The following is a 115343-nucleotide window of genomic DNA, read 5'->3' on the forward strand; positions in this document are numbered from 1 at the left end:
CGGATGCCCTGCGGCGCGGCGCCGTGCGGCAGCCCGCTCTGTCGATCAGCCGCGACGGCGGGCGGGCCGGTCGGCCTCGATGTCGGTGGAGAACGCGCGCGCCAGCACGGCGGCGATGGCGACGCCGACGATGGCGATGCCGACCTGGATGCCGAGCGTCAGCCAGTCGAAGCTGCGACCGGCCACCTCGAAGAGCGCGTCGCTGTGCAGGTCCCAGTGGTCGGCCGCCCACGCGCCGGCCACGGCGGCACCGATCCCGATCAGCACGGTCAGGACCAGGCCGATGCGCTGCCGACCCGGCAGCAGGATGCGGGCGGCCGTGCCGATCACAGCGCCGAGAACGATGGCTACGAGATAGTCCTGCGCACGCACGGCGGTGCCTCCCAGGTGAACGAGCCCACGCCACTGGTGTTCCCAACCCGGGACCGCCGCCAAACGTGAGGCGCTAGTGGTCGAGCACCTCGTGCAGTCGCGCCGCGAACTCGGCCGGCTTGCCCGCATATCCCGAGTCGCCACCGACGAACCCGCCGTGGTGGCTCGGGAACACGACGGCCTCCTGGCCGAGCAGCGCCGCCATCCCGGAGGCGGTTCGCGCCGTGTACGTGCCCGCGGACTCCTCTCCGACCGCGATCACGATGCGGGTCGGCGCGGCCGTCAGCAGCGCCGCGTCGGGGCGGTAGTCGGTGACCGCCCACGAGTGCCGCGACAGCAGCGGGTCGTCGCGCGTGCCGTCGTCGCCGGTCGGCAGCCCGAACATCGCCGGGTCGGGCGCCGGGCGCGCGAAGTAGTCGTCGGTGAACTCGCCCTGCCACGAGGTCATCGCGATGAACGCGGCCATTCCCGCCCCGGCGCCCTTCGCCTGGTAGGCCTCGAAGAACCCGGCCCGGGCGCGCTCGGCGCCGGCCGCGTCGGGCAGCACGGCGTTGATCGGCGGCTCGTGCGCCACCAGCGTGGCCACATCGCCCGGGTGGGCCGCGACGAGTTCGAGACCGGTGACCGCACCGCCGCTGCTGCCGAACACGTCGACCGGACCCGCGCCGAGCGCCTCGATCAGCCGGTGCAGGTCCGCGGCCTGCTGCTGCGGCGTGTTGTCCTTACGGCCATCGGTCCGGACACTGCGACCCAGACCTCGGGGGTCGTAGGTGACGACCGTACGCTCCGCAAAGTGCGCGGCGAGAGCGGCGAAGCCGTCCGCGGTCATCGGCTGGCCGATCATCAGCAGCACCGGCCGTCCGTCGGCCGGCGGCAGCGGGCCGCGCACGTCGTAGACGAGGTCGGCGCCCGGCAGGGCAAGGGTGTGGGTCTGCGTCTGCGTCACGCAGCCGAGCCTACGACGCGGGTCAGCCCCAGCACGACAGCCACGACCGCCGGATGGTCGGCCAGCGGCGGGGTGACCAGGTCACCGCCGGCGCGGTGCAGCGACCGGTGGAACCGGCCGTCGGCCAGCAGGTAGGTCGCGATCACCACGCGGCCGGCGCCGGCGGTGCGCAGGGTCGCGACGGCTTCGGGGACCGTGGGTGACGCGGACGCCGCGTATCCGACGACCGCCGGCACCGGCAGGGCCGCGGCCACGGCTTCGACCTCGGCCCGGGACCGCGGGTCGGTCGACCCGGCGGCGGCCAGGACGACGGCGTCGGCCGGACCCGCCGCGGCGAGCCGGTCGACCAGCGCACCCACGAGTCGGCCGCCCGCGCCCAGCGCGGGGGTGACCGCGGCTCCGGCGGAGGCGGCGGCTCCGGCGATGTCGACCCGCGCGTGGTAGCCGTTGGTCAGCAGGAGCGGGACCACGACCGCCGGGCCGGCCAGATCCGCCAGCGCGTCGCGGACGTGCGGGGCCTGGACGTCGGCATAGGCCAGCCGGACCTCCCCGGCCCGCCGCGCCACCCGGCGGGCCAGGTCGCGGATCTGGGCCTGACCCGCCGGCACCCGCGTGCCGTGCGCGACCAACAGCAGCGTCATGCCGTCACGCGCAGACGGTAGCCGCGCTTGATGACCGTCTCGACGAGGTCGACGACTCCGAGGGACGATCGCAGCCTCGCGACGGCCATGTCGACGGCGTGGCCCTCGGCGCCCCGGGGCAGCGCCGCCGCGAGCAGGGCGCGCGACACGACGGCACCGGGCTGGGCCGCGAGCACCCGCAGCAGCGCCATCGAGGCCGGTGCGAGGGCCCGGAACTCGCCGTCGACGACCGCGCCGTGCCCCCGCACCTGCACGGTGACGCCGGCGACGACGAGGTGGCCGGCCCGGGACGGCAACGTGTCGGTGACCGCCCGGACCAGCGCGCCGAGTCGCGCCCGCTCGGGAACGAGGACCGGCACGCCCCGGTCGCGCAACGGAGCGGCGGTGACCGGGCCGACGCAGGCGGCCAGGACCCGGTCGCGGAACGCGTCGAGCACCCCGGCCGCGCGGTCGCCGCTGGCGTCGAGCAGCGCGCGGACCGCCGGCGCGCTGGTGAAGCAGACGGCGTCGGCCTGGCCGGTGACGACCTGGTCGACCAGCCGGTGCAGCGGCTCGGTGTCCTCCCGCCGGGTCCAGCGGTATACGGGCACCTCGACGACCTCGGCACCGGCCGCCCGCAGCGCGCCGGTGAAGTCGTCCTGCGGTCCGCCGTGCAGTTGCACGGCGATCCGCCGGCCCGAGACGCCCTCGGCGAGTAGCTTGTCGAGGATCTCGGCGCACGACTCGGTCGGGGCGGACCAGTGCTCGGTCAGCCCGGCGGCCCGGATGGCACCGCAGGGCTTGGCGCCCCGCGCGATGAGCCGGGCCCCGCGCAGCCCGCCGCGCAACGCGTCGCCGAAGCCCCATCCCTCGGCCGCCTCCAGCCAGCCGCGGAAGCCGATGCCGGTGGTCGCGACCACGATGTCCGGCGCGAGCGCCACGCAGGCGGCCGTCGCTTCGTGCAGTGCGGCGTCGTCGAGGAGCGGGACGATCGTGATCGCCGGCGCGGAGAGCACCCGGGCGCCGCGGCGCTCCAGCAGCGCGCCCAGTTCGTCGCGACGTCGTTCCGCGGTGATCGCGACGGTGAAGCCGAGCAGCGGACCGGTCACGGTGAGCCCACTTCGACCACGCCGTCGCGGACTCGGACCGGGAAGACCGGCACCCGGGCGTCGACGTCGAGGCACGCGCCGGTGTCGAGGTCGTACGCCTGCTTGTGCATCGGTGACGCGACCACCGGTCGGTCCGCGCGGGTGCCGACGACACCGCGGGACAGCACGTACGCCCCGCTGACCGGGTCGCGGTTTCCGATCGCCCGGAGGCGATCGTCGTGGAGCCGGAACACCGCCACCTGCTGGGCACCGACGAGGGCGGCCACGCCGCGCTCGGGAAGCAGGTCGTCGAGCCGGCACACGGGGGTCCAGAGGACCGTCGCCACCACCGCGGTCATCGCCGCACCTCCGGGAGTCCGAGTGACACTGGGCGCCGCGCGGGTACGGGCTGGTCCCGCTCGCGGACGAAGGAGATCGACGGGTCCGGCGTGGCCGGCGCGTTGACGAACGAGACGAACCGGCGAAGCTTCACCGGGTCCTCGAGCACGGCCCGCCACTCGTCGGTGTAGGACCCGATGTGCCGGGCCATCGCCGCGTCCAGGTCGGCGCAGAGGCCGAGGCTGTCGTCGACGATGACGGCGCGCAGGTGGTCGAGCCCGCCGTCGAGGCCCTCGATCCAGGACGCCGTGCGCTGCAGGCGGTCGGCCGTGCGGATGTAGTAGACGAGGAACCGGTCGACCGTCCGGACGAGCGTCTCGGTGTCCACATCGGAGAGCAGCAGGTCGGCGTGCCGCGGCCGGAAGCCGCCGTTGCCGCCGACGTAGAGGTTCCATCCGTTGTCGGTGGCGATGATCCCGAAGTCCTTGCTCCTGGCCTCGGCGCACTCGCGGGCGCAGCCCGACACGGCCGACTTGATCTTGTGTGGCGCCCGCAGCCCGCGGTAGCGCAGTTCGAGCGCGACGGCGAGCCCGACCGAGTCCTGCACCCCGTAGCGGCACCAGGTGGAACCGACGCAGGATTTCACGGTGCGCAACGCCTTCCCGTACGCATGGCCCGACTCGAAGCCGGCGGCGACCAGCCGGCGCCAGATGGCGGGCAACTGCTCGACCCGCGCGCCGAACAGGTCGATCCGCTGACCACCGGTGATCTTCGTGTAGAGGGAGAAGTCCCGGGCGACCTCGCCGATCACGATCAGCTTGTCGGGCGTGATCTCGCCGCCGGGTATCCGGGGCACCACGGAGTAGGTGCCGTCGCGCTGGATGTTGGCCAGGAAATGGTCGTTGGTGTCCTGCAACGCGGCCTGCTCGCCGTCGAGGATGTGCCCGTGGCCGAGGGATGCCAGGATCGAGGCGACCACGGGCTTGCAGATGTCGCAGCCGCGCCCGGTGCCGTGCTCGGCGACCAGGGCGGAGAACGTGCCGATCCCGCGCACCCGGATCAGGTCGAACAGCTCCTGCCGCGAGAACGCGAAGTGCTCGCAGATGGCCCTCGTCTGTGCGACCCCGGCTCCGGCGAGCAGGGACGCGATCAGCGGCACGCACGAACCGCAGGTCGTGCCGGCCCGCGTGCAGGCCTTGACCGCGGGCACGTCGTGGCAGCCGTCGGCGACGGCGGCGAGCACCGCGTCCTTCGTCACGTTGTTGCAGCTGCACACCTGCGCGTTGCCGGGCAGCGCCACGTCCGGGGCGCCCGCGGACAGGAAGTCGGCCAGCTTGCCGGGCACCGGGCCGCCGACCGCGGCCCGCAGCGGTCCGTAGGCGCCGGCGTCACCGACCAGGATCCCGCCGAGCAGCGTCCGCGCGTCGTCGCTCAACGCCAGCTTGGCGTAGAGACCGTTGGCCGGGTCGGCGTAGACGACGTCGAGCGGTCCGGTCGCCTGACCGAACGTGGCCACGTCGACGCCGAGCAGCTTGAGCTTGGTCGACGCGTCGGGGCCGCTGAAGGTCGCACCGCCGCCGAGCAGCCGGTCGACGACGACGTCGGCCATCGCGTAGCCGGGTGCGACCAGGCCGTAGCAGCGGCCGTCGACGGCGGCGCACTCGCCGATCGCGAAGACGGCCGGGTCGCTGGTCCGCAGTGTGGCGTCGACGAGGACCCCGCCGCGCTCGGCGGTCGCGAGGCCGGCCGCCCGGGCCAGGTCGTCGCGCGGGCGCACACCGGCAGCGAAGACCAGGACGTCGGTGTCGAGGGTGGGCCCGCCGGACGTGTCGACGTGCAGCCCGTCGTCCCCGGCAGCGATCGCGGTCACCGCGGTGCCGGTGTGCACCGCGATGCCGAGCGCCTCGATTCGGCTCCGCAGCATCGCGCCCCCGGGCGGGTCGAGCTGCATCGGCATCAGGTGCGCGGCGAACTCCACGACGGAGGTCCGCAGGCCCAGCAGCCGCAGCGCGTTGGCCGCCTCGAGGCCCAGCAGGCCGCCCCCGACGACGGTTCCGCTGGCCCGGCCCCTCGCGTAGGCGCGCAGCGCGGCCAGGTCGTCGAGTGTCCGGTAGGCGAAGCAGCCGGGCGCGTCCCGGCCCGGCACGGGCGGCACGAACGGGCGCGATCCGGTCGCCAACACCAGGACGTCGTACGGGTACTCCCCCGCCTCCGTTCGCACCACCCGCGCCGCACGGTCGACGGCCAACGCCGGCTCGCCGAGGCGGATGTCCACGCCGGCCGGTACGCCGGAGGGGGCCAGCGTGAGGTCGTCAGCTGTCGCGCCCTCGAAGTAGGCCGACAGGCGGACCCGGTCGTAGGCCCGCCGTCGCTCCTCGGCCAGTACGGTCACCGACCATCGCCCGCCGGTGTCGCGGGCGGCGAGGGCCTCGATGAACCGCTGTCCGACCATGCCGTTGCCGATGACGACGAGCCTCATGCCGCGACCTCCGCGCTCGGATCCACCATGGACAGCCAATCCACCAGCCCGCACACCGCTTCCCGGCAACTGCCGCAGCCGGTCGTGGCCCGGGTCGCGGCGACGACCTCGCCGACGGTCTTCCCGCCGGCCCGCCAGACCGCGGTGATGGCGGCCTTGCGCACCGTGTTGCACTGGCAGACGACCGCGGCGTCCGGCATCAGCGCGGGCGAGTCGGCCGCGGCCGGTGCGGCGCCGTGCGCGCGCCCGAGCAGCAGCGACCGCCGGTCGGCCGGCACCTCGGCGTTGCGGTCGAAGAGTTGCACCACCGTGCCGACCGTCGGGTTGTCGCCGAGCAGCACCGCACCGGCGACCCGGTTGTCGCGGATGACCAGGCGGACGTACGTGCCGCGGGCCGGATCGGCGAAGCTGACGACCTCGGCGTCGGAGCCGGCGTCTGGGACGCCCATCGCCGCGAGGTCGACTCCGCTGGCCTTCAGCCGGGTCACCACCCGCGAGCCCCGGTAGCTGGTGGTCCGGCCGGTGATCCGGTCGGCCACCGTCGCGGCCTGGTCCCAGGCCGGCGCGACCAGTCCGTAGACGGTGCCGCGGTGCTCCGCGCAGTCGCCGATCGCGTAGATCCTCGGGTCGCCGGTGCGCAGCGCGTCGTCGACGACCACGCCGCGGGCAACGGGCAGCCCGGCCCGCGCGGCGAGCCCGGTGTCCGGCCGCACCCCGCAGGCGAGCACGAGCAGGTCGGCCGGCACGTCGGTGCCGTCGGCCAGGCGCAGGGCGGTCCCGGTCCATTCGCGGGCGCCCGCACCGACGCGCGCGCGGATGCCGAGGCCGGCCAGCGTGCGGGCGAGGACGCGCCCACCGCCGGCGTCGAGCTGGCGCTCCATGAGATGGGGTCCACGGTGGACGATGTCGACCGCGAGGCCACGGCCCGCGAGACCGCGCGCCGCCTCCACGCCCAGGAGCCCACCCCCGAGGACGACCGCCCGGCGCGCGCCGCGCGCGTGTGCGACGATCCGCCGGCAGTCGTCGAGCGTCCGGAACGCGTACACGTTGGCGGACCCGAAGCCGGCGACGGGCGGCACCACCGGCAGCGACCCGGTCGCCAGCACCAACGCGTCGTACCCGTGCTCCTCGCGCGTCGTGCGCACCACGCGGCGCCCACGGTCGAGGGCGACGACCGGCTCGCCCAGCAGCACGTCGGCGCCGGCGGGAGCGGCCGCGATCGCCAGGTCGCCCTCGCCGACCTTTCCGGCGAGCAGCGACGACAGCAGGATCCGGTTGTAGGGCCGGTGCGGCTCGGCACCCAACGCGGTCACCTTGACGTCGATGTCGCGGGACCGCAGCTCGGCGACGACGCGCGAACCGGCCATCCCGTAACCCACCACGACGACCCTCACGCCGGCGCGACCTTCGCCGCGCAGATCTTGAATTCCGGCATCCGCGAGATCGGGTCGAGAGCGGGGTTCGTCAGCGTGTTCGCCCGGGCGCCGCCGGCGTAGTGGAACGGCATGAACACCGTGTCGGCCCGAATCGCGTCGCTGAGCCGGGCGGCGGCCGTCGCGCTACCGCGCCGCGTCGTCACCGTGACCGGGGCGCCCGCGAGGATCAGGAGCCGGGCGGCGAGGTCGGGATGGATCTCCACGAAGGGCTCGCCGGGCAGCGCCGCGATGCGCCGGGTCTGCGCGCCGGACTGGTACTGCGTCAGCACGCGACCGGTCGTCAGGTAGAGCGGGAAGTCCGGATCGGGCTCCTCGGCCGCCGGCCGATGCTCGACCGGCACGAACCTGGCCCGGCCGTCCGGGGTGGCGAACCGGTCGAGGAACATCCGCGGGGTGCCGGGATGCGCCTCGTCGGGGCACGGCCAGAACACCCCGCCCTCGACGTCGATCCGGTCGTAGGTGATCCCGGCGTAGTCGGCCGGACCGCCCGCGCTGGCCCGGCGCAACTCGTCGAAGACCACCCGGGGGTCGGCCGAGGTCGGCACGCCCAACCGGCCGGAGAGCTCGGCCAGCACCGCCAGGTCGGTCCGGGCGCCCGGCGGTGGTTCGCCCAGCCGCCGGCGACGGATCACCCGGCCCTCGAGGTTGGTCAGCGTGCCGTCCTCCTCGGCCCACTGCGCCGTCGGCAGCACGACGTCGGCGAGCGCGGCCGTTTCCGACAGCACGAAGTCGGCGACCACCAGCAGGTCGCGGTCCCGCAGCCAACGCTCGACGCGGGCCGCCCGCGGAGCGGAGACGGCCGGGTTGGAGCCGAACACCAGCAGGGCCCGGACCGCGTCCGAGCTGAGCAGCTCGTAGGCCGACGGTCCCGGGCCCGGGATGTCGCCGGGCGCGACACCCCACACGGCGGCGACGTGGGCGCGCGCGGCCGGGTCGTCGATGCGCCGGTAGCCCGGCAGCTGGTCGGCCTTCTGCCCGTGCTCGCGCCCGCCCTGCCCGTTGCCCTGCCCGGTCAGGCAGCCGTATCCGGCGCCGGGCCGCCCGGGCAGGCCGAGCGCGAGGGCGAGGTTGACGAACGCGGTGACCGTGTCGGTGCCCTTGGCGTGCTGCTCGGCGCCGCGGGCGGTCAGCACCATGGCCCGCCGCGCGCAGGCGAGGCGCTCGACGACCGCGTACAGGTCCGCCGCCGGCACGCCCGTCAACCGTTCGACCCGGGCCGGCCACCACTGGGCGACCGCGGCGCGCACCGCGTCGAACCCGGTGGTGCGCGCGTCCACGTACGCCCGGTCGACGTGCCCCTCGGCGATCGCGATGTGCAGCAGCCCGTTGCCGAGCGCGAGGTCGGTGCCGGGCGTGGGCTGCAGGTGCAGCGCCGCCCGGCGCGCGGTGGCCGTGCGCCGCGGGTCGATCACGATCAGGCCGTCGTGGCCGAGGTGCCGCATGAACGGCGGCATGGTCTCCGCCGGGTTCGCGCCGACGAGCAGCACCGCGCCGGCCGCCGCGATGTCGGCGACCGGGAACGGCAGGCCGCGGTCGAGGCCGAACGCGCGGCTCCCGGCCGCGGCCGCCGACGACATGCAGAACCGGCCGTTGTAGTCGATCGTCCGGGTGCGTAGCGCGACGCGGGCGAACCGGCCCAGCGCGTACGCCTTCTCGTTGGTCAGCCCCCCACCGCCGAAGACCGCGACGGCGTCGCGCCCGTGCCGGTCCTGGATCCGGCGGATCCCGGTCACCACCCGGTCGAGCGCCTCCGACCACGATGCCGGCCGGAGAACGGCGCCGTCGCGGACCAGGGGCGTCGTGAGCCGGTCCGGATGCCGGAGCAGGTCGGCCGACGTCCAGCCCTTCTGGCAGAGGCCGCCCCGGTTCGTCGGGAAGTCGCGGCCCTCGACACCGACCCCGGCCGGGCCGGCACGCAGCGTCATCGCGCACTGCAGGGCGCAGTACGGACAGTGGGTGTCGGCGGCCGTCATGTCCAATACGGTCGTCAGTTGCCGTTTCGGGGCCGGCTCCCGGCTGTTACCGGGTTGAAAATCGCGCATCACTTCGTCCTCCGGGCCGTGGTGAGGTCAGACCGCAGTGGCCCGGCGGAGATAGACCCGCCAGGTCACCGCCGCGCAGAGGGCGTAGCCGAGCAGGAACACGATCAGCGCGGTGTCGATCGAGCCGGTCCGCGCGATCGACATGCCGAAGCCGCGTGGGATCAGGAAGCCGCCGAGCGCGCCGACGGCGGCCGCGACGCCGATCACGGTCGCGGCCTGACTCTCACCGTGCGGGCGCCCCCGGAAGATCGCCGGAATCATCCGGTAGGTGGCGCCGTTGCCGACCCCGCTGGCCACGAAGAGCAGCAGGAACGCGCCGAGAAAAAGGGCCAGGCGGCCGGAACCGTGGCAGGCCAGCACCGCGCCCGCCCCGGCGGCCATCACGACGAAGGCCGCGAGAGTCACCTTGGCGCCGCCGAGCCGGTCCGACAGCCAGCCGCCGATCGGCCGCGCGGCCGAGCCGACCAGTGGACCGAGCGCGGCGAACATGCCGCCGGACACGGCCGGGAACTCGGTCTTGACCAGCAGCGGCAACGCGGCCGAGTAACCGATGAAGCTGCCGAATGTGCCGATGTAGAGGAACGACATCACCCAGGTGTGCCGGTCCCGGAGCACGACGGCCTGTCTGCGCAGCGGCGCCCGGGACACGGCCAGGTTGTCCATGAACAGCCATGCGGCACCGACGGCCACGACGACGGGCAACAGCCACAGCAAGGGTGCGTACGCGAGGTGGAGTCCGCCGCCGGCCACGATCACCAGCGGCACGGCGAACTGGACCACCGCCACGCCGACGTTCCCACCGGCGGCGTTGACACCGAGTGCGAGACCCTTGTGGCGCTCGGGATAGAAGTACGAGATGTTCGCCATCGACGAGGCGAAGTTGCCGCCACCCAGACCCGCGGTGGCTGCCGCCACGGCGAACGCCCAGTAGGGCGTCGCGGGGTTGGTCACGCAGGCCACCATCAGTCCGATCGGCGCCACGAGCAGTGCCGCGGACGCCACCGTCCAGTTCCGGCCGCCGAAGCGGGCCACGGCCGCGGTGTAGGGAATCCGCATCACGGCGCCGACCAGGTTCGGCAGGGCGACGAGCCAGAACAGCTGGTCGACCGAGAACGCGAACCCGGCGGCGGGCAGGCTCACGGCGACCGCGCTCCACAACAGCCAGATCGAGAAGCCCAGGTGTTCGACGACGATCGACCAGACGAGGTTGCGGCGCGCCACCCGCCGGCCGGTCGCGGCCCAGAAACGTGCGTCGTCGGGGTGCCAGTCAGTGATCCAACCCCGCGGTGATGGCGCCGGCACGGCGCGGACGGGCGTGACAGTGGAGGTCATGGCGACGACTGTCGATGGCGCCCGTTGCGGGACGATGACCGCGAACGTGCGGGGTGGGTGAAATCGCCGTCACCGCCCCAGCATGATGAAGGTGAGATCGCCGGGCGCCAGACGCGCACGTGAGCGAAAGATCGCAGGGAGTGAGCGTATGAGGAGCGTCCCGGAGCCCGACGAGCGGACCATCTACACGTCCGCGCGGCCGGGTGGTGCCGACTCGCTGGCCTGGCCGGTGTTCAGCGAGCACGCCCTGGAGATGCTGCGGTCGGCCGGCGAGGTGCTGCGGCCCGAGCCCGGCGAACAGTTGTGGGACGCGGGCGACCCGTACGACCTGAATCTCGTCCTCGCGGGCGGGGTCCTGCTCATCGACCGCCGGGACGACCGCGTCGTCTTCGTCGTCGAGGAAGGCGATTTCGTCGGCGAGCTTGGCATGCTGATGGGTCAGCGGGCGTTCCTGCCCGGTGTCGCGATGGCGGGCACCGAGTTGCTGCGCGTACGGGTCGACGACCTCCGCAGGCTCGTGGAGATCTCCGGTGAGCTCAGCGACGTGCTGCTCGCCGCGCTGGACGCCCGGCGGGGCCTGCTGACGAGGCTGGGCGAGGGCGGTCTCGTGCTCGCCGGCGACGACGACCGCGATTTGCACCGGCTCCAGGACTTCGCGGAGCGCAACCAGCTTCCCTATCGGACGGTGCTGCGCTCCGACCTGGACGCGTGGGCGGCACTGGCGAAGACCACCGCGCTGCCGCCGGCCGGCACCGCGGTGGTGACGGGACAGCGCCGGGTGCTCGACGCGCCGAGCACGCGCGACCTGGCGACCGCGCTCGGCATCGACCTGTGGGGCATCTCCGACCGCTCCCGCTGTGACCTGTTGGTCGTCGGCGCCGGGCCGGCGGGGCTGGCCGCCGCCGTCTACGGGTCGTCGGAGGGACTCGACGTGGTCGTGGTGGAAGACGTCGCCATCGGCGGTCAGGCCGGCAGCTCGTCGCGGATCGAAAACTACCTCGGCTTCTACCGCGGCCTGTCCGGAGTGGAGCTGGCCCGCGCGGGGATGCTGCAGGCCGTCAAGTTCGGCACGCGGCTCGTGTCACCGCGTTCCGTCACGGGTCTGTCGCGAGTGGACGGCGGGTTCCGGGTCCGCCTCGACGACGAACTCGATGTCATCGCCTCGGCGGTGATCGTCGCCAGCGGTGTCCGGTACCGCCGCCTCGACCTGCCGGGCCTGGCCGACCTCGAGGGCAGCGGCGTCTACTACGCCGCGAGCCAGCTCGAGGCCGCGGTCGTGTCTGGCCGCAACGCCGTCGTGGTCGGGGGTGCCAACTCCGCCGGGCAGGCGGCCCTGTTCCTGGCCCGGCACGCCGGCCACGTGCACGTCCTGATCCGCCGTGCCGACCTGCGCGAGACGATGTCGAACTACCTGGCCCAGCGGCTCACCCACCACGAGCGGGTCACCGTCCACCCGCGCTCCGAGTTGTCGGCCGTCCACGGCACGGGCCGGCTCGAAGCGGTGACCTGGCGCGACCACCTCCTCGACCGGGACACCCGGCTCGACGCGGCCGGGCTGTTCCTGATGATCGGGGCCGACCCGGGCACGGCGTGGCTGCGCGACGCGGGTGTCGAACTCGACGCCAAGGGTTTCGTGACCACCCACGACGGCTTCGCGACCACCGTGCCCGGCGTGTTCGCGGTCGGCGACGTGCGTGCCGGCTCGGTCAAGCGGGTGGCGTCAGCGGTCGGCGAGGGCTCCGTGGTCATCTCGGCGGTGCACTCCTATCTCGCGACCTGATGCTGGCCCCGGGTCACGCAGAACTCGTTGCCCTCGGGATCCAGCAAGGTGACGAGGTCTGGCTGCGCCATGTGCACGGTCGCGCCCAGGCCGCACAACCGCTCGACCTCCGCGGTGAGGTCCATCTCCCGGAGCCGCTCCAACTCGGCCTCGTCATACGGTGCGATCTCGTAGTCGTCGAGGGCCCGCGCCCAGAATCGCGCGATCGCCGCCGGGTGGGCGCTGTCGACGACGATGTCCTTGATCGTGGCCACGCCGCCGAGCGTACGACCTAGCGCTGACGATGAATACGGGAGTCATACGTCGGCTTCGATGGCGAAAGTATTGCCGTCCGGGTCCTGGAACCAGGCTATTCGTCCGCCGCCGGCCCGCGCGGTGATCCCTTTCGGGTCGTGTTCGTACTGGTCGTAGCGGACGAACTCGACCCCGGCCGAGGTCAGCTCATCGACGATCCGGTCGATGTCGTCGACGTACCAGGTCGCCAATGTCGCCTGGGTTTTTCCGGCGGTGACCGACTGGTAGACATTCAACGCCGGGCCGCCGCCGGCGGCATAGACGCGGCTGCCGCCAGCGATCTTGGCGCTCGGGCCGGCCCGCAACGGGCGCAGCCCCAATCTGCCTTCATAGAAGGCGACCGCCTGGTGAATGTCGGAAACGGCTATCGACGCTCTCACCTGATAAGCGCTCAACGGCATCGGCCCAGTCTCGCACGGCACCGGGTCGCCGAGGCGTTGCTCGACTTCCTCCCATGATTTCGGCAGAAAACCGGCGATAGCCGGCAAGCCGGCGGAGAATTGTCCTGGCTGGAGCAAGCCAACGAGTCGGGAGGACGGTATGCCGTGTTGTCCAGCTTCCCCGCCTCGATGTTCGCGCCGGTGGCCCTCGGGTTCTTCGGCCTGGGCACCGGTTATCTGATCTACGGCCCGCAGGAACTACTCGGCTTTCCGCGCCGGGACCAGCTGGTCGACCGCGCGACCGGGGTCTGGGGCATCTGGCTTCCGGGGTTCTGCCAGTTCCTGGTCGGCATCCTGCTGTTCATCGGATTGAGCTGGTTCCCGGTCTTCACCAGCAGCGCACCCAACTACATGGCGGCGCTCGCCTTCAGCGCGTACGGCATCCACTGGTTCGCCCTGGGCTGGAACCGGGCGCGCGGCAACGATGCCCGGCCCAACGGGTTCATGTCGATCCCGTTCATCATCATCTCGACCCTCGGGGCGACGGTGTTCTTCCGGGCGGACGCGTGGCCGCTCGGCGTGCTGTTCGTCGGGCTCGCGGTGGTCTACGTCGCGGAGTTCTTCGCGAGCTTCAGGATCGGCGTCCGGGTCGGCGCCGACGGGCGCCAGTCGGTCAACCTCGGCGAGAAGGCGCTGGGCGCGGCCCACATCCTGGTCGGGCTGTGGCTGATGTACCTGACCTTCGCCACCACGCTCAACATCGCCTCCGGCTTCGACCTTCCGGCCGCCTGACGCCTGGCGCTCGAAGCGGCGTTGGACGGCCGGGAACAGAAACGGGGAAATCGACATGGCGCGTACGGTGGCTCAGGCGATGGTCGCGACGCTCAAGGCGTCTGGCGTCCGGCGGGTCTACGGCATCCCCGGCGACTCGCTCAACGGATTCACCGACGCGTTACGCCGCAGCGGCGGGCTCGCGTGGGAACACGTGCGCCATGAGGAGGCCGCCGCGTTCGCGGCCGCGGGTGAGGCGGCGCTGACCGGTCAGCTCGCCGTGTGCGCGGGCAGTTGCGGGCCCGGGAACCTGCATCTGATCAACGGCCTGTACGACGCCAACCGCAGCGGCGTGCCGGTCCTGGCGATCGCGGCGCACATCCCGACCCCGGAGATCGGAAGCGGCTATTTCCAGGAGACCCATCCGCAGCAGCTGTTCACCGAATGCAGCGTCTACTGCGAGCTGGCCAGCATCCCGGAACAGGTGCCGCGGCTGCTGGAGATGGGGATGCGGGCGGCGCTTCAGCTCCGTGGTGTCGCGGTCCTGGTCATCCCGGGTGAGATCTTCTTCGCCGACGCCGGGCGCGGGCCGTGGCCGGCGGCGGTGCGCGAGGCCCGAGCCGTGACCCGGCCCGACGAGGCGTCGCTGGCGGCCGCCGCGGAGGTCCTCAACCGGGCCCAGCGGGTGACCATCCTGGCCGGTGCCGGCTGCGCCGGCGCGCACCGGGAGGTGATCGACATCGCTGGCGCGCTCAAGGCGCCGATCGTGCACGCGATGCGGGGCAAGGAGCACCTCGAGCACGACAACCCCTACGACGTCGGCATGACCGGCCTCATCGGATACAGCTCCGGCTACCGGGCGATGGAACACTGCGACGCCCTGCTGATGCTCGGCACCGACTTTCCCTACCGCCCGTTCTACCCCGACGACGACGTGCCGGTGGTGCAGGTCGACGTGCGGGGCGAACGCATCGGCCGCCGGGTGCCGGTGCGGGTCCCGCTCGTCGGCACGGTCAGGGACACCGTCGACGCGCTGCTGCCGCTGATCAACGCCAAGGCCGACACGGGCCACCTGGACCGGATGACCGCGCACTACCGCCGGGCCCGGGCCCGGCTGGACCGCCTGGCCGAGCCCGGACGCGGCAGCCGCGCGCTCCACCCCCAGCACGTCGCGGCGACGATCGAACGGCTGGCCGCGGAAGACGCCGTGTTCACCGTCGACGTCGGCACCCCGTCGATCTGGGCCGCCCGATACATCCACATGAACGGCCGCCGCCGGCTGATCGGCTCGTTCACCCACGGCAGCATGGCGAACGCGTTGCCCCAGGCGATCGGCATCCAGGCCGCCGACCGCGAACGCCAGGTCATCGCCCTCTCCGGCGACGGCGGCCTGGCGATGCTGCTCGGCGAACTGCTCACGCTGCGCCAGCAGCAGCTGCCGGTGAAGATCGTGGTGTTCAACAACACCGCGCTGTCGTTCGTCGAGCTCGAGATGAAGGCCGGCGGCATCATCACGTACGGCACCGACCTGGACGACTCGAACTTCGGCGCGATCGCCGAAGCGGCGGGGATTTTCGGTGTCCGCGTCGACACCGCCGACCAACTCGAAAGCGCGCTGCGCGACGCGTTCGCCCACGACGGGCCCGCGGTGGTCGACGTGCGCACCGCACGGCAGGAGCTGTCCTTGCCGCCGAAGGTCACTTACGAGCAGATCAAAGGCTTCACCCTCTATGCCACGCGTACGATCCTGTCCGGCAACGCCGACGAGATCGTCCAACTCGCACACACCAACCTGCGACAGCTCGACCTCGAGTGAGGCGGCCCCGCCTCAGGCCGACTCGGCGCGCACCCGGGCGTACACCACGTTCGTCCGCAGGTGACGGACGTCGTTGTCGCGGAGCCATGCGATCGTCGCCGCGCGTACCCGGGCCGCCGCCGGCTCGTCGAGTTGCTCGACCGTGGCGCGATACCCCGTGCCGAGCACGATGGTCCACCAGTCGTGAGGGTCGGCGAGCGGATGGGTGCCCGCCTCGGCCTCGACCGCGGGTTCCGGCAGGCCGGCGTCGCGCAACAGGCGGGCCAGGGCGGTCGGGGAGGTGACCCGGGTCCACGGGTGGAAGGCCCGCACCAGGTCGGGGCGTTCGGCGCCGACGGCGGCCCAGAACTCGGCGGTCGCCGGTTCGAGCCACTCGGGTCCCCAGACCGTGATGGCCAGCACGCCGCCCGGGCGGACCAGCCGCCACAGCTCCGCGACGGCCGCGGTCATGTCGGGCAGGAAGAAGACGCCGAACACGCACACGACGGCGTCGAAGGACCCCGACGGCAGCCCGGTGTGCTCGACATCCGCCGACCGGAACTCGACATTGGTCAGGCCCTGGGCCGCGGCCTTGGCCCTGGCCAGCGCGAGCGCCGGCTCCGCCAGGTCGAACCCGACCACCCGCCCGTCGGCGCCGACCGCGTGCGCGGCCGGGAGCGCCGAGGCACCGGTGCCGCAACACGCGTCGAAGACATGGTCGCCCGGGCGCAGGCCCAGTCGCGTGACGGTGGCGCGGCCGAACCTGTCCCAGAACGAGAGCGCCGCGGCATCGAAGTGGTCGGCCGCGGCCGCATAGGTCGACGCCGACACCGCCTTCATGCCGGAGTCGTCGGCGGCAGGTTCGCCATCGCGCACGAACCTCATCGTGTCACCAACCGATTACCGGCCGCCAGACCGGTCGTCACGCCAAGCGGCCACGAGAGCGCGATGATTCGCTAGTGTGGGGTGGTCCGCGCCTCTCGGTCGGGGGTTCGCGCATGCCGGTGCCGCGCTCGTTTCGCAAGGTTGGTCTGCGGGTCAATCCCTACATCGCGGTGATCGCGCGACGGGTGCCGCCGCTCGCCGTCGTCCACCATGTCGGCCGGCGCACGGGTCGGGCCTACAGCACTCCGGTGATGGCGTTCCGCACGACAGAGGGCTGGGTCGTCGCTCTCTTCTACGGAGCCGACGTGCAGTGGTTGCGAAACGCGCGGCGGGCCGGCACGGTCGCGCTCACCGCCGGGGGCAAGCGGCACGAGGTGAGCGAGGTTCGACTGCTCGCCGCGGCAGCCGGCGCGCCGCTGCTACCCGCTTGGGCGCGGGCCGTCACGCGCCCGGCGCGGGTCCGCGACTACGTGCTGCTCGTCGGCGCCGGCTGACGCCGCGACTACTGGTGCTCGCGGATGCGGTCCCAGGTGGTCGGCGGATCCATGCTCACACCCGTGCGCAGCGGGGTGCTCACCGGTTTGCCGCCGGTCACGTTCACCTCGAGCCTGCCGTACGCCGCGCCGGCTTCGATCTTCTCCGGTGGCGTGGGCAGTCGCGCGTTGAGCTTGACGGTGAGGCCCGGCCAGCCGACCACGTCGAGCTTCTCCGCCGCGTGCACCGTGGTGCCGGTGCCGAGCGGGCCGTGCACCGTGGCGACCTGCTTGCCGGCCTCGACCAGAGTGTGCACGCCGAGCGCGGCCGAGGCCGAGCGCAGCACGGTGCGGGTGGCCGCGAAGACGCGGTCGAGTTGCACCGGGGTGTTGGCGCCCGGCTGGCCGAGCATGGCGCCGACGACCGTGAGCTTGCGGCCGCCGACGGTGACGACGGCGGCGAAGACCAGGCAGCCCCCGGCTTCGTCGGTCGAGCCGGTCTTGATGCCGACGACCCCGTTGTGGCCGACGAGTTCGTTGTAGTTCTTGACCGTACCCGCGACCGGGATCGTGGCGGTCTTCTGTTTGACGATCTCGGCGAAGGCCGGCAGCGCCATCGCCTTGCCGGCGAGGATCACCTGGTCCTTGGCGGTGCTCACGGTGTCCGGGTCGAGGCCGGACGGGTCGGTGTAGTGGGTGTCGGTCATGCCGAGCCGCTCGGCGGTGTCGTTCATCTTCTCGACGAACGCGTCGACGCTGCCGGCGTCCCAGGCGGCGAGGATGCGGGCCATGTTGTTGGCCGACGGCAGCAGCACGGCCTGCAGCGCCTGGCGTTCGGTGATCACCTCACCCGCGCGCACCTCGACGACCGACTCGCCGCGCGCCCGCTCCCCCGGGTAGGCGGCGGCCTGCGCGGCGCTGACGGTCAACTCGGGCCCCTGCTCGCCGGCGTCGAGCGGGTGCTCGGTGAGGATCAGGTAGGCGGTCATCACCTTGGTGACGCTGGCGATCGGCAGGGGCTTTCTGCCGCCGTACGAGCCGAGCGTCCCGATACCGGGAATGCTGATCACGCCCTGGCCGGAGCGGGGCCAGGACAGTTTCGGCGCCGGGCCGGGAATCTTCATCGACGCCGGCAGCGCGAGCTCGACGGTCGAGGCGGGCAGCGGGTTCCGCAGCGGAGCCACAGCGAAGCCCGCGACGCCGAGCAGCAGCACGAGGGTCACCAGCGTGGCGACCAACCAGGCGCGGCGACGGCGGCGAGGGGCGGGTGGGGCCGGCGGGTTTGCTGGGATGCGGCTGAACACCACGGTCGGTATCTCCGTGTGGTCGCGCATTCCATCCCGCCTTCCCGTGTCAGGTCGCCGCACGGTAGCAGGCAGGTGAAAGTCCCTCAGCTGTCGATGGCCACCTCGGCCTCGATCTCGACCGGGATGCCGAACGGCAGCTCGGCCAGCCCCACCGCGGACCGGGCGTGGCTGCCGGCGGCCGGGCCCCACACGTCCAGGACGAGGTCGGAGAAGCCGTTGACGACGCCCGGGGTGTTGGTGAAGCCCGGCGCCGTGTTGACCATCCCGAAGACCCGCAACCAGGCCGTCACACGGTCGAGGCTGCCGAGCTCGCGCTTCAGGCTCGCCAGCACGGCCAGCCCGGTCAGCCGGGCGGCCTCGTAGGCCTGCTCGGCGGTCACCTGGTCGCCGACCTTGCCGAACGGCCCGGCCACGGTCCCGTCGGGCAGCAGCGGGCCGTGCCCGGAGACGAACGCCCGGCCGCCGTGCACCCGCACCCACGGAAACGGCAACGTGACCCCGGCCGGCATCCGCATCGGCTCCGGAAGCCGCAACCCGAGTTCGGCCAGCCGACCCTCGATCCGCTCGCTCACGGCGCTCAGCCTATGAGGCCAGCTCGTCGCCGGGTACCAGGCCGAACCCGTCGGGGACGGCCGCCCGGTCGCCGCCGGTCGTGACGATGGCGTTGCGCTCGTCGACGAACACCACCCGCGGTTCGAGCGCCTTGGCCTCGGCGTCCGGCACCCACCCGTAGGCGACGATGATCACCAGGTCGCCGGGGCTGACCAGGCGGGCGGCGGCGCCGTTGATGCCGATCACGCCGGAATCGCGAGGACCTTCGATCACGTACGTCGTCAGCCGGTTCCCGTTGTCGACATCGAGCACGTCGACCCGCTCGCCCGGCAGGAGATCGGCCGCTTCCATCAGGTCCGCGCTGATCGTGATCGAACCCACATAGTGCAGGTCGGCCTGGGTCACCGTAGCCCGGTGGATCTTGGACTTCATCATCGACCTGAACACGTGCGTGGACCTCTCCGCGAGTTGGCTCCCATAGAAGGAACAGTTCATCCTTCGACACCATTTCCCGGGCGTACGCGGGCCCGGGTTCGCAGTGAGGTCCACCACACGCACGGCTCAGCGGCGCACGAACCGCACCGCGTCGGCGATCACGAAGCCGTTGGCGTTGTCGTTCAGCGACACGGACCCGTCGATCCCCGCCCCGAACCCGAACACACCGAGCGACACCCATTCGCCGCCGCGCGGCTCCGGCGCACCGCGCACCGTCTGGTCGACCGGCACGACGTCGGTTCCACCGGCATGCACCACGGTGTACGGCGCGTTCGTCGCCCTGTTGGACGCCGCCGCGTAGGACACGAGCACCTCGTAGGGCCCGTCACCCGGCAGCGCCGGGCGCCACCGCACCACGTTGGCCCCGGTGCCGGCCGCCCGCGACAGATAGTTGGACCCGTAGTAGCCGGCCACCCCCGTGCCCGCCGACCACGTCCCGGCGACGGTCTCGAAGCCCTTCTCGCCGTTGTCGATCGTCACGTCCTCGCGCACGTCGGCGGCCGGCCCCTCGACCAGGCTCAGCTCGTCGAGGCTGACCCGGGTGCCACCGCCGCGTCCCGGGGAGACCAGCGTGAACCGCACCGTGGCCCGGCCCGGCCGCAGCCGGACCGTACCGAGGTTGAGCACGTCGTATCCCTCGGAACTCTCCGCCGTGCCGTCGAACGTGGACCGTCGCGGCTCCGCACCGTCGATCGTGACGGTCACGACCCCGCCGTCGAGCGGGCGGTAGTAGCGCAGCAGGGCCTCCCGCGTGCCGCCCGGCCCGACCGTGATGGGGAACTCGATGAAGTCGCCAACGGCCGCCGGCGTCCACACCGACCGGGCACCGCCGCGGGCGGTCGGCTCGCGCACCACGGCGACGGTTCCGGCCGAGCGGCGGGCACCGTCGACCGGGGCGCCGAGGTCATGGGTCTGCTCACGCAGCTTCGGGCCGGCGGCCAGGCTGTCCCGCCCCTGCGTCAGCCACTCCAGGTTGAACCGGGCCACGGCCACCCGGCGCGGTGCGCTGGGAATGTCGCCGTCACAGCCGTACAGCAGGATGATCGTGCCGTCGGAGAGCCGCGCGAGGTCGGAATAGTAGGAGCGGTTCGCGTTGACCACCCGGCTGTAGCGGAACGAGTAGCCCTCGTCGTAGCTCACCGACACGGTCATGTTCCAGCGCATCGGCGAATCGGGCCGGCTGAACAGGATCCGGTCGACCTCCCGGCTGTGCGGTCCGCCGGTGTAGCGGACCAGGCCCGCGTCGACCGCGTTGAACACGCCCGTGGCACCGTCCAGTTTGGCCGGTGACCAGGTGAGCCCGCGGTCCTGGCTGATCGACACGATCCGCTGCCGGTTGCCGCCCGACGCGGCCCGGCCGTTGACCAGCACGGCGCCGTCGCGGCGCTGCACCATGCGGGCCTCGTTGATCGGGTAGTCGACCGAGACCGGCACCTCGCCGGTCGCCCGCCAGGTGCGGCCGTGGTCGTCGCTGTAGACGCCGGCGACGCCGTAGTAGCGCTCGGCCACCGTGTTGCCGACGATCACCCGGCGGTGCAGCACGTTGAGCAGCAGCCGGCCGTTGTCGAGTTGGATGCCGTGCCCGGGGCCGGGGCCGTGCAGCGCCCACTCGTACGGGAAGTGGTCGAAGACCTCGGACAGGCTGTGCGGCGCGCTCCAGGTGGCGCCGTGGTCGCGGCTCGACACCACGTAGAGGTCGCCGCTGTCGCCCGAGCACGAGGTGTTCTCCGGTAACCGCTCGGAGAGCATGTAGAACAGGAACACCTCGCCGGTCTGCCGGTCGACGACGAACGCGGGGTTGCCCCAGGACTGCCCGTCGACGGAGGGCACCACGGTCTGGGTCGGGAGCCAGGTGCGGCCGCCGTCGGTGCTGCGGCGCAACAGGATGTCGCGCGGACCGGCGTCGCAGACCTCGTAGCGGCCCTCGGTGGCGGCCAGGATCGTGTCGTTGGGCAGCACGGCCAGGCCGTGCACGTGGTAGTTCTCCAGCGGGTCCACATCGGAGTCCCAGAGCGTCGTCTCGTCGAAGAAGGCGCCGCCGGGTTCGGCTTGGGCCGGCACGCCGGCCAGGAGGGGAACCCCACCCGCCACCGCTGCCAGGCCGAGAGTGAACTGCCTGCGTCCGATCATGCTGCTCCTTACCGTTGGGATGGGTCAGTAGCCGCGTACCTGTGGCCAGGCCAGCTCGAAGCCGTCGGCCACGAGTTCCGCCTGGAAGCGTTCGAGCAGGGTCGGGTCGTCGTGCACCTGCGCGGGCTCGAGCCCGTTCGCGAGGCAGTGTGCGGCGAGCGCGCCGGCGGCCTCGCCGGCGTTCCACTCGACGGGGTGGAGGCGATAGCAGCCGTTGGTGATGTGCGTCGTGCCGATGTTCTTGCCGGCCGCGAGCAGGTTGCCGACCCGCACCGGCAGGAGCGCGCCCAGCGGGAGCTGGAACGGGCAGCTCGCGACGTCGATGTAGGTGTCGCCGCCGGTCGAGGGGTGCAGGTCGATGCGGTACATGCCGACCCCGACCGAGTCCGGGTAGGTGACCGCGCCGCGCTCGCCGCGGACCGCGTAGGACAGGTCCTGCTCGACCACCGTGCGGCGGGCCCGGATGCGCCGCGACTCGCGGATGTAGGGCGCCTTCGCCAGCCCGTCGGTGCTGCCCATCACGTCGGGCCGCAGCCGCAGACCGGGCCAGCCGGTGCCGCCGTCCGGTCGCGGCGCCGCGGTCTGCAGCCAGTAGAGCATGCTGAGCGAGAGCTGCCGGGCGCCGTCCAGATGCTTGTCGCGCTCGTCGTCGGAGACGCCGATGAGGGGGCCCGGCAGGTAGTCGATCATCGGCCAGTTGACGATGGTGACGTCGCTGTCGGCGAAGCCAGGCTCGAACAGGTCGCGGGCGACGATCCGGCGGAACGCCCACAGGTCCTTGTCGCCCGGGTCGCGGCTCTGGTCGGCGACCACCGGACCGGTCGAGGCGTGCGGCACGAAGGTGCGCGGCACCGCCTCCAGCGTGCGGGGGTCCGGTGCGACCAGGCTGAGCAGCCGGTCGGGCCAGAACGGCGGCTGGTAGTCGCGCCAGAACCCGTACTGGTCGGGCCGGTCGATCGTGTGGTCCTCGCCGGCGCGGTGCTCGACCGCGAAGACCCAGGAGAACGCCTGCATGTTGCCGGGCTGGGCGTGCTCCGCCGCGCTCGGCTCCCCCGTCTCCGACCGGGCCTCGGCGCCGGTGACGTGCTCGACGCCGGCCAGCGGCAGCAGGTCGCCCAACTCGGTCGCGTCGAGCACATAGGGCGCGGTGGCCTCGACCCGGTCGCCGCCGGGCCCCTCGAACAGCACCGACCGGATCCGGTCGCCGTCGACCTGGGCCGCGACCGGCCGGTGTCCATACCAGACGGTCAGCCGGCCGGCGGCCTGGTAGGGGCCGACCATCGCGGCGATGACGGCCGCGGCCACCCGCGGCTCGTGACAGAGCCGGCTCACCCGGCCCTGGCCGGGGTTGAGGTCGGTGGTCAGCCTGGCCGCCCGGGTGAGCGGGTACCAGGTGCGGTAGTGGTCGCGGATCGCCTCGCGCAGCGCCCGGTAGGACCGGGTCGACCCGAACTGCTCGATCCAGGGGTGCTCGTCGGGCGGCACTCCCTGGCTGGTCAGCTGGCCGCCGAGCCAGTCGGTCTCCTCCGTCAGCAGGACGCTGCGCCCACGCCGCAACGCGGCCAGCGCCGCCGCGACCCCGCCCAGCCCGCCGCCGACCACCAGCACGTCGACCGCCGGCGCCGCCGACCGGACGTTCTCGCCACTTGTCACGCCTTACCACTCTTCCGATTCATCGAATTTCCAGTGCGACGTCGTGCGCCGCGATCCGAACCAGACCATCGGGCCCGACCGGGTACGCGGCCGTCCGCTCGCCGACCCGCACGGTCACGTCGCGCCGGCCGTCGGGAACCGCGACAGCGATACCGCCGCCCTCCCCCGAGACCCGCAGCCGCACCCCGGACGCGTCGCGCTCGTAGCCGGTGACCACCGTGCCGGGAGGGACGTCGAGCAGCGGGCGCCCATCCAGCGCGACCACCAACCGCTCGCCGGCCCGCACGGAAAGCCGCCCCTCGGCCAGCGCGAGCCCCTCGACCGACGCGTCCCGTCCGGGATGCGCGAACCGCCAGCCGTCCGGCCGCGGGTCGGCCAACTCCTGGATGGCCAGGTAACCGAGCAGCCCGCCCCAGCCCATCAGCCCGTCGGAGCGGGCCGCGAGCGGCCGGACGTCCTCGCCCGGCACCACCGGGTAGTTCTCCCGCACGTGGCTGTGCGCGGTCCACTCCCCCAGGAACAACCGCAGCAGAGCGTCGACGATCGGCCGGCTGTGCGCGTCGAGACCGTAGCGGCGGATGCCCTCGACCGCGAGGAACGCCATCGGCGCCCAGACCCGGCCCCGCCAGTAGCGGGTGCTGAACCCGGGGTCGTCGCGGGCCGTGCTCGGCAGCGGCGGGTCGCCTCCGAGGGCGTCGGAGGCGAGCAGCGCGTCGGCGACCGCCTGAGCCCGCCGCGGGGAAGGGACCCCGGCGAGCAACGGGTAGAGCAGCGTCGGCGAGCTGTGTTCGGAGAACGCGCCGTCGGCCCAGCGGTTGCGGTAGCGGCCGCCGGCCGGATCCCACAGCAGCGCGTCGATCCGGGCCGCGGCCGAAGCGGCGTGCGCGGCGTAGGCCCGCGCGGCGGCCTCGTGGCCCAGCTCGGCCGCGATCGTCGCCAGCGCCTCGGCGTCGGCGACGTGCAGGGCGTTGAGGCCGACGTCGGCGAGGTTCATCGTGTGCGTGGCCGGGTCGAGCGCGACGTCGTCGTACATCGGCGAGTCGTCGAGGCCCGACTCGCGCCGCGCCCGGTCGACGGTCGCGGACTCCGTGTCGCCCGGCACCGGATCGGAGCCCCAGGCCAGCAGGTGGTGCGGGCCGACCCGGGAGGCCAGCCACCACGAATGCCAGTCGCGCAGCGCCGGGTAGGCGCCGCGCAGCAGCGCGGTGCGCCGCGTCCGCGGTGACAGGCCGCTGCCGAGATAGGCCTTCAGCACCGTGTACGCGCCGACCGGCGGTTGCGAGCGGTCGTCGGTGCGGCCCTTGTCGTCGCTGACCCGGTTGGGCAGCATCCCGCTCGGGTCGGCCTGGTCGAGGATCTGGGCGAAGATCCCTTCCGCGTACGCCGGGTCGACCCAGGCGGCGACCAGCCCGGTGAAGAACGTGTCCCAGGTGTGCAACGCCCAGCTGCCGTAGAAGCCCTCGCGCTGCTGGCAGACGAAGTCACGCGAGGTCGGCGTCAGGACCCGCCCCAGGTCGGGCGCGTAGACGGTGTTCCAGGTCAGCGCCCGGGTCATCGCGTCGGCGCTGTCGCCGAGCCAGCCGGCGGTGTGGATCCGCGGTGCGGCCGCGGCGGCGTCGGCGATCCGAGCCGCGACGTCGTAGGCCGCCGCGGCGGCGGGGCGCAGGCTCACCAGGGTGTCCGGGGCCAGGACGAGAGCCGAGCCGTCCCGCGCGACCGGGGCCGGCGAACACTCCAGCACCCAGCGCTCAGCGCCGTGCGTGACGACGCCGTCCGGGGAGACGGCGACGGGCTCACCACCGAAGCCGGTCGCCTCGTCGATCAGCAGCACCGCCGCCGCCGCACCGGTCGCGGTGGCCCGGACAGCGAGCTCGTCGGTGCCACCGCTCGCTTCCAGCCGCAGCCGCGTGTCGAACGCGGTCACCTCGACCTCGGCGTAGGCACCCTCCACCGTGTGGTGACCGAGCCGGACCAGGCCGTGCCGCCAGGTGAAGCCGTCGAACAGGGTGCCGCCGGTGTCGCGCAGCGCAAACCGCAGCCGCAGTCCGCCGGGCAGGTGGGACCATCCGGTGTGGAATCGCACGTCCCAGGTGTTCCAGCCGCGCGGCTCGGGAATACTCATCGGTCCACCTCCGCGGGGTCGGCGACCTCGATGTCGAGCGCCGCGTCGAGCAGTTCCTGGGTGTAGGCGTGTTTCGGCGCCTCGAAGACCTCGTCGACCCCGGCGGTCTCGACGATCTCGCCACGGCGCATCACCGCGACCCGGTCGGCGATCTGCCGCACGACACCGAGGTCGTGGGTGATGAACAGGATCGACAGGTCGTGCCGGTCGCGCAGGTCGGCCAGCAGCCGCAGCACCTGGGCCTGCACCGAGACGTCCAGCGCCGACACCGCCTCGTCGCAGACCAGTAGCCGGGGCCGCAGGGCCAGCGCCCGGGCCAGGCTGACCCGCTGGCACTGGCCCCCGGACAGTTCGGCCGGCCGCCGGTCGAGCACGGTGGCGTCGAGGCCGACCTGGTCGAGCAGTGCGAGCACGGCCTTGGTGCGGTGGCCGTCGGGCGCCACCTCGGGGTGCACGCCCCAGCCCTCCGCGATGATCCGGCGCACCGGCATCCGCGGGTTGAGCGACGATCGCGGGTCCTGGAAGACCATCTGGATCGACCGCCGCAGCGCCGGCGGCCGGCGCGTCGCGAGCGGGGTGCCGTCGAACCTGATGCCGCCCGCGGTGGGCCGGGCGAGGCCGACCACGCAGCGGGCGACGGTGGTCTTGCCCGATCCGGACTCACCGACCAGGGCGAGCGTCTCGCGCCGGCCGACCGTGAGGTCGACCCCGGCGACCGCTTCGACCCGGCCGGCGCGCGGGCGCCACGGCCGGCGCGGCCGCCCGAACGTGACCCGCAGGTCGTTGACCTGTAGCAGGGATGTCACGGTGCCAACTCCTCCGCGAAGTGACAGGCGCTGAACCGCTCGGGCGCGATCTCCCGCAGCGCCGGCACCTCGGTGGCACAGCGGGGGCGGGCCAGCGCGCAGCGCGGGTGGAACGGGCAGCCGGAGGGCCGGGCCAGCGGGCTGGCGGGCGCACCGGGCAACGGAGCCACCAGGTCCGACCTGGTCCGCACGGCCGGCACGCTGGCCGCGAGCGCCTTGGTATAGGGGTGCCGCGGCGACCGCAGCACCTGGCGGCTCGGGCCCCGTTCGCAGACCCGGCCGGCGTAGAGCACCACCAGGTCGTGCGCGACGTGCGACATCACCCGCAGGTCGTGGCTGACCATCAGCATCGACATCTGCCGCTCCTGCTGTAGCGCGCGCAGCAGCCGCAGGATGCGGGCCTGCACGGTGACGTCGAGCGCGGTGGTCGGCTCGTCGGCCAGCACGAGCGCCGGGTCGCCGGCCACGGCCAGCGCGATCATCGCCCGCTGCCGCATGCCGCCGGAGAATTGGTGCGGATAGTCGTGCGCGCGCACCGCCGGGTCCGGGATGCCGGCCTGCGCCATCAGGTCGACCGCCGCCCTGGCCGCGGCGCCCCGGCCGCTGCCGTTGCGGCGCAGGATCTCGCCGACCTGCCGGCCGATCCGCTGGCTCGGGTTGAGCGCGGAGAGCGGGTCCTGGAAGATCATCGAGATCTCCCGGCCACGGACCTGCCGGCGTCGCTTTTCGTCGGCGCCGAGCAGGTCCTCCTCGCGGAGCAGGATCCGGCCGGTCGTGCTGCTCCCCTCGGGCAGCAGCCCGATGATCGCCATGGCCAGCATGCTCTTGCCGCTGCCGGACTCACCGATGACTCCGGTGGTGCGGCCGGAGCGCACGGCGAGGCTCACGTCGTCGAGCACGGGCGTGGTGCCCGCCGGCCCGGCGAGCCGCACGCTCAGGTGCTCCACCAGCAGCAGCGGCGAGTCCGTCAGCGGCGGCGTCATGAGAGGGTCACCGTCGAAAAGTCCGGCAGGTAGCTCGGGTTGGGCTCGAGCCCGTGCACCTCCGACCGCCAGGCGTAGGCGATCTTCAGCGACATCGGGTACATGCCGACCGCGTCGTTCCAGATCAGCTGGCTCGCCTGCCCGTACAACTCCTTGCGCTTGGCGATGTCGCTGGTCGAGCCGGCCTGGTTGAGGAGCGTGTCGAGCTGCGGGTTGCAATAGCCGTTGCGCTTGGCCGCGCAGGTGTAGAGCCGGCCCAGGTTGGTCGCGGCGTCGAAGGTCGGCGTCGACAGCGACTGGAAGTTGATGTCCCAGCGCATGGCCAGCAGGTCTTCGAGGAAGACCGCGGACTCCTTCTCGGCCACCTGCGCCTTGACGCCGACCTTGTTGAGGTCGGCGACGACCGCCTGGATGAACTGGCGGTACTCGGCGCCGCTGAACTGCAGGCGCAGCGGGGTCGAGAAGTCGAAGCCGGCGGCCTGGAGCGCAGCCTTGGCCGCGGTGGCGTCGTACGCGGGCGGGTCGAGCGGTGTGTAGCCGAGCACGGCCGGCGCGACCACCGACTTCGAGGGCTCACCGGTGCTCGGGTAGAGCGAGGAGATGATGGTCTTGAAGTCGACCGCCTGCCACAGTGCCCGCCGCACCTCGGGCTTGGCCAGCGCGGGCTCGCCGGAGTTGAACCACATGGTGTAGACCGAGGTCGCCGGCACGCTCCGCACGGTCAGCGCGTCGTTGCTCTCCAGCTGGGTGACCTGGTCGTCGGGGATGCCCCAGGTGGCCTGGATCTCCCCGGTCTTCAGCGCCGTCATCCGGGCCGAGACCTCCGGGATCACCCGCATCACGAGCTTGTCGAGCTTGGGCGCGCCGCCGTAGTAGTCGGGGTTGGCGGTCAGCGACAGGCTCTGCCCGGGTGTGAACGCGTCGACCTTGAACGGGCCGGAGCCGACCGGCTTGGTGAACGACGCGTCGGTGACCTCGCTCGGCGTGACGAACAGCAGCGTCAGCTTGCCCGGCAGGGCCGGGTCGGGCTTCGGCTCGGTGAACACCACGGTGCCCGGGCCGTCGGCCTTGACGTCGATGCCGGTGAAGTTGGCCGCGTTAGGCCCCTTCAGGTCGACGACCCGCTTGACCGAGGCGACCACGTCAGCCGAGTCCGCGGGCGAGCCGTCGGAGAACGTCACGCCGTCGCGCAGGGTGAACGTCCAGCTCGTCGCCTCCGCGTTGGCCTCCCACTTGGTGGCCAGGTCAGGAGCGAGCTGGCCGTCGGGCTTGGCCTTGACCAGCCGGCTGAAGATGGCCTGCGCGGCGATCTGGGTGCCGGTGGACGCGCCGGAGGCGCCGTGCGGGTCGAGGCTCTGTGTCGGGTAGGGGCTGGCGACGGTCAACGTGCCGCCGGCCTTGGTGCCCTCGCCGGAGCCGCCACTCGTGGTCGAACAGGCGGCGGTGGCGGTGACGATGCCGAGTGCGGCGGCCGCAGCGGTCAGTCTGGTCAGGCGTGCGGATGGGTTGGCGGGCATCAAAGGCTCCCTTCGACGTCGCGGCCGGTGCTGCCGCGACGAGGCGTGCGGTGGAACGCGGAGTTGAACTGGTCGCCCAGCAGGCCGACGTGCACCACGAGCAGGGCGAGGACGAGTCCGGGGAAGGCGGAGATCCACCAGGCGGTGTCCAGGTATTCCTTGCCGGTCGCGATCGTCTGTCCCCATGAGACGGACGTGGGCGGCAGGCCGATACCGAGGAAGCTCAGCCCCGCCTCGGCCAGCACGACGAGGCCGAAGTCGGTGGCGGCCAGCGCCACGACCGGGCCGAGGACGAACGGCAGCACGTGCCGGGTGACGATCGTGCGCCGGGGCACACCCATCACCCGGGCGGCGGCCACCCATTCGCGGTTGCGTACGGTCAGGGCCATCGCCCGGGTCATCCGGGCGAACGGGATCCAGCCGGTGAGGGCCAGGGCGATCACCACGACCCAGATGCTGCGGTCGAACAGGCCGGCGACGATGATCGCCAGCACGATGCCGGGGAAGGCCAGCAGCACGTCGATCGAGCGGCTCAGCGTCGCGTCGACCGCGCGGCCGAAGTAGCCGGCCACGACGCCGACCGTGACCCCGAACAGGGCCGACAGCGCCACGGTGAGCGCGCCGATCGTGACCGAGGTGCGGGCGCCGTAGATGACCTGGGCGAAGACGTCGCGGCCGAGCGGGTCGGTGCCGAGCAGTGCGGTGCCGGCGTTGGTGCTCGCACCGGGCGGCAGCAACCGGTCGGTGAGCGCGGTGGCGACCGGGTCGTAGTCGACCAGCAGCGGGCCGACGATCGCGACCAGGATGTAAACGCCGACGACGGAGGCGGGCCACCAGCGCAGGAAGCCCCAGCGGCGGCGTGGCGGTGCTCCGGTGAGCGGCTCGGCCAGGTCGGTGATCGCGCCGGTCATCGGTTGGCTCCCGTCCGGACACGCGGGTCCAGCAGCGAGTAGGACAGGTCGGCGACCAGGTTGAGCACGACGATGATCGCGGCGATCAGCAGGGCGGCGGCCTGCACGACGGCGTAGTCGCGGTTGCTCACCGACTCGACGATGAGCGAGCCGAGACCGGGCCAGGCGAACACGTTCTCCACCACGACCGCGCCGCCGAGCAGCGCACCCATCTGCAGACCCACGATCGTGACCACGGGCACGAGCGAGTTGCGCAACGCGTGGCCGACGAGGATCTGCGACTCGGTCAGGCCCTTGGAGCGCGCGGTCTGCACGTAGGGCTCGCGCATCGACTGGACGACGCTGGTGCGGGTGATCCGGGCGACGATGGCGGTGAACGGCAGCGACAGGGTGACCGCGGGCAGCACGATGTGCGCCGGTGTGCCCGTGCCGGAGCTGGGCAGCAGGCCGAGCGTGGCGGTGAACAGCAGCACCAGCATGATGCCGACCCAGAACGTCGGCATGCCCTGCAGCAGGATCGTCATCCCCGACACCACCCGGTCCACCGGCCCGTCGGGGCGGCGGCCGGCCAGCATCCCGAGCGCCAGCCCGACCACGACCGCGATCAGGGTCGCGGTCAGCGTCAGCTCGACGGTGGCCTGCAGCCGGCCGAGCACCACGTCCATCGCGGGCTGGCCGAACCGGAACGAGTCGCCGAAGTCGAAGCGGGCGGCGTCCTCGAGGAACGTCAAGTACTGCACCGCGATCGGGCGGTCCAGGCCCAGCCGGCCGCTCAGCGCGGCCACGTCGGCCGGGCTGGCGTCGGGCCCGAGCAACAGGGTGGCCGGGTCGCCCGGGGCCAACCGGAGCAGGACGAACATCATCGTGCCGGCGCCCCACAGCACGAAGACGCCGATCGCCAGCCGGCGCAGGACGACGCCGATCACCGCGACCGCCCAGGCGCGCCGGCGGTGGTGCCGGGGATGATCGTGCAGGCGACGCTCTCGCGGACGGCGGCGCGCTCCTCGGCGTCGAGCGAGCGGACCAGCAGGCGGGTCGCGGCCCGGCCCATCTCCTGGCGCGGCACCTCGAGGCCCGTCCACTCGACGTCGTCGTGCTCGGCGCCGGTCGGGTCGCCGAGCACCACGACACTGAGGTCGTCGGGTATCGACAGGCCACGCCGGCCCGCGGCGGCCCGCACCTGCTCGGCCAGCAGTTGCTGCTCGGCGACCAGGCCGGTGATGCCCGCGGCGACGATCTCGTCGACCAGCCCGGCGACGTCCTGCGCGGACTCCAGTGTCCACACCGGACCGATCAGCTTGCCGCCGGCCCGGAACGCCTGCCGGAAGCCCTTCTCGCGATCGCGACTCGGTTGCGCCTCGCCTTCACCGATCCGGGCGTACGCGACACGCTCGTGCCCCTGCTCGAACAGTCGCTGGGTGAGCTGCTGGGTCGCGGTCGTGTAGTCGGCCGCCACGTAGGAGATCGGGGCGCCGGTGACCTCGCGGTGTCCGACATAGACGAACGGGTAGCCGGAGTCGCGCAGTTGCTCGATCTCCTCCACGTTGGGGTTGCGGCCGAGCAGCAGGGCCCCGTCGGCCAGCGCCAGCCGGGTCGAGCCGTCCCGGAAGATCTGCCGGTCGCCACCCGCGCTGGTGAACAGCAGCAGATCGTGGCCGAGTTCGGCGGCCTCCTGCTCCATGCCGAGCAGGAACGGGAAGTAGAAGTCGACCCCGGTGGTCGGGAAGACGGGCTCGAAGGTGTAGACACCGATGATGCGGTTGCGGCCGCCGGCGAGCGAGCGGGCCGAGGGGTTGGCGACGTAGCCCCACTCGCGCATCGCGGCGAGCACCCGGTCGCGGGTCTCGGTGCTGATCCGCGCGCCCGAGTCGCGCTCGTTGAGCACCAGCGACACCGTCGCCTGGCTGACACCGGCGAGGCGCGCGATGTCGGCCTGCGTCGGCCGCTTGGGTATGCCGCGCCCCATGCCCACCTCCTGCTAATACGCCTAACGGGGTTGGTCGTAGAGTTTCGTTCGCGTTTCAGCGGCATGTCAAGGGCGAATTTTGTGGCTTGCTGCCGCAGGGCGGTGAGATCAGCTAATGGCCATTAGCAACTAGCGCGCCGGCCCCGTGCCGGGTAGCGTCCCGGTTCCCGATCCCCTCCGGAGGAGGTGCGACGCCCGTGCGGCAGCCGATCGCCGACGTCACCATCCCGCTCGTCACCGTGCTCGACGCACACGGTCGACCCGATGCCGAGGCGGCGCGGCCGCTACTCGCGCACCTGGCTTCCGGTGGTGTCACGGCGCTGATGCTCGCCGGCACCAACGGCGAGGGGCCGGTGCTGTCGGGTGTGGCGGTCCGGTCGTACGCGGCCGAGATCGGGGCGATGTGGCGGGAGCTCGTGGGCCCGGGGGCAACCGTGCTGGTGACGGCGGCCGGCGCCGGCACCCGCGACACGCTGGAGCGGATCGACCTGCTCGCCGACGTCGGGTTGGACGCCATCGTCGTGCTGGCGCCGTTCTACTTCCGGCACACCGAGCACGAGCTGCAGGCCCATTTCCGGGCCGCCGCCGGGCGTGGCCGGCCAGTCGTCGTCTACAACAGCCCGGGCTACACCGGGAATCCGCTGACCCTGCCGCTCGTCTCGCGGTTGCGGGAGATCCCGGGCATCGTCGGGCTCAAGGACAGCTCCGGCGACGCGGCGCTGTTCGAGTCGTTCTGTGCGCTCGGTGGGCCGGAGTTCGGGGTGGCGCAGGGGGCGGAGCGACAGCTCACCCGCGGTCTGCGGGCGGGTGCGGTGGGCACCGTTCCCGGGGTCGGGATGATCGCGCCCCGGCTTTGCGTCGACCTGGTCGCCCAGGTGGCGCGGGGCGACGACGCCGGCGCCGATTCTTCGCAGGAACAGGTCGACGAGCTGACCCGGATCTTCTCGGTGCGGCCCGGCGCGAGCGGGATCGTGGTCATGAAGAGCGCGCTGCACCTGCTCGGGCTCTGCCCGCCGCACGCCGCGGCTCCGTTCGCGCCGTTGACGGCCGACGAGTTCGCGGCGCTGCGCGCGCTGTTGCCCTAGAGCACACGTCGCGCGATTGGGAGCAGGCCCGCTTGGCGCACGGGTTCGAGCGGCTCGATCGGGTGCCCGGTGCGGTAGTCGCGCGGTGCGACGCCGTACGCGGTGCGGAAGCGGCGCGAGAAGTGGAACGGGTTGACGAAGCCGCAGGCGTCGGATATCGCGGCGACGCTCAGGTTGCTGCGTTCCAGGAGGACCGCGGCGCGGGCCAGCCGGACGAGTTCCACCGCACCGACCGGGCCGCGCCCGTAGCGCTCCCGGAACAGGCGCGCCAGGTGGCCCGGCGAGACGTGCGCGGCGGCGGCGAGTTCGGCCAGGTCGAGCGGGCGGAACGGGCCGTCGTGCCAGGCCGCGCGCAGGTGGTCGACCAGGCGGGTGACGTGCTCGGGCAGTTCGTCGTCGGCCTCGTCGGGCAGCGGGCCGGCGACGAAGAGGTCGAGCAACCAGGCCAGCACCTGGGTGGTGCGCGGCTCGCCGACCCGCAGCAGGTAGCCGCAGAGCGCGGGCAACGGGTCGGCGGCGAGGGTCCGGTGCAACGGCCAGGTCTCGGGGTCGCCGAGCGGACCGTGTTCGTCGACGTAGAACGTCACGTAGGCGTGGGTGCAGGGCCGATCCGGGTCCCAGGTGAAGTGCTCGGCGAAGCCGGGCCGGGTGAGCAGCAGTTGGCCGGGGCGCAGCTCCAGTCTTTGTCGGTCGCCGTCGGTGCGCTGCCAGGAGGCGCGGCCGGTGAGCATCCAGACGAACTCGAAGCAGGGCAGCACCCGCGGGCCAAGCGTCGCGCCGGGCGGGTAATGGGCCACGGCCGGGCCGTTGCGGACGCGTACCGATATCACGAACAGATAGGTTAGTCGCGCGCTCTGGGCATGGGACCGCCCGCCCGACCGCCTGATACTCATCGCATGCCTACCGATTCCGATGCACTGATCGAGCAGGTCCGCGTCGACGGCTACGCGGTGCTGGGCGACGCGCTGACGCCCGCCGAGGTGGCCGAGATCAACGCCGAGGCGGTCCGCCTCTGCCGCGGCGAGTTGGGCGAGATCGCCCGCGGCGGCGCGGCGGCCCCCGGCGAGTCCGACGCCGACGTGCTGCGCCGCTATCTGTGCATCCACCACCCGCACAAGCTGTCGCCGCTGATCGCCGGCGCGCTGGCCCACCCGCGGGTGGTCGGCGCGCTGACCCGGGTGATCGGCCCCAACGTCAAGGCGATGCAGTCGATGCTGTTCGTCAAGTCCGAGGGCAAGCCCGGCCAGCCGTGGCACCAGGACGAATACTTCATACCCACCCGCGACCGCTCGCTGACCGCGGTCTGGATCGCCCTGGACGACGCGACGGTCGAGAACGGCTGCCTGTGGGTGCTGCCGGGTTCACATCGCCGCGGCGTCCTCTACCCGGACCGCGACCAGGACGACCCCCGCTTCGACTGCTCGATCGAGGCCTACGACTTCCCCTACCGCGACGAGGATGCGGTGCCGGTCGAGATCCCGGCGGGATCGGCGGTCATCTTCAACGGCTATCTGCTGCACCGCTCGCTACCCAACACGGGCCGCCACGGCTACCGCCGCGCACTGGCCAACCACTACATGAGCGCGGAATCCCCGCTGCCATGGCGCATCCCGCCCGACGAGACCGCGGCCCGCTGGGACTTCCGCGACGTGGTCCTGGTGGCCGGCGATGACCCGTACGCCTACAAGGGCACGACCGACGTCACCCGGGCCTACGTCCGCCCGGACAAGGACGGCGGCTGCGACCGCTGACGAGCGGTGGACTGGCCGGCCGGCGCAGTCCACCGCTCAACGGGTTGTCAGAGCTGGCCGCGCAGGGCCAGCGGGAAGCTGCCCGGGCCGACGTCGGTCAGGGTCCGGGTGAACTGGCGTAGGTAGGTGTCCAGGAACGGGGAACGGTCGCCCTGGGTGGGGTGGTCGAAGCGGGGGTTCTGGAGTTCCAGGGTCAGGCGCGCGCGGGTGACGTCGATCGTGTTGCCGCTCGGGGTGTCGCGCCAGCCGTTGCTCACGATCGTGCCTAGCTGCACGCCCAACTGGTGGCCGGCCTCGATGGTCCAGTCGGTCGACTTCAGGTCGAAGCCCACCCGGCCGGCACGCTCGATCAGGGCCACGTTCTCGTCGAACATCACCGCGGTGCCGTCCGGAGCGACGTCCCACAGCCGCACCATGACGTTGCCGGCGGCGCTGGCCTCCAGGTTCACCCGCGGCGTGGCGGTGATCCGGAGCCGGTCGGTGGTCGGCGTCGACCAGGTGAAGTAGCTGTGCGAGTCGGCGGCCAGCGACGGCGCCGGGCCGCGCGCCGCCAGCGGAGCGGGATCCGTGTAGTGCTCCATGTCGAACCGCTGCTCGGACTGGGCGGCCAGCGGCGACGCGATGCCATCGTCGACGTATTGTCCATCGTGGAGAGCGGCGACACTGAACGACGACGGCGTCGGCCAGGTCGGCTGGGCGCGCCACGCGCCGGTGCTGTCCTCGATGGCGAAGTCGGGGTCCTGCACCTGCGGCCGCTGGCCCTTCAGGTAACGGTCGTAGAAGCGCATGACCTCGTCGAAGAAGCCCGCCCGGCCCTGCAGCAACTGGCCGGCGCCGTTGGTCTCGTTGCCGCGTACGTGCTCCCACTGCCCCATCCAGCCACGCTCGACGCCGTGGTGGTTGTCGAGGTACTCCTCGGTGTCTTCCGGCTTCGTGTTGTTCTCGATGAAGCCCTGCGTGATGAACAGCGGCGTGTTGGTGCCCTTGGCGTCCGCCGCCAGGTTGCGGTCACGCCAGTAGCGCGAGTCGAGGTCCGGGTTGTTGTTGTTCGTCAGGTTGTCGGCCAGGCACTCGGGGTGGCTCTGTTCGTAGGCCGCGTTGGCCTTGTAGCGGTCACTGTCGTCGGCGAGCGGCGGGATCGTGGCGATGCTGTTGTAGGCATTGGGTGTGCCGGTCACGTTGGGCCGCGGCACCCCGTTGCTGAACAGGTAGTTGTACATGTTCCACACCGGTTCCTGCGCCACGACGGCCTTCAACGCACCGAGGCGCAGGTTGTTGCCGACCAGGCCGGTCACCGCGTCGTAGGACTTGCCGTACATCCCCACCTTGCCGGTCGACCACGGCTGGCTCGCCGACCACTGGATGGCGGCCTTCACGTCGGCCTGCTCGCCGGGCCCGACCCAGTCGAGGCAACCGGTGCTGCCACCGAAGCCGCGCAGGTCGACCATCACGTAGGTGTAGCCACGGGCGAAGAGGTTGGTGCCGGTGGTGAAGTCTTCGAACCGACTGGACGGGCCGGTCCGGGTCCACCCCTCAGGGCCGGTCTGGCCCGCGTGGCCGAAGTAGGGGCCGATGGCCAGGATCACCGGCGTCTTGGCGCGCGGCGACAGGTCGGCCGGCCGGAGGACGTCGGCGTGTAGTTCGACGCCGCTGTGGTCGGCGGACCGGAAGTAGGCCTCGGTCCACACCGCGCCGGCCGGCACACGGGGGTTCTCCTCGTGGGTGACGCCCGGCGGGGCGGAAGACGGAGGGGCCGCGGTCGCCATGTTGCTGACGGCGAGAGCCGCGAGGGTGATCAGGGCGCCGGCGGCGAGGGCTGTTGTCCGCCTGCGTACGTTCATCTGGCCTCCCCAAGCCATAGAGCAGTGTCTCTGCACCGTGACGTTATCGCGCCGCCGTCCGGTTTGGGCGCCCGTGGGAGGTTGTTTTTTTGATGGACGTAAGCGTTTCCCGAATTAGCCTAGGCTTACCTCGGGAATTGACTCGCCATCCTTTCCGGGCCGCTTTCACTCATGTGTTGCTAGGCTTAATCGCGCCCGCATTTATTTGGCGCGAACAATGACGAATAAGCGGAGGACGCCATGAGAACTCTCCTTCAGATGCCGGCCGTCCGTGAATGCGCCGCCACCGCGTGCAGCTTCAACGACAAGGGCTGCCACGCACCGGCCGTGACCGTCGCGTCCGCCGGTGACGCCGCCTCGTGCGCGACCTTCGTCGAGTCATCGGTCCGCGGCGGCATCGCCGACGTGACCGGCACGGTCGGGGCCTGCGCGCGCACACAGTGTGTGCACAACACCAACCTGGCGTGCACGGCCGAGTCCGTGACGATCGGTCCCGGCGCCACGGTCAGCGACTGCCTGACCTACCAACCCGCCTGACCAGGGCCGGCCTCTTTCGGTCGGGAGTTAGGTAAGGCTATCCTTGACGCCTCCTCATTCCCGACCAAGGAGGCCGCATGGCGTCGGACGCCAGCCGGACGTCAGACGGGCTGCCCGTCGGTGACGACGTCGCGACGCGATCGGTCCTCGCGGTCTCCGACTCACTGCTGATCCGCACCGGAGACACGGCCTCCGAGCTGCTGGCCGCACACACCGTGCTCCCCGACGGCACCCTCGCCATCGCGGTCGACGCCATGTCGCCGGTCGGCGGCCTGCTCGTCGCGGCCCGCGGCCGCGCCGGCGCCGTCACGCTCGAGGTGACCTCGGTGGTTCCGGTGCCGGTGCGCTGCCGGGTCCGCGCCCGGCTGACCATCACGGGCACCGTGCGCGCGCTCGACCCCGCGACTCTCGACGGCTGCGACGCCGGCACCATCGCATCCCTCCTCGACCTCCCCCCGGTCGCGCTCTGGGCCGTCGAGCCGGCGACCGTGCACCTCGCCAGGCACGAAACGGCCGCGGATGTGGCCATCGCCGCCTACCGCGCCGCCTCCCCCGACCCGCTAGCCGCCCTCGAGGCCGGCTACCTGCACCACCTGGTCGGCGCCGACGGCCCGGGCGTCGACCACCTGACCCTGCCGGCCGGCTGGCTGCGGCACCGAACCGGCCGGCTCATCCCGGTCGCGATCGACGCGGACGGCCTGACCGTCCGCGCCGAGAACCGGCAGGAGCATCACGACGTACGCCTGCCGTTCGCGTCCCGGGTGACCGCCGAAGCCGAGTTGTCCCGCGAGCTCGCCCTGCTCACGTCGTCGACCCCAGCGACGACGACCACTGACCGTTATCGACCCGACGCGATCTGACCACAGCGGCCGCAGGTCGATCGGCGCCGATGCCGGCGCACGATTCCGCAGGTCACGTGATCCGAATCATGGCGTAGCGCCCCCGACGGCCGTCTAGTTTGGCGGTGTCCTGCCCCGTTGCGCTGTGCGCAACGTGCACCTGCTCGAGTGGCCTACCCGCTCGTCGTCACTGGGAGGTACCACTCGTGTTCGGTGCGCTGGGACGGGTCGTGGTGCGGCATCCGGTCTGGGTGATCGTCGCGTGGCTGATCGCCGCGGTCGCGGTCATCGGGTTCGCGCCGAAGCTGACCACCACCACCGACGAGGCCTCGTTCCTGCCCACGCACTACGAGTCGATCCAGGCACAGGACATCCAGCAGGCGGCGTTCCCGCACGCGGCGACGCCGTCGGCGATCGTGGTGCTGGAACGCGGCGACGGTGGGCCGCTCACCGACGCCGACTCGGCGAAGGTCGCGACGATCGCACGGACGCTGACCGACCAGCACATCCCGAACGTCACCAGCATCGCGGCGGGACCGGCCTCGGCCAACAAGCTGATCCAGATCATCGCGGTGCAGATGCCGCAACAGACCGACCCCAGCGACAAGGCGCCCGGTGTTGCGGTGCAGACCCTGCGCGACGACCTGCAACAGCAACTGCACGGCACAGACCTCAAGGGCGGCATCACCGGCGGCGCGGCACAGGCGCTCGACCAACAGGACTCGGGCAACCGGGCCAACCTCATCATCGGCGTGGCCACGGTCGGCCTGATCCTGGTGCTGCTGCTGCTCATCTTCCGCAGCCCGATCATCGCGCTGTTGCCGATCATCACGATCGGCGTGGTGTCACAGGTGGCGACCGGCCTGATCGGCTGGGCCAACAGCGCGTTCGGCCTCAAGACCGACAGTTCGATCAGCGCGTTCCTGATCGTCGTGCTGTTCGGTGTCGGCACCGACTACATCCTGTTCCTGATGTTCCGTTATCGGGAACGGTTGCGCCTGGGCGAGGATCCGAAGACCGCGATGGTCAGTTCGGTGGCCCGGGTCGGCGAGGCGATCGCCTCGGCCGCCGGCGCGGTCATCATCGCGTTCCTCGCGCTCACGTTGTCGACGCTCGGCCTGTTCAAGTCCCTCGGCCCGGCCCTGGCGATCGCGGTCGCCACCACTCTGCTGGCCGGCCTGACGCTGATCCCGGCGATCGTGTCGCTGCTCGGCACCAAGGTGTTCTGGCCGTCGAAGGCATGGAAGAGGGAGCCGACCGGCGCCCGGTTCGCCGCGCTCGGCCGTTCGGTGGGGCGCCGCCCCGTCGCGTACGCCGGAGCCTCCGGTCTTGCCCTCGTGGTGCTGGCGATCTTCGCGCTCGGCTTCTCGCCCAACTTCGACCTCGGCGGTGGATCGACCTCGAAGGCGTCGGAGTCGACGGTCTGGCAGGCCGAACTGCTCAAGGGCCTGCCTGCCGGCGCGACCGAGCCGTCGCAGGTCTTCCTCCGGTCGGACGGCGGCACGCCGCTGGCCGCCGACCAGTTGACCGCCTACCAGGCCAAGCTGAGCGCGGTGCCGGGCGTCGGCCAGGTGCTGCCGGCGACGCTGTCGGCCGACAAGACCGTCGCCGACTTCCAGGTGACCCTCGCGTCCAACCCGCAGTCACACGCGGCGCTGGAGACCGTCAAGGGTCCGCTGCGCGACGCGGCACACGCGGCGGCGCCACCGGGCATGACGGCGTACGTCGGTGGCATCACCGCGGTCTTCGTCGACATCCAGGCCGCGGTCAACCACGACTATCTCGTGGTCTTCCCCGTCGCGGCGATCCTCATCATGATCATTCTCGGTCTGCTGCTGCGCAGCCTGGTAGCACCCTGGTATCTGATGCTGTCGGTCGGCCTCGGCTTCGCCGCGACGCTCGGCGCGACCGTGCTGGTCTTCCAGAAGATCCAGGGCGAGCCCGGCCTGATCTTCATCCTGCCGGTGATCATGTATCTGTTCGTGGTCGCCCTGGGCACCGACTACAACATCCTGATGATCGCCCGATTGCGCGAGGAGGCGCGCGAGGGCCGAAGTCCGCGCGAGGCGGCGTCGATGTCCGTGCGCCACGCCGGCCCCACCGTCGCGGCCGCGGGCCTGATCCTGGCCGGCACGTTCGCGTCGCTGATGCTCGCCGGCAACAGCCTGTTGACCCAGATGGGCTTCGCCATCTCCGGCGGGATCGCGATCGTCGCCTTCGTGATGGCGCTGTTCCTGACCCCGGCCCTCACGGCCCTGATGGGCCACGCCGCCTGGTGGCCGGGCCACCAGGACCGCACCGGCCGGCACGCGCGGGAAGCCGTGCCACAGGAGGCGACCAGGGTCGGCTGATACGGTCGTCGATCATGGCGAACAATCAGTTGGTGCTGGGCGGCGACCTGAGCGTCAACCGGGTCGGCTACGGCACGATGAAGCTCACCGGCTGGCCGCGGGGCGAGGGGCCCGACCGCGACACCGCGCTGGCCATCCTGCGCCGGGCCGTGGAGTTGGGCGTCAACCACCTCGACACGTCGCACTACTACGCCCGGGGCGGCGTGGCCGCGAACGAGCTGATCCGCGCGGCGCTGCACCCGTACCCGGCCGATCTGGTGATCGTGACCAAGGTCGGCGCGCTGGTCGAGGGCGACGACATCGCGCTGCCGCACACCGAGCAACGCGGCCTCTCCCCCGAGGGCCTGCGCCGCGGCGTCGAGGCCAACCTGCTCTCGCTGGGCGTCGACCGGCTCGACGTGGTCAACCTCCGGATGGGCGACCGGGGCCACGGTGACGGCCCGCTGGAGGCCGCGCTGGAGACCCTGATGGCCCTGCGCGCGGAGGGCCTCGTCCGGCACCTGGGCATCTCCAACGTCACCAAGGACCAGTTCGACCGGGCGCGCACCATCGCCGACATCGTCTGTGTGCAGAACCTCTACAACATCACGGCCCGCGACGACGACCCGCTGCTCGACGCCTGCGCCACGGCCGGCATCGCCTACGTGCCGTTCTTCCCGGTCGGCGGCTACCAGCCGCTCGCCGCCGAACGCCTGACCGCGGTGGCCGACCGGGTCGGCGCCACCGTGCCCCAGGTCGCGCTGGCCTGGCTGCTGGCCCGCTCACCCAACGTCGCGCTCATCCCCGGCACCAGCTCCCTGGCCCACCTGGAGGAGAACATCGCCGCCGGCGAGCTGCGATTGACCGACGACGATCTCAAACAGCTGGGCTAGTCGACCAGGGTCTGCGTGCCGAGCACCAGAGCGAGCGCGAGCCGGTCGGCGTCGTCGGTGCCGGGTTCGGCCGTGTAGACCGTGATCCGCAGGTCGTCGAGGGCGACGACCAGGGTGTCGCAGTCGAGGGTGATCCGGCCGACCGCCGGATGTTCGATGGTCTTGCGCTTGGACGGGTCCGGCGGTGGCGGCGGGATGTCGGAGTCCCAGAGCTCGGCGAAGCGGGTGCTCTGTGCCGCGAGGTCGCTGACGAGGCGCCGCAGCGACCGGTCGGCCGGATACCGGGAGGCGGTCAGGCGCAGGTCGGCGACCAGCCGCGCCTCGTGGTCGGCCTGTTCCCGCGCGGTGTGCACGACCCTGCTGGCCGGCCCGAGCAGGTTGCGCCAGATGGCGTTGCGCTCGATGCCGCGCCAGGCCGAGGTCGCACCCATCAGGGCGTCGTACGGCGCGTTGGCCAGCACCAGCGTCCAGGTCGCGTCGTAGACGACCACCGGAGTGTGCGCCAGGCGATCGAGCAGGCGCTGCACGCTCGGGGTCAGGCGGGACGGGACGATCCCCGGCCCGGGCGCCGCGTGCCCGGCCAACTGGTAGAGCAGGTCGCGTTCGGCGTGGGAGAGTCGTAGCGCCCGGGCGAGGGCCTCCACGACCTGGGCCGAGGGCGCCGTCGCCCGGCCCTGTTCGAGGCGGGTCACATATTCGGCGGAGATCCCGGCGATCGCGGCCAACTCCTCGCGGCGCAGGCCCGCGGCCCGGCGCCGCCGCCCCACGGGCAGGCCCACCGTCTCAGGCGCCGCCCGGTCGCGCCAGCGGCGGACCGTCCGGCCGAACTCCCACGCCTCCACGTCCCCCAGTATTGCCAGGTCGGCGCCGGGTGTCCTGGCCCTGCCAGTCCTACGAAAACCGGACGCCTGCCTGCCGGCGCGGATCCGATGTTGGCTGCGTCCATGACTTCTGTAGTGATCACCGGACCCACCCGGGGCCTGGGCCGGGCAGCGGTCCTGGCGATGGCGGCCCATCCGGCCCGCCCCGCGCTGTTGCTGGTTGGCCGCGACGGTCCGGCGTTGACCGCGGTCGCCGACGAGGCCCGGGCCCGGGGCGCGGTCGTACACGAGATCGGCTGCGACCTGTCCCGGCTCGCCGACGTCCGCGCGGCCGCCGCGACCGTCCGCGACCTGGTCGGGACCGATGCGGTCGGCCCGGTGCGGGCGCTGGTGGCCAACGCCGGGACGATGTCGGCGGACACCCGGCGGGCGTCCGCCGACGGGATCGAGATGACGTTCGCCGTAAACTATCTCGCCCACGCCCAACTCGTCGGCGACCTGCTGGAGGTGTTGACCGCACCCGCCCGCATCGTGCTCCTCGGCTCCAACACCTACCACGCCAACCTCTGGCGGCGGCTGCTCGGTGTGCCGCCGGCCCACTGGCGGGATCCGGTCGAGATCGCCCGGCCGGCCACCGGTGAATCGCGTCCGGGGATGAAGGCCGCCGGGGTGGCCTATTCCAACGCCAAGCTGGCCAACCTCTACTACGCCCACGAGTTGCAACGACGCGTCGGCGCCGGGGTCAACGTCGTGGTGTTCGAGCCCGGCTGGATGCCGGGCACCGCCCTGGGCCGCGGTGCGCCCCCGGCGGTCCAGGCGATCGGGCGGGCGATCGCGCGGCTGCCCGGCATCGCCACTCCCGAGCGGTCCGGGCCGATGCTGGCGTCGATCGCGCTCGACGACCGGTGGGCGCACCTGCGCGACGGCGCGTTCGTCGTGCGCGACAAGGTGACGGAGGTGCGCCCGATCGCCCACGACCGGGAGCGGGAACAGCGCCTGTGGGCGGCGACGGCCGAGCTTCTTACTGAAGGCCGGTGCGGACCGAGGTGACGCGCCGGGTGTTGAAGCCCAGCCAGTTCATCCGGCCGAGGTAGCGGGCGTGTTCGACCTTGATGCAGCGGTCCATCACGACCTCGACGCCGCCGTCCTCGGCGATCCGGGCGCCCTCCTCGTTGACGACGCCGAACTGGCACCAGAGCAGACCGGCCTTGATCTGCACGGCTTCCCGCGCGATGGCCGGCAGCGCGTCGGGTGCGCGGAAGACGTCGACGATGTCGATCGGGACCGGCACGTCGAGCAGGCTCGGGTAGCAGGTCTCGCCGAGGATCTCTGTCTCGCGCGGGTTGACCGGAATCACCTTGTAGCCGTGCCGCTTGAGGTAGTAGCCGACGAAGTAGCTCGGCCGCAGCTCGTTTGTGGACAGTCCGACGACGGCGATGGTCTTCGCGGTGTGCAGCACCCGCTGGATCGTCGACGTGTCCTGGTAGCGCGCGAGGTCCATCAGAGACCACCCTTCGACGACACGTTGGCGAGGCCCTGCTCCAGGTCCCAGATCAGGTCGTCGGCCGACTCGGTGCCGACCGAAAGTCGCACGGTGCCCGGCGACACGCCGGCGGCGCGCAACTCGTCGTCGCTGAGCTGGCGGTGCGTCGTGCTTCCGGGATGGATGATCAGGCTCTTGGCATCGCCCACGTTGGCCAGGTGTGACCAGAGCGTCACGCCCCGGATCAGGTCCTGGCCACCTTCGCGGCCGCCGGCGCAGTCGAAGGAGAACACCGCACCCGCGCCCTTGGGCAGGTATTTCGAGACCAACGGCGCGTAGGCGCTCCCGGGCAGGCCCGCATACGTGACGTTGCTCGCCAACTCGTGTGACTCGAGGAAGCTGGCGACCGCGAGCGCGTTCTCGACGTGCCGTTCCATCCGCAGCGACAGCGTCTCGAGCCCCTGCAGGAAAAGGAAGGCGTTGAACGGCGAGAGTGCCGCACCGAGGTCGCGCAGCGTCTCGGCCCGCAGCTTCATCAGATAGCCGTACTCGCCGAACGTCTCGTGGAACTTGAGCCCGTGATAGGCCGGCGACGGATCAGCGACCACCGGGAAGCGCCCGTTGGACCAGTCGAACGTGCCGGCCTCGACGACGACGCCGCCGATGCTGGTGCCGTGCCCGCCGATGAACTTCGTCGCCGAGTGGATGACGATGTCGGCGCCCCACTCGATCGGCCGGCACAGATAGGGCGTCGCGAACGTGTTGTCGACGATGAGCGGCAGCTCGTGCTCGTGCGCGATCGCGGCCACGGCCTCGATGTCGAGCACGTTGCCGCCCGGGTTGCCGATCGTCTCGCCGAAGAACGCCTTGGTGTTGGGCCGCACCGCCTTGCGCCACGCCTCGGGATCGTCGGGGTCGACCCAACTCAGCTCGACGTTCATCTTGCGCAGCAGGTGCTTGAGCTGGTTGACCGTGCCGCCGTAGAGAGCCGCCGACGAGACCACGTGGTCGCCGGGCTCGAGCAGCGTGAAGAGCGCGCCGGCCTGGGCCGCGATGCCGCTGGCGAACGCGACCGCGCCACTGCCGCCCTCGAGGTTGGCGACCCGCTCCTCGAACACCGCCACGGTCGGGTTCATGATCCGGGAGTACGTGTTGCCGTATTCCTGGAGGTTGAAGTAGGCGGCCGCCGACTCCGGATCCTCGAAGACGTAACTGGTCGTCTGGAAGATCGGCACCGCTCGGGCGCCGGTGTTGGGGTCGGGCCGCTGGCCGGCGTGAAGTTGTCGCGTCTCGAACCCGAACTCGCGGTCCTCTTCGGTGCGGGGGTGCTGGTCAGTCACAAATGCCTCTTCCTCGAAACGTCACGCCGCGCCGCCGCCGGCGAGGAAGCCGCGGATGATGGGGATCTGCCGGGCCTCCTCGAGGAGGAAGCAGTCATGCCCGTACGGAGCGTCGATCAGGTGGTATTCGACGGTCTTGCCGAGGCCGCGCAGCGCGTCCTCGATCTGCGTCGACGCGACCGGCGGATAGAGCCAGTCGGAACTGAACGCGATCAGCAGCGTCCGCGCCGTCACGTCCTGGAACGCCGCCGCGAGTGAGCCACCGTGCTGGCGGGCCAGGTCGAAGTAGGTCAGCGCCCGCGACAGGTAGAGATAGGTGTTGGCGTCGAACCGCCGCACGAAGCTGCCCGCCTGGTGGCGCAGGTAGCTCTCGATCTCAAACTCCGGTTCCGTGATCGTGTAGCGGATGTCGTCGGCGAACTGCAGCCGCCGGGCGAACTTGTCCTCCAGGGCCACCGCGGACAGGTAGGTGATGTGGCCGACCATCCGGGCCACACCCATGCCGGCCTCGGGCGCGCTCCCGGTGCCGTAGTAACTCCCGCCCTGCCAGGCCGGGTCCCGCATGATCGCGTCGCGGGCGATCGCGTTCCAGGCCACGCCTTGCGGATGCAATGCGTGGGTGCTGGCGATGGCCACGACGGCGTCGACCCGATCGGGGAACAACACCGCCCATTCGAGTGCCTGCATGCCGCCCAGCGACCCGCCCGCGACCGCGGCGAGCCGCTCGATGCCTAGTTCGGCGAGGAAGGCGCGCTGCGTGCGGACCATGTCGGCGACGGTCACGACCGGGAAGCCGGCGCCGTAGGGCGCGCCGGTCGCCGGGTCGATCGACGACGGGCCGGTGGTGCCCTTGCAGCCGCCGAGCACGTTGGTCGAGACCACGAAGAACTCGTCGGTGTCGAACGCCTTGCCCGGGCCGATCATGCCGTCCCACCAGCCCAGCGCCCGGCCGGCGGCACCGTCGCGGGCCTCGGCGGCGAACCCGTCCCGGGTGCTCGCCTCCCCCGGTGCCTGGGAAACCCCGGCGGCGTGCGCGTCACCACTGAGCGCGTGGCAGACCAGGATGACGTTGTCGCGCGCCGCAGAGAGGGTGCCGTAGGTCTCATAGGCCACCCGGACGCCGGCCAGCTCACGCCCGCAGTCGAGCCGCACGGGCTCCGGCAGGTCGAGGAAGCGCGTCTCGACGGTGCCGACCGACCCCGCGGTGATCGAGGTGGGCTGCGATGTCATCTCTGGTCCTCGCCGGTGGGTGCGGTGTACGGTCGCGTTGTCTGGCAATCCGATAGGAATTGTAGATCGATCATCGAGGGGGCATCACGGTCATGACGGTCGTGGACAACGGGGTCAACGTGCAGGCGCTGCTCGACGCCCGCGAGGTGCTCAAGGGCGCGCCGGAAGCCGCCCAGTTCACCTGGCGCGCCACCTCCAAGTGGGAGGACGGCGTCCACAGCACCACGAAGATACAGAACTTCTACGGGCTCGGGCAGGACCAGCAGCACAAGGCCGAGGCGGTCTTCGACGCCGACCACCCGGAGGTGTTCGCGGCCCGGGACCAGGGCATCACGCCGATCGAATACCTGCTCGTCGGCCTGGCCAGCTGTCTGACGGCGGGCGTGGCGTCGGTCGCGCAGAACCGCGGCATTCAGCTGCGCTCCGTCGAAGCCGTGGTCGAGGGCAACCACGACATCCGCGGGATCCTGGGCGTCGACAGCGACGTCCGCAACGGCTACAACGACATCAAGGTCACATTCTCGATCGACGCGGACGCGTCGCGGCAGGACATCGAGGCGCTGGTCGCCCAGTCGCAGAAGCGGTCCGCCGTGTTCGACGCGCTGACCAACCCGACCGACGTCACCGTCGAAGTCGCCTGACAGGCCGGGTCGCGGGGAAAGGACCAGAGCCATCGAGCACGTCACCACGGTCGTCGTCGGCGGGGGGCACGCGGGGCTGACGGCGAGTGCTTTCCTCGGCGAGCGGTCGATCGACCATGTCGTGCTCGAGCGCGGCGAGGTGGCCGACTCGTGGCGGCGTGAACGGTGGGACTCACTGCGAACGCTGACCCCCAACTGGATGAACCGCCTGCCGGGCCAAGGCTACGACGGCCCTGACCCGGACGGCTATATGGCGATGGGCGAAGTGGTCGACCTCATCGAGCGCTTCGCCCGCGCCTCGAAGGCGCCGGTCCGCACCGGCACCGAGGTCATCTCGGTGCGCCGCGCCGGCGACGGCTACGCGGTGACGACCGACGACGGCGAGATCTCGTGCCGTGCGGTGGTCATCGCCAGCGGCGCGTGCAACCGGCCCAGCGTTCCCGCGCTCGCCGCCGCCGTGCCGGCCTCCGTCGCCCAGTTCACCCCGTTCGACTACCGCGGCCCCGCCGACCTCCCCGACGGCGGTGTCCTCGTCGTGGGCGGCTCGGCGACCGGGGTCCAACTGGCGGCGGAGATCCGCCGATCCGGCCGGACCGTGGTGCTCTCGGTCGGCGAACACGTCCGGCTGCCGCGCCTCTACCGCGGCCGCGACGTGCTGTGGTGGATGGACGGTTCCGGCGTGTGGGACCAGCGCTACGACGAGGTCGACGACCTCACCCGGGCCAGGCGGCTGCCGTCACCCCAACTCGTCGGCACGCCGGAGCGGGCGACGCTCGACCTCGGCGCTCTGGCGACGATGGGCGTCGAACTGGTCGGCCGCCTCTCGGCCGTCCGTGGCACCGAGGCGCTGTTCTCCGGCGGCCTGCGCAACGTGTTCGCGCTCGCGGACCTCAAGATGACGCGGCTGCTCGACACGTTCGACGGGTGGGCACGCGCGGCCGGCCTCGACGTCCCGCCGCCGGAGCGGCCCGCGCCGACCCCCGCGCCGAAGACGCCCCGGCTGCGGCTCGACCTGGCGGGCGGCGAGATCGGCGCGATCGTGTGGGCGACCGGCTTCCGGCCCGAGTACGGCTGGCTCGACGTGCCCGTGGTCGACGAGAAGGGCAATCTGCGCCACGAGGGCGGCGTCGTCGACAGCCCGGGCCTCTACGCGCTGGGCCTGCCGCTGCTGCGCCGCCGCCGGTCGACCTTCATCCACGGCATCGAGGACGACGCCCGCGCGGTCATCGCGCACCTCGCCGACGCGCTCTGACGCCCAACGAAACGAATTCGTAACGAGGGATTGACGAGCCCGAGCGGCGCGTGAAGACTTCCGTAAACGTTTACAGCTACGAGGCGGAGGCGCGGCGGATGGGACGTAAACGTTTACAGTCCGACGGCGACGGCCGGCCGACCGTGCACACGGTAGCCGCGCGCGCCGGCGTCTCGATCGCCTCGGCGTCGCGCGTCCTGAGCGGCATCGGCGGCAGCGCGGAGACGATCCGCCGGGTCCGCGAGGCGGCGGCCGCGGTCGGCTACGTGCCCAACGCGATCGCCCGCTCACTCCAGTCGAGCCGCACCGACCTGATCGCGCTCGCGGTCGAAGACATCGGCAACCCGGTGTACGTGGCGATGATGCGCGCGATCGAAGCGGTCGTCGCCGACTCGGGGCGGCAACTGGTCGTGCACGCCACCGGTGGCCGGGTCGCGAGCGAGACCGCGCTGCTCCGCCGCCTGGCGCACCGCTACGCCGACGGCATGATCATCTCGCCGATCCGGGTCACCGACGCGCACCTGGAGGCGATCGTCGACAGCCCCGCACCGGTCGTGGTGATCGGCCAGTTGCCCGCGGACGCGCCGGTCGACAACGTGCGCACCGACTCCCGGCAGGGCATCGCGCTCGCGGTCGAGCACCTGGTGGCGCAGGGCCGCGAGCGGATCGGCTTCCTCAACGGCCCGCTCGACACCGTGCCGGGCAGCGCGCGCGACGCCGGCTTCCGGGCCGCCCTGGCCGCGCACGGCATCGAGCACGACGAGCGGCTCGTCGAGGTCGGCGACTTCCAGTACGGCGCCGGTCGCGCCGCCGCCGAACGCCTGCTGGCCCGGGCCGAGCCCGACGCGCTGGTCTGCGCCAACGACCTGATCGCGGTCGGCGCGCTGCACGCCCTGCTGGTCGCCGACCGCAAGGTGCCGCACGACGTGGCCCTGGTCGGCATGGACGACACGGTCGCCGTGCAGATGGCGTACCCCCAGATCTCCTCGGTTTCGCTCGGTTCCGAGACCCGCGGCGCGCTGGCCGCCCGGCTGCTGCTGGAGCGGATCGCCGACCCCGACCTGCCGCCCCGCCGCGAGACCGTGGCGCCGCGCCTGGTGGTGCGGGCCTCCAGCCGACCGGAGGTGAACCCATGACCGTGATGGTCGAGGACGCGCCACCCGAGCTGTCACCCAACGCGCGCCGCCGGGCCAAGGCCCGCAGCGACCGCACGACCGTCTACCTGTTGCTGTTCCCCGCGCTGGTGCCGGTCGTCGTGCTGTCGGTCTACCCGCTGCTGCGCGGCATCTACCTCGGCTTCACCGACGCCCGCGCCGGCCGCAACGTCGACACGTCCTTCACCGGCATCGACAACTACCGCGAGCTGGTCGGCGACGACCTGTTCTGGCGGGCCTTCCAGATCGGCCTGATCTGGGCGCTCACCGTCACCATCCTCCAGTTCCTGCTCGCGCTCGGCCTCGCGCTGCTGCTCGACCAGCCCCTGCGGTTCCGGGGCTTCGGGCGGGTGATGGCACTGGTGCCGTGGGCGATGCCGCCGGTCATCGTCGGCATCATGTGGCGGCTCGTCTACCACCCCGACGCCGGGTTGCTCAACGAGGTGCTGCACCGGCTCGGCGCCGACGGGCTGCGGCACAACTGGCTCGGCGACTTCGGCACGGCGCTGCCCGCGGTGATCATCGTGGGCATCTGGGCGGGCATGCCGCAGACGACCATCGTGCTGCTCGCCGGCCTGCAAGGAGTGCAACGCGAGTTGCACGAGGCGGCGGCGGTCGACGGCGCCTCGGCCTGGCAACGGTTCCGCGGCGTCACGCTGCCGGCGCTGATGCCGGTGATCGTCGCCATCACCACGCTCGACTTCATCTGGAACTTCAACTCGTTCGGCCTGGTCTACGTGCTGACCGCGGGCGGCCCGGGCGGGCGCACGATGCTGCCGATGCTCTTCGCGTACGAGGAGGCGTTCCGCTATGGCAACTACGGCTACGCCGCGGCCCTGGGCAATGTGATGGTGCTGATCATCGTCGCCTTCCTCGCGGTCTACCTGCGCCGCCGGCTCCGGGAGGCGAACGCGTGACCAGGACCCGCCCGGCCGTTCGGGCCCTGCAGTACCTGGCGCTGGCCGGTTATGTCATCTTCCTGGGCTTCCCGCTGGTGTGGATGCTCTCGACGTCGTTCAAGCCGCCGCGGGAGATGGTGGAGATCCACCCGACGCTGGTGCCGCACCACCCGACGCTCGACAACTACGTGCAGGCGTTCACCCAGCAGCAACTCGGCCGGGCGGCGCTCAACAGCCTCCAGGTCTCGCTGGCCACGGCGGTGCTCACCGTGCTGGTCGCACTGCCGGCGGCGTACGCGTTGGCCCGGTTCCGCACCCGCGTCGGCACCGTGGCCCTCGGCTGGGTGCTGCTCTCGCAGCTGTTCCCGTTCGTACTCCTGGTCATCCCGCTGTTCCTGATCCTCCGGCAGGCCGACCTCGTCGACACCCACGCGGGGCTGATCCTCGTGTACGTCGTCTGGGCCCTGCCGTTCGCGCTCTGGATGCTCCAGGGCTTCGTCCGCAACGTGCCGCGCGACCTGGAGGAGGCGGCCGCCGTCGACGGCGCCACCCGCCTGCAGACCCTGCGCAAGGTGGTGGCGCCGCTGCTCGCTCCGGGCATCGTCGCGACCGCGCTGTTCGCCTTCATCTCGTCGTGGAACGAGTTCTTCTTCGCCCTCGTGCTCCTCAAGAGCCCCGACCTCGCCACGCTTCCGGTGACCCTGGCCCGCTTCGTCGGTGTCGAGGGGATCGCCCGGCTCGGCCCGCTGGCCGCCGGCTCGCTGATGGCGACCGTGCCGAGCCTGCTCTTCTTCGCTTTCATGCAGCGCCGGCTGACCTCCGGGTCGCTGGCCGGCGCCGTCAAGGGTTAGCACCTGTCCCCCAAGGAGGAATCCCCTTGTTTCTCAAGAGAATGACCGCTGTCGCGGCGGCCGCGGCCCTCGTCCTGGGCCTGGCCGCCTGCGGTGGTGGCGGCGACGACGACACTGACCAGGCCACCGGCCCGGTCAAGCTCCGCTTCCTCTCGTTGGCCTGGCAGGAAGACTCGGTCAAGGCCAACAAGGAGATCGTCGACAAATGGAACAGCGAACACCCGGACATCCAGATCGAGTACGTGCAGGGCGACTGGGACTCGGTGCACGACCTGCTGCTCACCTCGTTCGAGGGCAACGACGCGCCTGACATCTTCCAGTACGAGGGCGCCTCGATCGGCGAGTTCACCAAGCAGGGCTACCTGGCCGACCTCAAGGACCTGGTGCCGGCCGGCCTCAAGGGTGAGATCTCGCAGGGCGTCTGGGACAGCGTGACGTTCGACGGCAAGGTGGCCGGCGTGCCGTTCCTGCTCGAGTCGCAGGTCGTGCTGGCCAACAAGAAGCTCCTCGACGCGGCCGGCGTGACCGTTCCCACCCCCGACGCGCCGTGGACGTGGGACGAGTTCCAGGCCAACGCCCAGAAGCTCACCAAGCCCGGCACCTACGGCGTCGCGTGGGCCCTCAAGTCGCCGACCAACCGCGTGATGAACCTGGGGCTCAACTTCGACGGCAAATACTTCTACGACGGCGAGGTCAAGGTCGGTGACGCGGAGAAGGAGGTGCCGCGCCGCATCCACGACATGATCTACACGCAGAAGAGCGCCGCGCCCGACGCGGTCGGCATGGGCGGCACCGACCCGCTACCCGGCTTCTTCGCCGGCAAGTACGCGATGCTGCCCGGCGGCGTCTACCTGCGCCAGCAGATGGTCGAGCAGGCGCCGGCCGGCTTCGACTGGGTGACCATCCCGCCGGTCAAGGGACTGTCGACCAACCAGGCGGCCAACCCGCAGACGCTGTCGATCTCCGAGGCGTCGAAGGCCAAGCAGCAGGCGATGCAATTCATCGACTACTTCCTCAACCCGGCCAACATGGCCCGCCTCGCGCAGGGCGACTGGCTCGTGCCGACCGGCAAGTCGGCCAACGAGGAACTCGTCAAGGCGACCGGCGGCAAGCAGGGCTGGGATGTCGCGGCCGCGAGCGCGAACGCCCTCACCGTGGCGCCGTTCCAGCAGGTGTCCGGCTATCCCGAGTGGAAGACGAAGTACGCCACGCCCGCACTGCAGCAGTATTTCGCCGACAAGATCACGCTCGACGAGCTCAGCAAGCAGCTCGTCGACGGAGGCAAGCAGGTGCTGAGGTAACCATGACGGTCCTGCTCGACAAGTCGACCGGCGCTCTCGTGGGTGCCGCCGTGGGCGATGCGCTCGGCGGCGCCACCGAGACCGCGCTTCCCGAGGAGATCCGGGCCCGCTACGGCGGTTGGGTGGACGGCATCGCGCCGCCCTTCCACGCCGACTGGGCCACGGCCCGGCCGCTGGCGCCGTACCACAAGGGCGACGGGCACATCACCGACGACACGTTGGTGACCCACGCGCTGGTGCGGGTGTACGCCGCCAAACGCGACCACCTCGACGCCTTCGACGTCGCGGACCTCCTGGTGGCCGACCTGACCGAGCGGGTCGTCTTCATCCCCGACATGGAGCGCGAGGCGGTGGCCTTCCACCGCCTCGCGGCCGCCGAGCGCTGGCTGGTGACCCGGTTGCGGCACGCGCACGCCGATCCCCGCGAGGCCGGCGTGGGCAACGTCGTCAACTGCGGCGCCGCGATGTACATGGCGCCGGTGGGTGTGGTGAACGCCGGCGACCCGGCTTCCGCGTACGCGGAGGCGATCGAGGTCGCCGGCGCTCACCAGCACAGCTTCGGGCGGGAGGCGGCCGGCGTCTTCGCGGCCGCCGTGGCCGCGGCGATGACCGCCGGCGCGACGGTCGACGACGTGGTGTCGGCGGCGCTGGAGGTGGCGCACGACGGCACCCGGGCGGCCATCGCGGCCGTCAGCAAGGAGGCCCGCGAGCACACCGACTGGCGGGGCGCCCTCGGCCGGCTGCGGGCCGCGATGGCGCCCTTCGACACCGTCGGCGACGACTACCGCAACCCCGGCCTGGGTGCCCGGCGGCCGAGCCGGCTGCACGCGATCGAGGAACTGCCGGTCGCACTCGGGCTGCTCCTGGTCGCCGGCGGCGACTACCGCGAGGCGGTGCTGGGCGCGGTCAACTACGGCCGGGACGCCGACTCGACGGCCACGATGGCCGGCGCGATCGCCGGTGCGCTGGGCGGGGCCGCCGCGGTTCCGGCGCAGTGGTCTTCCGCCGTCGCGGCCGCGTCCCGGGCCGACCTGGCCGAGCCGGCCCGGGTGCTGGCCGAGGTCGCGGCGGAGGTGTTCGCGCTCGACCGGGCGCGGTTCGCCCGCCGCGAGCGGCGGTTCGGGGACCTGGCGTGAACCCGTACGTGCCCCGCCCGATCGACCTGCCGACCTCGGTGCCGCTCGAGCCGGGTGCCGACCTGTCGGTGCTCGACGAGGCCAAGATCTTCGCGGCGCCGCGGTCCGCTTCGGACCTGCCGGCCTGGCGTTCGGTGCTGACCCGTTGGCGCGCGGAGGCCCGGGAGCGCCTCGATTACGACGGGTCCCGCTACGACCTGCTCGGCGCACCCCTGTTCACGATCGCGCTCGCCTGGCTCTGGGACGAGACCCTCTACGACCACGACCGTGGCGTGTTCACCGTGGACGCCTACCTGGACGCGGCTTCGCGCGAGTTCGGTGGGCTCGACGGTGTGGTGCTCTGGCACGCCTACCCGGTCATCGGCATCGACGACCGCGACCAGTTCGCCCTCTACCGCGGCGTGCCGGAGTTGCCCGAAGTGGTCGCGGCCCTGCACCGCCGCGGCGTCAAGGCGTTCGTCACCTGGTATCCGTGGGAGGACATCGCACCCGACCGGGCCGCCGCCGAGTTGGTCGACGCGGTGAAGTGGCTCGACGCCGACGGGGTCTTCCTCGACACGCTCAAGGAGGGCGCCGGCGACCTGCGCGCCGCTCTCGACGCGGCGCGGCCCGGCCTGCTGCTCGAAGGCGAGTCGAAGGTGCCGCTGGCCCGGGTGCACGACCACGAGATGTCGTGGGCGCAGTGGTTCGCCGACTCCGAGCCGCCGGGCGTGCTGCGGGCCCGCTGGTTCGAGCGGCGGCACATCGCGCACCACACCCGGCGCTGGCACCGCGGCCACCTCGACGAGTTGCACTCGGCCTGGCTCAACGGCAGCGGCATGCTGGTGTGGGAGAACGTGTTCGGGGTCTGGGTCGGGTGGAGCGCGCGGGACCGTGCGCTGCTGCGGGCCATGCGGCGGGTGCAGGTGTCGCACGCGGCCTGGTTCAGCGCCGACGACTGGACACCGCTGGCGGACCATCCCGGGTCCTCCGCCGCGGTGCACGCGTCGCGGTGGGTGCACGCCGGCCAGCCACTGTGGACCGTGGTCAACCGCGGGCCCGCCCACGACGGCGCGTGGCTCGTCGCCGATGCCGGGCCGACCTACTACGACCTGGTCACCGGTGCCGCGCTGACGACGTGGCCGCGGGCGGACGGCCGGGTCGACGTGGGTGGGCCGCTGCCGGCCGGCGGGATCGCGGCCGTGACGACCACGGCGCCGTCCGGCACCCATCCGGCGGCCGACGGTGACCCGTCGTTCCCGGCCCGGGCCGCCGTGCGGACCGGCGCCCCGGTGGTCGCGGTCACCACGGTGCCGGTCGGGATGGTCGCGGTCGACCGCACCAGGCGCGAACTCGTGGTGCGCCACCGGGTCCGGGAGTGCGGGCTCTACGGCGAGGCGCCCTACGTCGACGAGTGGAAGCCGCTGCCGCCCCGACTGCACGGCATGGCGACCCTGATCCGCCCGGTCGACCTGCGGCCGTTCGCCATCGCGACCCACGAGGTGACCAACGCCGACTACGCCGCGTTCCGGCTGGCCACGGACTACCGGCCCGTCCGGCCGGAGGGTTTCACCGCGGGCACCGGCGACCCCGGCGCCCCGGTCACCGACGTGACGCTGGACGACGCCCGGGCCTACGCGCGCTGGGCCGGTGCCCGGCTGCCCACCGAGGACGAGTGGCAGGTCGCGGCCGAGTCCGGCCTGTTGCACCGCCGGGAGCCGCTGGTCTGGAACCTGACCGAGAGCGAGCACACCGACGGGCGTACCCGGTTCAGCATCGTCAAGGGCGGGTCCGCGTACGAACCGCACGGCTCCGACTGGTATTTCGACGGCGGCCCGCAGCCGCCCGACATCTCCGCCCGGCTGCTCACCCTCGGCGCGGGCCTGGCCCGCTCGCCCCAGGTCGGGTTCCGGTGCGCCGTTGACCTGGAGGCTTGATGCGTAGGACCTGGCCGATGACCGCCGTCGCGCTGCTGCTCGTCGCCGGAATGGCCGCCGCCGCGCCCGCGCAGGCCGGCAAGGACCGCTCCGGCACCCTCACCACCGCGAGCGCGCCGTCGGCCGCGCTCGGCGAGCCGATCGCCTACACCGTCTACCTGCCCCACGGCTACGCCGAGACGCGCAACCAGGCCGTCCGCTACCCGGTGCTCTACCTGCTGCACGGCCGCGGCGACACCATGGATGCCTGGACCAAGATCAAGGGCGACCTGGACCGGATGATCGCCGACGGGACCGTGCCCCCGGTCATCGCCGTGCTGCCCGACGCGCCCTGGAACGACCGCGGCAACTACTACGTCGACTCGGCCTACAAGGACGGCCGTGCGGTCGAGACGGCGTTCACCCGCGACCTGGTCGCACACGTCGACGGCAGCTACCGCACGGCCGCGCACCGCGGCGCCCGGCTGATCGGCGGCTACTCGATGGGCGGGGCCGGCGCGCTGCGGTTCGCGCTGGCACATCAGGACCTGTTCGCCAACGCGTTGGTGCTGAGCCCCGCGGTCTACCGGCCGCTGCCGCCCGCCGGCTCGTCGGCCCGCGAGTTCGGTGCCTACGGCGACGGCGACGCGCTGTTCTCCGACGCGGTCTACGAACGGCTCAACTATCCGGCGCTGGTGCCGCACCTGGACACCGACCTGCCGGTGCATATGTACATCGCGGTCGGCGACGACGAGTGGGCGAACCCCGACCCGGCCGACGCCGTGCACGACCTCGACTACGAGGCGGCCACCCTCTACAACACGGTGCGGCGCAGTCCGGCCGTGTCGGCGGAGTTCCGGGTCGTCGACGGCGGGCACGACTGGGGTGTCTGGCAACCCTCCTTCGTGGACGGCCTGACCCATCTGTCGGCGACGCTGCGCGCCACTCCCCCGGCGGGGTTGCCGGAGCCCCGCTACGGCACCCCTGGGGCCGACTCGGCGGGCGGGGTCGCGGCGCACCCGGACGGCACCGTCTCGCTGGCCTACGCGGCGGCGGGTCCGGTCGAGGGACAGCCCAATGCCGGCGGGCTCGACGCCGTGGTGACGCGGCTCGATGCCGGCAGACCATTGTGGACCCGAACGTTCGGCACGCCGGCCAACGACCGGCTCTACGGTGCCGTGCCGGTCGGCGCCGGCGACGTGATCGCCGCCGGCTACACCCGCGGGGATCTCGACGGCGCCCACCCCGGCAGCCCGGCCGACGACGGTGTCGTGGCGCGGCTGACGGCCACCGGCTCGCGGGCCTGGGTGACCCAGGTCGGCGCGCCGACCGCGGCCGACCGGTTCTACGCGGTCGCGGCCGCCCCGGACGGCGGTGCCTACGTCGCCGGCTACAGCAGCGGGTCCTACGCCGGGCCGAGCGCGGGAGACAAGGACGCGGTGCTGGCCCGCATCTCCGCGGCCGGCGCGGTGGTATGGGCCCGCCAGTTCGGCGGCACCGGCGAGGACAAGGCCATGGCGGTCGCCGTCGACGGCAGCGACGTCTACGTCGCAGGGGTCACCTCCGCCGGCCTGCCGGGCACGACCTACCGCGGCGGCAGCGACGGATGGCTCGCCCACTACACCGCCGACGGCCAGCAGACCTGGGTCACCAGCGACGGCAGCGCAGGCGACGACCTGTTCGCCGGCCTCGCGGTCGCGGACGGCACCGCGGTCGTCACCGGCGCGCTGGGCGAGGGCACGGCCGGCGCCCGCGACGTGCTCACCGCCGGCTACACCGCGGCCGGCCGGCAACGCTGGCGGCTGGTCACGGGCGGCCGCGGCGACGAGGCCGGTGCCGACGTGGTCGCGCTGCCCGGCGGTGACGTGGAGGTGGTCGGCTTCACCGACAGCGCGCTGGGCGTGCCGGCCGGGGCCTACGACGTGCTGACCGTCCGGGTCGACCGGCGCGGCCGGGCCACCACCGTCGCCCAGTTCGGATCGGCCCGGGCCGACGGGGCCGACGCGTTCGCGGAGGAGAACCTGTTCGCAACGTCGGCCGGCGACCGCGTCCTGGTCACCGGCCTGACCGACGGCGACGTGTTCCTGGCATCCGTCGACCCGGCGACGGGCACGCCGTGACGCCCCTTCCTCTTGATGGCGTCAAGGTCGTGGAGACGGCGACGCTGTTCGCCGGGCCGCTGGCCGCCGCGTTCCTCGGCGACTTCGGTGCCGACGTGGTCAAGGTGGAGCACCCGCGCCGACCCGACCCGGCGCGGGGGCACGGCCCGGGCAAGGACGGCATCGGCCTCTGGTGGAAGGTGCTCGCCCGCAACAAGCGGACCGTCACGCTGGACCTGTCGCACCCCGAGGGCGCCTCGGTGCTGCGCCGCCTGCTCGCCGGCGCCGACGTGCTGGTCGAGAACTTCCGCCCCGGCACGCTGGAGCGCTGGGGTCTCGGGCCGGCCGACCTGCACGCCGTCAACCCGGGGCTGGTCGTCGCGCGGGTCACCGGCTTCGGCCAGAGCGGCCCGTACGCGCGGCGACCCGGCTTCGGCACCTTGGCCGAGGCGATGAGCGGGTTCGCGGCGGCGACCGGCGAACCCGACGGGCCGCCGACCCTGCCGCCGTTCGGCCTCGCCGACTCGGTGGCGGCCCTCGCGGCGGCGTACGCCGTGATGCTGGCCCTTCGCGCCCGTGAGATGACCGGCCGGGGCCAGGTCGTCGACCTCGCGATCATCGAGCCGATCATGGCCATGCTCGGACCCCAGATCACCTGGTACGACCAACTCGGTTACGTGCAGCCCCGGCTCGGCAACCGGTCGTCGAACAACGCGCCGCGCAACGCCTACCGCTGCGCCGACGGTGCCTGGGTCGCGGTCTCGACCAGCGCCCAGAGCATCGCCGAGCGGGTGGTCCGGCTGGTCGGGCGGCCGGAACTGGTCGCTGAGCCGTGGTTCGGGTCCGGCGCGGGCCGGGCCGCCCACGCCGACGAACTCGACGGCGCGGTCGCGGCCTGGGTCGGCGCGCGGACCCGGGCGCAGGTGGTGGCCGCGTTCGAGGGTGCCGCGGCGGCCGTGGCGCCGGTCTACGACGTGCGCGACGTGCTCGACGACCCGCAGTTCCGGGCCCGCGGCACGGCCGTGACCGTGCCGGACGACGACCTGGGCCCGCTGCGCATGCAGAACGTGCCGTTCCAACTCTCGGCGACGCCGGGCCGGATCCGGCACGCCGGGCGGCACCACGGCCAGGACACCGACGCCGTCCTGGGCGCGCTCGGCCTGTCGCCGGCGGAGATCGCGGCGCTGCGGTCGGCCGGGGCGGTCTGATGCGGCTCACGTCACTCTACGTGCCCGGCGACCGGCCCGACCGGTTCGCGAAGGCGGTCGCCTCGGGAGCCGACGCGGTGATCCTCGACCTGGAGGACGCGGTCGCGCCGGCCCGGAAGGCCGCGGCCCGCGAGGCGGTCGGCGTGTTCCTCGCCACTGCGCACGAGGTGCCCTGCGAGGTCCGCGTCGCGACGCCGGCCGACATCCCGGCGCTGGCCGGCCTGCCTGGCCTGGCCGCGCTGCGGTTGCCGAAGGTCTCGTCGCCGGCGGACGTCACGGCGGCGGCCGCGCTGGCCCCCGGTACGCCGCTGCACGTGATCCTGGAGACAGCGGTCGGGGTGGAGTCGGCGTTCGCGATCGCCACCGCCGACCCCGCCGTCGCCAGCATCGGCCTCGGCGAAGCCGACTTGCGCTCGGATCTGGGCGTCACCGACGACGCCGGGTTGGCCTGGGCCCGGGGCCGGGTGGTGGTCGCCGCCCGGGCGGCCGGCCTGCCGCCACCGGCGATGTCGGTCCACACCGACCTGTCCAACCTGGACGAGCTGTTCGCCACCACGGTCGCGGGGCGCCGGCTGGGGTTCCTGGGTCGCGCCGCCATCCACCCTCGGCAGCTGCCGGTCATCGAGGCCGCCTTCCGCCCCGCGCCGGCCGAGGTCGAGCGCGCGCGTACGCTGCTGGCCGCGGTCTCGGAGACCGGCGGCGGGGCGCTGCTGCCGGACGGCCGGTTCGCCGACCGTGCGATGCTGGACGGCGCCCGGCGGGTGATCGCACTCGCCGACCGCCCCACCAGGATGTGACCTCGCAACCGCGGCCATGACCTGCCAAGATCTCCCGGTAGGTAACCGCGGCCCCTGAGGTCGGCCGGCGCGGAACAACCCGGAGAGTGGCGGGCGGCATGATCATCACGTTGGTCACCGACACGTTCGATGTCGGCAACAACGGCATCACGGTGTCGGCGAAGCGGTTTGCCGCGAACCTCATCTCGCGCGGCCACACCGTACGCGTCGTCGCGTGCGGCTCGCCCGGCGCGGCACCCGAGCCGCCGGGTGAAGGCCCCGAGATGTTCTGGGTCCCGGAGCTCGTGGTGCCGCTCGCGACCCGGCTCGCGCACCGCCAGAACACGGTCTTCGGCAAGCCCGACCGGGAGACGCTGATCGCGGCCATCAAGGACGCCGACGTCGTCCACGTCTACCAGCCCTGGCCGTTGGGCTTCGGCGCCGAGCGGATCGCCCGGGAGATCGGCGTCCCGGTCGTCGCGGGGTTCCACATCCAGCCGGAGAACATCACCTACAACCTCGGCCTGGGCTGGTTCCCGCCGGCCGCGCAGCTCGTCTACTTCCTGCTGCGGGTGCTGTTCTACCGCCGGTTCGCCGACATCCACTGCCCGTCGACGTTCATCGCGGCGCAGCTGCGCCGGCACGGCTACCGGGCCCGCCTACACGTGGTCTCCAACGGCGTGAGCCAGACCTTCCGGCCCGGGCCGGTGCGCAAACGCGAGCCCGACGAGCCTTTCCGGATCCTGATGGTGGGCCGGTTCTCACCCGAGAAACGACAGGAGGTGCTGATCCGGGCCGTGCGCAAGTCACGGCACGCCGCGAACATCGAGCTGCATTTCGCCGGGCACGGCCCCCGCGAGAAACGGTTGCGCCGGCTGGCGCGCACGCTCACCCTCCCGGCGCGGTTCGGCTACTACTCGCAGGCCGAGCTGATCACGCTGATCCAGAGCTGTGATCTCTACGTGCACGCGTCGGACGTCGAGATCGAAGGCGTCTCGTGTCTGGAAGCGTTCGCCTGCGGCCTCGTGCCGGTGATCTCCGACAGCCGGCGCAGCGCCACGGGCCAGTTCGCACTCGGGCCCGGCAACCTGTTCCGCTCGGGCGACGCCAGGTCGCTGGCCGCGCGGATCGACGCCTGGATCGACGACCCGGCGGGCCTGGCCGAGGCGTCGGAGACCTATGCCCGCTACGCCGACCTCTACGCGGTCGACCGCAGCGTCAAGGCGATCGAACGCGTCTACGCCCGGGCCGACGACGCACCGCAGCCCCCGGCCGGCTACTCGGGCCGCACGTATCGCTTCTTCTCGAACGCCTTCTATTACGGGATCTTCATCCCGGCGATGTTCCTCTGGACGCGAACCATCCTCGGCGTGCGCACCGAAGGCCGCTTCCCCCGTTCCGGCGGCATGCTCACCGTCTGCAACCATGTGCACCCGCTCGACAGCGTCCTGGTGGCCATCTCCACCTTCCCGCGCCGGCTCATCTTCACCTCGGCGTCGATCAACCTGCAGGCCCGGGGGTACGGCTGGATCGTGCGGCTGCTGGGCGGCATCGCGGTCCCGAACAGCGCCGCCCAACTGCCGCGCTTCTTCGCCGAGCTGGAACTGTTCCTGGCCAAGGGCAAGGGCGTGCACTTCTTCCCGGAGGGCGAGCTGAACCCCTACGACACGAGCCTGCGCGAGTTCAAACGCGGCGCGTTCCACCTGGCCGCCCAGGCCCGCGTACCGGTGGTCCCGTTGTCGATCCGCTTCACCCCACCGACCGGCCTGACCCGCCTGTGGCACCGCAAGCCCACGATGGTCCTCGTCATCGGCGACCCCATCGACCCGACGACGACCGACCCCCGTGCCGACCGAGCCACCCGCATGGAACTGGCCCGCCGCCGCATGCAGGAACAGCTGACCCGCGCGGCCTCCTAGGCCTTGCCTGCAGGCGCAGCGTGAGCACGAACTGCCGGGCCCGTTCTACCGCGGGCCGGGCGCCGCCTACGGTGCCAAACGGGCCGGCCGCCGCCTACGGTGCCGAGGGGGCCGGGCGGCGCGGTCGGCCGAGCACCGCGGTGGCGGCGAACAGCAGAGCCGCACTGGCCACGCACCAGACGGCGAGCTTCGCGGCCGGCCAGCGTCCCGCGTCGACCGTGAAGTAGATGACCGACCTGATCAGCTCGGAGCCGAGGCCGGGGATGTTCCAGAGGTGCACCCCGCGGAAGAAGGGCGGCAGGAACTCGGGCGGATAGATGCCGCCGGATCCCGGGTTCCCCAGCACCACCAGGATCAGAATGATCAGCACGGTGCCGAACCGGGCGAGCCAACTCTGCACGGCCGCGGCGAACAGGCCGGCCGCGTACGCGATGAGCGCTCCGGCTCCGAACAGGCCCGCGAAGTTGTTGTGCCAGATGCCCATGATCGGCTCCGCGATGAGCGCGCCGGCCAGCCCGAGCAGTGCGGCGTGCACGGCCAGGCCGGCGACCCGCAGGCCGCCCCGCGACGCGCGGCTCGGCACCGTGCCCAGCCCGAGGCTGAGCGCGATGCCGCCGAAGTAGCCGCCGATGAGCAGGCCGAGGGCCAGATAGAACGGCACGACGCCGTGCGGGTCGTCCGGCGAGACCGGCACGGCGTCGGTCACGGCCAGCGGGACCTGCGCGCGTTGGGCCGCGACGGTCAGGATCTGGGTGATCGCGGACGTGGCGGCCGGACCGGCCGCGCTGGCGATGGTCAGGGTCAGCCCGGCCGCACCGGTCGCGGTGGCCAGCACCGCATAGATGTCGCGTCGCTGCAGCGCCCGATCCGCCGCGGCGCGGTCCGGGAACGACACGGCCTCGAGTTGCCGACCCTGAGCGCGGACGGCCGCGAGCAGTTGTTGCGCGGGCTGGTCGCCCCGCACGACGCCGACGGGAACGTCGACGGGTTCGGGGTCGTGCAGGGCACCGACGTACGCGGCCATGAACGCGATCCCGACCAGCAGCGCGACGAACAGCGCGCCGGCGCCCTCCATGAGCGCACGACGCAACGGCAGCGCCGGCGGTGGCGGCTCGCGGCGCGGACGGAAGACCCCCATGATCCTCTGCTTGAGACTTCCGGAGCTGGGCTTCCGTCCGCTTTCGCGCATTTCATCATGCTATTGGGCTCCCGACGGGTATAACCGCCAGATCCGGGTGAGCACCTCGTCGACGTGCGGGCCGACCTGTGCCGCGAGGTCATCGCTCCAGGTCTCATCCGCGTACGCGGTGGTCAGGTAGAGGTCACGGGCGAACGCGAGCACCTCTCGATGCTCGGGCGCGAGGCGGTCCAGCGCCCAATCCGCGGCCGTGTCCTTGCCCACGACCGTGCCGGTGGCCAGCGTCGTCCAGATGCGAGCGAAGGTGAGCAGCACGTTGCGGGTGTCGTGGTGCAGGTCCGCCAGCAACCCGGGGATGCCGTCGACGCTTGCCCGGACCAGGAAATCGGCGGGTACGGGGTCGAGCAGGTCCGCCGGTCGCGGTCCCACCAGGGGCCGGTCGCCGGCCAGGGCCACCGCGACCTCCAGCGCGAGGCCGGGCATCGGCGCGGGCGCGGGGAGCACGCCGGCCTGGTAGTCGGCCCGCAGCCACTCGCCGTAGAGGAAGTCGCCGACCGGCGGGTAGCGCCACGGACGGACCTCCGCCTGGACCACGACGGTGAGTTCCACCGGCCGCGCGCCCACCGCGGCGCCGGAGATGGGTAGCAGGCCGGCGACGAGTGCCCGCCGCTGACCGTCGCTCAACGACCGCCGGGCCACCGCGAGGACGTCGACGTCGCTGGCCGGCCGCAGCCCACCGAGCACGGCCGAGCCGTGCAGGCACACACCCAGCAGATCCGCGTCGATCGTCGCGGTCACCAGCCGGACGACCCGTTCGATCTGGTCCACCACGCGATCGTCGACTGCCGCACCGCCGGGCCGCAATCGACTTCTCGCCGTCACATTCCGGCGGCTACGACGTCATGGAGGGTGCCCGGGACTCCATTGTGGTGGTGCCGGCATCTCGTGCGTGGCAGCTCTTCCGGCCGACTCGCGTTCTCGATGCCGGCTAGCTCCCGACCTCGTCGAGCCCGACCAGGTCCGCTTCCGACGCGATCAGGTTCAGGTCGTGCAGGAGGTCGGCCCCGTTGTAGATGTTCAGTGTCGCGGCCTTGAGGCTGACGCCGCCGGTGCCGCCGGCAGCAGCCCGATACAGACCTGCGAGGACCCATCCTCTTGTCCGCGACACGAACATCCCCTTCCACGAGCCGAGCATTTTCACGGCCAGGGCACGCCACAATCTTCCGAGCGGCGGGGAAACGGCTCCTACAGCGCGACCAGCGTGGCGCCGGCCCGGTCGTCGACGAGCGCGACCCGGACCGTCTCCGGCGCGTACGCGTGCAGCGGCACCGCGAACACGGCAGTCGCGGGCCGCCCCTGGTACCGGGCGGTGTAGCAGATCATCCGCCAGCCGTCCTCGTCCCAGTGCTCGCGGACGTCGGAGCTGATCAGGCCCCCGACCCGGCGGAACACGCCGCTCTGCTGGAGTTGCTGCACCGAGCGCAACAGCGGAACGCCGGAACCACCGCGCAGCGGGTGGGTCAGGTTGACCCAGAGTTGCCGCAACGGCAACAACCACCAGTGGTCGAGTTCCGGCGACAGGCCGACGACCAGCATCAGCTCGGCCGCCAGCAGCGCGGCGCCGGCCACCGGGTGCGCACCGAGCGCGGCCCACCAGCCGGTGCCGGCCCACGTGGCGAGCAGGCTGGCCGGCACCAGCACGGCCGCCCGCGCGATGCTCCGCCCGGCGACCGGGGTCAGCGCGGCACTCAGGCAACCGCACGACGCGTCGGGTGCGGCCCGCTTGGCGTAGATCAGATAGCCCAGGAACCCGAGGCTCAGGCCGGTGGCCGCCAGACCTTCGATCCGGGCCTGCGGCGGGATGATCAGCGACGCGCCGATCAGCAGTTCCGCACCGCCGAGCCACCGGTAGGCCGGAAGTGCCCGGTCGTCACCCACCAGCCGGGCGAGCGCCGACCGGCGCGCGCTGGCCGCGGCGTGCCGGCTGAAGAGCTTGAACCGGGCCGCCCAGACCAGCACGATGCCGACGAGCGGCGCCTGGAGTGCGGCGATCACGACGGCCATCGCTCAGGCCGCCGCGTACACGGTCGCGATGGAGATCTCATTGGTGTCGGGGTGCCAGGCCCCGAGCACCTGCACGTGCCGGCCGACCTTGAGCAGCGAGAGGTCCGAGACCGCCGGTGTGCTGTTGTAGACGGCGGCGGACAGGCCGGGCACGACGTGCGCGACGATCCGCTGTCCTTTGTGGTCGAGATGCAGCGTGTTGCGGCCCACGGCGGCGATGTGCGCGTGCACGTTGACGATGTTGACCCAGACGGAGTCCGCCGCCAGCGTGCCGTCGGGCAGCCGGACACCGCGCGCGTAGAGCCCGTCGCCGACCGCGACCTGGTCGAACGTCGTGGGATAGAGCTTCCAGATGCTGGTGCCGTCGGTGACCCGGATCGCGTGCAGGACCCCGTCGGAGCCGGTGGCCAGAAGCGTACCGGCGCTGATCTTGCTGATCCGGCCCTCGGCGAAGTTGGGGTCCGGTGCGCCGGGCTCGATCGCCTGGGCCTCGGCCGCGAAGGCCGCCTCGGGCGCCAGCGAGCCGAGGGCGGTCGCACCGACGAGGCCGGCGCCGCCCAACACGGCGGTGCTGAGCAGCCGCCGGCGGTCCATCCTGGTTGTCATCTCGCCGCCTCTCAAACCGTGTCGACCGAGCAGGGACGCAGACCCGACGACAAGCTGGCGATCAGGCTGTACGCCGCCGGCGTCAGGTCGATGATGCGGTTGGAGCCGCAGGCCGACCCGCAGCAACTGCGTTCGCCGCAGAACAGGTCGGTCTGCGGGCCGCAGTCGGCGATCGTGGTGCCGATCCGCGCGCCGTTGCACAGGTTGGTCGTGTAGTGCCGGAACCCGCACCCGCGCCGGGTCATGCTGACGCCGCAGCTGTCCGGCCGGGTGATGGTGAAGCAGGCCGCCGACGCGTTGGGCCAGGCGTGCTGATAGTTGCCCGAGGTGCAGGTGCCGCAGGCGCCCCGCCCGGTGGAACCACACGGACCCCAGGCGTTGCCGCAACAGAACCACGACATCTCACCGACGAGTGCCGCCATGGTGTCTCCCTCCGATCGTTTGAACGATGCTCGTCAATATCGATCAGCATCGCTGAAGGGAAGTGCCGAAGTCAAAGGTGCGCGTGAAGATTTCTTCCTCGGCCCGCGGCGCTCGCCGACCCGCCAACGCATCCGACGCCCAGCCGCGGCGCCGGTCACTGCGGGTCGCGGTCGTCGATGAGCCAGCGCGGAGAACTCCGGCGGCCTCGCCGCCGATGCGGATGGTCACCGGATTCCCGAACCGCGGTACGACGATCTCCATCGCCGAGTTCCTCGGCCGCCGCCTCCGGGTATCTTGAGGGCACGTCCGCTCCGGCTCTGGAGGACAGCGCATGGCGGCTCTTCCGTTGTTTCCGACCACGCTCGTGGGCAGCTTCCCGCAGCCCGAGTGGCTGATCGACCGGGCCAAGCTCGCCGGCCGGTTCCCGCCGCGGGTGCGCGCGAAAGAGCTGTGGCGGCCCGCGCCGGAGCATCTCGCCCGCGCGCAGGACGACGCGACCGTGCTCGCGATCCGGGCGCAGGAAGACGCCGGCCTCGACATCCTGACCGACGGCGAGATCAGGCGGGAGAGCTACTCCAACCACTTCGCGACCGCGCTGGCCGGGCTCGACCTCGACAAGCCGGGCGAGGCGCTGGACCGCAGCGGGCACCCGAACCCCGTGCCCCGCGTGGTCGGCAAGATCAGCCGGTCGCGGCCGGTCGAGGTGGCCGACGTGCGCTTCCTGCGCGAACGCACCGACCGCACGATCAAGATCACGGTCCCCGGCCCGTTCACGATGTCGCAGCAGGCGCAGGACGACTACTACGGAGACGGCGAACGCCTGGCGTACGACTTCGCCGACGCCGTCAACGCGGAGGTGCGCGACCTCTTCGCCGCCGGTGCCGACATCGTCCAGTTGGACGAGCCCTACCTGCAGGCCCGACCCGAGCCCGCGCGGGCGTACGGAGTGAAGGCCATCAACCGCGCGCTGGCCGGCGTGGTCGGCACCACGGCGGTGCACCTGTGTTTCGGCTACGCCGCGATCATCCACGAGCGCCCGTCGGGCTACTCGTTCCTGCCCGAACTCGCCGACTGCGTATGCGACCAGATCTCGATCGAGACAGCCCAGTCCAATCTGGACACCTCCGTGCTCGAACACCTCAGCGACAAGACCATCATGCTGGGCGTCATCGACCTGTCCGACCACGCGGTCGAGTCGGTCGACACGGTCGTCGAGCGGGTCCGCCGTGCGCTCCCCCACGTCGCACCGGAGCGGGTCGTGATCGCCACGGACTGCGGCATGAAATACATCCCGTGGGAGTCCGCGGTCGGCAAGATGCGGGCCATGGCCGGCGCCGCCGAGGTCCTGCGCCGCGGCTAGGGACAGTCACGACCCGCGTCGCCTGACCCGCTGGGTCGTGGCGCATCACCGCTGGTGGCGGGTACAGGGATTAGCCTGGCCGGGTGCCCATGCCACGCCCGCGGCGGGCCGCCGCCGCCCTGACCTCGCTGATGCTGGCCGTGTTCACGCTCCTGCCGGCCACGCCGGCGCGGGCCGACGATCCGTTCCGGCTCAACCAGCAGCTGACCGACCGCGCCGGCGTGCTCGGGTCGCGGGCCGGCGAGGCGAACGCGTCGCTGCAGCGGCTGCAGGCCAGCACCGGACTCCAGCTGTTCGTGGTCTTCGTGCACACGTTCAGTGGCGACACCGCGCAACAGTGGACCGACGCCACGGCCGCGCGCAGCGGGCTCGGTGACCGCGACGCGCTGCTCTCGGTGGCCACCCATGACCGGGTGTACGCGTACTCCTTCCCCCAGAACTTCCCCCTCACCAACGCGCAGCTCGCCGACGTCGCGGCCGTCGCGATCGAACCCCCGCTGGCCCAGAACGACTGGGCCGGCGCGGTCGTCGGTGCGTCCAACGGCTACGCCGCCGCCCTGGCCGGCCAGCCGATCCCGGCGCCCGCGATCCAGCCCGGCCAGCCCGACACCGACTCCGGCGGTGGCGTCGGCGTGCTCGTCGGCGTGTTGGCGGCAGCGGTGGTCGTGGTCGTCGGCATCGGTGCCTACACGATGTATCGGCGCCGCCGCCGGCCGGCCGCGAACGGGCAGGACCAACCGACCGGCCCGACGACCGTCCAGCTGCAGGAGCGGGCCAATACCCTGCTGATCGAGCTCGACAACGAGCTTCGCTCCAGCGAGCAGGAACTCGCGATCGCGCAGGGCCAGTACGGCGCCGAGGCCACCGCCCAGTTCACCGCCGCGTACGACAACGCCCGCACCGAGGTGGCCGAGGCCTTCCGCCTGCGGATGACCCTCGACGAGCAGGCCGGCGACGAGGCCGCGACCCGGGCCACGCTTGGCGAGATCATCCGCCGCTGCGAAGAGGCCGACAAGCGGCTCGACGCCGAGTCCGACAACTTCGACCGGCTCCGCGCGATCGAGGCCAAGGCGCCCGAGCTGTCGGTCGCCCTGGGCCAGCGCGCGACGGCGCTGCAGGCCCGGCTTCCCGCCGCGGAGTCCGCGGTCGCCGACCTCGGCGGCCGGTACGCCCGTTCGGCGATCGCGACCGTCGCCGCCAACCCGGCCCAGGCGCGGGAACGGATCGGCTTCGCGACCACCGCGCTCGCCCGCGCCGACGCCGCGGTCACCGCCGGTCGACGGCCCGAGGCCGCCCTGGCCGTGCGCGCCGCCGAGGAGGCCCTGCGCCAGGCGGGAACCCTGCTGGACTCGGTCGACAAGGCCGGCAGCGACCTCGCCAACGCGCGCGCCGCCGCGGACGCGCTGCTCGTCGAGATCGACGGGGAGGTCACCGCCGCCCGCGCCGCGCCGCAGGACCCGGACGGTGCCCTGGCGGCGGCGGCCGAGGCCGGCGCCGCGGCGGCGGCCCAGGTGCGGGCGGGCCTGGGCGGGCAGAGCGATCCGCTGGCCGACCTGCGCCGGCTGCAGGACGCCGACGCCGGACTCGACCGCGCGCTGGCGGCGTCGCGGGAACAGTCCGAACGGGTCGCCCGGGCCCGTGCGCAGCTGACCCAGACCCTGCCGGTGGCCCGCGCCGAGGTCGCCGCGGCCGATCAATACCTGACCACCCGCCGTGCCGCGGTCGGCATGCAGCCGCGCGGCATGCTTTCGGAGGCACACCGGCAACTCGCCCGCGCCGAGGCGCTGGCGGCCGACGACCCGCTCGCCGCGCTGTCCGCCGTCCAGGAGGCGAGCAGGCTGGCCAGCGACGCGTGCCAGGCCGCCTACCCCGAGGTCGACTCCTGGCAGCCCGGCTACTGGGGGCAACCGCGCTACGGCCGGAGCGGTGGCGGCGGGGACATGCTCCTGGGCGCGATGCTCGGCGGCATCCTCGCCGGCGGCGGGGGCTCCCGCTACCGGCGCCGCTACAACACCGGCTGGGGTGGCGGGTTCGGCGGCAGCGTCAGCCGGGGCCGCCGCTCCGGCGGTGGCGGCTTCGGCGGCGGCCGGCGCGGCGGAGGCGGCCGGTTCTGAGCGCGGTAGCGTCGGTGCATGTCGCTGGAGGCAATCGGTGCGCTGCGGGAGCCCGTACGCCGTGCGGTCTATGACTTCGTCGTCGCCCAACCGGAGCCGGTGAGCCGCAACGAGGTGGCCGAGGCGGTCGAGATCGGCCGCACCCTGGCGGCGTTCCATCTCGACAAGCTGGCCGAGGCCGGGCTGCTGGTGACCTCGAACGCGCCGCGCAGCGGCGGACCGGGCGCGGGCCGGCCGGCCAAGCTCTACCGTCGCTCGCCCGCCGAGCACGCGGTGACGCTGCCGCCGCGGGACTATCGGCTCGTCGCCGACGTGCTGGCCAGTGCGGTCGAGCGGGCCGGCGTCGAGCCCGCGGCCTACGCGGCCGCGCGCGAGCGGGGAACGAAACTCGTCGACGGCGCACTGATTCCCCGACTGGCCGAACTGGGCTACGAGCCGTTCGAGGCTCCTGATCGGACGATCCGGTTGCGCAACTGCCCGTTCGACGCGCTCGCTCACGCGTATCCGGGCCTGGTCTGCGGGCTGAACCTGGCCCTGATCGAGGGCCTCGCGAGCGATCGGGACGTGCGGCTCGACCCGGGCCCGACCGGCTGCTGCGTCGCCATCGATTCTAAAACCAAAAAGCGTTGACATAGAGCGTACGCTCGACGCATGGCCGATCAGCACCTCGCGCAGCTCAACATCGCCCGGCTGCGGGCCCCGATCGACAGCCCCGAACTCGCCGACTTCGTCGCCCGGCTACCCGAGATCAACGGCCTGGCCGAGCGCTCTCCCGGCTACGTCTGGCGCCTGCAGGACGAGTCCGGCGACGCGACCGCGCTGCGGCCGTTCGAGCCCGACGTCATCGTCAACCTGACCGTGTGGCACTCGGTCGACGCGTTGCGCGGTTTCGTCTACCGCACCGCCCACCTCGAGCCGATGCGCCGGCGGCGCGACTGGTTCCTGCCCGCAGACGAGGCCTACCTGGTGCTGTGGTGGATTCCCGCCGGCACCCTGCCGACCATCGAGGAGGCCGCCGACCGGCTCGACCTGTTGCGCCGCAAGGGCCCGTCGCCGGAGGCGTTCACCCTGCGCGAGCCCTACCCGTCCCCCTAGAAGGCGATCCGCCCCACGTCGGCGCCGAGCACCGGTGCGCCCGCTCGCGGACATTCCACAGTAATCAGAGAGATTGTTGTCCGACGGCCTGGAGAATACATTGTCCGGTATGACGGTCGTGACCTGACGCGGTGGCCGCGCATCCGGATTACGAGGCGCTCGGCGTCGACGTCGGCGGTGTGCTCGTCATGCTGACCCACCGCGACGAGAACAGCCCGGTGTTCCGGTCCACCTACCTCGAACGCCCTGAGATGCCGGGGGCGATCGATGCGCTGGCGGCGCTGTCGCGGGAGCGTTTCGGCGACCGCGTCCACGTCGTTTCGCGCTGCGGTGAAGCGATGGAGGCCCGGACGCTGGAGTGGATGGCGCGGCACCGGTTCTTCGAACGCACCGGCATCACGGTCGACCGGGTCCATTTCTGCCGCACCCGGGAGGGCAAGGCGCCGATCGCCGCGCGGCTCGGGCTGGCGCATTTCGTCGACGACCGCCTCGAGGTGCTCTCGCAGATGACGACCGTGCCGCACCGCTACCTGTTTCGGGCTGACGACGCCGAGGTCGAGCCGTTCCGGGCACACCTGCCTTCGGTCACCCGCGTCGACTCGTGGACCGAGATCGTGCGCGGTCTTCGCGGCGGTGGACGAGGTTAGTTGCATCCTGTACCTAGGTACAGGTTTACCGTCGAAGGGTGATGGATTTCGAGGTTCCCGAGGCCTGCACGTTGCCCACCGTGCAACAGCCGTTGCGGCTGGCCGAGTTCGACGACCTGTTCGCGAGCGCGGTGCGGCGGGTGGAGCAGGTCGGCGCCGAGCACGTGCGGATGACGTTGGCGGGCCCGGCCGGCCTGGTGGAGACGGTGCGCGACCTAACCGCGCGCGAGTCGGAATGCTGCTCCTTCTTCTCCTTCACGGTCACGCCGCAACCGGCGCCGGACGGCGAAGCGCTGACGCTGGACATCACCGTGCCGGCCGCCTACACCGACGTCCTGGCGGCCCTGGCGCGGCGGGCGGCATGACGACCGAGCGCCCCGGGCTGCGCACCGGCGAGGTAGCCGAGCGGGCCGGGGTCAACATCCAGACCTTGCGTTACTACGAACGCCGCGGGCTGCTCGCCCGACCGGCCCGGAGCATCGGCGGCCACCGGATCTACCCGGCGGACACCGTCGCGCTGCTTGGCGTGATCAAGGCCGCCCAACGCCTCGGCTTCACGCTCGACGAGGTCGCCGAGCTCGTCGAAGCCGGGCGGCGCCGGCACCCCTCAAAGAGCCTGCGCCGGCGCGCTTCGGACAAGATCGTCGAGATCGACTCGAAGATCGCGGACCTGACGGCGATGCGCGGCGCGCTCAGCGCGGTCGTCGCCGCGGAGTGCGACAGTCTCACGAACTGCACCTGCGCCGACTGCCCGCTCCCCTTCGCCGACCTCAACCACCCGGCCGGAACTTCACCCTGACGGCGCGACCCGCGAGCCCGCTCGCCGGCGCCTTACCGGGCAACCGCGGCGTACCCGGCCAGGACCGGGACACGCCGCCAGATCATGATGGTGCTCGGGCAGCGGGGGTGAAAGTGGGTTGTGCGTGGGGCAGCGGTCGCGGAGCGTGCTCGCCGGCATGGACCGGCACCAGGTCGCCGTCTACCTGGGCGCGATCCTCGCGGGCGCTGTCGTCGGTTCGGCCGCTCCCGGCGCCGGCCCCGGGCTCGAACATGCGATCAGCCCGGTGCTGGGCGCCCTGCTCTACGTGACCTTCCTCCAGGTGCCGGCGAAAGACCTCGCGCGCTCGCTGCGCGACGGCCGCTTCGTCGCGGCGACCCTGGTCGTCAACTTCGTCGTGGTGCCGCTCGAGGTCGCCGCCATGTTCGCGTTCCTGCCCGCCGACCAGGCGGTCCGGCTCGGCGTGCTGCTGGTCCTGCTGACCCCGTGCGTCGACTACGTGATCGTCTTCAGCGGTCTCGCCGGCGGCAGCAATCGACGGCTGCTCGCCGCCACCCCGGTGCTGCTGATCGCCCAGATCCTCCTGCTGCCGTTCTTCCTGTTCCTGTTCCTCGGGCGTGAAACGGCCGACATCGTCGAGATAGGGCCGTTCGTACGAGCATTTCTCGTACTCATCGTCATCCCGCTCGCCCTCGCGTGGGCGACCCAGGCATGGGCCGGGCGGCACCGGGCCGGAACGGCGGTCACGTCGGCGATCGGCACCGCGATGGTGCCGCTGATGGCCGCCACCCTGTTCGTGGTCGTCGCCTCGCAGATCCCCGCGCTCGGCGACGACCTGGGCGACGTGTTCGACGTGGTGCCGTTCTACGTGGCTTTCCTGGTGGTGATGCCGTTCGCCGGGTGGGGCGTCGCCCGGCTCTTCCGGCTCGACGTCGCACCGGCGCGGGCCGTCGTGTTCACCGGTGCGACCCGCAACTCGCTGGTCGTACTCCCGCTGGCTCTGGCTCTTCCGGACCGGCTCGCGATCGCCGCGGCCGTCGTCGTCACCCAGACGTTGGTCGAGGTGCTCGGCATGGTCGCCTACGTGCGGTTGGTACCACGATTGATTCGACACGGGCGGAACGAGCCGCCGACCAGGCCCACGGGACGGCATGTTTGACGCATGGAGATCCTCAGCAGCCGCATCCTGCTCCGCCCGGCCGATCGCGAGCGCAGCCAACGCTTCTACCGAGACGTTCTCGGGCTCGCCGTCTACCGCGAGTTCGGGCCGCCGCAACACCCAGGGCTGGTCTTCTTCCTCGGCCACGGACTGCTGGAGGTGTCCGGCAACGCGCAGAACGAGCCGGCCGGACCCCTTCAGATCTGGCTGCAGGTACGCGACATCCGGGCCGAACACGACCGTCTGGTGGCGGCCGGGGTGACCGTCACGCGTGAACCCCGGACCGAGCCGTGGGGCCTGATCGAGATGTCGATCGAAGACCCGGACGGCGTGCGTATCGTCATCGTCGAGGTCCCCGCCGACCACCCGCTGCGGCGCGACCCCAGATGATCAGATCTTCTCGGCGAGCACCGACACGTAGCGCAGCAGCCCGGACTCGCCGGCCGCCTTGGCGAGCAGCGCGACCTGGAACTGGTCTTTTGCCGCCTGGACGGCCACGCTGCCGTGGGTGGCGGTGACGGCGGCGAGGCGCAGGAGCTGGCCGAGTTTGACCGGCTCGGCCAGGGCGCGCAGCGCGGCCTGGTAACCACGCTCCCAGTTGGGCATCACCCGCTCCGACAGGTCGTCGAGTTGGCGGATGCGAAAGCCGGCGGCATCGAACGACCGCCGATAGCCTTCGGCGGTTTCCAGATCGGCGATCGCCCAGTAGCGACACAGTGGATCGAGGATCAGTTCGCGCTGCATCTTCGTGGTGCGCTCGGCGCGGCACCAGTCGACGAGCAGCACCCGGCCGCCCGGGCGCATTCGCCCGGCCAACCCGCGCAGGGCCTCCCGCCGGTCGGGCAGGTAGCAGGCGGCATCCAGACAGACCGCCGCGTCGAAGGGTGCCTCGGCAAGGTCGTCAAGACCCATCACGTCATGCTGTACGAAACGCAGGTTCGGTCGTCGCTCGTCGGCGAGCCATCGGCGGGCATGCGCGAGTTGACTCTTCGACTGGTCGAGGCCGACGACGTCCGCGGTCGTGCGGTCGGCCAGCCAGGCCGAAAGCGCGCCGCCGCCACAGGCCAGGTCGAGGATCCGCCGCACCCCAGGGCCCCCGATCGCCTCGAAGTAGCGCTCATGGGTGCGCTCGTAGGCGGCGTCCAGGTCGACCGGGTCGTCGCCCGGCTCGAACACGGCCAGGTGGAAGTATTCGCCCCAGTAGGTGTAGTAAAGCTCGACCAGGGCGTCGAACCCGGCCCGCATGTTCTCGCGGTAATGGTCGCGCCGGTCGCGCGCCGTGGCCACCGCCGGGGGCCCAGCCACCGGCTTTCGTGGAGCCATCGGCTTTCTTCCTTCCCCTGATGCCCCCCGCAACGGCGCGGCGGTGGAGCGGCCAGCGCCTTGGACAGTCTAGGAAATTACCGTCTGAATCGCTCTATTTCGCTGCCTTTGCCGCTGGGCGGACTTATGTCGCGAGAGCTGGCGGAGGCAGTCGGAGGTGGCCAGTGCGCGGCCGTTCCCACGTCGCCGCGGCTCCTGCCGGCCCGCGCCATGCTGACGCCGTTTCCGGACCGCCGCCTTCTGACCTGGCCCGGACCGCAAGATCGTGATAGCTTTCAGCCCCCATTGGGCCATCGATGCGGACCAGCATGAGAGAAGTGTCAGCGACGGTGCCTGGCGTTTTGACGCCACCTGGCGATCCCGATGCCGCTGTCGTGGGCCGCTCGACCCGGCGCCGGCGGCTTGGTGCCGCGGCGCTGGGCGCGGTGGCCGCGCTGCTCCTGGCCCTTTCCGGGGTCCCCTTTCCGGTCCGATCCGGCGACCCGACGACCGGTCCGAGCCTGCCCGGCTCCCTTGCCGGCTACTCGATGTTCACGGGCAGCGTCACGACCTCTCCGCCAGGGCGGGCCATCGCCTTGTACGGCTACGGCAGCGGCGAGACGTTCAACATGTTCCAGCCGCTGGTCGTCGGCGCCGACCGCAACACCTACCGGCGGGTCGACGCGATGCAGCAGCGCGACCGCCCGTCCGCGCTGCTCGCCCCCGACGGCACCAGGGTGTTGCTCGGCGACGACCGCGGAGCGACCGGCGACCTGGTCCTCGTCGATCTCGCCACCGGCGAGCGGCGGTCGATCCCGCTGGGCGCGCCGGTCGGCGTCCGCCTGCTGGCCTGGTCGCCGGACGGCCGCTATGTCGCCTACAGCGCCGCTCCCGTGACCGACTCCGGCGAATTCGGGAGCGTCAACGTCGTCGACGCCGAGATCGCCCGGAGCGGCACACTGCGCATCCTCGACCTGTCCACCGGGCGCAGCACCACGGTGCCCGCCCTGACTGCGGTGTGGACGGCCGCGTTCGCACCGGACAGCCGCCGTCTCGCCGTCCAGGTTGGACAGACCGCGCACCTCGTCGACATCGATGGACGCGCGGCGGCCACCGTCGACATCGCGGCCGGCCGGGAACTCGCCGCCGACGTGGGCTGGTCGCCCGACGGCCAGTTCCTCGCCACGGTGCCATGGGCCTCCGACGGCCCGTTCGACGGTTCGAATGCCGGCGAGACCGGCCATGGCGTGTTCCTGTGGAAGAACGGGGACCTGGCCTTCGTGCCGGTCACCGACGGCGGCGGCGCACCAGCGGTCCCGGTCAAGGACGTCGTTCGCATGCTCGGCTGGCGTACGCCGCAGACGGTGATCGTCGCGACCATGGAGCCCGCCGGCAACGTGGCGATCGTCGAGGTGCGGCGCGACACCGGCACCCGCCGCACACTGTCCTTGTTCGACGCTGGAAACAGCTGCGAACTACACACGCAGCCGTGCCAGGTCTTCGACCTGCACCTCGCCACCGGCCTGCTCCCGGACCTGGCGGCCCGCGACGCCGGCCGCCCCCAGCGCGGCGGTCCCTGGCCCCTGGCGCTCAACATCGTCGCCGGCGTCGCCGTCATCGCTGCCGGCTGGCTCCTGTGGCGCACCATCAACAGACGCACGCGCCGCCAACGCTGAACGCGATCACCGACGCCGGCCACGCCATCTCAGCGCCCGCTGCCACCACTCGGGGTTCGAACGATTGCGGTTTCCACACGGTGAGCGGCCCGAAGCCCGGGCAGTGCGCCAAGCTCTGACGGAAACCGAGCCGGGCCGGGGTGATCCCCCGGCCCGGTCTCGTCATTGCGGCTGGGCTACGTCGACCATCCACGGTGTGCCGAACTTGTCGACGCACATGCCGTAGACGTCGCCCCACATCTGCTTTTCGAACGGCATGCTGACGGTGCCGCCGGCGGACAGCTTCTGCCACGCCTCTTCGAGGCCGTCGCCCGGGTCGCCGCTGAGGCTGCAGGTGATGGTGTTGCCCGGTTCGTGTGACATGCCGGGCGCGAGGTCGGAGGCCATCAGCACGTAACCCTGCTCGGTCGTGAGCATCGCGTGCATCACCTTGTCGGCGATCGCGGCGTCGGTCGAGCCGAACTCGCCGAACGTGTTGATCCGCAGCTCGCCGCCGAAGACGGACTGGTAGAACTCCATCGCCTCGCGGGCGTTGCCGTTGAACGTGAGGTAGGGGTTGAGTCGGGACGTCATCGTCGGGCTCCCTGGACGCAGTGACCGTGTCACGTCGGACGCTAGCCCGACCCACCGACATGATGTCGAGAACGGCCCGACGGCTCCGTCTCATGAGTGACGGCCCGGCACGACTTCGAGGAGATACGGCATGACGATCCGGCGGATGGACAACGTGCTCATCGTTGTCGACGACCTTGACGCGGTGATCGCGTTCTTCGTCGAACTCGGCATGGAACTGGAGGGCAGGCAACCGGTCGAGGGGCCGTGGGTGGAGAGTGTCATCGGGATCTCCGACGTGCGGCAGGACGTCGCGATGCTCCGGACGCCCGACGGCCACGGCCGCATCGAGCTCGCGATGTTCCACGCACCGAAGGCGATCCGCAACGACCCCACGGATGCCCCCGCCAACACGTTGGGCATCCGGCGCGTCATGTTCGCCGTCGACGACATCGACGATGTGGTCGCCCGCCTGCGGGCACACGGCGCCGAACTCGTCGGCGAGGTGACGCGCTACGAGGACATCTTCCGGCTCTGCTACGTCCGCGGCCCGGAGGGCATCGTGGTCGGGCTGGCCGAGGAGCTCTGACCGTGGCGGGAAAGTCGGACATCAAGCGCGACCGCAAGGATCTCTACGCGCCGCGTGCGGGCAGGTTCCACCTGGTCGACGTCCCGGAGTTGCCGTTCCTGATGGTCGACGGCACCGGCGACCCCAACACCAGCGGCGCGTACGCCGACGCCGTGACCACCCTGTTCTCGGTGTCCTACGCGCTGAAGTTCGCCAGCAAGCGAGAGCTCGACCGCGACTACGTGGTCGCGCCGCTGGAGGGGCTGTGGTCGGCCGACGACCCGGCCACGTTCGTCACCCGGGCCAAGGACGACTGGGCATGGACCATGATGATCACCCAGCCCGAGTGGATCACGCCGGCCATGGTGGAAGCGCGGGCTGACCTTCAACGGCCCGCACCACGAGATCTATCTGGGCGATCCGCGGCGGACCGGGCCGGCGAAGCTGCGCACCACCCTCCGCCAGCCCGTCACCCCGCTATGAGAGCTGACCGGTCGCCGCGAGCCGCTGGTACCAGTGGGCGCTCTGCTTCCAGGTGCGCACCTGCGTGTCGTAGTCGACGCGGATGATGCCGAAGCGGCGGTCGTAGCCGTAGCCCCACTCGAAGTTGTCGAGCAGCGACCACAGGAAATAGCCCCGCACGTCGGCACCCTGCGCCCGGGCGGTTGCCACGGCGGCGATGTGCCGGCGAAGGTAGTCGATCCGCCGGTCGTCCTGGATCGTGCCGTCGGGCGAGACCACGTCGTCGAACGCGGCGCCGTTCTCGGTGATCATCAGCGGCTGGCGCGGGTATTCGTCGCGGAGCCGCAGCAGGAGCTCGGTCAGCGCGTCGGGGTCGATGTTCCAGCCCATCGCCGTGTAGGGGCCCGGCTGCGGCAGGAAGTCGACCCCGCCCGCGGCGACCCACGGCGACGCCGCGGACTGGCCGTGTCCGTCGGCGTTGGCCCGAGGCGAGACGCCGTCCCAGGCCCGCACCAGCGTGCTCGAGTAGTAGTTGACCCCGAGCACGTCGAGCGGCACCGCGATCAGCTTCTCGTCGCCGTCGCGGACGAACGACCAGTCGGTGACGGCCGCGGTGTCGGCCAGCAGGTCGGCCGGGTAGGCGCCGTCGAGCATCGGGCCGAGGAACGCCCGGTTGGCCAGCGCGTCGATCCGCCGCACCGCGTCGCGGTCTTCCGCCGAGTCGGAGGCCGGTCGGATGACGTGCAGGTTGAGCGTCACCGAGAGTTCCGCGGCCGGCGCCACCTCGCGCACCACCTGGCCGGCCAGGCCGTGCGCCAGGTTGAGGTGGTGGACGGCGGCCAGCGCCGCCGCGGGCTCGGTGCGGCCCGGCGCGTGCACGCCGGAGGCGTAGCCCAGGTAGGCCGAGCACCACGGCTCGTTGAGCGTGGTCCAGGTGTGCACCCGGTCGCCGAGAGCCTCGACGATGCCGGCCGCGTATTCCTGGAAGCGCAGCGCGGTGTCGCGCGCCGTCCAGCCGCCCGCGTCTTCCAGCTCCTGCGGCAGGTCCCAGTGGTACATGGTCGCCACCGGCCGGATGCCGCGCTCCAGCAGGCCGTCGACGAGCCGCGAATAGAAGTCGATCCCGGCCTGGTTGAACGGCCCGCCGCCGGTCGGCCGCACCCGGGGCCAGGCGATGGAGAACCGGTAGGCGTGCAGGCTCAGGGCCGCGATGTGGTCGAGGTCTTCCCGCCAGCGGTGGTAGTGGTCGGCGGCCACGTCACCGGTGTCGCCGTTCAGGGTGCGCCCGGGAGTGTGGCTGAAGGTGTCCCAAATGGACGGTCCCCGGCCGTCCTCGGTGGCCGCACCCTCGATCTGGTAGGAAGCCGTCGCCGAACCCCAGACGAAGCTCTCCGGAAAATCGCTCACTGTCCCACCTCAACCTGATAACCCGAAGACGATCCTGCGACGAGTTCCGCGGTGGCCGAACCGTCGTCGTAACGTACCTCGAAAACGGCGCCGGGCCCGTCCCCGGGTGACGGCACCCGCACCCGGGTCCGCTGCCCCTGCGCCGGTGCGAAGAGCCGCAGCCGCACGCCGTCGGCCCACTCGTAGTCGGGCCGGTCGTCGCGGTCGCCGAACGGGATCACCGCGCCGGGCCGGGCCAGCACCGGCACGCTGTCGAACTCGTGCTTCTGCGTCACCCAGGCCGGGCCGGTCAGCCGCTCGCCGGTCACCAGGTGGGTCCAGGTGCCGGCCGGCACGTAGAACGTCACCTCGCCGTCGGCGCTCATCACCGGCGCCACCAGCACGTCGGAGCCGAGCATGTATTGCCGGTCGAGGTAGGCCGCGGTCGGATCGTCGGGGAACTCCAGCACCATCGGCCGCATCATCGGCACGCCGTCGCGGTGCGCCTCGTCGGCGGCCGCCGCCAGATAGGGCATCAGGCGCAGCTTGAGCTTGGTGAAATGGCGCAGCACGTCGACCGCCTCGCTGTCGAACGCCCACGGGACGCGGTAGGAGCCGGAGCCGTGTAACCGCGAGTGCGACGAGAGCAGCCCGAAGGCGACCCACCGCTTGAACACGGCCGGGTCGGGGGTGCCCTCGAAGCCGCCGATGTCGTGGCTCCAGTAGCCGAAGCCGGACGCGGCCAGCGACAGCCCGCCGCGCAGCGACTCGGCCATCGAGGCGAACGTCGACTCGCAGTCGCCACCCCAGTGCACCGGGAACTGCTGGCCGCCGGCGGTCGCGGACCGGGCGAAGACGACCGCCTCCCCGACCCCGCGCGAAGCCTCGAGCAGCTCGAAGACGGCACGGTTGTAGAGCTGGGCGTAGTAGTTGTGCATCCGCTGCGGATCGGAGCCGTCGTGCCAGACCACGTCGGTCGGAATCCGCTCGCCGAAGTCGGTCTTGAAGCAGTCGACGCCCATGTCGAGCAGCACCTTGAGCTTGCTCGTATACCAGGCGACGGCGTCCGGGTTGGTGAAGTCGACCAGCGCCATGCCGGCCTGCCACTTGTCCCACTGCCAGACCGAACCGTCCGGCCGGGTCACCAGGTAGCCGTTGCGGCGCCCCTCCTCGAACAGATAGGACCGCTGGGCGATGTACGGGTTGATCCAGACGCACACCTTCAGGCCGCGCTCGTGCAGGCGGCGCAGCATCCCCTCGGGATCGGGGAACGTCGCCGGGTCCCACACGAAGTCGACCCAGTGGAACTGCCGCATCCAGAAGCAGTCGAAGTGGAAGACCGACAGCGGCAGGTCGCGTTCGGCCATCCCGTCGATGAACTCGTTGACGGTCTTCTCGTCGTACGACGTGGTGAAGGAGGTCGACAGCCACAGACCGTAGGACCAGGCGGGCACCCGGGCCGGCCGGCCGGTCAGGGCGGTGTAGCGGCGCAGCACGTCTTTCGGGGTCGGGCCGTCGACGAGGTAGTAGGTCAGCGACTGGCCCTCGACACTGAACTGGGCCTGCGACACCACCTCCGACCCGATCTCGAAGGAGACGTGCTCGGGGTGGTCGACGAAGACGCCGTAGCCGGCGCTGCTCAGGTAGAACGGGACGTTCTTGTAGGCCTGTTCGCTGGCCGTACCCCCGTCGGCGTTCCAGATGTCGACGGTCTGGCCGTTCTTGACGAACGCGCCGAACCGCTCACCCAGCCCGTAGACCGTCTCGCCGACGCCGAGCGCCAGCCGGTCGTGCACGAACGACCGGCCCTCGGCGTCGGTGACCAGGCCGACGCTGCGCTCGGTCGACGAGGTGAGCACCCGGTCGCCGTGCAGGAACTCGACCCGCCAGCCGTCGACGAGCGCGACCCGGGCCGTCAGCTCGCCGGCGGTCAGCGTGGCCGACAGGCCGGTGACGTCGACGGTGACCGGGTGGTCGTCGCCGGCGGCCAGCGCGAACGCGGGCGTGCGAGGCACGCCGCCGAGGTGGTGGGCGATGGTGACGCCGATGACGCCGTCGGCCGGCGAGAAGAACCGGGCGGTGACCACGGGCCGGTTGAGGGTGTCGCCCCGGCTGGTGACCCGGCCGGTGGGTGCGAAGACGGTGAAACCGCGCTCGTCGAGCTCGACCGACTCGACCGCACCCGGGCGCAGGACGCTGACCCCGGGTCGCAGTTGCCAGTACCCGTCGGTGAACTTCACTTCTCGGCTCCTGCTGTGATGCCGCGCGAAAACGTGCGCTGGAAGATGATGAAGAAGAGGATCGCCGGCACCAGGCTGATCAGCGCGCCCGCGTTGGTGGTCGGGGCGTCCATCAGCCGGTCGCCCTGCAACGAGGCCAGCGCGACCGGGATGGTCTGTGTGCTGTTGTCGATGAGCATGACCAGCGGGATCAGGAACTCGTTCCAGGTCCAGATGAAGAAGAAGATCAGCAGCACGATCAGCGTCGGCCGCAGGTTGGGGAAGACCACCCGGCGTAGCACCGTCCACTTGCCCGCGCCGTCGAGCGCGGCCGCCTCCAGCACCGAGCGGGGGAACGTGCCCATGACCGACGCGAGCAGGTAGGTGCCGAACGCGCTCTGGATCACGGTGAAGATGATGATCACCGAGAGCTGGGTGTTGTAGAGCCCGATCTGCTTCGAGATGTAGTAGAGCGGGTAGATCAGCGCTTCCTGCGGAAGCATGTTGGCCAGCAGGAACAGGCCGACGATCCAGAGCCGACCACGAACCCGGCCGATGCCGAGGGCGTACGCGTTGAGCACGGAGACGGCCACGCCGAGCACCGCGACCGAGCCGGCGATGAGGAACGAGTTCCAGAACTTCAGCGGGAAGTTGACCGTGGTCCAGTAGGTCGACAGGCCCTTCGTGTAGAACTCCGAAGGCCAGCTCAGCGGACCGCCGTTCGAGTAGTCGCCGGGTGACTTGAACGCGTTGAGCAGCATGAACACGAACGGCACGAGCATGACGAGCGCGGCCAGCGTGACCAGGGCGAGCACCACCCAGCGGCTCGCGCCGCGGTGGTGCCGGTCGCGGGTCCTGCGGCGCCGGGCCGGCTTGGCCGGGGCCGGCGCGGGCGCCGGTGCGAGCGTTGTGGCCATCTCAGACCTCCCGGTCCTGGCGCTCGCTGCGGTACTGCAGCCAGATGAACACCGCGGCCACCACGACGATGATCAGGGTGAGCACGGTCGAGATGGCTGAGCCGTAGCCGACCTGGAGCTTCTTGAAGAACGTGAAGTAGGCGAAGTAGGACGGGACGTTGGTCGCGTTCTCCGGGCCGCCGCGGGTCAGCGCGAACACCGGGCCGAACACCTTGAGCGCGGCGATGGTGCAGGTCAGCGCGACCACGAAGGTCTCCGGTCGGATCTGGGCCAGGGTGATCGACCGGAACCGGTGCCACCAGTTGGCGCCGTCGACCTCGGCGGCCTCGTAGAGTTCCGGGTCGACCCGTTGCAGGGCGGCCATGAACACGACGATCGGGTAGCCGATCTGCACCCAGATCATCACCGCCATGACGCTGGGCAGGGCGGTGTTGGGGTCGCCGAGCCAGTCGTGCCGCAGCGCGCCGAGACCTATCCCGTCGAGCAGGCTGTTGAACGCGCCGTCCGGGCGCAGGATCCAGCCCCAGACGATGCCGGCCACCACGACCGGCAGCACCTGCGGCAGGTAGAACGCGGCCCGCAGCGCGGCGGCGGTGCGTGGCTTGAACCTGCGGCCGATGACGTCGAAGAGCACGGCGGCCAGGACCAGCCCGAGCAGCGTCGGCACGACCACCATCGCCACGATCATCGCGACGGTGTTCTTGAACGACGTCCAGAACACCTCGTCCTGGAACAGGCGCGTGTAGTTGTCGAAACCGATGAACGTGGGGTCACCGACGCCGGACCACTTGGTCAGCGAGAGGTAGAGCGTGCCGGCCAGCGGCGCGCCGATGACGAGGATGAAGAGCACCGCGCCGGGCACCAGGTAGAGCCAGTATCCGGCGCCGCCACCGCCGCGGCGCTTGCGCCGTGGCCTGGTCGGCTTCGTCTCGGTCAGTGCCATGGGAGATCCTTCCCGGCGGGGTGGGCGCGCCGGGCGCGCCCACCCCTCGCCGTTCTACTTACCGGTGATCTCCTTGACGCCGTCGTCATACGGCTTGGCGATCGCGTCGAGCACCTGGTCGGGCGTCTTCGAGCCGTTGATCAGGCTCTGGAAGCCGGACACCAGCACGTCGTAGTAGCCGGGCACCGGCCAGTCCGGGTAGAACGCCAGACCGTCCTGCTGGCTGATCGTGTTGAAGTTCTCGATCAGCTTCTTGTCCTTGGGGTCACTGATCTGCGAGGCGTCGGCCGCGACCGGGACACCGCCGTTGTTGCCGATCAGGGCCTGGATCTCCGGCCGCATCGTGATGTCGATGAAGTCGTACGCCAAGCTCTTGGCCTTGCTGCTGGTCGGCACCACCCAGAGGTTGCCGGACGAGCCCGCGTTGAGCTTGTTGCCGGGGAACAGGAACGAGTCCCAGTTGAACTTGGCCTCGTCCTTGAACCGGCCGTACCACCAGCTGCCGGAGACGATCATCGGCGCCTTGCCGGAGATGAACGCGGTGCCCATGTCCTCGGCCTTGAGGCTGGCCGAGTCCTTGGCGACGTAGCCCTTGGCCACGTAGTCGGCGAAGGTCTGCGCGCCGGCCTTGAGCGGGTCGGCCTTGAAGTCGACCGGGTTCTTGTAGAGCTGGTAGTTGTCGACGAACGAGCGGTCGGCCTTGGCCAGCGCGAGCTGGTAGAAGAGCTGGCCGGCCGGGTATTCGGCACCGGCCTCGGCCAGCGGCGTGATGCCCTTGGCCACGAACGTGTCCATCGCCTTGGTGAACTCGTCGTAGGTGGTCGGCACGGCGACGCCGTTCTTGTCGAACAGGTCCTTGTTGTAATAGACCATCACGTACTCGCCGTAGTTCGGCACGCCGAACCAGTTGCCCTCGCCCATCACGCCCTTGTCGCTGTAGCGGGCGGTGGTCTGCAGGCTCGGGCTGAGCTTCTTGTCCCAGCCGCGCTTCTGCGTCTCCTCGGTCAGGTCGGTCAGCAGGCCCTGCGACGAGAGCAGCCCGGCGGTGGCGTTGCCCTTGTTGTATTCCATGATGTCCGGACCCTCGGTGGAGTTGAGGATCATGCCGGCGTTCTGCTGGATCTGCTCGAACGCCTTGCGCTCGAACTGGACCTCGACGCCCGGGTGCTCGGTCTTGAAGATGTCGATCGCCTTGTCCCAGGCGATGCCCATCGCGCTGTTCGCGCTCTCGTAGTGCCAGAGCTTGAGAACCTTGGCGTCGCTGCCGTCGCCACCGCCGCCCTCGTCGCCGCTGCCGCACGCGGTCACGGTGGTCGCGGCTATCGCCGCCAGCGCGACAGCGACGCCCAGCTTGCGGAATCGCCCCATTGCTATCCTCCTGATGAGTATCGAGCCGGTACTTACCTGCCCGTCGTCGCGTGCCAGCGCGGCGGCGGGCTTTCTGCATGTCAGCTGCCCGGCGGGCCGGTCGGGCACGTCGAGCCGCGTATTTCCAGGACGCACGGCAGCAGTTGCTGGTGCAGGTCGCCACCGGCGCCGTCCAACTGGCGCAGCAGCGCCTCCACCGCGATGCGGCCGAGCGCGGCGCCGGGCGAGGTCATCGCGGTCAGCGCCGGGTGGGCCAACTCGGCCACCTGCGGCGAGGTCACCATCGAGACGACCGAGACGTCGTCCGGGACGACGCGACCCCGGACGGCCAGCTCGGCCAGGATGCCGAAGATGGCGTTCTCGTTCATGGCGAGCACGGCGGTCAGGTCGGGCGCCACCTCGATGGCGGCGCTCAGCGCGGCCCGGCCGCCGGCCGCGCTGTCTTCGGCCGGGATCATCAACGGCTCCAGGCCGTGCCCGGCCATCGCCGCGACGAACGAGTCGCGGGTGCGCACGGCCGGCCCGTAGCCGGTCGCGAGCGCGGCCGCCGAGTGGTTGACGTAGACGATCCGGCGGTGGCCGAGCCCGACCACGTGGTCGACGGCGGCGCGGACGGTCTGGTCGAAGTCGATGTCGACGAACGGCAGGCCGGTGGTGTCGCCGGTGCGGCCGATCAGCACCACCGGCACGCCGGCCTCCTGGAGGGCGGCGACCCGGCCGTCTTCGACCTGCACCTCCATCAGCACGACCCCGTCGAGCATCCGCTGGGTCGCCAGCCGGCGCAGGTCGTCGAGGTCGGCGGCGCCGACCGGGGACAGCACCAGGTGGTAGCCGGCGGCGCTGGCCGCGGCCGCCGCGCCCGTCACGAACGCGGTCTCGGTGGCGCCCAGCCCGCGCTCGTCCATCGGCATCAGCAGGCCGACGATCCGGCTGCGCCGGGTGGCCAGGCCGCGGGCCATCGCGTTGGGCTGGTAGTCGAGCTCGGCCATGGCCGCGAGGACCTTGGCGCGGGTGGCCGCGGAGATCGGGCGGGTGCCGGTCAGCACGTAGGACACCGTGCTGACCGAGACCCGGGCGAGGCGGGCGACGTCATGCATGGTGGCCACCGCGCACCTCCTTTGGCCAGCAGTGGGATCGCTCCCGATCGGATTGTCGAAGCGTTTCGACTAACCGGTTCGACGAACGGTAGGACACGTGTTACGGCGACGTCAATAGCCGATGTCGAGACGCAACATCCAGCTGTGATTGTTCTTCGTATACAGTTCCGTCAGGCTTCGTCGCGAAGGGTGGCTGGGTGGATACGGACCCGGGCAAGATCGGCGCTCAGCACCTGCCGCTCCGCGACCAGGTGCTGGATGCTCTCCGGAAGGGGATCATCAGCGGCGACTATCCCCCCGGCGAGCGACTGACCGAGGACCGGTTGGCGGAAGACTTCGGCGTTTCCCGCAACCCGGTCCGCGAGGCGTTGCGCGTCGCCGAGGCGGAGGGATTCGTGGTGATCCTGCCCCGGCGGGGCGCCGTGGTCGCGTCGCCGAGCAGTGCCACGATCGACGACATCTTCGCCGTACGCGAGCGCCTCGAACCGCTGGCCGCCCGGCTCGCGGCCGAGCGGGCGGCGCCGGGCGACGTGACGACCCTGCGGGCGCTGGTCGAGCGGGCCCGGCTGGCGACCGAGCAGCAGGACCTGCGCCGGGTCGCCGAGTTGAACAGCGCCCTGCACCTGCAGATCCTGGAGATCAGCGGCAACCCCTGGCTGGCCTCCATCGCCAAGGCGCTCTACCTGCACGTGCAGTGGGTCTTCCGGATGACCGCCAAGGAGCGGGCCCCGCACTCGGCCGACGAGCACGTCAAGCTGGTCGACGCCATCGAGGCCGGTGATGGCGACCTGGCCGAGATGGTGGCCCTCTCCCACCTGGGCGCCGCCTCCGTGGCCGCCCACGAGAACACGGAAAGCAGACTGCCCTAACGGCCCACGGCGTAGCCCTGCATGCCGCGCGGGTTGGCGCCCGCGGCGAGCACCCCGGAGGCCGGGTCTCGGGACACCGCGCACATCCGGCCGAGGCTCCACGGGTCCGACAGCCGCACGCGATGGCCGAGCGCACTCAGTTCGTCGACGACCGCCGGGTCCAGCCGGTCTTCCAGCACCAGGACGCCGGGCTCGGTCTCGCGGGGATGGAACGACGACGGGAAGCTGGTGGTGTGCCACATGGGCGCGTCGATGGCCTCCTGGATGGGCCGGCCGCCGGCCAGGTGGCGGAGCAGGAACAGCAACTGCCACTGGTCCTGCTGGTCACCGCCGGGCGTGCCGCAGGCCAGCACGGGCTGACCGGCCCGGTGCACCAGGGTCGGGCTGAGCGTCGTGCGCGGTCGCCGGCCCGGCGCGAGCGAAGCGGGCAGTCCCTCCTCCAGCCAGAACATCTGCAGGCGGCTGCCGAGCGGGAAGCCCAACTCGGGGATGGTGGGCGAACTCTGCAGCCAGCCCCCGCTGGGCGTCGCCGAGATCATGTTGCCCCAGCGGTCGACGACGTCGACATGGCAGGTGTCGCCCCGGGTCACGCCGTCCCTGCTGACCGTCGGTTCGCCGGTCGTCGGGTCGGGGGCACGGTCGCCATGGCGGCCCCGCTTGACGAACTCCGGAAGCCGGGGCTCGGCGCCGTTGGGCCGGCCGGGTCGCAGAGCAGTGGCGGCCCTGTCGCCGATCAGGGCCGCCCGCTCCCCCGCGTACCCGGGCGACAGCAACGCCTTCACGGGCACGTCGCCGGTGTCGCCGTACCAGGCCTCGCGATCGGCGAAGGCCAGCTTGAGCGCCTCGGACCCGGCGTGGATGCCGCGGGCGGTCGACGGGTCGTAGACCGTCGCGTCGCCGAGCGCGTCGAGGATCGACAGCGTCTGGAGCAGCACGGGTCCCTGGCCCCAGGGGCCGGTCTTGGCGACGCTGTAACCGTTCCAGTCGAGCGTGACCGGCTCCTCCCAGGTGGCCGCGTAGCCGGCCAGGTCGGCGCCGGTGATCAGGCCGGCGTGCGCCTCGCCGCTGGAGTCCCGGAACGGCCGGCGGGAGAAGCGGTCGATCGCCTCGGCGACGAACCCCTCCCGCCAGGCCTGCCGGGCGGCCTCGATCTGGGCCTCCCGGTCGGACCCGGCGGCCTCGGCCGCGCGCACCAGGCGTTCCAGCGTGCCGCCGTAGGCCGGGTTGGCGAACAGCGCGCCGGGGGCCGGCGGCTCGCCCTGCCGCAGCCAGAGATCGGCCGACGTGGGCCAGTGCTGCTCGAAGAGCGACCGGACGGCCGCCACGGTCGCGCCGGCGCGGCCGATCAGCGGGTGGCCCGCGTTCGCGTACCCGATGGCGGGTGTCAGCACCTCCCGCAGCGACAGCGTGCCGTGGTCGCGCAACAGCAACAGCCACGCGTCGACGGCGCCCGGCACCGTCGCCGCCAGCGGGCCGGAGCCGGGGACCAGGTCCATCCCGAGCGACCGGAAGTGCGCGATGGTGGCACCCGCGGGGGCCGGACCCTGCCCGCACAGCACCCTCGGGCGTGGGTCGGCCGCGGTCGCCACAATGCCGGGCACCTCGCCGCCGGGCCCGTTGAGGTGCGGCTCCACCACGTGCAGCACGAAGCCGGCGGTGACCGCCGCGTCGAACGCGTTTCCGCCGCGCTCGAGCATGCCCATCGCCGACTGGCTGGCCAGCCAGTGCGTCGACGACACCATCCCGAACGTGCCCTGCAACGTCGGCCTGGTGGTGAACGTCATGTGGCAGCTCCCGCGCGTACGTCCGGGCGGGTGCCGTCCGCCCGCACGAGGTGACACGCCGCCTCTCCATCACCGATCTTGACATGCGGCGGCACCTCGGTCACGCACCGGTCGAACGCGAGCGGGCACCGGGTGCGGAACCGGCAGCCCGACGGCGGGTCGAGCGCCGATGGCAGGTCGTCGCCGAGCAGGATCGGCTCCCGGGCCCGTTGCCGCACCGGATCGGCGACCGGCGCGGCCGCCAGCAGGGCCTGGGTGTAGGGGTGGGCCGGACGCGCGAAAATCTGCTCGCGCGACCCCTTCTCCACCAACTGGCCGAGATACATGACCGCGATCTGGTCGGCGAGGTATTCCACCGCCGACAGGTTGTGGGTGATGAACAGGCAGGCGAACCCGATGTCGCGCTGCAGGTCGGCGAGCAGGTTGAGCACCGACGCCTGCACCGACACGTCGAGCGCGCTGGTCGGCTCGTCGGCGATGAGCAGCGACGGCGAGGAGATCAGGGCCCGGGCGATGCTGACCCGCTGCCGCTGGCCGCCGGAGAGTTCGTGCGGGTAGCGGCGGGCAACCTCCTCGCGCAGACCGACCCGGCCGAGTTCGGCCGCCACCCGCTGCTGCCGCTCGCGCCGGGAGATCCGCTCGCCGGCCAGCCGCAACGGTTCGCCCACCACGTCGCCGACCAGCATCCGCGGGTCGAGCGAGCCGGCCGGGTCCTGGAAGACGATGGACACCTGGCCGCGGTGCGGCCGCAACTGGCGCCGGGTCAGCCGGGTGACGTCGACGCCGCCGATCTTCACGACGCCACTGGTCGGCTTGAGCAGCCGCACGACGCACCGGCCTACCGTCGACTTCCCGGATCCGCTCTCGCCGACCAGGGCGGTGACGCCGCCGCGCGGGATGGTCAATGACACGCCGTCGACGGCGCGGACCGGCCCGAAGTGCATCGTCAGGTCTTCGAGTTCGAGCGCGTCGGTCATCGCGTCGCCTCCTGTTGCCGCGCTGTTACCGGATGCCAGCACGCGGCGAGGTGGCCGGACCCGCCGACGCTCGCCAGCCGTGGCGCTTCGCCGCGGCACGTGTCGTCGGCCGCCGGACACCGGTCGGCGAACGTGCACGCGTCCGGCTGGGTCGCGAGGACCGGCACGAGGCCGGGGATCTCCTGCAACCGGTCGCCGCCGGCGTGCCGGCCGGGCACGGGGGACGCGTTGAGCAGCCCGTTGGTGTAGTGGTGGTGCGGGTGGGCGAACAGGTCGGTCACCGGCGCCCGCTCGACGACGCGTCCGGCGTACATGACGACCACCCGGTCGGCGACGTCGGCGATCACGCCCAGGTCATGCGTGATGATCAGGATGCTGGTGCCGAGCCGGTCGCGCAGGTCGCGCAGCACCTCGAGAATGCCGGCCTGCACGGTGACGTCGAGCGCGGTCGTCGGCTCGTCGGCGACCAGCACCGTCGGGTTGCAGGCCACGGCCATCGCGATCATCACGCGTTGCCGCATGCCGCCGGATAGTTGGTGCGGATAGTTGTCGACCCGCCGCGCCGGGGACGGGATGCCGACCAGCGACAGCAACTCGACCGCCCGCGCCTTGGCCCGCTTGCGGGACAGCCGCTCGTGCACCTCGAGCACCTCGACGATCTGCCGGCCGACGGTGAGCACCGGGTTGAGCGAGGTCATCGGCTCCTGGAAGATGTAGGCGATCTCCTTGCCGCGTACTCGCCGCAGGTCGGTTTCCCGGGCACCGACGAGTTCGGTGCCACGCAGCCGGACCGAACCGGAGACGCGGGCACTGCCGGGCAGCAGGCCGGCGAGGCTCATCGCCGTGACGCTCTTGCCGCACCCGGACTCGCCGACCACCCCCACGATCTCGCCGGCGGCCAGGTCGAGACTCACGTGGTCGACCGCCGAGACGGTGCCGCTCTCGGTGACGAAGGAGACCGAGAGATCGTCGACCTCGAGAATCGCGGCCGTCATCGGTCGCCCTTCGGGTCGAGGGCGTCGCGCAGGGCGTCGCCGAACACGTTGAAGGCCAGCGCCAGGATCATGATGGCGACGCCCGGGAACGTCGCCGCCCACGGTGCCTTGGCCGCGAACTGCTGAGCCGTGGCCAGCATCGTGCCCAGGCTGGGCGAGGGTGGCTGGATGCCCAGGCCGAGGAAGGAGAGCACCGCCTCACCAAGAATCGCCACCGGCAGTGTCACGGTGGCCTGCACCAGGATCACCGAGGTGGCGTTGGGCAGGATATGTCGAGTGAGGACCCACAGGTCGCTCGCACCGTCGACCACCGCCGCGGCGACGAAGTCCAGCGATTTCAGGCGCAGGGTGTCCGAGCGGATGACTCGGATCACCCCCGGAATCTGCGCGATGCCGATCGCCACGGCCGCGTTGCCCAGGCTCGCGCCGCGGATGGCGGCCAACCCCACGGCGAGGATGAGGAACGGGAACGCCAGCAGCAGGTCGGTGAACCGGCCGATCACGGCGTCCACCGCCCGGAAGTAGCCCGCGGCCAGACCCAGCGGCACGCCGACGACCAGCGCGGTGAAAACCGCGAGCAGACCGACCTCGAGCGACGCCCGGACGCCGAAGATGATGCGGGACAACACGTCGCGGCCCAGATCGTCGGTGCCGAGCAGGTGCCCGGGCGTCCCCGGGGACGCGAAGATCGACCCGAAGTCGGTCTCCTCCACCGAATGTGGCGCGATCCACGGCGCGAGCACGGCGGCCAGCACCGCGACCAGCAGCACCACGAAGCTGATGATGGCCAGGGGGTTGCGGCGCAGCCGCCGGAAAACCCGCGTGCGCCGGGTGAGGCCGGCCGGGCTCTCGACCATCGGAACGGTGACGACGGTCATGCCACCTCACCCGCCACCCGGATGCGCGGGTCGATGAGCGAATAGAGCAGATCGACCAGAAAGTTGATCACGATGTACGCCGTGGCGGTCAACAGGACCACCGCCTGGATCACCGGATAGTCCCGTTGGAACACCGCGTCGATCGTCATCTTGCCGAAGCCGGGCAGGCCGAAGATCGACTCGGTCACGACCGCGCCGGAGATGAGGCCGCCGAGTTGGAGGCCGACGATCGTCACCACCACGATCAGGCTGTTGCGCAGGGCGTGCCGCCCGATCACGGCCCGCGGCGAGAGGCCCTTGGCCTTCGCCGTCCGCACGTAGTCCGCGGAGAGCGAGTCGAGCATCGCGGACCGGGTCTGCCGCATGATGATCGCCGCCAGACCGGTCCCGAGGATCACGGCGGGCAGGATGACGTGGTGCAGGTTGCCCACCGGGTCCTCCAGGAGCGGGACGAAACCGGAAGCGGGAAACAGTCCCGTCGCGACCGAGAGATACAGGATCGCGAGCAGGCCGAGCCAGAAGTGCGGCACCGACAGCCCGATCAGGGCCAGCGCGTTGGCCGCCCACTCGGCCGGGCGGCCGCGGCGCACGGCCGCGACCACCCCGGCGCCGATGCCCAGCAGCGCGGCGATCAGGATGGCCAGGACGGACAGCTCGACCGTCACCGGCAGGGCCGTCCGGATCATGTCCGATACCGGTATGCCGGTGCGGATCGAGCTGCCGAAGTCGCCCCGCACGGCGCGTTCCACGAAGTGTCCGAACTGGACTGTCACCGGACGGTCCAGTCCGTACTCCGCGCGAATGGCCGCCAGTGCCGCGGGCGAGCGGTCTTCTCCGGCCAGCGCGAGCGCGGGGTCACCCGGAAGGGCACGGATTCCGATGAAGACCACCACCGACGCCAACACCAGGGTCAACGCCGAGTGCCACGCGCGGGTCAGTAGGTACCGGGCCACGGGAACCTACTTGGCGAATCCGGCGAAGGCCGCGCGGATGACGCCGTCGGGAAACACCTGGACGCCCTTGACCTTGTTGGAGAACGCGGTCAGGTTGGCCTGCCGGTAGAGGTAGACGAGCGGGTTGTCGTCGTGGAGCAGGGTGACCGCCTGGCCGTAGAGCTTCTTGCGCTCGTCGACGCTGGTCGCCTGGCGGGCCTGGTCGAGGACCGCGTCCAACGCCGGGTTGCTGCTGCCGGCCACGTTCTGGCTGCCACCGGTGCCGACGAAGTTGGTGATGTTGGCGTCCGGGTCGATCCGCCCACTCCACCCGAGCTGGAGGATCTCGAAGTTGCCGCGGTCCTGCTCGTCGAGGAGCGAGGAGTATTCGACAGGGTTGATCTTGATGTCGAAGCCGGCGTCCTTGACCATCGACTGCAGGGCCTGGGCCAGGCGCAGCGTATCCGGAGTGTTCGACGCCAACATGGTCACGGTGTAGGGCGTCTTCACGCCGGCCTGTTCCAGCAACTGCTTGGCCTTGGCGGGATCGTGCTCACGGCACTGCTGAGCCTCCTCCGACGAGAACGCGCTCGCCGGCGAGATCGGGCCGCAGGCCGGGGCGGCGATGCCGTTGAACACCGCGTTCACGAGGGCCTTGCGGTCGATGGCGTACTCGAAGGCCTGCCGCACCTGCTTGTTCTTGGCGATTGGGGTGTCGATCTGCCGCGTGGGCTTGCCGATGCCGTCAGCGTTGCCGACGTTGATGGTGATGCCCTGGTAGCCGAGCGACTGCGACCGCAGCACCGTCAGCGACGACTCCTTGCGCAGGCTGTCGACGTCTTGGGTGGAGACGCTGTCGGCCACCTCGGCGTCACCCGAGCGCAGGTTGGCCGCGCGGATGCTGGCGTCGGTCAGGATGCGCCAGGAGATGGCGTCGAGGTGCACCTTGTCGGCGGCGTAGTAGTTGGGGTCGCGTACGACGTCGATCGAGCTCTGCGGCACCCGCTTGCTGAACTTGAACGGGCCCACGCAGACGGGGGCCGAAGCGAAGTTGGTGCCCAGCTTCTGCAACGCGGCCGGGCTCATGATCATGCCGGCCCGGTCGGCCAGCGCGCCGAGGAGCGGCGCGAACGGTGTCTTCAGGTGGATAAGGACGGTCTGCGGGTCGGGAGCGTCGACCGTGTCGATGGGGCCGATCTCGCTCTTGCGCGCCGACTCCGGCAGGGTCAGGTGTCGCTCGAGGGTCGTCTTCACCGCCGCCGCGTTGAAGTCGGTGCCGTCGGCGAACTTGACACCCTGGCGCACCGGGATCGTCACGGTCTTGCCGTCGGCGGCCACGGTCGGCAGGGCCGTGGCCAGTTGCGGGACGACTTGGGCCTTCTCGTCGACGTCGTACAGCTTCTCGCACATCGCCTGGAAGACGTAGCGCGAATAGAGGCTGCGGGAAAGGGAGGGATCAAGCCGATCGGGTTCAGCGGAGAGGGCAACGGTGAGCTTGCCGCCCTGCTTGACTTCGTCGGCGTTGGCCGGAGTGCCGAAGGAATCCTGGCTCTGCGAAGGCTTCTCGCCGGGCGCGGCCTGTTCGGCCACCGGCGAGCAAGCGGTGAGCGTGCAAACGAGCGCGACCGCTCCCACGGCGGCCCGGCTGAGTGCACGCGAAAGATTCGTCATGACGGGCTCCTCGATCGACGATTGCCGAAGCGTATGTTGTATACGATGATCTCGCAAGGCATCGAATCGACCGCTGCCTCCCTATACCTCCACGACCCGCACCGAGATCAAGTTCACGTCGAGGTCACGAACTTTTCGGCCCGGCGGCCAGCCCGTAGATCACGCCCTCCGCTTGAGACTTCCGACCTAGGAGGGGCTCTTCAAGCAGACGAAGGGGCCGCGGACGCCGGCGCTGTCGCCTCCGACGTAGACGGTCCTGCTGTGCACCAGACCGACAATCGCCGTCATCGCGTCTCCTCCTGGCGATCCTGCCGGCGGCGCAGGCCGGCGGCGAGGGGGGAACCGTCGAACGCGCCAGCCTTCAATCGGCCGGCGACGGTGCGGGTGACCATGCGGCGGGCCAGGGACGGGAAGTGGCGGGCGACCGCCAGTTCCAGGCGGCCGCGGCGGGTGGTGGCCAGGTTGGCCGGGGGCCGGCGGGCGGTCGCCGCCCGCACCACCGCCGCGACCACGCCCTCGACCGGTTCGTAGCGGGAGACGCCGTCGAGTGAGAGGCCGGCCGCGGCGGTGGAGTCGTGTATCGGGGACGCGATCATGCTGGGATAGACGACGCTGACGCCGACGTGGGTGCCGACCTCCAGGCGCAGGGCGTCGGCGTAGGCGACCAGGGCCCGCTTGCTCACGCCGTACGCCGCGGCCAGCGGCAGGGCCAGCACCGCCATCCGGCTGGCGATGAAGACGACCCGGCCGCGCGACGCCTCCAGCGCGGGCAACGCCGCCGCCGTGGTCGACCAGGCGGCGAGCAGGTTGACCTCGAGTTGCCGTCGTACCACCGCGTCGGGTGGCAGTTCGGCCGGCGCCGGTCCGCCGATACCGGCGTTGTTGACCAGCAGGTCCAGGCCGCCGAGGCGGTCGATGGCCGTCGTCACGGCGGCCTTGACCTGCGCGGCGTCGGTGAGGTCGCAGGGCAGGACAGGCACGGGGCCGTCGGTTGGGGTCGCCAGGTCGAGGCCGATCACCTGCGCGCCGGCGGCGGTCAAGGTGCGGCACAGAGCCCGGCCGATCGTGCCGGCCGCCCCGGTGACGATGACCCGTCTTGCGTTGAGGCGGTTCATCGCGTCACCTCCGGCCAGGTCGTTCCGTGGCGAAGCCGGCCCTTTCGCAGTTCGTCGGCCGCCAGCGCGAGGTAGGCGTCGAAGTCGATGCGCATGGCCGTCCGGCGGTCGGCCCAGCGCCGATGGGCCTGCCGCAGCCGGGCCGCGCGGTCGGCCCGCTGTTGCTCCGGCGCCGGCAGGGCGAACTCCCCCGCCAGGTAGGCGGCGACCAGTCGCGCCTGTGCCTCCACAATGGGCAGAGCCGCGCCGGTCGACTGCATCAGGCCCACGAAGAACAGGCCGGGCTCGTCGAGGTGGAAGACATGGCGGTAGAGCGGCACCTGGTCGCCGAGCGCGGGCGGGTCGAGGAACGGGATCTCGGGCCGGTAGCCGGTGCACCACACCACCAGGTCGACCTCCTCGCGGGCGCCGTCGGCGAACTCGACCGTGCGGCCGTCGGCCCGTGCGATGGCGCCCCGGATGGTGATGTCGCCGTGGCCGACGCGGGTGAGCAGCACATCGGACAGTGTCGGGTGGTCCTGCAGGAAACCGTGGCCCGGCGCCGGCAGCCCGTGTGCGGTCGGGTGGCCGGTGGCCAGTCGCAGCATCGTCTGGCTGACCGCCTGCCGCAGCCGCCAGGGCAGCCGCTTGGCCAGGGCGCCGTTGAGCGTGTCCGAAGGGTGGCCGAACAGGTACTTGGGCACGATCCAGACGCCGCGGCGCAACGACAGGATCGTGCGTTCGGCGACCTGTGACGCGTCGGCGGCGATGTCCATGGCCGAGTTGCCGCCGCCCACCACCAGCACCCGGCGCCCGGCCAGTTGCGCCGGGTCGCGATAGTCGTGGCTGTGCGACTGGTCGGCGGTCAGCCCCTCCGGCAACGGGTCCGGCCAGCGCGGCACGCTGTTGTGCCCGGACGCGACGACGACGGCCCGCGCCTTCGCCGACACCGGGCCGTCCGGGCCGTCGGCCTCGACCGACCAGCCTTGAGCGGTGCGCCCGACCCGCGTGACGACGTGCCGGTGCCGGATCGCCGTGCGTAGTCCGAAATGGTCGGCGTAGTCGGTCAGATAGGCCAGGACGCGGTCGTGGCGCGGATAGTCGGGCCAGTCCGCCGGCATCGGGAAGTCGGCGAACTGGGTCCGGGTGCGGCTCGTGTTGAGGTGCAGCGTCCGGTAGGCGCCCGAGCCCGGCCCCTCGAAGACCCACAGCCCGCCCGGCCGGTCGCCCGCGTCGAAGCACACCGCGGCGATGCCCCGGTCGGCCAGCGCCTTCAGGGTGGCGAGGCCCGCCGGCCCCGCGCCGATCACCACGACCTCCGGCCGTGCAGCCATTGCGTACCCGATCCGTAGACACTTAGGTTCGTCAGTGGATCGTGCTGGCACCAGGCGGGTCCGGTCAATCCTGGAGCGTGCGCATGACCCGAACCCCGGTCGAGCCGGTGACCGTGCGGCTGCCGCGTGGCGGGTTGCTCGCGTTCGCCGGCGGCTCGATCGGGATGGGTGTCTGGATCACGGTCCCGGGCCTGCTCCTGCTCTACTTCCTCACCGACGTGCTGGCCGTGGCGCCGCTGGTGGCGGGCTTCGCGCTGCTCGCCCCCAAAATCGCCGATGTGGTCCTGCACCCGTTCGTCGGCCACTTCTCCGACGCGCAGCGCGCCCGGCAGGGCAACCGGCTGGCGCTGATGCTGGCGGCCTGCATGCTCCCGGTGGCATTCGCCGCCCTCTTCTCCGTGCCCGGCGGTCTGCACGGGACCACCGCCGCGATCTGGGTCGCCGCCGTCTTCGTGCTCGGCAACCTCCTCTTCGCGGCCTATCAGGTGCCCTACCTGGCGACGCCGGCCGACCTCGCGATCGGCTATCACGAGCGCACCCGGCTGATGTCGTTCCGGATGGTCGTGCTCACGGTCGGGATCCTGGTCAGCGGCGTGCTCGCGCCATCGCTGGTGGGTGGCGACAATCCGACCCGCACCGGGTACGTCGTGATGGGCGCGACGCTGGCCGCCGGGATGCTGGCGGCCATGCTGGTCGGCATCGACGGCGTACGCCGGCTCGGCACGGCCGCGGGCATGCCGGCCAACCCGGCGCCGCCCCGGTTGCGCGGCGTCCGGGTGCTGCTCGGTTCGCTGCGCGACCCGCAATACCGGCCACTCGTCACCGCCTACCTGCTCACCGGCACGGCGACCCACCTGGTGCTGGCGGCGGCCCCCTACTACGCGACCTACGAGTTGGGCCGGTCCGGGCTGACCACGGTGCTGATCGCCGCGTTCCTGGCGCCCGCGCTGCTGGCCACGCCGGTGTGGCTGGCCGTCACCCGCCGGATCGGCAAGCAACGCGGCCTGCTGCTCGCGCAGGCGGTCTTCGCGGCGGGCTGCCTGGTCGTGGCGCTGGGTCACCGCGTCCCGCTGGCCGTGCTGATCGCCGTGGTGTCGGTCCTGGGCGTCGCCTTCGCCGCGCTGCAGTTGCTCTATTTCGCGATGCTCCCGGACGTGGTGGCCGCGTCGGCCGGCCGCGACATCGCCGACGCGGGCAGCTACACCGGCGTCTGGACGGCGGCCGACTCCGCCGGTGGCGCGATCGGCCCCTACCTCTACGCGGCGTGCCTGGCGATCGGCGGCTTCGTCGGCAGCAGCGGCGACGATATCCAGCAGTCGGCATCGGCCCTCGACGCGGTCCGCTACGGCTTCGGCCTCGTCCCGGCGGTGCTGCTGGTGGCGGCCCTGGTGATTCAGCGCCGTTACACCCTCGACGGCGGCGCTAGAGCGTAATCGCGATCGCGACCAGCGGCGGCCGGCGCAGGCGCAGGAGGCGCGCGAACCAGTTGCCAACGCGCGAAGTCACATACTTACGGGCGAGCATTTCGCGGGCCGCGGCCGTCCCGGCCTCGTCGAGCAGCCGGGCCGGCCCTTTCGCGGTGGCCGCGCCGGGCTTGATCCGCCCCCGGATGTCGCACACCGTGACCTCGGCCCGCCCGGTGTTGCGGACCCGCTTGACCTTCCACGCCTTGGCCTCGGACACGACGAACAGCGTGTTGCCCTCGACGACATGCCAGACCGGCGTGGCGACGCCGGTACCGTCCCGGCGGAAGGTGACCAGGCTGACATGCTTGCTCCGACCGATCTCGTCGATCACGCTCATCCCGGCAGCTTAGTCACGATCGTCGACAACGTCGGCCTCGTCGGCAAGGCCCCGTTGGATCGCCGGAAGCCGCGTCACGTTGGCGGCCGGCTCGGAAAGCTGACGCCGTTCCGCGGCCAGCGCGTCGAACGAGCCGGGAGACCGCGGGTCGGCCGCCCGATCAAGCTGCTTCCGCTTCGCATCCCTCACGCCAGCAGGATCGCCCAACGAAGCCCGGTTCGCTGCTGTCCAGTCGCGGACACCGGTGGAGGCGGTGGCGCTCTAGCCTTGCCAGGATGGAGGTCGCGGACCGGATCGGCTGCTGGCTCACCCCCGACGGCGCGTTCTTCCGGGTGTGGGCGCCGCACGCCACCGCGGTGTCGGTCGTGTTGCAGAGCGGTCGCGACTGGGACAGCGCGCACCCGGTGACCACGCAGGCGCTGACGCCGACACCAGACGGCTACTGGAGCGCGACCGTCCCCGGCGTCGAGGCCGGCCAGCTCTACCGCTTCCGCCTCACGACGGCCGACAACACCGTGCTCGACCGGCTCGATCCCGCGGCCCGCGACGTGCTCAGCTCCGAGCTCACGCGAGACGACCCGAGCAGCCGCAACGCCTCGGTCGTGCCGAAGTCCATTAAGGACGCGCGATGGGCGCCGTTCGAGACGCCGCGGTTCGAGAATCTGATCATCTATCAGCTGCACATCGGCACGTTCGCCGGGCGCGGTGACCAGCACGAGACCGGGTGGGCGACCTTCGCGCAGGTGGAGACCAAGTTCGGCTACCTGCGGGAGATGGGCTTCAACTGCGTTCAACCCCTTCCGGTCCAGGAGTACGCCATGGACCGCTCCTGGGGCTACAACCCGGCCAGCTTCTTCGCACCCGAATCGTCCTACGGCTCCCCCGCCGACCTGCGACACTTCGTCGACGCCGCGCACCGCGACGGGCTCGCGGTCATCTTCGACGTGGTCTACAACCATTTCGGCCACAGTGACAACGTCCTGTGGGACTACGACGGCTACGACAACCAGGGCGGCATATACGTCGAAGGGGGCCAGGACACGCCGTGGGGGCGGGGCCCGGCCTGGTGGAAGCGCGAGATCCAGGACTACTTCCACCAGAACGCCCGGATGTATTTCGAGGAGTACCGCGCCGACGGGCTGCGGTTCGACGCCACCACGCAGATCAACGGGCTGCACCTCAAGCGGGTGATGGGCATGCTCCGCGACGAATACCCCGACAAGCATTTCATCGCCGAGCACCTGCCCGACGATCCGTGGATCGTCAACGAGGGCCGGTTCGGCGCCACCTGGTGCGCCGACGCGCATCACGAGACGCAGCGGGCGCTGGCCGGGCAGGACCCGGTCCGCAAGATCCGCGACATCCTCGGCTGGGACGGCTACGACCACGCCTGGAACCTGGTCAAATACCCACTCGGCTCGCACGACGACGTCGGTGACCAGCAGGAGGGGCACGCTGAGGGCGGGCCCGAGGACTGGGACCGGCGGCACCGCTACCTCGTCGACCAACTCGGCGGCCGCGACGACTGGGCCGCGCGAGCCAAGTGCCGCCTGGCCTGGGCGCTGGGCGTCACCATGCCGGGCACGCCGATGCTGTTCATGGGCACCGAGTGCCTGCAGGCCGCGCCGCGGATGGCCGGCGGCTACTGGCACGACGGCGTCGACGGCTTCGGCGACCATCGCTTCGACTGGAGCATCGCCGGCGACCCGGCCGGCATGCCGATGCGCCGGTTGGTGGCCGCGGCCAACGCGGTCCGCTGGGCCAACCCGGCCCTACGTGCCGACGATCTCGACGTCACCCACGAAGACCACGACAACCAGGTGCTCGGCTTCGTCCGCGCCGCCGGCGACAACGTCGTTCTCGTCGTCGTGAACCTCGGCGGGCGCAGCTTCGGCGACCACGGTTACGGCGTGCGCACCGGAGGCCGCGGCGGGCGATGGACCCAGATCCTGTGCAGCCAGGACGAAGGCTTCGGCGGCTGGGACGGCGCGGGCAACGCCTTCCACGAGCCGTGGACGCAGCCGGACGGACGGGTCTACGTCAACGTGCCCACGTGGAGCGTGACGGTGTTCCGCCGCGCGTGGTGAGGGGCGGGGGCGCTGGGCCTACGAGCGGGCGGCGAGCCGGGCGGCGACCATGTCGGCGAGGCGGTCGTAGTCCAACGGGTCGGCGAGGCGGCTGGCGATCAGGTCCGCGAGCCGGTCGTAGTCGATCTCCTCCGCGGAAGCCCGGCCCACCTCGGCCGAGAAGCGCCGTGAGGTGGTGGCCAGTTCGTCGAGGAACCGGCCGTTGGCCCGCAACATGCCGACGAACAGGTTCTCGGCCAGGTCGGTGCAGGTCGCCGCCCCGCGCACCTCGTCGGAGAACGCCTGCGACGCCTCGGTGAAGCCGTCGGCGACACCCTCGGCGAGCCGGCTGGTGGCCCGGCGCGACGCCCGCGGCCGGTCGGCCCCGGCGGGTTCGGTGAAGGTTTCCATCAGGTCGACTCCGATCGGCGAATCAGCGAGCCAAGTACCAGAATGAGCATGACGCACCCGAGCAGCGCGAGCCATGGGTTGTCCATGATCAGGCCGATCAGCGAGGGTGGATCCGCACCTACCGGGTCGCCCGGCGTCACGATCGTGGCGGCGATCGCGATCCCGGCCAGCACCGTGCCGACCCGCAGCAGCCGCAGCCCGGCGAGCGAGAGCCGCTGCCAGAACGTCAGGGTTGCCAGCGTTGACCGGCCGAGTTGCGGCAACCGGTCGGCAACCCAGTCAACCGCCGCGCTCACCGCCTGCGGGGTGCGGGCCAACCGGTAGAGCACCGCGGTCGAGGTCAGCGGTTCCTCGACCGCGTCGCGCAGCAGGTCAGGGGTCAGGTCGGCGAGGAACCGGCGCATGTGCCCCAGCCAGTCGATCTCGGGATAGAGCCGCAGCACGACCATGTCGGCGATCAGGATCGTCCGGTAGAGGGCGACGGTCGACGCCGCGATCGGCAGGCGGTGCCGGCGCAGCGCGCGGATCGTGTTCATCAGGAAGACCCCGGAACTGCGGTGGGCCAGCGACGACCCGGTGTCCTCGGCAGCCAGCAGGTAGTCGCGCAGGCCGCGCTTGACCTCCTGTTCGAAGCCGCGCAGGTCGCGGTTCTGCGGCAGCGGCTCGATGGCCCGCAGCAGCGCCAGGTAGGCCTCGTGCACCCGGCCCCGGGTCAACGCCTCGCGCAGTTGCAGCTGGATCTCCCACTGGCGCTCGTCGACCCAGCCGACGAGGCCGAAGTCGACCCAGGCGAGAGCGCCGCCGGGCATCACGATCAGGTTCGACGGGTGCGGGTCGGCGTTGAACACGCGCAACCGGATGGCCTGCTCGAGAACAGACCGGAACAACACGATGGCGGTACGCCGCGGCGTGATGCCCTGCGCGGCCCACGCGCGCAGGGCGTCGGTGTCACCCCGGTCGAGGGCGGCGATGATCTCGCGTACGGTGACCCCGTCGATCCGCTCGAGCGTCAGCACGCGGCGGCCGGAGTGCGACCGGTGCACCGCCGGCGCCCGGTGCGCGATCGGGTCGGCGGCCATCCGGCCGTGCAGGTAGGAGGTGTTCAGCGCCTCCCGGTGGAAGTCCATCTCGTCGAGCATCGAGCGGGACAGGTCGGCGACCACGAACCGCACGTCGACGCCGCGCAGCAGCGGCAGCGTGTCGAGCACCCGGCCGGTCAGCCGGAAACAGATCAGGTCGATCCGTACCTGCTCCTCGACGCCGGGCTTGAGCACCTTGACGACGACCCGCTCGCCGCCGGGCAGCACGGCGTCGTGCACCTGGGCCAGCGAGGCGGTCGCGATCGGCACGTCGTCGAACGACCGGAACAGGTCGCCGACCGGCGCGGCCAACTCCCGCTCGACGATCCGCCTGATCCTGTCGGCCGGGACCGGGCGTAGCGCGTACAGCAACTGGCTGAGCTCTTCGCAGTAGCGTGCCGGCAGCAGGTCGTAGCGGGACGCCAGCAACTGGCCGATCTTCACGTAGGCCCCGCCGCACCGGACGAAGTACCAGCGCAGCACCCGCGGTCCCGTCGACGGGTCGAGCAGGCCGCTCACCAGCAACGGCGGCAGGCAGATCAGGCTCAACACGCAGACCTGTGCGAGCCGCGCCAGCAGCAGCGCGAGGCGCAGCAGTCGTCGGGGCATGGCGCACCGCTCGCGGTCGGGGGTCAGGTACACCAGATCATCTATGGCGGAACGTCCAGACCGGACAGACTGTCGGCGGTACGACACAACGCGCGAACCGGACGCCCATAAACTCGGTGTTCGGGCTCCCAGGGAGGCGCGATGAAGCGGAACCGCCTGCTCAACCGCGTGCGGGTGCTCCTCGATGGACAGTTGACGCCGGCCAACGCGCTCGACAAGGCCGCCGCCAGCCATCCCGACAGCCCGATCTTCCACCTGCCCTCCCCCGGCCCCTACCGGGCGTTGCCGGGCGTCGCCGTGACCCCGGCCGAGTTGCTCGGCTTCGCCAACCGGGTGGGCAACGTGCTGCTCGACAACGGCCTGCGCCGCGGCGACCGGGTGGCGATCTACCACACCAACGGGGCCGAATACTTCTTCCTCGCGCTCGCGGTCGTGAAGGCGGGCGGCACGGCCGTGCCGATCAACCCCGGCATGGCGGTCGACGGCCTCCGCCGCCATCTCGCCGCGGCCGGCTGCCGGCTGGTGCTGACCGACGCGCGACAGTTCACCGAGCGGATCGGCGATCACGCGGCGGTCCCCGAGGTCACCGTCTGGTTCTTCCCCGACCTGCCGAGCGGCTTCACCGGAAAGGGTGTCGGGCTCAACGAGGCGACCGCGACCGCGTCCGCCGACCTGGCCCCGGTCGACCTGGCACCCGACGACCCGGTCCTGCTCGTGCACACCTCCGGGACGACCGGCCGGCCCAAGCTGGTGCCGAGCACCTCGGCCCGCCTCGCGTCGGGGATCAAGCGGCACTACGTCGACGAGCCGATCACCCGGCGCACCCGCACGGCCGTCGCCGGGCACTTCAACCACCTCGTCTACTACGTCGGCTTCTACTCGTCGCTGATGGGCAACCTGCCGGTCTGGCCGATCAGCGACCACTCGGTGCAGTCGATCGCCGGCACCGTCGCCCGGGAGCGCATCGCGATCTTCTTCGCCTTTCCCGACGTGTACGCGCGGATCTACCGGCACGGCCTGCCACCGCGCGCGTTCGACTCGATCCGGATCTGGGTCACCACCGCCGACGCGTCACACGAGGCGCACGTGCGCGAGTTCTGCCGCGCCGGCGCCTACCTGCGGGTCGCCGGCCGCCCGGTGGTGCCCTCGCTGTTCGTCGAGGCGTTCGGCACGTCCGAGGTCGGTTTCGCGGCCCTCCGCCGGATCCGGTCACGGTTCTCACCGCCGCGCTACGACCGCTGCGTCGGCCGGCGCACGCTCGGCGGCCCCCGCTCCCGGGTGGTCGGCCCGGACGGCCGGCGGGCCCGCGCCGGCGAGGTGGGCCGGATCGAGGTCAACGGCCCGACCGTCTTCGCGGGCTACTGGGACCCCGACGACGTGCAGCGCCACGAGGGTCCGCACGCCGGCTGGTGGTGGACCGGCGACCTGGGCCGGCGGGACCGGCTCGGCCGGATCCACCAACTCGACCGGGCCGTGGACGTCGTGCGCACCACGAGCGGGCCGGTGTACGGCCTGCCGCTCGAGGAGAAGCTGCTCACCCACCCGGCCGTGGCCGACGCGGTGGTGATCGGCGTGCCGCACCCCGACGGCGGCGACGTGCCGGTGGCGCTGATCTCGCTGCGGGACGGCGCCGCCCTCGACGGCGCGGAACTGCGGGCCTGGGCTACGGAGGCTGCGGGACTGCGCGACGCGCGGATCGTCGGCGAGGAAGAGGTCCCGCGCGGGCTGACCGGGAAGGTGCTGCGCCGGGTCCTGCGGGAGCGCCACGCCGGCTGGTTCGGGTCAGGCGAGCAGGAGCCGGGTCGCCAGCCGGAGCGCGGGCTTGGGCATCCGGTACTGCCAGGGCAGCAGGAGCGCGGCGGCGTCGTACACGATGGCCGGGGTGCGTCCTAAGCCGGTCAGCGCGTCGTCGAGGGCGGCCAGCGCCTCGTCGATCTCCACCGGGGAGACGATCAGCGGCGGGAAGAAGCGCAGCACGGGCCGCCGCGCGTGCGAGTTGGTGGAGAAACCGGTGAGCACTCCCCGGTCGAGCATGCGCAACCAGATCGCGTACTCGGCCAGGCCGCTGCGCAGTTCGATGCCGGCCATCAGCCCGCGTCCGCGCACGCTGCGCACCCAGGCCGGGTGGCGGTCGGCGACCACGGCGAGCCCGGCCAGCAGCCGCGCACCCTGACGGGCGGCCCGGGCCGGCAGGTCGAGTGCGCCGACGGCCGCGATCGCCGCGGACGCCGCCACGCACGCCAGCACCGAGCCGCAGACGTCGGCGGGCGGGTCGGCGACCCGGGCCCAGGTGGCGTCGTCCCAGTTGCGGGCGACCCGGTCGGCCACCGCCGTGGCGGCCATCGGCACGTGACCACCGGTCAGACCCTTCGACACGATCATCAGGTCCGGCACCACGTCCTCACGTTCGACGGCGAACATCGTGCCGGTGCGGCCGAAACCGGTCTGCACCTCGTCGACGATCAGCAGGCAACCGGCGCGCCGGCAGAGATCGGCGACGGCGGCGAGATAGCCGCCGGGCGGCACGACGAGATAGCCGCCGCCCAGGATCGGTTCGAGCAGCACGGCGACGGTGTCGCCGTCGAGCGCGGCGGCGACCGCGGCGACGTCGCCGAACGGCACGAATGTGGCGTCTGTCCACAGTGGCTCAAACGGCGCACGCAGGTGCCGCTGGCCCAGGACCGCGAGGGCGTTCAGCGTCTTGCCGTGGTAGCTGTGCCGGGCGGCGACCAGCCGGTGCCGCCCGGGCCGGGCCGCGAAGGCCGCGCGCAGCGCGATCTCGACCGCTTCCGTGCCGCTGCCGGCCAGCAGGACGGTGTTGAGGTCGCCCGGCAGGATCCCGGCGAGGTGCGTGGCCAGTGCTTCCTGCGCCGCGTGTGGCACGCCGGGCGGCACACCGGCGAAGGTGGCCAGTTGCCGCTGCGCGACGCCCTGCACCCGTGGGTCGAGATGGCCGAGCGCGAACACCCCGTAGCCGGCCGAGAAGTCGAGGTAGCGCCGGCCGTCTTCGGCCTCCAGCACCGTGCCGGCGCCGGTGTGCTCGACCGGGCAGCGGGCCAGCTCGAACAGCCGGGCCAGCGACGGGCTGTAGTGCCTCTCGTAGCCGTCGAGCAGGCCGGTCATGGCTGCTTGGCCAGCGCGGTGCGGAGCGCGGCCAGCCCCCGGTCGAGTTCGGGCCGGCGGATCCGCAACGGCGGCCGGATGGCCAGCATGCGACCCTGGCGCAGCACGACCGCGCCCTGTCGGAGGGTCTCCTGCTGCACCGCCGCCGCCCAGCCCACGTCGGGCAGGGTCACCGAGCCGAGCAGCCCGGCCGCGACCGGGTCGGCCACGACGCCGGGGAACGACCGGCCCAACTCGTCGAGCCAGGCGGCGAGGACCGCCCCGAGCCGGCGGGCGTTGCCGGTCACGTCGCGCTCGGCCAGCAGCGCGAGCGTCGCCAGCGCGGCCGCGCACGACGCCGGGTTGCCCCCGGTGGTGCTGGCGTGCAGGACGGGCGTGCGATGCCGGTAGACCCGGTCGTTGAGTCGCTTGCGGGCGACGTAGGCGCCGAGCGGCAGGACGCCGCCGCCTAGCGTGCTCCCGAACACCGCGACGTCGGGCCCGGACCAGGCGAACCGCTCCCCCGTGCGGCCGAGCCCGGTGACCGTCTCGTCGGCGATCAGCACCGCCCCGCTGCGGTCGCACGCTTCCCGGGCCGCGACCAGGTAGCCGGGCGGCGGCACGACCACCCCGGCGGTCGTCAGCACCGGTTCGACGACCAGGGCGAACACGTCCCGCGTCAAGGCCTCGCGCAGGGCGCCGGCGTCGCCGTAGGGCACGGTCCGTTGGGTGACGGGCAGGTGGTGCGGGAGCCGGGAAGCCGTCACCAGCGTGCGCCGCCGGGGGTGCCGGCCCTTGGCCAGCTTGATCGCGCCGTCCAGTGCCTCCGCGCCGGAGTTGCACAGGTAGCAGACGTCGAGGCCGGGTGGGCTCAGCTCGGCCAGCCGGCGCACGGCGTCGGCCAGCGGCCGGCTCAGGAAGCTGCGGGTCGACAGCGGCAAGCGGGCCAGTTGCGCGGCGACCGCCGCGACGACCAGCGGGTCGCCGTAGCCCCAGCCGCCGCCGGCGAGGTCGACCGCCGAACCACCGGCGGCGAGGTCGAACGTGGCGCCGTGCGCGCCGGTCACGATGCCGAGGTCGGGCGGGTATCCCCTGCCGGGTGGGCGAACGACGCGCTGTGTGTCCACAACCGATCCCATCGTCGCAGGATCAGTCGACTGTCCCAGAACGCCGCCCCGCCAGCAGTCGCCTTTCAGCAGCGACACTAACGGGATGCTGCTGACGATCTCCGGTTCCAGTTGCTCCGGCAAGACCACCGCGGCCCGCGCCTGCGCCGACCTGCCCGGCCTGGTCGTGCACGACTTCGACGAGATCGGCGTGCCGGTCGACGCCGACGGCGAGTGGCGACAACGGAGCATGGAGGACTGGGCGAGGCGGGCGCTCGACTATCAGGAGTCGGGCCTCGATCTCCTGCTCACGGGACAGTCGCCGCTGGGCGAGGTGCTGGCCTGCCCGTCGGCGGTCGACCTGGACGGCATCGCGGCCTGCCTGCTCGACGTGGCCGACGACGAGCGGCTGCGCCGGCTCGAGCGCCGTGACCCCGGGAAATGGCCGCCCGACCGGGCGAGGTCCTTTGTCGGGTGGGCGCGGTGGCACCGCGGCCATGCGGCCGACCCCCGGCATCTCCCGGAGGCGATCACCATCGGTGGGTGGTCCGCGATGCGCTGGCACCGCTGGACCGGATGGTCGAGCGGTGATCCACGTTGGATCGTGACGGTGATCGACACGACCGGGAAAACGGTCGACCGCTCGACCGCCGACCTGCGCGACTGGATCGCCGCGGCCCGTGCCGGCCGGTCGAGTCTGCCGAGCGACTGGGCCGCCGGGCCGGGCGCATGAGCGCGCCCGACCCGGCCGACCGTCAGCCGATACTCTTCCAGGGGCCGTTGGCGTCACCGGGCACCTGGTTGCGGGTGTACCACCTGGCTTCGTAGCGCGTGCCCTGGTAGGTCACCTTGTCGCCGCTGTTGTAGATCGTGCTCGGGGCCCAGGCCGACGGGCTGCCGTCGGCCGGCGGCGGCACGATCTCCTCCCACGGCCCGTTCGGGTCGCCGGGCTGCTGGTTGCGGGTATACCAGCGGGCCCGCCACTGCTTGCCGGCGTGGGTCACGACGTCGCCGCCGTTGAAGATGCGCGAGGGCGTCCAGATCGACACGCCCGCCTCGGTCATGGCCAGTTCCTGCCACGGGCCGACCGGGTCACCGGGCTTGTCGTTCCGCGCATACCAGGACGCGACGAACACCTTGCCCTGGTAGGCCACCCGGTCACCGCTGTTGTAGACCTTCGACGCGTTCCATTCCGCCGGCAGGTTGACGGTCACGGTGACCGTCGCCGTGACCGGATCCAGGACATCGCTCCCGGCGTACGAGGCCGTCAGCGCGTGCGTACCACCGGCCAGGCCGACCGGCAGGGTGAAGGTCGTTGTCCCGTTGGCCAGGGCCGCGGTGCCGCGGACCAGGTCACCCTCGCGCAGGGTGACCGTGCCGGTGGCGACGACCGGGGCCGCGTCGACCTTGACGGTCACCGTGGCCGCCTTGCCCCAGTCGACCGGGTTCGAGGCGGCCGTCACGGTCGCGACGCCCTTGCCGGTGCGGAAGACCGCGGGCTGGGCCACCGCCACACCGCCGTCGGCGGTCCTGGCCTCGACCACCCAGGCGTACGACGTCGCCGGCTTCAGGCCCGTCCAGGTGACCGTGGCCGTGCTGTTCGCGGTGATCTCGTCGGAGCCGATCACCCCGGCCGGCACGTACGCGGCGAGCGAGTCCGTGCTGAACGAGGTCTTCCGGGTGGTCAGGTCGACCGGGAGCGTGAGGTTGTCCTCGGCGCCGTTGTAGCGCGGCTTCGGCTGGCTGCCGTCCTGCCGGATGTCGTATTCCGTCGCGCCGAAGTTGTCGAGCAGCGGCGAGTAGGTGTCGATGTGCATCTCGGCCCGCCGCACGTCGAACTGCAGCAGCCGCAGGAAGCTGGCACCGAACTGCAGCCGGTCGGTGGCCTTGTGGTCGACCGTGCCGTCGCCGTTGAGGTCGATGTTGCCGGCACCGTCCACCAGGTTGGGCCAGAGCTCACCGGCCGCGACCGTGTAGAACTGGTAGTCCGCCAGCAACTCGACCACGTCGTGCGAGACCGTGACGCCGACCTTCGACTTCAGGTTGGTGCCGACCCCGTGCTCGTGGCCGGCGAGCACCAGGAACACGTTCGGGTTGTTCTCCACCACGAGCTTGTAGAGCGGCGAGCCGTCCGGTGTGGAGAATGCCGCCCCACGGCCGTCGGGGTTGGTCGACGGGCGCAGGTAGTCGTGCGAGAGCAGGATGCCGTTGCGGTCCTTGTAGCGCTTGAAGACCGAGTCGGCCCACTTGGCCTCGTCGGGCGTGACGCCGTAGGACAGGCCCACCGCGACGAAGTCCAGCCCGCCGGCGGAGAACAGCACGTAGTTGTTCTGGTTGTCCTTGCCCGGCGTGACACCGCCGTCGGCGTTGGTCCGCTCGTCCCAGGCGTGGTACTCGGTGCCGGCCGGCCAGCCGCCCGCGACCTGGTAGTAGCGGTCGGCGCCGAATGTCCTGCTGAACCGGGAGTCGGGGCCGGTCTCGGCGCCCAACTGGTTGTCGTGGTTGCCGGCGATGACCTGGTTGACCACGCCCCGGTCGTCGAGCACCTTCTGGTAGCCCGAGGCCAGCGCGAACTCCTTGTCGACCTGTTCGTTGAGGCCGGGCCGCTGCAGTGAGCCGTCCGCGTTCCGGGCCAGCGGGTCGTAGTAGTCGTTCTCGATGACGTCGCCGGTGTGCGCGGTGTAGGCGATCTTCCGGCCGGCCGCGTTGTCGGCGATCCACTGTGTCTGGTCGCGGTAGGCGGCCGCGAAGATCGCCTGCTCCTCGGCGGCCTGCACATCGGATGACTCGGAACGGCCGTCGAAGTCCTCGTTCGTGCCGCCGGCCGCACCCTCGCTCAGATACTGGGTGTCGGTGAAGTGGGCGAGCGCGAAGTCGTACGACGACGGGTCCTCGAACCGGTCCTTGTCGTTCTGTGCCGCGGAGTCGTGCGGCGAGAGGTCGTCGGCGAACGGGTCCTCGCCGGTGACCAACACGTGCACGCCGCCACCGTCGCGGTAGGCGTCGGTCAGCGGCGCGGTCAGCACGGTGTTCTGCCCCGAGGTGCCGCGGGCGCTGGTCAGCACGTCCCACTTCTTGCGCTCCGGGTGCCACACCCGCAGCGCGACGACCCGGGCCGGGTCGATGGTGCCCTCCCAGCGCAGGGTGGGCGCCTTCTGGGCCGCGGTGAGCGGCACCTCATAGCGCTGGAACACCACGTCGCGGCTCGACGACGTGTCGATCGTGCGGCCGTCGAGCGGGCGCAGCGAGTCGAGGTCGATCCCGGGACCGTGCTGCACGTCCAGGGTGGTCGGCACCGCGGCCGCGATGCCCTGGTAGCCGGCCGACGGCGCGACGACCTCGGCCTTGGTGAAGGTCGCCGTCAGGGGCACACCGTCTTCGCCGGGAACCTTGGCCGACAGCGTGGCCGACGGCGCGTTGGTGCCGGTGACGGCCGCGGCCAGGGCGGTCGGCACGTCCGGGATGCTGGCGCTGGTGAAGTGCACCTGGCGGGTGGCGCTGTTGCCGAGCGTGTCGGTGGCCGAGACGGCCAGCGTGTGCGAGCCGGCCGGCAGCCCGTGACCGATCTGGTCGCCCTGCTTGACCGCCTTTCCGTCGAGCGTGACGACCGGCGTACCCGCGACGCCGGTCGCGTCCTTTATCCGGATGTCGAGGGCGACGGTCGCGGTCAGCCGCTGGCCCTCGGCGGGCACGCTGCTCTCCACGACCGGTGCCGCGTTGTCGACCCGGAACGTGCGGGTGGCGTCGCGGTCGCCGCTCGTGGCGGTGACCGTGTGCGGCCCGTCTTCGAGCGTGGCGGTGTCGACGTCGGCGCGCAGGCCCTTGGGCGCCGAGTCGACGTCGAAGAGGATCTCCTTGCGCAGGACGCTGTTGTACGTGCTTCCGCAGGTGCCGTCACCCATGAACGTGGTGACCTGCGAGCCCGCCGGGTAGGAGGAGGAGCCGATGGTCACGGTGGTCTGGGCGACCGACCGGCTCAGCGGCGTCGCGGTGCCGGCAGCCGGCAGCAACTCGAAGTCGCGCATGGTGAAGTCGTCGAAGTTGCCGGTCGGGCAGTCGGCCGCGATCGTGGTCGGGTTGATGCCGGCCACGAAGTCGAGCACGTTGACGCCGGGCACCAGCCACTCGTCGGGGAACCTGAGTTCGGCGGTCTCCTTCTCCCAGATGCCCATGTCGAGCGGGATGCCGTTGATCAGCACCTGGTTCCGGTAGCCGCCGTCCGTGCCGTTGCCGCCGATGAACAGTCGGAGCTTGGCGTCCTTGCCGCTGCCGAGCGTGGCGATCGTCCGGGCGGTCTCGGCGCCGGCGATGGTGAACGCGAACTCGGCGTCCTGGTTGGCGCCGCAGGTGCCGTCGCCGAGCGCGAGCGTGGTGTCGGCGGTCGCGGTGCGGGTGTCACCGGTCACATAGGACACCTCGTCGAGCGTGGCCGTTCCGGTGCTCACCGCCAGGCCGACCGTACTCCGAGCGATCTTGAAGTCGTCGTGGTTGGCGCAGAGGGTGGCGCCGCTGCCGGAGTTGTAGTCGCCGGTGACGACCTGGATCACGTTGGCGCCCGGGCGCAGAAAGCGGTTCGGCAGCTTGACGGCGACCTGCTCGGCCGCCGTGGCTCCGTAGTCGCCGCCAAGGTCGACCCGGTTGCCGTTGACCATCAGGTAGTTCTGGTAGCGGGCCTCGATCGAGTTGCCGGCCGCGACGGTGAAGCTGAACGTCGACGTGCCGGCGGCGAGGGTCGCGGCGTTCTGCGCCGGCTTGCCGTCGACCGCGATCGCGTCGACGCCGGTGTCGCCGTCGAGCGGCCCGGCCGCGATCACGGGCTGGACGCCGCGGACCAGCGCGCCCTCGGCCGGCGTGACCTTGGCTGAGCCGGCGGGCGGGTTGTTGACGGTGACCGGCACGCTGGTGGTCGCGCCGGAAGCGGTGACCGCCTTGACCGTGTGGCTGCCGTTCGAGAGCGTCCGCGTGTCGAGCGCGTAGCGCAGGCCGGAGGTGTTGCCCGGCTCGCCGGAGACCACGAACGTCAGCGTCTGTGTCAGCCGCGGCGTCGAACTGCCGCAGGTGCCGTCGCCGAAGCTGTAGCTGAACAGGTTGGCCTCGCCGTCGATGACCACGCCGAGCAGGCTCAGGCCGATGTTGCTGAGCGGGAAGTCGTCGAAGTTGGGGCAGCGTCCGCCCTCGCCGTAGGGCAGTTGCTCGTAGCCGACCGCCGCGGTGTTGGTGGTGTCGACCCAGTTGGCGCCGGCCTGCACGGTGATCGTGTTGGCGCCCGCGTTGAGCCACTCACCGGGAAAGTCGAGCCCGCCCGAGTTGCCGCCGGGAACGTCCGGGAAGTAGACCTTCTCGGCGTCGGCCGTGTGGCCGTTGACGGTGATGTAGTTGTGGTAGCGGGCCTCGGTGCCGTTGCCGCCCATGTCGAACGCGAAGTGCGCGGTCCCGGCGGTCTTGTCCGCGTCGACCTTGTCCCCGTCGAGGGAGATCTGCGCGACCGAGTCGTTCTCCGCCGTGGGTTCGGCCGTGAGCGTGACAGTGCCGTCGAGCGCCTGGCCGTCGCGGAGGTTGAGGGATGGTGCGCCGCCGGCGACCGGCGGTGCCTCCGCGGCCCCGGCGGGTCTGGGTACGACCGTGGTGGCGGCGACGACCACCAGGGCTAGTGCCAGCGCACGTACTCGGCGCGTCATGAAGGCCTCTCTTTATGCGGTGAGTTGGATCGCGGCGACGGTGGTGAGACCGGCGCCGAAGAGCGTGATGCCGGCCGCGGCCAGCAGCGGGGCCGCCCGGGTGGCGAGGCGCAGGGCGGCGTGCGTGCGGGCACCGCGGGTGACGACGGTGCTGCCGCCGATCGCGAGCAGGCCGACACCGAAGAGCACGACGGCCATCCCGGCGCCGAACACGAGGACCAGCAGCAGTGCGAAGCCGGCTCGGCCGAGGAACAGGCCGGTGACGAGCACGAGGAACGCCGCCGGCGACGGGGTCAGGCCGCCGGAGGCGCCGAGCACGAGCAGGCCGGGCCGCCGGCCGTGGTCGTGGTGGTGGTCGTGGCTGTGGCCGCTCGCGTGGCTGTGGCTGTGGCGGCGGAAGAGCCAGAGGCCGGTGCCGACCACCAGGAGCCCGGCTGCCAGTTCGAGCCAGCGGGTCAGGTCCTGCATGCGGATCAGGTCCGAAAGGGACAGGAACGTCCAGGCCAGACCGATCACGAGTACGGACAGCGTGTGCATCGCCGCGACCGACCCGCCGAGCCAGGCCGCGTCCCGGACCCGGCCGCGCGAACCGACGAGGTAGGCGGCCGCCAGACTCTTGCCGTGCCCCGGCGTCACGGCGTGGCCGGCGCCGGCGACGAAGGCGAGTCCGAACGCGAGCGGTGTCACGCCCGGCGCATGGATGGCGGCCTGCAGCTGGTCGGCGACGGTCATGCGGCCACCCGTCGGCGCAGCGCGACCGCGGCCGCCGCGACCACCAGCAGGCCGGCGACAACAGCGCCGAGCTGGAGGGCCGCGCCGCGGCCGGATCCCGCGTCGACGGCGCCGAGGGTCCAGTCATGGGAGTAGGCGTCGGAGGTGTAGACCGCCCGCGCGCCGCCCGGGCCCGTGGCCAGGGTGTGGTAGGCGGGATTGAGGTCGGTGAGCGTTCGCACCGCCACGGTGGCCACCTCGACCGCGGCCGGGCAGGTGTAGTCGATCGAAGCGCCGCCGCCGGCCAGGTCGTCGGGCGCCGTGACACGGCCGGCACAGGCCTGCCCGTCGCTGCTGACCGTGACCTGCTTGAGCAGGTAGTCGGCGAAGGCCGGCGACGGACCGATCGCCTTCGCGTCGGAGTCCTCGTAGAACACCGCGCCGTCGAGCAGCACCCGGTCCTGCGGCAACAGGCCGAGCGCGACGCCGAGGACGGTCAGGTCGTCGAGCCCGCCCACCTTCCACCGGACCCGCACGACCTCGGGCCGGGCGGGGTCCGCGGCGATCGCCACGGTCTGCGGGTCGCCGAAGGGGTGCGCGCCGGCCGGTGCGGGCAGCGCGAACACGGCGGCGCAGGCCAGGGCACAGGACAGGCCGACGAGACGGCCGCGGAGGGGCACGGAACAGCGCTCCAGCTACGAGTGGGGTTCGGGCAGCGCTGAGTCTGTGCCGGTTGGATGAAACCGCGGGGCTCGGAGCGGTGATCAGCAGGAAAGCCCAACGTGAACAATTAGGTGATCATCGCTGGGTCGGCGGTCCTCAGTAGATCTCGAGGCAGGGGTCGCCAGTGCGTGCGGGTCGCGGGGTCGGTGGCACCTGCTCCAGCTCGACGAGCGCCCACGAGTGCGGACCGACGCGATCGGTCGGGGCCTCGTGTCGCTCCTTGACGCTGCCCATCGCGTCGAGGGCGCGCAGCGTGACGTCGAAGCTGTCCTTCGGGCTGACGTTGCTGAGCTGGCCCTGCACGTAGAACACCCGTTTGGCGTCGCCGATCAGGTCGTAGAGCCGGCGTTCCTTGTCGTCGGGCCGGTCGAGGCGGCACAACCGCACGTGGTAGACCGGCACGTCGATGCCGAGCAGCGGCCGATACCACGTGGTGACGGCGTTGCCGAAGTAGTAGACCAGCACCTTGTCGCCCGGTCGGATCTGATCGGCGATGTCGCTGAGCCCGTAGCGCAGGCCTTCCTTGCCGAGCGGGTGGGCGATCTCCTCCGGCACGAGTCGGGCACCGGGCCGGGCGATCGCACCGACCGCCGCCAGCAGCACGACCGAGGCCACGGCCGCGACGAGATGACGGCGGTGCCGGCCCAGCCCGGCGGCGGCCCGCACCAACCCGTCGACGCCGGCCACGACCAGGATCACGGCCGGGGCGATCAGATACATCGCGGGCCGCTGGACCACCGGATAGCCACGGGCGGCGCCGCCGCCGATCGCGGCCAGGAAGAGCATCACCAGCAGCGCGGCCCACAGCCGGCGGCGCCGCCAGAGTGCCACCGCACCGACCAGCATGAACGGCAGCACGAGCCAGGGCAGGTCCCAGTTCATCGGCGAGGCGACGAACCTGCCCCACATGAACGGGAACCACGCGAGGAACTCCCCCGGGCTCGCGCCCTCCGGCGCCGTACCCCCGACGAAGTAGTCCGTCTGGTGTGGATAGAACGAGAACCGGTGTCGCCGGTAGACCAGATAGGCGGCGGTGGCGCCGGCCGGAGTGGACAGTGCGGCCAGCCAGCCCGCGTCGACCCAGGCCCGGCGCAGCAGGTGCAGGCCGGCCAGGGCCGCGGTGACGGCGGCGACGACCAGGATCGCGCTGTAGGAGACGAACACCGCCACTCCCGTGACGCCGACCCACGGCACGGCCCGCCACCAGCCACCCCACCCGGTCCAGCGCAGGGCCTGGTAGGCCCACGCGGCCAGCACGAGCAACGCCAGGGCGATGCCGGCTTCCCAGCTGTACTGCTTGACCTCCCCGGCATAGACCAGCAGCATCGGCGAGGCCACCAGCAGCGCCGCGACCGCCACCGCGCCGGCCCGGCCGATCGCCCGCCGCGCGATCAAGGTGCCCAGGACCAACACGGCCAGCGCGCCGAGATAGGCCGGCAGCCGGAGCACCCGGTCGCCGGAGCCGACCTGCTCGAGCAGCGTCTTCTCCAGCCACAGCCAGCCGACCGGCGCGACCTGGTCGTAGGTGAGGTGGGCGGTCAGCTGGAAATAGGAACGGGTCAGATTGTTGGCGATGCCGGCTTCGTCTTTCCACATCCCGAGCGCGACCCACCAGACGCGGGTGGCGCCGACGATGCCGACGGCCAGCACCAGCGGGAGCGCGATGCGATAGCACCATTCGCCGACCCGGCCCGCCGCTTTGTCGCCGGATGGTGTTTCGGTTGGACCTGCCCCCGTGAGCGTTGCCACCTGGGCAGTATCCGCGCGGCCCTCGCGGATGTCAGTCCGGAAGCCGCCTTCTCCTGCTGTCTGCTCAACATTCGGCCGACGTTGTCAGGCGCGAAGAACTCAACGGGTGATGTGATACCGGAATTGAGCCGTGCGAACGCGTCCATAATGCCCTGTGCGGTGATGAAGTCCCGGCTGTAGCCAGCGTCGCCGACAAGTGCCCAGCCGGGGCCCTATGGGTGCCGGAAGTAGTTCGGCACCGACGCGCCGACCAGCCACTCCTGGCGCCTGGCGGCGCGGATCTGCTCGGCGAACGCGGGACAGTTGTCGAACATGGACAGCAGGTCGGCATCGAGGACCGGTGGCCCTGGCGGGCCAGCAGGAGCGCGAGCGGCGAGCCCGCGCAGCGCGCACCCGCCACGATGGAGGGATCATCCTGCGCTGTCGAGGGCGTAGGTTCACAGGTGTGACAGAGCCACGGGTGCTGGTGATCGGGCTGGATCCGGCCGCCATCGACGGTTGGGACCCGGCCCCGGTGCAGGCGGCGATCGAGCGCGGCCGGGTCCGATTCGACGAGCAGCGCATCGCGGCCGACTATTGCCTGGTCGACCCCGACGGTGACGCCGAGGGCCGGATCGTCGCGGCGCTGACCGGCGCGGTGTACGCCTGCGTGGTGATCGGCGGTGGCATCCGCGGCCACGAGCCGTTGCTCCCGCTTTTCGAGCGGGTGGTCAACCTGGTGCGGCTGCACCAGCCCGACGCGGCGATCGCCTTCAACAGCAGGCCGGACGACTGCGCCGACGCGGCCCGGCGCTGGCTGCCGAGCCCCTAGCAGAGCACCGGATTGAGCGGCCCATCGGCATCCGCTTTCACGTTTTGCTCTGCACCCCTGTGGGAAGCAGCCCCGCCTCGCCCGATATGTCGCGCCTTTAGCGCTTTATCGCTCTAAAAGGCGAATTCGATTAACCGAATTGGTGGTTGTGGGGCGGCCGTCGCGGGGAGGCTCGAAGGTATGGGCTTCGAGGTCGAGCTGCCACCCGACGAGGAATTCGACGAGATCATGCGGGAGCAACTCATCGAAATGGAGTTCCAGCCGGTCGTGTCCCTGGTCGACCAGCGACCGGTCGGCTACGAAGCCTTCGCGCGCGGACCCGAGGGCCGGCT

At 71.8% G+C, this 115343-nt stretch carries 104 protein-coding genes and 1 pseudogene (1 of these 105 only partly in view); 42 read left to right on the plus strand and 63 right to left on the minus strand.

The genetic code is table 11. The features are described 5' to 3' along the window. Positions 1-45: 45 nt before the first annotated feature. The 9 genes from AB0J74_RS10620 to AB0J74_RS10660 all read right to left on the minus strand — a co-directional run bounded on the left by AB0J74_RS10620 (position 46) and on the right by AB0J74_RS10660 (position 10654). Positions 46-372 (minus strand): GlsB/YeaQ/YmgE family stress response membrane protein, encoded by a 327-nt coding sequence (locus tag AB0J74_RS10620; RefSeq protein WP_363446828.1) that lies wholly within the window; start codon positions 370-372, stop codon positions 46-48. Between the two features lie 73 nt (positions 373-445). Beyond that, the gene (locus AB0J74_RS10625; RefSeq protein ID WP_363446830.1) at positions 446-1318 is read right to left on the minus strand and encodes an alpha/beta hydrolase; all 873 of its coding nucleotides are present in this window, start codon (positions 1316-1318) and stop codon (positions 446-448) included. Then, positions 1315-1959: a CbiX/SirB N-terminal domain-containing protein gene (locus AB0J74_RS10630; protein WP_363446832.1), complete on the minus strand. Its 645-nt coding sequence runs from the start codon at positions 1957-1959 to the stop codon at positions 1315-1317. Before AB0J74_RS10630 ends, AB0J74_RS10625 begins: the two co-directional genes overlap by 4 nt. Continuing rightward, complete coding sequence (locus AB0J74_RS10635; protein WP_363446834.1) at positions 1956-3047, minus strand: uroporphyrinogen-III synthase; 1092 nt, start codon at positions 3045-3047, stop codon at positions 1956-1958. The genes AB0J74_RS10630 and AB0J74_RS10635 overlap by 4 nt, the downstream gene beginning before the upstream one ends. Then, on the minus strand, positions 3044-3385 hold the full coding sequence (gene nirD / locus AB0J74_RS10640) for a nitrite reductase small subunit NirD (RefSeq protein WP_363446835.1): 342 nt from the start codon (positions 3383-3385) through the stop codon (positions 3044-3046). The genes AB0J74_RS10635 and nirD overlap by 4 nt, the downstream gene beginning before the upstream one ends. After that, a complete protein-coding gene (nirB, locus tag AB0J74_RS10645) occupies positions 3382-5844 on the minus strand; it encodes a nitrite reductase large subunit NirB (RefSeq protein ID WP_363446837.1) in 2463 nt (820 codons plus the stop codon). The genes nirD and nirB overlap by 4 nt, the downstream gene beginning before the upstream one ends. Continuing rightward, positions 5841-7238, minus strand: a complete 1398-nt coding sequence (locus tag AB0J74_RS10650; protein ID WP_363446839.1) for an FAD-dependent oxidoreductase — start codon at positions 7236-7238, stop codon at positions 5841-5843. The genes nirB and AB0J74_RS10650 overlap by 4 nt, the downstream gene beginning before the upstream one ends. Next, positions 7235-9253, minus strand: coding sequence for a molybdopterin oxidoreductase family protein (locus tag AB0J74_RS10655; protein WP_363446842.1), 2019 nt, complete (start codon positions 9251-9253; stop codon positions 7235-7237). Before AB0J74_RS10655 ends, AB0J74_RS10650 begins: the two co-directional genes overlap by 4 nt. A 96-nt stretch (positions 9254-9349) precedes the next feature. Continuing rightward, complete coding sequence (locus tag AB0J74_RS10660) at positions 9350-10654, minus strand: MFS transporter (RefSeq protein ID WP_363446844.1); 1305 nt, start codon at positions 10652-10654, stop codon at positions 9350-9352. Between the two features lie 148 nt (positions 10655-10802). Here AB0J74_RS10660 and AB0J74_RS10665 point away from each other — a divergent pair, with 148 nt between their 5' ends. Next, positions 10803-12434 carry an FAD-dependent oxidoreductase gene (locus tag AB0J74_RS10665; protein ID WP_363446846.1) on the plus strand — a complete coding sequence of 544 codons (1632 nt, stop codon included), beginning with the start codon at positions 10803-10805 and terminating at the stop codon, positions 12432-12434. On the opposite strand, the gene AB0J74_RS10670 is transcribed toward AB0J74_RS10665, so the two are convergent. Continuing rightward, complete coding sequence (locus AB0J74_RS10670; RefSeq protein WP_363446849.1) at positions 12419-12688, minus strand: VOC family protein; 270 nt, start codon at positions 12686-12688, stop codon at positions 12419-12421. The genes AB0J74_RS10665 and AB0J74_RS10670 overlap by 16 nt on opposite strands. A 42-nt stretch (positions 12689-12730) precedes the next feature. Continuing rightward, on the minus strand, positions 12731-13216 hold the full coding sequence (locus AB0J74_RS10675) for a VOC family protein (RefSeq protein WP_363446852.1): 486 nt from the start codon (positions 13214-13216) through the stop codon (positions 12731-12733). A 57-nt stretch (positions 13217-13273) separates the two neighbouring features. On the opposite strand from AB0J74_RS10675, the gene AB0J74_RS10680 reads away from it, so the two are divergent. Together AB0J74_RS10680 and poxB are read left to right on the plus strand one after the other, a co-directional pair. Beyond that, entirely contained in the window at positions 13274-13900 is a 627-nt protein-coding gene (locus AB0J74_RS10680) for a hypothetical protein (protein WP_363446855.1), read from the plus strand. A gap of 55 nt (positions 13901-13955) precedes the next feature. Beyond that, entirely contained in the window at positions 13956-15695 is a 1740-nt protein-coding gene (gene poxB, locus AB0J74_RS10685; RefSeq protein ID WP_363446858.1) for a ubiquinone-dependent pyruvate dehydrogenase, read from the plus strand. A 12-nt stretch (positions 15696-15707) separates the two neighbouring features. Here poxB and AB0J74_RS10690 read toward each other — a convergent pair whose 3' ends face one another. Further along, positions 15708-16550, minus strand: a complete 843-nt coding sequence (locus AB0J74_RS10690) for a methyltransferase domain-containing protein (protein WP_363446860.1) — start codon at positions 16548-16550, stop codon at positions 15708-15710. Positions 16551-16672: 122 nt separating this feature from the next. Here AB0J74_RS10690 and AB0J74_RS10695 point away from each other — a divergent pair, with 122 nt between their 5' ends. Beyond that, complete coding sequence (locus tag AB0J74_RS10695) at positions 16673-17053, plus strand: nitroreductase family deazaflavin-dependent oxidoreductase (protein WP_363446862.1); 381 nt, start codon at positions 16673-16675, stop codon at positions 17051-17053. A gap of 8 nt (positions 17054-17061) precedes the next feature. On the opposite strand, the gene AB0J74_RS10700 is transcribed toward AB0J74_RS10695, so the two are convergent. From AB0J74_RS10700 to AB0J74_RS10755, 12 genes are all read right to left on the minus strand, one after another. After that, the gene (locus tag AB0J74_RS10700) at positions 17062-18366 is read right to left on the minus strand and encodes a D-alanyl-D-alanine carboxypeptidase (protein WP_363446865.1); all 1305 of its coding nucleotides are present in this window, start codon (positions 18364-18366) and stop codon (positions 17062-17064) included. Positions 18367-18422: 56 nt separating this feature from the next. After that, positions 18423-18911, minus strand: a complete 489-nt coding sequence (locus AB0J74_RS10705) for a RidA family protein (RefSeq protein WP_363446867.1) — start codon at positions 18909-18911, stop codon at positions 18423-18425. 10 nt (positions 18912-18921) lie between these two features. Further along, complete coding sequence (gene panD / locus AB0J74_RS10710) at positions 18922-19338, minus strand: aspartate 1-decarboxylase (RefSeq protein WP_363446869.1); 417 nt, start codon at positions 19336-19338, stop codon at positions 18922-18924. A 114-nt stretch (positions 19339-19452) separates the two neighbouring features. Next, positions 19453-21516 carry an exo-alpha-sialidase gene (locus AB0J74_RS10715; protein WP_363446871.1) on the minus strand — a complete coding sequence of 688 codons (2064 nt, stop codon included), beginning with the start codon at positions 21514-21516 and terminating at the stop codon, positions 19453-19455. 24 nt (positions 21517-21540) lie between these two features. Next, positions 21541-23169, minus strand: a complete 1629-nt coding sequence (locus AB0J74_RS10720) for an FAD-dependent oxidoreductase (protein WP_363446874.1) — start codon at positions 23167-23169, stop codon at positions 21541-21543. 19 nt (positions 23170-23188) lie between these two features. Beyond that, complete coding sequence (locus tag AB0J74_RS10725; protein WP_363446876.1) at positions 23189-25291, minus strand: trehalase family glycosidase; 2103 nt, start codon at positions 25289-25291, stop codon at positions 23189-23191. Continuing rightward, positions 25288-26097 carry an ATP-binding cassette domain-containing protein gene (locus AB0J74_RS10730; protein WP_363446878.1) on the minus strand — a complete coding sequence of 270 codons (810 nt, stop codon included), beginning with the start codon at positions 26095-26097 and terminating at the stop codon, positions 25288-25290. Before AB0J74_RS10730 ends, AB0J74_RS10725 begins: the two co-directional genes overlap by 4 nt. Next, the gene (locus AB0J74_RS10735; protein WP_363446881.1) at positions 26094-27080 is read right to left on the minus strand and encodes an ABC transporter ATP-binding protein; all 987 of its coding nucleotides are present in this window, start codon (positions 27078-27080) and stop codon (positions 26094-26096) included. The genes AB0J74_RS10730 and AB0J74_RS10735 overlap by 4 nt, the downstream gene beginning before the upstream one ends. Next, entirely contained in the window at positions 27077-28597 is a 1521-nt protein-coding gene (locus AB0J74_RS10740; RefSeq protein ID WP_363446884.1) for an ABC transporter substrate-binding protein, read from the minus strand. Before AB0J74_RS10740 ends, AB0J74_RS10735 begins: the two co-directional genes overlap by 4 nt. Then, positions 28597-29508: an ABC transporter permease gene (locus AB0J74_RS10745; protein WP_363446887.1), complete on the minus strand. Its 912-nt coding sequence runs from the start codon at positions 29506-29508 to the stop codon at positions 28597-28599. Before AB0J74_RS10745 ends, AB0J74_RS10740 begins: the two co-directional genes overlap by 1 nt. Then, positions 29505-30434: an ABC transporter permease gene (locus AB0J74_RS10750; RefSeq protein WP_363446889.1), complete on the minus strand. Its 930-nt coding sequence runs from the start codon at positions 30432-30434 to the stop codon at positions 29505-29507. The genes AB0J74_RS10745 and AB0J74_RS10750 overlap by 4 nt, the downstream gene beginning before the upstream one ends. Next, positions 30431-31474 (minus strand): LacI family DNA-binding transcriptional regulator, encoded by a 1044-nt coding sequence (locus tag AB0J74_RS10755; protein WP_363446891.1) that lies wholly within the window; start codon positions 31472-31474, stop codon positions 30431-30433. The genes AB0J74_RS10750 and AB0J74_RS10755 overlap by 4 nt, the downstream gene beginning before the upstream one ends. A gap of 197 nt (positions 31475-31671) precedes the next feature. Between AB0J74_RS10755 and AB0J74_RS10760 the strand changes: the two genes are divergently transcribed. Next, the gene (locus AB0J74_RS10760) at positions 31672-32559 is read left to right on the plus strand and encodes a dihydrodipicolinate synthase family protein (RefSeq protein WP_363446893.1); all 888 of its coding nucleotides are present in this window, start codon (positions 31672-31674) and stop codon (positions 32557-32559) included. On the opposite strand, the gene AB0J74_RS10765 is transcribed toward AB0J74_RS10760, so the two are convergent. Beyond that, positions 32556-33389, minus strand: a complete 834-nt coding sequence (locus AB0J74_RS10765; RefSeq protein WP_363446895.1) for a helix-turn-helix transcriptional regulator — start codon at positions 33387-33389, stop codon at positions 32556-32558. The two genes, AB0J74_RS10760 and AB0J74_RS10765, sit on opposite strands and share 4 nt — an antisense overlap. 66 nt (positions 33390-33455) lie before the next feature. Here AB0J74_RS10765 and AB0J74_RS10770 point away from each other — a divergent pair, with 66 nt between their 5' ends. After that, a complete protein-coding gene (locus AB0J74_RS10770; RefSeq protein ID WP_363446897.1) occupies positions 33456-34310 on the plus strand; it encodes a phytanoyl-CoA dioxygenase family protein in 855 nt (284 codons plus the stop codon). 47 nt (positions 34311-34357) lie between these two features. Here the strand turns inward: AB0J74_RS10770 and AB0J74_RS10775 are convergent, their stop codons facing one another. Further along, the gene (locus AB0J74_RS10775; RefSeq protein WP_363446900.1) at positions 34358-36151 is read right to left on the minus strand and encodes a CocE/NonD family hydrolase; all 1794 of its coding nucleotides are present in this window, start codon (positions 36149-36151) and stop codon (positions 34358-34360) included. A gap of 240 nt (positions 36152-36391) precedes the next feature. On the opposite strand from AB0J74_RS10775, the gene AB0J74_RS10780 reads away from it, so the two are divergent. From AB0J74_RS10780 to AB0J74_RS10795, 4 genes are all read left to right on the plus strand, one after another. Continuing rightward, positions 36392-36688 carry a DUF1540 domain-containing protein gene (locus AB0J74_RS10780; RefSeq protein ID WP_363446902.1) on the plus strand — a complete coding sequence of 99 codons (297 nt, stop codon included), beginning with the start codon at positions 36392-36394 and terminating at the stop codon, positions 36686-36688. Between the two features lie 77 nt (positions 36689-36765). Next, positions 36766-37548, plus strand: coding sequence for a DUF2470 domain-containing protein (locus tag AB0J74_RS10785; RefSeq protein WP_363446904.1), 783 nt, complete (start codon positions 36766-36768; stop codon positions 37546-37548). Positions 37549-37733: 185 nt separating this feature from the next. Beyond that, positions 37734-39878 carry an MMPL family transporter gene (locus tag AB0J74_RS10790; protein ID WP_363446906.1) on the plus strand — a complete coding sequence of 715 codons (2145 nt, stop codon included), beginning with the start codon at positions 37734-37736 and terminating at the stop codon, positions 39876-39878. Positions 39879-39892: 14 nt separating this feature from the next. Continuing rightward, positions 39893-40750: an oxidoreductase gene (locus AB0J74_RS10795; protein WP_363446908.1), complete on the plus strand. Its 858-nt coding sequence runs from the start codon at positions 39893-39895 to the stop codon at positions 40748-40750. Here AB0J74_RS10795 and AB0J74_RS10800 read toward each other — a convergent pair. Beyond that, positions 40747-41592 carry a helix-turn-helix transcriptional regulator gene (locus tag AB0J74_RS10800; protein WP_363446910.1) on the minus strand — a complete coding sequence of 282 codons (846 nt, stop codon included), beginning with the start codon at positions 41590-41592 and terminating at the stop codon, positions 40747-40749. The genes AB0J74_RS10795 and AB0J74_RS10800 overlap by 4 nt on opposite strands. A 102-nt stretch (positions 41593-41694) precedes the next feature. On the opposite strand from AB0J74_RS10800, the gene AB0J74_RS10805 reads away from it, so the two are divergent. Continuing rightward, entirely contained in the window at positions 41695-42621 is a 927-nt protein-coding gene (locus AB0J74_RS10805) for an SDR family NAD(P)-dependent oxidoreductase (protein ID WP_363446912.1), read from the plus strand. Here the strand turns inward: AB0J74_RS10805 and AB0J74_RS10810 are convergent. The 3 genes from AB0J74_RS10810 to AB0J74_RS10820 are packed head-to-tail and all read right to left on the minus strand — an operon-like array spanning position 42593 to position 45624. Further along, positions 42593-43072, minus strand: a complete 480-nt coding sequence (locus tag AB0J74_RS10810; protein ID WP_363446914.1) for a CoA-binding protein — start codon at positions 43070-43072, stop codon at positions 42593-42595. The two genes, AB0J74_RS10805 and AB0J74_RS10810, sit on opposite strands and share 29 nt — an antisense overlap. Further along, entirely contained in the window at positions 43072-44394 is a 1323-nt protein-coding gene (locus AB0J74_RS10815) for an O-acetylhomoserine aminocarboxypropyltransferase/cysteine synthase family protein (RefSeq protein ID WP_363446917.1), read from the minus strand. Before AB0J74_RS10815 ends, AB0J74_RS10810 begins: the two co-directional genes overlap by 1 nt. Before the next feature lie 21 nt (positions 44395-44415). Beyond that, positions 44416-45624 (minus strand): homoserine O-acetyltransferase, encoded by a 1209-nt coding sequence (locus tag AB0J74_RS10820; protein WP_363446919.1) that lies wholly within the window; start codon positions 45622-45624, stop codon positions 44416-44418. 92 nt (positions 45625-45716) lie between these two features. Here AB0J74_RS10820 and AB0J74_RS10825 point away from each other — a divergent pair, with 92 nt between their 5' ends. The 12 genes from AB0J74_RS10825 to AB0J74_RS10880 all read left to right on the plus strand — a co-directional run bounded on the left by AB0J74_RS10825 (position 45717) and on the right by AB0J74_RS10880 (position 60755). Then, positions 45717-46265 (plus strand): OsmC family protein, encoded by a 549-nt coding sequence (locus AB0J74_RS10825; RefSeq protein ID WP_363446921.1) that lies wholly within the window; start codon positions 45717-45719, stop codon positions 46263-46265. A 31-nt stretch (positions 46266-46296) separates the two neighbouring features. Beyond that, positions 46297-47517 (plus strand): NAD(P)-binding domain-containing protein, encoded by a 1221-nt coding sequence (locus AB0J74_RS10830; RefSeq protein ID WP_363447769.1) that lies wholly within the window; start codon positions 46297-46299, stop codon positions 47515-47517. A 98-nt stretch (positions 47518-47615) separates the two neighbouring features. After that, positions 47616-48653 (plus strand): LacI family DNA-binding transcriptional regulator, encoded by a 1038-nt coding sequence (locus tag AB0J74_RS10835; RefSeq protein ID WP_363446923.1) that lies wholly within the window; start codon positions 47616-47618, stop codon positions 48651-48653. Further along, positions 48650-49588, plus strand: a complete 939-nt coding sequence (locus tag AB0J74_RS10840) for a sugar ABC transporter permease (protein WP_363446925.1) — start codon at positions 48650-48652, stop codon at positions 49586-49588. Before AB0J74_RS10835 ends, AB0J74_RS10840 begins: the two co-directional genes overlap by 4 nt. After that, entirely contained in the window at positions 49585-50421 is an 837-nt protein-coding gene (locus tag AB0J74_RS10845) for a carbohydrate ABC transporter permease (protein ID WP_363446927.1), read from the plus strand. Before AB0J74_RS10840 ends, AB0J74_RS10845 begins: the two co-directional genes overlap by 4 nt. A gap of 26 nt (positions 50422-50447) precedes the next feature. Continuing rightward, positions 50448-51722: a sugar ABC transporter substrate-binding protein gene (locus tag AB0J74_RS10850; RefSeq protein WP_363446930.1), complete on the plus strand. Its 1275-nt coding sequence runs from the start codon at positions 50448-50450 to the stop codon at positions 51720-51722. Between the two features lie 2 nt (positions 51723-51724). Further along, on the plus strand, positions 51725-52858 hold the full coding sequence (locus AB0J74_RS10855) for an ADP-ribosylglycohydrolase family protein (RefSeq protein WP_363446932.1): 1134 nt from the start codon (positions 51725-51727) through the stop codon (positions 52856-52858). Next, positions 52855-54774, plus strand: coding sequence for an SUMF1/EgtB/PvdO family nonheme iron enzyme (locus AB0J74_RS10860; RefSeq protein WP_363446934.1), 1920 nt, complete (start codon positions 52855-52857; stop codon positions 54772-54774). Before AB0J74_RS10855 ends, AB0J74_RS10860 begins: the two co-directional genes overlap by 4 nt. Further along, on the plus strand, positions 54774-56873 hold the full coding sequence (locus tag AB0J74_RS10865; RefSeq protein WP_363446937.1) for an alpha/beta hydrolase-fold protein: 2100 nt from the start codon (positions 54774-54776) through the stop codon (positions 56871-56873). The genes AB0J74_RS10860 and AB0J74_RS10865 overlap by 1 nt, the downstream gene beginning before the upstream one ends. Further along, positions 56870-58060 carry a CoA transferase gene (locus tag AB0J74_RS10870; protein WP_363446939.1) on the plus strand — a complete coding sequence of 397 codons (1191 nt, stop codon included), beginning with the start codon at positions 56870-56872 and terminating at the stop codon, positions 58058-58060. The genes AB0J74_RS10865 and AB0J74_RS10870 overlap by 4 nt, the downstream gene beginning before the upstream one ends. Then, positions 58060-58857: an aldolase/citrate lyase family protein gene (locus AB0J74_RS10875; protein WP_363446941.1), complete on the plus strand. Its 798-nt coding sequence runs from the start codon at positions 58060-58062 to the stop codon at positions 58855-58857. Before AB0J74_RS10870 ends, AB0J74_RS10875 begins: the two co-directional genes overlap by 1 nt. A gap of 98 nt (positions 58858-58955) precedes the next feature. Further along, positions 58956-60755 carry a glycosyltransferase gene (locus AB0J74_RS10880; RefSeq protein WP_363446943.1) on the plus strand — a complete coding sequence of 600 codons (1800 nt, stop codon included), beginning with the start codon at positions 58956-58958 and terminating at the stop codon, positions 60753-60755. 94 nt (positions 60756-60849) lie between these two features. Here AB0J74_RS10880 and AB0J74_RS10885 read toward each other — a convergent pair whose 3' ends face one another. The 7 genes from AB0J74_RS10885 to AB0J74_RS10915 all read right to left on the minus strand — a co-directional run bounded on the left by AB0J74_RS10885 (position 60850) and on the right by AB0J74_RS10915 (position 65247). Then, on the minus strand, positions 60850-61893 hold the full coding sequence (locus AB0J74_RS10885) for a hypothetical protein (protein WP_363446945.1): 1044 nt from the start codon (positions 61891-61893) through the stop codon (positions 60850-60852). A 60-nt stretch (positions 61894-61953) separates the two neighbouring features. Continuing rightward, complete coding sequence (locus AB0J74_RS10890) at positions 61954-62721, minus strand: aminoglycoside adenylyltransferase domain-containing protein (protein ID WP_363446947.1); 768 nt, start codon at positions 62719-62721, stop codon at positions 61954-61956. Between the two features lie 160 nt (positions 62722-62881). Continuing rightward, positions 62882-63061 carry a hypothetical protein gene (locus tag AB0J74_RS10895; protein ID WP_363446948.1) on the minus strand — a complete coding sequence of 60 codons (180 nt, stop codon included), beginning with the start codon at positions 63059-63061 and terminating at the stop codon, positions 62882-62884. A gap of 77 nt (positions 63062-63138) precedes the next feature. Next, a complete protein-coding gene (locus tag AB0J74_RS10900; protein ID WP_363446949.1) occupies positions 63139-63948 on the minus strand; it encodes a MauE/DoxX family redox-associated membrane protein in 810 nt (269 codons plus the stop codon). A gap of 12 nt (positions 63949-63960) precedes the next feature. After that, complete coding sequence (locus tag AB0J74_RS10905) at positions 63961-64563, minus strand: cell wall protein (protein ID WP_363446951.1); 603 nt, start codon at positions 64561-64563, stop codon at positions 63961-63963. Between the two features lie 11 nt (positions 64564-64574). Then, on the minus strand, positions 64575-64985 hold the full coding sequence (locus tag AB0J74_RS10910) for a hypothetical protein (protein WP_363446953.1): 411 nt from the start codon (positions 64983-64985) through the stop codon (positions 64575-64577). Positions 64986-65028: 43 nt separating this feature from the next. Next, positions 65029-65247 (minus strand): hypothetical protein, encoded by a 219-nt coding sequence (locus AB0J74_RS10915; protein ID WP_363446955.1) that lies wholly within the window; start codon positions 65245-65247, stop codon positions 65029-65031. A gap of 70 nt (positions 65248-65317) precedes the next feature. On the opposite strand from AB0J74_RS10915, the gene AB0J74_RS10920 reads away from it, so the two are divergent. From AB0J74_RS10920 to AB0J74_RS10960, 9 genes are all read left to right on the plus strand, one after another. Then, a complete protein-coding gene (locus tag AB0J74_RS10920; RefSeq protein ID WP_363446956.1) occupies positions 65318-66346 on the plus strand; it encodes a uroporphyrinogen decarboxylase family protein in 1029 nt (342 codons plus the stop codon). 89 nt (positions 66347-66435) lie between these two features. Then, positions 66436-68460 (plus strand): TPM domain-containing protein, encoded by a 2025-nt coding sequence (locus AB0J74_RS10925; RefSeq protein ID WP_363447771.1) that lies wholly within the window; start codon positions 66436-66438, stop codon positions 68458-68460. A gap of 18 nt (positions 68461-68478) precedes the next feature. Next, a complete protein-coding gene (locus tag AB0J74_RS10930) occupies positions 68479-69090 on the plus strand; it encodes a helix-turn-helix domain-containing protein (RefSeq protein WP_363446958.1) in 612 nt (203 codons plus the stop codon). A 21-nt stretch (positions 69091-69111) separates the two neighbouring features. Then, positions 69112-69555, plus strand: coding sequence for a DUF3291 domain-containing protein (locus AB0J74_RS10935; RefSeq protein ID WP_363446960.1), 444 nt, complete (start codon positions 69112-69114; stop codon positions 69553-69555). Positions 69556-69686: 131 nt separating this feature from the next. After that, positions 69687-70202, plus strand: coding sequence for a hypothetical protein (locus AB0J74_RS10940; RefSeq protein WP_363446963.1), 516 nt, complete (start codon positions 69687-69689; stop codon positions 70200-70202). 41 nt (positions 70203-70243) lie between these two features. Beyond that, a complete protein-coding gene (locus tag AB0J74_RS10945; protein ID WP_363446965.1) occupies positions 70244-70567 on the plus strand; it encodes a hypothetical protein in 324 nt (107 codons plus the stop codon). Next, entirely contained in the window at positions 70564-71001 is a 438-nt protein-coding gene (locus tag AB0J74_RS10950; RefSeq protein WP_363446967.1) for a MerR family transcriptional regulator, read from the plus strand. Before AB0J74_RS10945 ends, AB0J74_RS10950 begins: the two co-directional genes overlap by 4 nt. Positions 71002-71125: 124 nt before the next feature. Beyond that, the gene (locus tag AB0J74_RS10955; protein WP_363446969.1) at positions 71126-72139 is read left to right on the plus strand and encodes a bile acid:sodium symporter; all 1014 of its coding nucleotides are present in this window, start codon (positions 71126-71128) and stop codon (positions 72137-72139) included. A 3-nt stretch (positions 72140-72142) separates the two neighbouring features. After that, positions 72143-72529, plus strand: coding sequence for a VOC family protein (locus AB0J74_RS10960; protein WP_363446971.1), 387 nt, complete (start codon positions 72143-72145; stop codon positions 72527-72529). Here the strand turns inward: AB0J74_RS10960 and AB0J74_RS10965 are convergent, their stop codons facing one another. Next, positions 72530-73462: a methyltransferase domain-containing protein gene (locus tag AB0J74_RS10965; protein ID WP_363446973.1), complete on the minus strand. Its 933-nt coding sequence runs from the start codon at positions 73460-73462 to the stop codon at positions 72530-72532. It lies immediately after the preceding gene. A gap of 374 nt (positions 73463-73836) precedes the next feature. Here AB0J74_RS10965 and AB0J74_RS10970 point away from each other — a divergent pair, with 374 nt between their 5' ends. Continuing rightward, positions 73837-75117: a hypothetical protein gene (locus AB0J74_RS10970; protein ID WP_363446974.1), complete on the plus strand. Its 1281-nt coding sequence runs from the start codon at positions 73837-73839 to the stop codon at positions 75115-75117. Between the two features lie 162 nt (positions 75118-75279). Here AB0J74_RS10970 and AB0J74_RS10975 read toward each other — a convergent pair whose 3' ends face one another. Further along, positions 75280-75690 carry a VOC family protein gene (locus AB0J74_RS10975; protein WP_363446977.1) on the minus strand — a complete coding sequence of 137 codons (411 nt, stop codon included), beginning with the start codon at positions 75688-75690 and terminating at the stop codon, positions 75280-75282. Between the two features lie 130 nt (positions 75691-75820). Between AB0J74_RS10975 and AB0J74_RS10980 the strand changes: the two genes are divergently transcribed. Further along, complete coding sequence (locus AB0J74_RS10980) at positions 75821-76258, plus strand: VOC family protein (RefSeq protein WP_363446980.1); 438 nt, start codon at positions 75821-75823, stop codon at positions 76256-76258. Next, positions 76255-76720: pseudogene (locus AB0J74_RS10985) on the plus strand (hypothetical protein). Before AB0J74_RS10980 ends, AB0J74_RS10985 begins: the two are co-directional and overlap by 4 nt. On the opposite strand, the gene AB0J74_RS10990 reads toward AB0J74_RS10985, so the two are convergent. From AB0J74_RS10990 to AB0J74_RS11015, 6 genes are all read right to left on the minus strand, one after another. Continuing rightward, on the minus strand, positions 76715-78106 hold the full coding sequence (locus AB0J74_RS10990) for a GH1 family beta-glucosidase (protein ID WP_363446982.1): 1392 nt from the start codon (positions 78104-78106) through the stop codon (positions 76715-76717). The pseudogene AB0J74_RS10985 and the gene AB0J74_RS10990 sit on opposite strands and share 6 nt — an antisense overlap. Next, complete coding sequence (gene yicI / locus AB0J74_RS10995; protein ID WP_363446984.1) at positions 78103-80325, minus strand: alpha-xylosidase; 2223 nt, start codon at positions 80323-80325, stop codon at positions 78103-78105. The genes AB0J74_RS10990 and yicI overlap by 4 nt, the downstream gene beginning before the upstream one ends. Then, positions 80322-81221, minus strand: a complete 900-nt coding sequence (locus AB0J74_RS11000) for a carbohydrate ABC transporter permease (RefSeq protein ID WP_363446986.1) — start codon at positions 81219-81221, stop codon at positions 80322-80324. The genes yicI and AB0J74_RS11000 overlap by 4 nt, the downstream gene beginning before the upstream one ends. A gap of 1 nt (position 81222) precedes the next feature. Beyond that, positions 81223-82164: a sugar ABC transporter permease gene (locus AB0J74_RS11005; RefSeq protein ID WP_363446988.1), complete on the minus strand. Its 942-nt coding sequence runs from the start codon at positions 82162-82164 to the stop codon at positions 81223-81225. A gap of 54 nt (positions 82165-82218) precedes the next feature. Beyond that, on the minus strand, positions 82219-83532 hold the full coding sequence (locus AB0J74_RS11010; protein ID WP_363446990.1) for an extracellular solute-binding protein: 1314 nt from the start codon (positions 83530-83532) through the stop codon (positions 82219-82221). An 80-nt stretch (positions 83533-83612) separates the two neighbouring features. After that, positions 83613-84629 (minus strand): LacI family DNA-binding transcriptional regulator, encoded by a 1017-nt coding sequence (locus AB0J74_RS11015; RefSeq protein WP_363447773.1) that lies wholly within the window; start codon positions 84627-84629, stop codon positions 83613-83615. Positions 84630-84826: 197 nt separating this feature from the next. On the opposite strand from AB0J74_RS11015, the gene AB0J74_RS11020 reads away from it, so the two are divergent. Beyond that, positions 84827-85498, plus strand: coding sequence for a GntR family transcriptional regulator (locus AB0J74_RS11020; protein WP_363446992.1), 672 nt, complete (start codon positions 84827-84829; stop codon positions 85496-85498). Here the strand turns inward: AB0J74_RS11020 and AB0J74_RS11025 are convergent. The 8 genes from AB0J74_RS11025 to AB0J74_RS11060 all read right to left on the minus strand — a co-directional run bounded on the left by AB0J74_RS11025 (position 85495) and on the right by AB0J74_RS11060 (position 95163). Then, positions 85495-87282 (minus strand): gamma-glutamyltransferase family protein, encoded by a 1788-nt coding sequence (locus tag AB0J74_RS11025; protein WP_363446994.1) that lies wholly within the window; start codon positions 87280-87282, stop codon positions 85495-85497. The two genes, AB0J74_RS11020 and AB0J74_RS11025, sit on opposite strands and share 4 nt — an antisense overlap. After that, entirely contained in the window at positions 87279-88259 is a 981-nt protein-coding gene (locus AB0J74_RS11030) for an oligopeptide/dipeptide ABC transporter ATP-binding protein (RefSeq protein WP_363446996.1), read from the minus strand. Before AB0J74_RS11030 ends, AB0J74_RS11025 begins: the two co-directional genes overlap by 4 nt. Further along, entirely contained in the window at positions 88256-89254 is a 999-nt protein-coding gene (locus tag AB0J74_RS11035) for an ABC transporter ATP-binding protein (protein WP_363446998.1), read from the minus strand. The genes AB0J74_RS11030 and AB0J74_RS11035 overlap by 4 nt, the downstream gene beginning before the upstream one ends. Further along, entirely contained in the window at positions 89251-90132 is an 882-nt protein-coding gene (locus AB0J74_RS11040) for an ABC transporter permease (RefSeq protein ID WP_363446999.1), read from the minus strand. Before AB0J74_RS11040 ends, AB0J74_RS11035 begins: the two co-directional genes overlap by 4 nt. Next, entirely contained in the window at positions 90129-91085 is a 957-nt protein-coding gene (locus AB0J74_RS11045) for an ABC transporter permease (RefSeq protein WP_363447001.1), read from the minus strand. The genes AB0J74_RS11040 and AB0J74_RS11045 overlap by 4 nt, the downstream gene beginning before the upstream one ends. Positions 91086-91091: 6 nt before the next feature. Further along, positions 91092-92735 carry an ABC transporter substrate-binding protein gene (locus AB0J74_RS11050; RefSeq protein ID WP_363447003.1) on the minus strand — a complete coding sequence of 548 codons (1644 nt, stop codon included), beginning with the start codon at positions 92733-92735 and terminating at the stop codon, positions 91092-91094. Between the two features lie 284 nt (positions 92736-93019). Then, entirely contained in the window at positions 93020-93850 is an 831-nt protein-coding gene (locus tag AB0J74_RS11055; RefSeq protein WP_363447005.1) for an SDR family NAD(P)-dependent oxidoreductase, read from the minus strand. Continuing rightward, positions 93847-95163, minus strand: a complete 1317-nt coding sequence (locus AB0J74_RS11060; RefSeq protein ID WP_363447008.1) for an NAD(P)-binding domain-containing protein — start codon at positions 95161-95163, stop codon at positions 93847-93849. Before AB0J74_RS11060 ends, AB0J74_RS11055 begins: the two co-directional genes overlap by 4 nt. An 83-nt stretch (positions 95164-95246) precedes the next feature. On the opposite strand from AB0J74_RS11060, the gene AB0J74_RS11065 reads away from it, so the two are divergent. Beyond that, positions 95247-96596, plus strand: coding sequence for an MFS transporter (locus AB0J74_RS11065; protein WP_363447010.1), 1350 nt, complete (start codon positions 95247-95249; stop codon positions 96594-96596). Here AB0J74_RS11065 and AB0J74_RS11070 read toward each other — a convergent pair. Together AB0J74_RS11070 and AB0J74_RS11075 are read right to left on the minus strand one after the other, a co-directional pair. Further along, positions 96586-96966, minus strand: coding sequence for a PPOX class F420-dependent oxidoreductase (locus AB0J74_RS11070; protein WP_363447012.1), 381 nt, complete (start codon positions 96964-96966; stop codon positions 96586-96588). The genes AB0J74_RS11065 and AB0J74_RS11070 overlap by 11 nt on opposite strands. 9 nt (positions 96967-96975) lie before the next feature. Continuing rightward, on the minus strand, positions 96976-97155 hold the full coding sequence (locus tag AB0J74_RS11075) for a hypothetical protein (protein ID WP_363447014.1): 180 nt from the start codon (positions 97153-97155) through the stop codon (positions 96976-96978). Positions 97156-97241: 86 nt separating this feature from the next. On the opposite strand from AB0J74_RS11075, the gene AB0J74_RS11080 reads away from it, so the two are divergent. Then, a complete protein-coding gene (locus AB0J74_RS11080) occupies positions 97242-99053 on the plus strand; it encodes an alpha-amylase family glycosyl hydrolase (RefSeq protein ID WP_363447016.1) in 1812 nt (603 codons plus the stop codon). Positions 99054-99071: 18 nt separating this feature from the next. Here AB0J74_RS11080 and AB0J74_RS11085 read toward each other — a convergent pair whose 3' ends face one another. Then, entirely contained in the window at positions 99072-99443 is a 372-nt protein-coding gene (locus AB0J74_RS11085) for a hypothetical protein (protein WP_363447019.1), read from the minus strand. Continuing rightward, a complete protein-coding gene (locus AB0J74_RS11090) occupies positions 99443-101164 on the minus strand; it encodes an AarF/UbiB family protein (protein WP_363447022.1) in 1722 nt (573 codons plus the stop codon). Before AB0J74_RS11090 ends, AB0J74_RS11085 begins: the two co-directional genes overlap by 1 nt. Positions 101165-101272: 108 nt before the next feature. On the opposite strand from AB0J74_RS11090, the gene AB0J74_RS11095 reads away from it, so the two are divergent. After that, positions 101273-103024, plus strand: coding sequence for a class I adenylate-forming enzyme family protein (locus tag AB0J74_RS11095; RefSeq protein ID WP_363447025.1), 1752 nt, complete (start codon positions 101273-101275; stop codon positions 103022-103024). Here AB0J74_RS11095 and AB0J74_RS11100 read toward each other — a convergent pair. Continuing rightward, positions 102914-104254 carry an aspartate aminotransferase family protein gene (locus tag AB0J74_RS11100; protein WP_363447027.1) on the minus strand — a complete coding sequence of 447 codons (1341 nt, stop codon included), beginning with the start codon at positions 104252-104254 and terminating at the stop codon, positions 102914-102916. The genes AB0J74_RS11095 and AB0J74_RS11100 overlap by 111 nt on opposite strands. Then, positions 104251-105372, minus strand: a complete 1122-nt coding sequence (locus tag AB0J74_RS11105; protein WP_363447029.1) for an aminotransferase class III-fold pyridoxal phosphate-dependent enzyme — start codon at positions 105370-105372, stop codon at positions 104251-104253. Before AB0J74_RS11105 ends, AB0J74_RS11100 begins: the two co-directional genes overlap by 4 nt. A 73-nt stretch (positions 105373-105445) precedes the next feature. On the opposite strand from AB0J74_RS11105, the gene AB0J74_RS11110 reads away from it, so the two are divergent. Then, positions 105446-106072, plus strand: coding sequence for a hypothetical protein (locus AB0J74_RS11110; RefSeq protein ID WP_363447031.1), 627 nt, complete (start codon positions 105446-105448; stop codon positions 106070-106072). A gap of 22 nt (positions 106073-106094) precedes the next feature. Here AB0J74_RS11110 and AB0J74_RS11115 read toward each other — a convergent pair whose 3' ends face one another. The 4 genes from AB0J74_RS11115 to AB0J74_RS11130 all read right to left on the minus strand — a co-directional run bounded on the left by AB0J74_RS11115 (position 106095) and on the right by AB0J74_RS11130 (position 114200). Further along, positions 106095-111017 (minus strand): carbohydrate-binding protein, encoded by a 4923-nt coding sequence (locus AB0J74_RS11115; protein ID WP_363447033.1) that lies wholly within the window; start codon positions 111015-111017, stop codon positions 106095-106097. Between the two features lie 12 nt (positions 111018-111029). Further along, positions 111030-111749 (minus strand): cobalt transporter, encoded by a 720-nt coding sequence (locus AB0J74_RS11120; RefSeq protein WP_363447035.1) that lies wholly within the window; start codon positions 111747-111749, stop codon positions 111030-111032. Continuing rightward, positions 111746-112408: a hypothetical protein gene (locus AB0J74_RS11125; protein WP_363447037.1), complete on the minus strand. Its 663-nt coding sequence runs from the start codon at positions 112406-112408 to the stop codon at positions 111746-111748. The genes AB0J74_RS11120 and AB0J74_RS11125 overlap by 4 nt, the downstream gene beginning before the upstream one ends. A gap of 139 nt (positions 112409-112547) precedes the next feature. Continuing rightward, a complete protein-coding gene (locus AB0J74_RS11130) occupies positions 112548-114200 on the minus strand; it encodes a hypothetical protein (protein WP_363447039.1) in 1653 nt (550 codons plus the stop codon). Between the two features lie 445 nt (positions 114201-114645). Between AB0J74_RS11130 and AB0J74_RS11135 the strand changes: the two genes are divergently transcribed. Both AB0J74_RS11135 and AB0J74_RS11140 read left to right on the plus strand, forming a co-directional pair. Further along, complete coding sequence (locus AB0J74_RS11135) at positions 114646-115011, plus strand: hypothetical protein (RefSeq protein ID WP_363447042.1); 366 nt, start codon at positions 114646-114648, stop codon at positions 115009-115011. Positions 115012-115191: 180 nt separating this feature from the next. Then, a protein-coding gene (locus AB0J74_RS11140) for an EAL domain-containing protein (RefSeq protein ID WP_363447045.1) crosses the window boundary here: on the plus strand, positions 115192-115343 show its 5' portion. The gene runs 1099 nt beyond the window's last position; 152 of the gene's 1251 nt are visible here — the first part of the coding sequence; its start codon is at positions 115192-115194; its stop codon lies beyond the right edge, outside the window.

Origin of the sequence: Asanoa sp. NPDC049573, from assembly GCF_040676615.1 — a bacterium.
Taxonomy (GTDB): Bacteria; Actinomycetota; Actinomycetes; order Mycobacteriales; family Micromonosporaceae; genus Asanoa.

Bases quoted from the DNA above. Each gene is read 5' to 3' on its own strand.
- AB0J74_RS10630 (WP_363446832.1), bottom strand. From the start codon at position 1,959: ATGACGCTGCTGTTGGTCGCGCACGGCACGCGGGTGCCGGCGGGTCAG.
- nirD (WP_363446835.1), bottom strand. From the start codon at position 3,385: ATGACCGCGGTGGTGGCGACGGTCCTCTGGACCCCCGTGTGCCGGCTC.
- nirB (WP_363446837.1), bottom strand. From the start codon at position 5,844: ATGAGGCTCGTCGTCATCGGCAACGGCATGGTCGGACAGCGGTTCATC.
- AB0J74_RS10655 (WP_363446842.1), bottom strand. From the start codon at position 9,253: ATGACGGCCGCCGACACCCACTGTCCGTACTGCGCCCTGCAGTGCGCG.
- AB0J74_RS10660 (WP_363446844.1), bottom strand. From the start codon at position 10,654: ATGACCTCCACTGTCACGCCCGTCCGCGCCGTGCCGGCGCCATCACCG.
- AB0J74_RS10665 (WP_363446846.1), top strand. From the start codon at position 10,803: ATGAGGAGCGTCCCGGAGCCCGACGAGCGGACCATCTACACGTCCGCG.
- poxB (WP_363446858.1), top strand. From the start codon at position 13,956: ATGGCGCGTACGGTGGCTCAGGCGATGGTCGCGACGCTCAAGGCGTCT.
- AB0J74_RS10695 (WP_363446862.1), top strand. From the start codon at position 16,673: ATGCCGGTGCCGCGCTCGTTTCGCAAGGTTGGTCTGCGGGTCAATCCC.
- AB0J74_RS10700 (WP_363446865.1), bottom strand. From the start codon at position 18,366: ATGCGCGACCACACGGAGATACCGACCGTGGTGTTCAGCCGCATCCCA.
- AB0J74_RS10715 (WP_363446871.1), bottom strand. From the start codon at position 21,516: ATGATCGGACGCAGGCAGTTCACTCTCGGCCTGGCAGCGGTGGCGGGT.
- AB0J74_RS10725 (WP_363446876.1), bottom strand. From the start codon at position 25,291: ATGAGTATTCCCGAGCCGCGCGGCTGGAACACCTGGGACGTGCGATTC.
- AB0J74_RS10735 (WP_363446881.1), bottom strand. From the start codon at position 27,080: ATGACGCCGCCGCTGACGGACTCGCCGCTGCTGCTGGTGGAGCACCTG.
- AB0J74_RS10740 (WP_363446884.1), bottom strand. From the start codon at position 28,597: ATGCCCGCCAACCCATCCGCACGCCTGACCAGACTGACCGCTGCGGCC.
- AB0J74_RS10745 (WP_363446887.1), bottom strand. From the start codon at position 29,508: ATGACCGGCGCGATCACCGACCTGGCCGAGCCGCTCACCGGAGCACCG.
- AB0J74_RS10755 (WP_363446891.1), bottom strand. From the start codon at position 31,474: ATGGGGCGCGGCATACCCAAGCGGCCGACGCAGGCCGACATCGCGCGC.
- AB0J74_RS10770 (WP_363446897.1), top strand. From the start codon at position 33,456: ATGCCTACCGATTCCGATGCACTGATCGAGCAGGTCCGCGTCGACGGC.
- AB0J74_RS10775 (WP_363446900.1), bottom strand. From the start codon at position 36,151: ATGAACGTACGCAGGCGGACAACAGCCCTCGCCGCCGGCGCCCTGATC.
- AB0J74_RS10780 (WP_363446902.1), top strand. From the start codon at position 36,392: ATGAGAACTCTCCTTCAGATGCCGGCCGTCCGTGAATGCGCCGCCACC.
- AB0J74_RS10785 (WP_363446904.1), top strand. From the start codon at position 36,766: ATGGCGTCGGACGCCAGCCGGACGTCAGACGGGCTGCCCGTCGGTGAC.
- AB0J74_RS10795 (WP_363446908.1), top strand. From the start codon at position 39,893: ATGGCGAACAATCAGTTGGTGCTGGGCGGCGACCTGAGCGTCAACCGG.
- AB0J74_RS10805 (WP_363446912.1), top strand. From the start codon at position 41,695: ATGACTTCTGTAGTGATCACCGGACCCACCCGGGGCCTGGGCCGGGCA.
- AB0J74_RS10810 (WP_363446914.1), bottom strand. From the start codon at position 43,072: ATGGACCTCGCGCGCTACCAGGACACGTCGACGATCCAGCGGGTGCTG.
- AB0J74_RS10820 (WP_363446919.1), bottom strand. From the start codon at position 45,624: ATGACATCGCAGCCCACCTCGATCACCGCGGGGTCGGTCGGCACCGTC.
- AB0J74_RS10825 (WP_363446921.1), top strand. From the start codon at position 45,717: ATGACGGTCGTGGACAACGGGGTCAACGTGCAGGCGCTGCTCGACGCC.
- AB0J74_RS10835 (WP_363446923.1), top strand. From the start codon at position 47,616: ATGGGACGTAAACGTTTACAGTCCGACGGCGACGGCCGGCCGACCGTG.
- AB0J74_RS10840 (WP_363446925.1), top strand. From the start codon at position 48,650: ATGACCGTGATGGTCGAGGACGCGCCACCCGAGCTGTCACCCAACGCG.
- AB0J74_RS10855 (WP_363446932.1), top strand. From the start codon at position 51,725: ATGACGGTCCTGCTCGACAAGTCGACCGGCGCTCTCGTGGGTGCCGCC.
- AB0J74_RS10865 (WP_363446937.1), top strand. From the start codon at position 54,774: ATGCGTAGGACCTGGCCGATGACCGCCGTCGCGCTGCTGCTCGTCGCC.
- AB0J74_RS10875 (WP_363446941.1), top strand. From the start codon at position 58,060: ATGCGGCTCACGTCACTCTACGTGCCCGGCGACCGGCCCGACCGGTTC.
- AB0J74_RS10880 (WP_363446943.1), top strand. From the start codon at position 58,956: ATGATCATCACGTTGGTCACCGACACGTTCGATGTCGGCAACAACGGC.
- AB0J74_RS10885 (WP_363446945.1), bottom strand. From the start codon at position 61,893: ATGGGGGTCTTCCGTCCGCGCCGCGAGCCGCCACCGCCGGCGCTGCCG.
- AB0J74_RS10905 (WP_363446951.1), bottom strand. From the start codon at position 64,563: ATGACAACCAGGATGGACCGCCGGCGGCTGCTCAGCACCGCCGTGTTG.
- AB0J74_RS10910 (WP_363446953.1), bottom strand. From the start codon at position 64,985: ATGGCGGCACTCGTCGGTGAGATGTCGTGGTTCTGTTGCGGCAACGCC.
- AB0J74_RS10915 (WP_363446955.1), bottom strand. From the start codon at position 65,247: ATGGAGATCGTCGTACCGCGGTTCGGGAATCCGGTGACCATCCGCATC.
- AB0J74_RS10920 (WP_363446956.1), top strand. From the start codon at position 65,318: ATGGCGGCTCTTCCGTTGTTTCCGACCACGCTCGTGGGCAGCTTCCCG.
- AB0J74_RS10925 (WP_363447771.1), top strand. From the start codon at position 66,436: ATGCCACGCCCGCGGCGGGCCGCCGCCGCCCTGACCTCGCTGATGCTG.
- AB0J74_RS10930 (WP_363446958.1), top strand. From the start codon at position 68,479: ATGTCGCTGGAGGCAATCGGTGCGCTGCGGGAGCCCGTACGCCGTGCG.
- AB0J74_RS10935 (WP_363446960.1), top strand. From the start codon at position 69,112: ATGGCCGATCAGCACCTCGCGCAGCTCAACATCGCCCGGCTGCGGGCC.
- AB0J74_RS10945 (WP_363446965.1), top strand. From the start codon at position 70,244: ATGGATTTCGAGGTTCCCGAGGCCTGCACGTTGCCCACCGTGCAACAG.
- AB0J74_RS10950 (WP_363446967.1), top strand. From the start codon at position 70,564: ATGACGACCGAGCGCCCCGGGCTGCGCACCGGCGAGGTAGCCGAGCGG.
- AB0J74_RS10960 (WP_363446971.1), top strand. From the start codon at position 72,143: ATGGAGATCCTCAGCAGCCGCATCCTGCTCCGCCCGGCCGATCGCGAG.
- AB0J74_RS10965 (WP_363446973.1), bottom strand. From the start codon at position 73,462: ATGGCTCCACGAAAGCCGGTGGCTGGGCCCCCGGCGGTGGCCACGGCG.
- AB0J74_RS10975 (WP_363446977.1), bottom strand. From the start codon at position 75,690: ATGACGTCCCGACTCAACCCCTACCTCACGTTCAACGGCAACGCCCGC.
- AB0J74_RS10980 (WP_363446980.1), top strand. From the start codon at position 75,821: ATGACGATCCGGCGGATGGACAACGTGCTCATCGTTGTCGACGACCTT.
- AB0J74_RS11000 (WP_363446986.1), bottom strand. From the start codon at position 81,221: ATGGCCACAACGCTCGCACCGGCGCCCGCGCCGGCCCCGGCCAAGCCG.
- AB0J74_RS11005 (WP_363446988.1), bottom strand. From the start codon at position 82,164: ATGGCACTGACCGAGACGAAGCCGACCAGGCCACGGCGCAAGCGCCGC.
- AB0J74_RS11010 (WP_363446990.1), bottom strand. From the start codon at position 83,532: ATGGGGCGATTCCGCAAGCTGGGCGTCGCTGTCGCGCTGGCGGCGATA.
- AB0J74_RS11015 (WP_363447773.1), bottom strand. From the start codon at position 84,629: ATGCATGACGTCGCCCGCCTCGCCCGGGTCTCGGTCAGCACGGTGTCC.
- AB0J74_RS11025 (WP_363446994.1), bottom strand. From the start codon at position 87,282: ATGACGTTCACCACCAGGCCGACGTTGCAGGGCACGTTCGGGATGGTG.
- AB0J74_RS11030 (WP_363446996.1), bottom strand. From the start codon at position 88,259: ATGACCGACGCGCTCGAACTCGAAGACCTGACGATGCACTTCGGGCCG.
- AB0J74_RS11035 (WP_363446998.1), bottom strand. From the start codon at position 89,254: ATGACGGCCGCGATTCTCGAGGTCGACGATCTCTCGGTCTCCTTCGTC.
- AB0J74_RS11040 (WP_363446999.1), bottom strand. From the start codon at position 90,132: ATGACCGTCGTCACCGTTCCGATGGTCGAGAGCCCGGCCGGCCTCACC.
- AB0J74_RS11050 (WP_363447003.1), bottom strand. From the start codon at position 92,735: ATGACGAATCTTTCGCGTGCACTCAGCCGGGCCGCCGTGGGAGCGGTC.
- AB0J74_RS11055 (WP_363447005.1), bottom strand. From the start codon at position 93,850: ATGAACCGCCTCAACGCAAGACGGGTCATCGTCACCGGGGCGGCCGGC.
- AB0J74_RS11060 (WP_363447008.1), bottom strand. From the start codon at position 95,163: ATGGCTGCACGGCCGGAGGTCGTGGTGATCGGCGCGGGGCCGGCGGGC.
- AB0J74_RS11065 (WP_363447010.1), top strand. From the start codon at position 95,247: ATGACCCGAACCCCGGTCGAGCCGGTGACCGTGCGGCTGCCGCGTGGC.
- AB0J74_RS11070 (WP_363447012.1), bottom strand. From the start codon at position 96,966: ATGAGCGTGATCGACGAGATCGGTCGGAGCAAGCATGTCAGCCTGGTC.
- AB0J74_RS11080 (WP_363447016.1), top strand. From the start codon at position 97,242: ATGGAGGTCGCGGACCGGATCGGCTGCTGGCTCACCCCCGACGGCGCG.
- AB0J74_RS11085 (WP_363447019.1), bottom strand. From the start codon at position 99,443: ATGGAAACCTTCACCGAACCCGCCGGGGCCGACCGGCCGCGGGCGTCG.
- AB0J74_RS11095 (WP_363447025.1), top strand. From the start codon at position 101,273: ATGAAGCGGAACCGCCTGCTCAACCGCGTGCGGGTGCTCCTCGATGGA.
- AB0J74_RS11100 (WP_363447027.1), bottom strand. From the start codon at position 104,254: ATGACCGGCCTGCTCGACGGCTACGAGAGGCACTACAGCCCGTCGCTG.
- AB0J74_RS11105 (WP_363447029.1), bottom strand. From the start codon at position 105,372: ATGGGATCGGTTGTGGACACACAGCGCGTCGTTCGCCCACCCGGCAGG.
- AB0J74_RS11110 (WP_363447031.1), top strand. From the start codon at position 105,446: ATGCTGCTGACGATCTCCGGTTCCAGTTGCTCCGGCAAGACCACCGCG.
- AB0J74_RS11115 (WP_363447033.1), bottom strand. From the start codon at position 111,017: ATGACGCGCCGAGTACGTGCGCTGGCACTAGCCCTGGTGGTCGTCGCC.
- AB0J74_RS11120 (WP_363447035.1), bottom strand. From the start codon at position 111,749: ATGACCGTCGCCGACCAGCTGCAGGCCGCCATCCATGCGCCGGGCGTG.